At 65.3% G+C, this 115,343-nt stretch carries 100 protein-coding genes and 1 tRNA gene (2 of these 101 running past the window's edge); 54 read left to right on the top strand and 47 right to left on the bottom strand.

From position 1 onward, the window contains the following. Positions 1–199, top strand: the end of a protein-coding gene (locus QA649_RS03390) for a MarR family transcriptional regulator (protein ID WP_025576502.1). 245 nt of this gene lie to the left of the window's left edge; the window shows 199 of its 444 coding nt (coding positions 246–444); its start codon lies beyond the left edge, outside the window; the stop codon is at positions 197–199. A gap of 357 nt (positions 200–556) precedes the next feature. Here the strand turns inward: QA649_RS03390 and secA are convergent, their stop codons facing one another. Next, positions 557–3,397, bottom strand: coding sequence for a preprotein translocase subunit SecA (gene secA, locus QA649_RS03385; protein WP_283022962.1), 2,841 nt, complete (start codon positions 3,395–3,397; stop codon positions 557–559). Between the two features lie 352 nt (positions 3,398–3,749). Between secA and QA649_RS03380 the strand changes: the two genes are divergently transcribed. Continuing rightward, positions 3,750–4,658, top strand: coding sequence for a peptidylprolyl isomerase (locus QA649_RS03380; RefSeq protein WP_283022961.1), 909 nt, complete (start codon positions 3,750–3,752; stop codon positions 4,656–4,658). Positions 4,659–5,007: 349 nt separating this feature from the next. After that, a complete protein-coding gene (gene argJ / locus QA649_RS03375; protein ID WP_283022960.1) occupies positions 5,008–6,249 on the top strand; it encodes a bifunctional glutamate N-acetyltransferase/amino-acid acetyltransferase ArgJ in 1,242 nt (413 codons plus the stop codon). 182 nt (positions 6,250–6,431) lie between these two features. Here the strand turns inward: argJ and QA649_RS03370 are convergent, their stop codons facing one another. Continuing rightward, entirely contained in the window at positions 6,432–7,763 is a 1,332-nt protein-coding gene (locus tag QA649_RS03370; RefSeq protein ID WP_283022959.1) for a TadE/TadG family type IV pilus assembly protein, read from the bottom strand. Positions 7,764–7,901: 138 nt separating this feature from the next. Between QA649_RS03370 and QA649_RS03365 the strand changes: the two genes are divergently transcribed. Then, on the top strand, positions 7,902–8,312 hold the full coding sequence (locus tag QA649_RS03365) for a (deoxy)nucleoside triphosphate pyrophosphohydrolase (protein WP_018643514.1): 411 nt from the start codon (positions 7,902–7,904) through the stop codon (positions 8,310–8,312). A gap of 31 nt (positions 8,313–8,343) precedes the next feature. On the opposite strand, the gene QA649_RS03360 is transcribed toward QA649_RS03365, so the two are convergent. Continuing rightward, positions 8,344–9,192, bottom strand: coding sequence for a methyltransferase domain-containing protein (locus QA649_RS03360; RefSeq protein WP_283022958.1), 849 nt, complete (start codon positions 9,190–9,192; stop codon positions 8,344–8,346). Positions 9,193–9,329: 137 nt separating this feature from the next. On the opposite strand from QA649_RS03360, the gene QA649_RS03355 reads away from it, so the two are divergent. Genes QA649_RS03355 through QA649_RS03335 form a run of 5 tightly spaced genes read left to right on the top strand, consistent with a single transcriptional unit; the run spans position 9,330 to position 12,117 of the window. After that, positions 9,330–9,644, top strand: coding sequence for an NIPSNAP family protein (locus QA649_RS03355; RefSeq protein WP_283022957.1), 315 nt, complete (start codon positions 9,330–9,332; stop codon positions 9,642–9,644). A gap of 4 nt (positions 9,645–9,648) precedes the next feature. Then, positions 9,649–10,440: a ComF family protein gene (locus tag QA649_RS03350; RefSeq protein WP_283022956.1), complete on the top strand. Its 792-nt coding sequence runs from the start codon at positions 9,649–9,651 to the stop codon at positions 10,438–10,440. 47 nt (positions 10,441–10,487) lie between these two features. Beyond that, entirely contained in the window at positions 10,488–10,763 is a 276-nt protein-coding gene (gene grxC, locus QA649_RS03345) for a glutaredoxin 3 (RefSeq protein WP_026312074.1), read from the top strand. Continuing rightward, entirely contained in the window at positions 10,760–11,638 is an 879-nt protein-coding gene (locus QA649_RS03340) for a carbon-nitrogen hydrolase family protein (protein ID WP_283022955.1), read from the top strand. The genes grxC and QA649_RS03340 overlap by 4 nt, the downstream gene beginning before the upstream one ends. Continuing rightward, the gene (locus tag QA649_RS03335; protein WP_283022954.1) at positions 11,635–12,117 is read left to right on the top strand and encodes a DUF1178 family protein; all 483 of its coding nucleotides are present in this window, start codon (positions 11,635–11,637) and stop codon (positions 12,115–12,117) included. The genes QA649_RS03340 and QA649_RS03335 overlap by 4 nt, the downstream gene beginning before the upstream one ends. On the opposite strand, the gene QA649_RS03330 is transcribed toward QA649_RS03335, so the two are convergent. The 3 genes from QA649_RS03330 to QA649_RS03320 form a co-directional block, all read right to left on the bottom strand. Next, positions 12,114–13,013 (bottom strand): EamA family transporter, encoded by a 900-nt coding sequence (locus tag QA649_RS03330; protein WP_026312075.1) that lies wholly within the window; start codon positions 13,011–13,013, stop codon positions 12,114–12,116. The two genes, QA649_RS03335 and QA649_RS03330, sit on opposite strands and share 4 nt — an antisense overlap. A gap of 296 nt (positions 13,014–13,309) precedes the next feature. Further along, complete coding sequence (gene ubiG, locus QA649_RS03325) at positions 13,310–14,077, bottom strand: bifunctional 2-polyprenyl-6-hydroxyphenol methylase/3-demethylubiquinol 3-O-methyltransferase UbiG (RefSeq protein WP_283022953.1); 768 nt, start codon at positions 14,075–14,077, stop codon at positions 13,310–13,312. Positions 14,078–14,091: 14 nt separating this feature from the next. Beyond that, positions 14,092–14,559 (bottom strand): PH domain-containing protein, encoded by a 468-nt coding sequence (locus tag QA649_RS03320; protein ID WP_283022952.1) that lies wholly within the window; start codon positions 14,557–14,559, stop codon positions 14,092–14,094. A gap of 148 nt (positions 14,560–14,707) precedes the next feature. Between QA649_RS03320 and QA649_RS03315 the strand changes: the two genes are divergently transcribed. The 5 genes from QA649_RS03315 (at position 14,708) to QA649_RS03295 (ending at position 21,771) form a co-directional block, all read left to right on the top strand. Continuing rightward, entirely contained in the window at positions 14,708–15,964 is a 1,257-nt protein-coding gene (locus QA649_RS03315) for an aspartate kinase (RefSeq protein ID WP_130366017.1), read from the top strand. Positions 15,965–16,231: 267 nt separating this feature from the next. Beyond that, positions 16,232–18,499 (top strand): phosphoenolpyruvate--protein phosphotransferase, encoded by a 2,268-nt coding sequence (ptsP, locus tag QA649_RS03310; RefSeq protein WP_283022951.1) that lies wholly within the window; start codon positions 16,232–16,234, stop codon positions 18,497–18,499. 59 nt (positions 18,500–18,558) lie between these two features. After that, a complete protein-coding gene (gene prfA, locus QA649_RS03305; protein WP_283022950.1) occupies positions 18,559–19,644 on the top strand; it encodes a peptide chain release factor 1 in 1,086 nt (361 codons plus the stop codon). A gap of 8 nt (positions 19,645–19,652) precedes the next feature. After that, entirely contained in the window at positions 19,653–20,531 is an 879-nt protein-coding gene (gene prmC / locus QA649_RS03300; protein ID WP_283022949.1) for a peptide chain release factor N(5)-glutamine methyltransferase, read from the top strand. 457 nt (positions 20,532–20,988) lie between these two features. After that, on the top strand, positions 20,989–21,771 hold the full coding sequence (locus QA649_RS03295) for a DUF4167 domain-containing protein (RefSeq protein WP_145831661.1): 783 nt from the start codon (positions 20,989–20,991) through the stop codon (positions 21,769–21,771). Positions 21,772–21,828: 57 nt separating this feature from the next. Here the strand turns inward: QA649_RS03295 and QA649_RS03290 are convergent, their stop codons facing one another. After that, complete coding sequence (locus QA649_RS03290; protein ID WP_260387604.1) at positions 21,829–22,575, bottom strand: class I SAM-dependent methyltransferase; 747 nt, start codon at positions 22,573–22,575, stop codon at positions 21,829–21,831. 108 nt (positions 22,576–22,683) lie between these two features. Here QA649_RS03290 and gloB point away from each other — a divergent pair, with 108 nt between their 5' ends. Together gloB and QA649_RS03280 are read left to right on the top strand one after the other, a co-directional pair. Continuing rightward, positions 22,684–23,451, top strand: a complete 768-nt coding sequence (gene gloB / locus QA649_RS03285; RefSeq protein WP_283022948.1) for a hydroxyacylglutathione hydrolase — start codon at positions 22,684–22,686, stop codon at positions 23,449–23,451. A 23-nt stretch (positions 23,452–23,474) separates the two neighbouring features. Continuing rightward, a complete protein-coding gene (locus QA649_RS03280) occupies positions 23,475–23,897 on the top strand; it encodes a cupin domain-containing protein (protein WP_211413389.1) in 423 nt (140 codons plus the stop codon). A gap of 137 nt (positions 23,898–24,034) precedes the next feature. Here QA649_RS03280 and QA649_RS03275 read toward each other — a convergent pair whose 3' ends face one another. The 3 genes from QA649_RS03275 to QA649_RS03265 all read right to left on the bottom strand — a co-directional run bounded on the left by QA649_RS03275 (position 24,035) and on the right by QA649_RS03265 (position 27,224). Further along, positions 24,035–24,904 carry an EamA family transporter gene (locus QA649_RS03275; protein ID WP_283022947.1) on the bottom strand — a complete coding sequence of 290 codons (870 nt, stop codon included), beginning with the start codon at positions 24,902–24,904 and terminating at the stop codon, positions 24,035–24,037. Positions 24,905–25,069: 165 nt separating this feature from the next. Further along, positions 25,070–25,795, bottom strand: a complete 726-nt coding sequence (gene phbB / locus QA649_RS03270) for an acetoacetyl-CoA reductase (RefSeq protein ID WP_283022946.1) — start codon at positions 25,793–25,795, stop codon at positions 25,070–25,072. 250 nt (positions 25,796–26,045) lie between these two features. Continuing rightward, positions 26,046–27,224, bottom strand: coding sequence for an acetyl-CoA C-acetyltransferase (locus tag QA649_RS03265; RefSeq protein WP_145669344.1), 1,179 nt, complete (start codon positions 27,222–27,224; stop codon positions 26,046–26,048). A gap of 316 nt (positions 27,225–27,540) precedes the next feature. Between QA649_RS03265 and phaR the strand changes: the two genes are divergently transcribed. Further along, positions 27,541–28,131 carry a polyhydroxyalkanoate synthesis repressor PhaR gene (gene phaR / locus QA649_RS03260; protein ID WP_283022945.1) on the top strand — a complete coding sequence of 197 codons (591 nt, stop codon included), beginning with the start codon at positions 27,541–27,543 and terminating at the stop codon, positions 28,129–28,131. Between the two features lie 111 nt (positions 28,132–28,242). Further along, a complete protein-coding gene (locus tag QA649_RS03255) occupies positions 28,243–28,860 on the top strand; it encodes a class I SAM-dependent methyltransferase (protein WP_283022944.1) in 618 nt (205 codons plus the stop codon). Between the two features lie 170 nt (positions 28,861–29,030). Here the strand turns inward: QA649_RS03255 and QA649_RS03250 are convergent, their stop codons facing one another. Then, a complete protein-coding gene (locus tag QA649_RS03250) occupies positions 29,031–29,918 on the bottom strand; it encodes a branched-chain amino acid aminotransferase (RefSeq protein ID WP_283022943.1) in 888 nt (295 codons plus the stop codon). A 116-nt stretch (positions 29,919–30,034) separates the two neighbouring features. On the opposite strand from QA649_RS03250, the gene QA649_RS03245 reads away from it, so the two are divergent. Beyond that, positions 30,035–30,970 (top strand): alpha/beta hydrolase, encoded by a 936-nt coding sequence (locus QA649_RS03245; protein WP_283022942.1) that lies wholly within the window; start codon positions 30,035–30,037, stop codon positions 30,968–30,970. Between the two features lie 9 nt (positions 30,971–30,979). Here QA649_RS03245 and QA649_RS03240 read toward each other — a convergent pair whose 3' ends face one another. Continuing rightward, complete coding sequence (locus QA649_RS03240) at positions 30,980–31,228, bottom strand: hypothetical protein (protein ID WP_283022941.1); 249 nt, start codon at positions 31,226–31,228, stop codon at positions 30,980–30,982. Positions 31,229–31,442: 214 nt separating this feature from the next. Here QA649_RS03240 and QA649_RS03235 point away from each other — a divergent pair, with 214 nt between their 5' ends. Then, positions 31,443–32,315 carry a hypothetical protein gene (locus tag QA649_RS03235; protein ID WP_283026243.1) on the top strand — a complete coding sequence of 291 codons (873 nt, stop codon included), beginning with the start codon at positions 31,443–31,445 and terminating at the stop codon, positions 32,313–32,315. A gap of 186 nt (positions 32,316–32,501) precedes the next feature. Further along, a complete protein-coding gene (locus QA649_RS03230) occupies positions 32,502–34,082 on the top strand; it encodes a sensor domain-containing diguanylate cyclase (protein WP_283022940.1) in 1,581 nt (526 codons plus the stop codon). 16 nt (positions 34,083–34,098) lie between these two features. Here the strand turns inward: QA649_RS03230 and QA649_RS03225 are convergent, their stop codons facing one another. The 3 genes from QA649_RS03225 to QA649_RS03215 all read right to left on the bottom strand — a co-directional run bounded on the left by QA649_RS03225 (position 34,099) and on the right by QA649_RS03215 (position 36,442). Next, positions 34,099–34,659 carry a carboxymuconolactone decarboxylase family protein gene (locus tag QA649_RS03225; RefSeq protein ID WP_283022939.1) on the bottom strand — a complete coding sequence of 187 codons (561 nt, stop codon included), beginning with the start codon at positions 34,657–34,659 and terminating at the stop codon, positions 34,099–34,101. A 109-nt stretch (positions 34,660–34,768) separates the two neighbouring features. Beyond that, on the bottom strand, positions 34,769–35,932 hold the full coding sequence (locus QA649_RS03220; protein ID WP_283022938.1) for a PLP-dependent cysteine synthase family protein: 1,164 nt from the start codon (positions 35,930–35,932) through the stop codon (positions 34,769–34,771). Positions 35,933–35,977: 45 nt separating this feature from the next. Beyond that, the gene (locus QA649_RS03215; RefSeq protein WP_283022937.1) at positions 35,978–36,442 is read right to left on the bottom strand and encodes an Lrp/AsnC family transcriptional regulator; all 465 of its coding nucleotides are present in this window, start codon (positions 36,440–36,442) and stop codon (positions 35,978–35,980) included. Between the two features lie 161 nt (positions 36,443–36,603). Here QA649_RS03215 and QA649_RS03210 point away from each other — a divergent pair, with 161 nt between their 5' ends. Next, positions 36,604–37,617, top strand: coding sequence for a 1-aminocyclopropane-1-carboxylate deaminase (locus QA649_RS03210; protein ID WP_283022936.1), 1,014 nt, complete (start codon positions 36,604–36,606; stop codon positions 37,615–37,617). A 128-nt stretch (positions 37,618–37,745) separates the two neighbouring features. On the opposite strand, the gene recQ is transcribed toward QA649_RS03210, so the two are convergent. Then, positions 37,746–39,611: a DNA helicase RecQ gene (recQ, locus tag QA649_RS03205; protein WP_283022933.1), complete on the bottom strand. Its 1,866-nt coding sequence runs from the start codon at positions 39,609–39,611 to the stop codon at positions 37,746–37,748. Positions 39,612–39,776: 165 nt separating this feature from the next. On the opposite strand from recQ, the gene QA649_RS03200 reads away from it, so the two are divergent. Beyond that, positions 39,777–40,742: an IS5 family transposase gene (locus tag QA649_RS03200; RefSeq protein ID WP_283020138.1), complete on the top strand. Its 966-nt coding sequence runs from the start codon at positions 39,777–39,779 to the stop codon at positions 40,740–40,742. Between the two features lie 254 nt (positions 40,743–40,996). Here QA649_RS03200 and QA649_RS03195 read toward each other — a convergent pair whose 3' ends face one another. The 3 genes from QA649_RS03195 to QA649_RS03185 all read right to left on the bottom strand — a co-directional run bounded on the left by QA649_RS03195 (position 40,997) and on the right by QA649_RS03185 (position 44,162). Continuing rightward, a complete protein-coding gene (locus QA649_RS03195; RefSeq protein WP_283022932.1) occupies positions 40,997–41,740 on the bottom strand; it encodes a polysaccharide deacetylase family protein in 744 nt (247 codons plus the stop codon). Between the two features lie 106 nt (positions 41,741–41,846). Continuing rightward, the gene (locus QA649_RS03190) at positions 41,847–42,848 is read right to left on the bottom strand and encodes a homoserine O-succinyltransferase (RefSeq protein ID WP_283022931.1); all 1,002 of its coding nucleotides are present in this window, start codon (positions 42,846–42,848) and stop codon (positions 41,847–41,849) included. A gap of 12 nt (positions 42,849–42,860) precedes the next feature. Continuing rightward, positions 42,861–44,162 carry an O-acetylhomoserine aminocarboxypropyltransferase/cysteine synthase family protein gene (locus tag QA649_RS03185; protein WP_283022930.1) on the bottom strand — a complete coding sequence of 434 codons (1,302 nt, stop codon included), beginning with the start codon at positions 44,160–44,162 and terminating at the stop codon, positions 42,861–42,863. A 398-nt stretch (positions 44,163–44,560) separates the two neighbouring features. On the opposite strand from QA649_RS03185, the gene QA649_RS03180 reads away from it, so the two are divergent. Continuing rightward, positions 44,561–45,859 (top strand): TadE/TadG family type IV pilus assembly protein, encoded by a 1,299-nt coding sequence (locus QA649_RS03180; RefSeq protein ID WP_283022929.1) that lies wholly within the window; start codon positions 44,561–44,563, stop codon positions 45,857–45,859. Between the two features lie 48 nt (positions 45,860–45,907). On the opposite strand, the gene QA649_RS03175 is transcribed toward QA649_RS03180, so the two are convergent. Next, entirely contained in the window at positions 45,908–47,482 is a 1,575-nt protein-coding gene (locus QA649_RS03175; RefSeq protein WP_283022928.1) for an amidase family protein, read from the bottom strand. 238 nt (positions 47,483–47,720) lie between these two features. On the opposite strand from QA649_RS03175, the gene QA649_RS03170 reads away from it, so the two are divergent. Genes QA649_RS03170 through QA649_RS03160 form a run of 3 tightly spaced genes read left to right on the top strand, consistent with a single transcriptional unit; the run spans position 47,721 to position 50,145 of the window. Continuing rightward, entirely contained in the window at positions 47,721–48,170 is a 450-nt protein-coding gene (locus tag QA649_RS03170; protein ID WP_283022927.1) for a hypothetical protein, read from the top strand. Continuing rightward, positions 48,083–48,538, top strand: a complete 456-nt coding sequence (locus QA649_RS03165; protein WP_283022926.1) for a hypothetical protein — start codon at positions 48,083–48,085, stop codon at positions 48,536–48,538. The genes QA649_RS03170 and QA649_RS03165 overlap by 88 nt, the downstream gene beginning before the upstream one ends. Beyond that, positions 48,535–50,145 carry an amidohydrolase family protein gene (locus QA649_RS03160; RefSeq protein WP_283022925.1) on the top strand — a complete coding sequence of 537 codons (1,611 nt, stop codon included), beginning with the start codon at positions 48,535–48,537 and terminating at the stop codon, positions 50,143–50,145. Before QA649_RS03165 ends, QA649_RS03160 begins: the two co-directional genes overlap by 4 nt. 4 nt (positions 50,146–50,149) lie before the next feature. Here QA649_RS03160 and QA649_RS03155 read toward each other — a convergent pair whose 3' ends face one another. Both QA649_RS03155 and QA649_RS03150 read right to left on the bottom strand, forming a co-directional pair. Beyond that, positions 50,150–51,184, bottom strand: coding sequence for an aldo/keto reductase (locus QA649_RS03155; RefSeq protein WP_283022924.1), 1,035 nt, complete (start codon positions 51,182–51,184; stop codon positions 50,150–50,152). Between the two features lie 10 nt (positions 51,185–51,194). Continuing rightward, a complete protein-coding gene (locus QA649_RS03150; protein WP_283022923.1) occupies positions 51,195–52,376 on the bottom strand; it encodes an MFS transporter in 1,182 nt (393 codons plus the stop codon). A gap of 98 nt (positions 52,377–52,474) precedes the next feature. Between QA649_RS03150 and QA649_RS03145 the strand changes: the two genes are divergently transcribed. Beyond that, positions 52,475–53,428 (top strand): LysR family transcriptional regulator, encoded by a 954-nt coding sequence (locus tag QA649_RS03145; RefSeq protein WP_283022921.1) that lies wholly within the window; start codon positions 52,475–52,477, stop codon positions 53,426–53,428. Between the two features lie 5 nt (positions 53,429–53,433). On the opposite strand, the gene QA649_RS03140 is transcribed toward QA649_RS03145, so the two are convergent. After that, positions 53,434–53,523, bottom strand: a tRNA-Ser gene (locus QA649_RS03140). 196 nt (positions 53,524–53,719) lie between these two features. On the opposite strand from QA649_RS03140, the gene QA649_RS03135 reads away from it, so the two are divergent. Further along, a complete protein-coding gene (locus tag QA649_RS03135) occupies positions 53,720–54,061 on the top strand; it encodes a hypothetical protein (RefSeq protein WP_283022920.1) in 342 nt (113 codons plus the stop codon). Between the two features lie 49 nt (positions 54,062–54,110). Here the strand turns inward: QA649_RS03135 and QA649_RS03130 are convergent, their stop codons facing one another. After that, complete coding sequence (locus QA649_RS03130; RefSeq protein WP_283022919.1) at positions 54,111–55,574, bottom strand: trehalose-6-phosphate synthase; 1,464 nt, start codon at positions 55,572–55,574, stop codon at positions 54,111–54,113. Here QA649_RS03130 and QA649_RS03125 point away from each other — a divergent pair. Next, a complete protein-coding gene (locus QA649_RS03125) occupies positions 55,519–55,794 on the top strand; it encodes a hypothetical protein (protein WP_283026258.1) in 276 nt (91 codons plus the stop codon). The two genes, QA649_RS03130 and QA649_RS03125, sit on opposite strands and share 56 nt — an antisense overlap. An 18-nt stretch (positions 55,795–55,812) precedes the next feature. On the opposite strand, the gene otsB is transcribed toward QA649_RS03125, so the two are convergent. Continuing rightward, positions 55,813–56,634 carry a trehalose-phosphatase gene (otsB, locus tag QA649_RS03120; RefSeq protein WP_283022918.1) on the bottom strand — a complete coding sequence of 274 codons (822 nt, stop codon included), beginning with the start codon at positions 56,632–56,634 and terminating at the stop codon, positions 55,813–55,815. Between the two features lie 4 nt (positions 56,635–56,638). Then, complete coding sequence (locus tag QA649_RS03115) at positions 56,639–58,126, bottom strand: MFS transporter (RefSeq protein WP_283022917.1); 1,488 nt, start codon at positions 58,124–58,126, stop codon at positions 56,639–56,641. A gap of 181 nt (positions 58,127–58,307) precedes the next feature. Between QA649_RS03115 and QA649_RS03110 the strand changes: the two genes are divergently transcribed. Beyond that, positions 58,308–58,691 carry a DUF3175 domain-containing protein gene (locus QA649_RS03110; RefSeq protein WP_283022916.1) on the top strand — a complete coding sequence of 128 codons (384 nt, stop codon included), beginning with the start codon at positions 58,308–58,310 and terminating at the stop codon, positions 58,689–58,691. A gap of 68 nt (positions 58,692–58,759) precedes the next feature. On the opposite strand, the gene QA649_RS03105 is transcribed toward QA649_RS03110, so the two are convergent. Together QA649_RS03105 and QA649_RS03100 are read right to left on the bottom strand one after the other, a co-directional pair. Continuing rightward, positions 58,760–60,793 carry a HAMP domain-containing methyl-accepting chemotaxis protein gene (locus QA649_RS03105; protein WP_283022915.1) on the bottom strand — a complete coding sequence of 678 codons (2,034 nt, stop codon included), beginning with the start codon at positions 60,791–60,793 and terminating at the stop codon, positions 58,760–58,762. Positions 60,794–61,125: 332 nt separating this feature from the next. After that, positions 61,126–63,165, bottom strand: coding sequence for a HAMP domain-containing methyl-accepting chemotaxis protein (locus QA649_RS03100; RefSeq protein WP_283022914.1), 2,040 nt, complete (start codon positions 63,163–63,165; stop codon positions 61,126–61,128). A 228-nt stretch (positions 63,166–63,393) separates the two neighbouring features. Between QA649_RS03100 and QA649_RS03095 the strand changes: the two genes are divergently transcribed. Continuing rightward, positions 63,394–64,560, top strand: coding sequence for an FIST N-terminal domain-containing protein (locus QA649_RS03095; protein ID WP_283022913.1), 1,167 nt, complete (start codon positions 63,394–63,396; stop codon positions 64,558–64,560). Between the two features lie 5 nt (positions 64,561–64,565). Further along, on the top strand, positions 64,566–65,921 hold the full coding sequence (locus QA649_RS03090) for a hybrid sensor histidine kinase/response regulator (protein ID WP_283026242.1): 1,356 nt from the start codon (positions 64,566–64,568) through the stop codon (positions 65,919–65,921). A 143-nt stretch (positions 65,922–66,064) separates the two neighbouring features. Here the strand turns inward: QA649_RS03090 and QA649_RS03085 are convergent, their stop codons facing one another. From QA649_RS03085 to QA649_RS03065, 5 genes are all read right to left on the bottom strand, one after another. Beyond that, complete coding sequence (locus QA649_RS03085; protein WP_283022912.1) at positions 66,065–66,754, bottom strand: response regulator transcription factor; 690 nt, start codon at positions 66,752–66,754, stop codon at positions 66,065–66,067. 115 nt (positions 66,755–66,869) lie between these two features. Then, positions 66,870–67,562, bottom strand: a complete 693-nt coding sequence (locus tag QA649_RS03080; RefSeq protein ID WP_283022911.1) for a response regulator transcription factor — start codon at positions 67,560–67,562, stop codon at positions 66,870–66,872. A 153-nt stretch (positions 67,563–67,715) separates the two neighbouring features. Further along, positions 67,716–68,894 carry a transporter substrate-binding domain-containing protein gene (locus QA649_RS03075; protein WP_283022910.1) on the bottom strand — a complete coding sequence of 393 codons (1,179 nt, stop codon included), beginning with the start codon at positions 68,892–68,894 and terminating at the stop codon, positions 67,716–67,718. A 154-nt stretch (positions 68,895–69,048) separates the two neighbouring features. Then, positions 69,049–70,764 (bottom strand): PQQ-dependent methanol/ethanol family dehydrogenase, encoded by a 1,716-nt coding sequence (locus tag QA649_RS03070; RefSeq protein ID WP_283022909.1) that lies wholly within the window; start codon positions 70,762–70,764, stop codon positions 69,049–69,051. Between the two features lie 283 nt (positions 70,765–71,047). Continuing rightward, complete coding sequence (locus tag QA649_RS03065; RefSeq protein ID WP_283022908.1) at positions 71,048–71,497, bottom strand: carbon monoxide dehydrogenase subunit G; 450 nt, start codon at positions 71,495–71,497, stop codon at positions 71,048–71,050. Between the two features lie 696 nt (positions 71,498–72,193). Between QA649_RS03065 and QA649_RS03060 the strand changes: the two genes are divergently transcribed. From QA649_RS03060 to QA649_RS03045, 4 genes are all read left to right on the top strand, one after another. Next, positions 72,194–72,679, top strand: a complete 486-nt coding sequence (locus QA649_RS03060; RefSeq protein ID WP_018646247.1) for a (2Fe-2S)-binding protein — start codon at positions 72,194–72,196, stop codon at positions 72,677–72,679. A gap of 85 nt (positions 72,680–72,764) precedes the next feature. Beyond that, positions 72,765–75,107, top strand: a complete 2,343-nt coding sequence (locus tag QA649_RS03055) for a xanthine dehydrogenase family protein molybdopterin-binding subunit (RefSeq protein ID WP_283022907.1) — start codon at positions 72,765–72,767, stop codon at positions 75,105–75,107. A 15-nt stretch (positions 75,108–75,122) separates the two neighbouring features. Next, a complete protein-coding gene (locus tag QA649_RS03050; protein WP_283022906.1) occupies positions 75,123–75,923 on the top strand; it encodes a xanthine dehydrogenase family protein subunit M in 801 nt (266 codons plus the stop codon). A gap of 256 nt (positions 75,924–76,179) precedes the next feature. Next, positions 76,180–77,289 carry a CaiB/BaiF CoA-transferase family protein gene (locus QA649_RS03045; protein WP_283022905.1) on the top strand — a complete coding sequence of 370 codons (1,110 nt, stop codon included), beginning with the start codon at positions 76,180–76,182 and terminating at the stop codon, positions 77,287–77,289. A gap of 184 nt (positions 77,290–77,473) precedes the next feature. On the opposite strand, the gene hppD is transcribed toward QA649_RS03045, so the two are convergent. Next, entirely contained in the window at positions 77,474–78,592 is a 1,119-nt protein-coding gene (gene hppD / locus QA649_RS03040; protein ID WP_283022904.1) for a 4-hydroxyphenylpyruvate dioxygenase, read from the bottom strand. Positions 78,593–78,713: 121 nt separating this feature from the next. On the opposite strand from hppD, the gene QA649_RS03035 reads away from it, so the two are divergent. Next, on the top strand, positions 78,714–79,193 hold the full coding sequence (locus tag QA649_RS03035; protein WP_026312495.1) for an Lrp/AsnC family transcriptional regulator: 480 nt from the start codon (positions 78,714–78,716) through the stop codon (positions 79,191–79,193). Positions 79,194–79,266: 73 nt separating this feature from the next. After that, positions 79,267–79,578, top strand: a complete 312-nt coding sequence (locus tag QA649_RS03030) for a DUF1272 domain-containing protein (RefSeq protein WP_283022903.1) — start codon at positions 79,267–79,269, stop codon at positions 79,576–79,578. A gap of 235 nt (positions 79,579–79,813) precedes the next feature. Here the strand turns inward: QA649_RS03030 and fahA are convergent, their stop codons facing one another. The 5 genes from fahA to QA649_RS03005 form a co-directional block, all read right to left on the bottom strand. Beyond that, positions 79,814–81,088, bottom strand: coding sequence for a fumarylacetoacetase (gene fahA, locus QA649_RS03025; protein ID WP_283022902.1), 1,275 nt, complete (start codon positions 81,086–81,088; stop codon positions 79,814–79,816). A gap of 228 nt (positions 81,089–81,316) precedes the next feature. Beyond that, on the bottom strand, positions 81,317–82,663 hold the full coding sequence (gene hmgA / locus QA649_RS03020; RefSeq protein WP_283022901.1) for a homogentisate 1,2-dioxygenase: 1,347 nt from the start codon (positions 82,661–82,663) through the stop codon (positions 81,317–81,319). 2 nt (positions 82,664–82,665) lie between these two features. Further along, positions 82,666–83,622 carry an MBL fold metallo-hydrolase gene (locus QA649_RS03015; RefSeq protein WP_283022900.1) on the bottom strand — a complete coding sequence of 319 codons (957 nt, stop codon included), beginning with the start codon at positions 83,620–83,622 and terminating at the stop codon, positions 82,666–82,668. A gap of 18 nt (positions 83,623–83,640) precedes the next feature. Beyond that, positions 83,641–83,865: a DUF2783 domain-containing protein gene (locus QA649_RS03010; RefSeq protein ID WP_018646238.1), complete on the bottom strand. Its 225-nt coding sequence runs from the start codon at positions 83,863–83,865 to the stop codon at positions 83,641–83,643. A gap of 8 nt (positions 83,866–83,873) precedes the next feature. Continuing rightward, entirely contained in the window at positions 83,874–85,490 is a 1,617-nt protein-coding gene (locus QA649_RS03005) for an FAD-dependent oxidoreductase (protein ID WP_283022899.1), read from the bottom strand. Positions 85,491–85,600: 110 nt separating this feature from the next. Here QA649_RS03005 and QA649_RS03000 point away from each other — a divergent pair, with 110 nt between their 5' ends. The 3 genes from QA649_RS03000 to QA649_RS02990 all read left to right on the top strand — a co-directional run bounded on the left by QA649_RS03000 (position 85,601) and on the right by QA649_RS02990 (position 88,116). After that, positions 85,601–86,143: a MarR family transcriptional regulator gene (locus QA649_RS03000; protein WP_283022898.1), complete on the top strand. Its 543-nt coding sequence runs from the start codon at positions 85,601–85,603 to the stop codon at positions 86,141–86,143. An 84-nt stretch (positions 86,144–86,227) separates the two neighbouring features. After that, on the top strand, positions 86,228–86,947 hold the full coding sequence (locus tag QA649_RS02995) for a methyltransferase domain-containing protein (protein WP_283026241.1): 720 nt from the start codon (positions 86,228–86,230) through the stop codon (positions 86,945–86,947). 140 nt (positions 86,948–87,087) lie between these two features. Further along, the gene (locus QA649_RS02990; RefSeq protein ID WP_283022897.1) at positions 87,088–88,116 is read left to right on the top strand and encodes a cytochrome C-binding protein; all 1,029 of its coding nucleotides are present in this window, start codon (positions 87,088–87,090) and stop codon (positions 88,114–88,116) included. A 197-nt stretch (positions 88,117–88,313) separates the two neighbouring features. On the opposite strand, the gene QA649_RS02985 is transcribed toward QA649_RS02990, so the two are convergent. Beyond that, the gene (locus QA649_RS02985; protein WP_283022896.1) at positions 88,314–89,120 is read right to left on the bottom strand and encodes an N-acyl homoserine lactonase family protein; all 807 of its coding nucleotides are present in this window, start codon (positions 89,118–89,120) and stop codon (positions 88,314–88,316) included. Positions 89,121–89,519: 399 nt separating this feature from the next. Here QA649_RS02985 and QA649_RS02980 point away from each other — a divergent pair, with 399 nt between their 5' ends. The 4 genes from QA649_RS02980 (at position 89,520) to QA649_RS02965 (ending at position 96,123) form a co-directional block, all read left to right on the top strand. Continuing rightward, positions 89,520–91,064 (top strand): caspase family protein, encoded by a 1,545-nt coding sequence (locus QA649_RS02980; RefSeq protein ID WP_283022895.1) that lies wholly within the window; start codon positions 89,520–89,522, stop codon positions 91,062–91,064. Positions 91,065–91,214: 150 nt separating this feature from the next. Continuing rightward, a complete protein-coding gene (locus QA649_RS02975; protein WP_283022894.1) occupies positions 91,215–91,886 on the top strand; it encodes an OmpA family protein in 672 nt (223 codons plus the stop codon). Positions 91,887–92,044: 158 nt separating this feature from the next. Further along, positions 92,045–92,974: an efflux RND transporter periplasmic adaptor subunit gene (locus tag QA649_RS02970; protein ID WP_283022893.1), complete on the top strand. Its 930-nt coding sequence runs from the start codon at positions 92,045–92,047 to the stop codon at positions 92,972–92,974. Then, positions 92,974–96,123, top strand: coding sequence for an efflux RND transporter permease subunit (locus QA649_RS02965; protein WP_283022892.1), 3,150 nt, complete (start codon positions 92,974–92,976; stop codon positions 96,121–96,123). The genes QA649_RS02970 and QA649_RS02965 overlap by 1 nt, the downstream gene beginning before the upstream one ends. Positions 96,124–96,209: 86 nt before the next feature. On the opposite strand, the gene QA649_RS02960 is transcribed toward QA649_RS02965, so the two are convergent. Next, positions 96,210–96,884 carry a Crp/Fnr family transcriptional regulator gene (locus QA649_RS02960; RefSeq protein WP_026312449.1) on the bottom strand — a complete coding sequence of 225 codons (675 nt, stop codon included), beginning with the start codon at positions 96,882–96,884 and terminating at the stop codon, positions 96,210–96,212. 235 nt (positions 96,885–97,119) lie between these two features. Between QA649_RS02960 and QA649_RS02955 the strand changes: the two genes are divergently transcribed. The 3 genes from QA649_RS02955 to QA649_RS02945 all read left to right on the top strand — a co-directional run bounded on the left by QA649_RS02955 (position 97,120) and on the right by QA649_RS02945 (position 103,016). Continuing rightward, positions 97,120–99,186: an AsmA family protein gene (locus QA649_RS02955; RefSeq protein ID WP_283022891.1), complete on the top strand. Its 2,067-nt coding sequence runs from the start codon at positions 97,120–97,122 to the stop codon at positions 99,184–99,186. A 212-nt stretch (positions 99,187–99,398) separates the two neighbouring features. Further along, on the top strand, positions 99,399–101,846 hold the full coding sequence (locus QA649_RS02950; RefSeq protein WP_283022890.1) for an adenylate/guanylate cyclase domain-containing protein: 2,448 nt from the start codon (positions 99,399–99,401) through the stop codon (positions 101,844–101,846). Positions 101,847–102,149: 303 nt separating this feature from the next. After that, positions 102,150–103,016 (top strand): hypothetical protein, encoded by an 867-nt coding sequence (locus QA649_RS02945; protein WP_283022889.1) that lies wholly within the window; start codon positions 102,150–102,152, stop codon positions 103,014–103,016. On the opposite strand, the gene QA649_RS02940 is transcribed toward QA649_RS02945, so the two are convergent. Then, the gene (locus QA649_RS02940; RefSeq protein WP_283026240.1) at positions 103,017–104,285 is read right to left on the bottom strand and encodes a Spy/CpxP family protein refolding chaperone; all 1,269 of its coding nucleotides are present in this window, start codon (positions 104,283–104,285) and stop codon (positions 103,017–103,019) included. A gap of 171 nt (positions 104,286–104,456) precedes the next feature. Then, a complete protein-coding gene (locus tag QA649_RS02935; RefSeq protein WP_283022888.1) occupies positions 104,457–105,479 on the bottom strand; it encodes a LysM peptidoglycan-binding domain-containing protein in 1,023 nt (340 codons plus the stop codon). A gap of 183 nt (positions 105,480–105,662) precedes the next feature. Between QA649_RS02935 and QA649_RS02930 the strand changes: the two genes are divergently transcribed. Beyond that, positions 105,663–106,358 carry a hypothetical protein gene (locus tag QA649_RS02930; protein WP_283022887.1) on the top strand — a complete coding sequence of 232 codons (696 nt, stop codon included), beginning with the start codon at positions 105,663–105,665 and terminating at the stop codon, positions 106,356–106,358. A gap of 233 nt (positions 106,359–106,591) precedes the next feature. Then, positions 106,592–109,255: an EAL domain-containing protein gene (locus QA649_RS02925; RefSeq protein WP_283022886.1), complete on the top strand. Its 2,664-nt coding sequence runs from the start codon at positions 106,592–106,594 to the stop codon at positions 109,253–109,255. 121 nt (positions 109,256–109,376) lie between these two features. On the opposite strand, the gene QA649_RS02920 is transcribed toward QA649_RS02925, so the two are convergent. Beyond that, positions 109,377–109,769 (bottom strand): Spy/CpxP family protein refolding chaperone, encoded by a 393-nt coding sequence (locus QA649_RS02920; RefSeq protein ID WP_283022885.1) that lies wholly within the window; start codon positions 109,767–109,769, stop codon positions 109,377–109,379. A 428-nt stretch (positions 109,770–110,197) separates the two neighbouring features. On the opposite strand from QA649_RS02920, the gene QA649_RS02915 reads away from it, so the two are divergent. After that, the gene (locus QA649_RS02915; protein ID WP_283022884.1) at positions 110,198–110,557 is read left to right on the top strand and encodes a hypothetical protein; all 360 of its coding nucleotides are present in this window, start codon (positions 110,198–110,200) and stop codon (positions 110,555–110,557) included. A gap of 123 nt (positions 110,558–110,680) precedes the next feature. Then, positions 110,681–112,378 carry a GMC oxidoreductase gene (locus tag QA649_RS02910; RefSeq protein ID WP_283022883.1) on the top strand — a complete coding sequence of 566 codons (1,698 nt, stop codon included), beginning with the start codon at positions 110,681–110,683 and terminating at the stop codon, positions 112,376–112,378. Between the two features lie 116 nt (positions 112,379–112,494). On the opposite strand, the gene QA649_RS02905 is transcribed toward QA649_RS02910, so the two are convergent. The 3 genes from QA649_RS02905 to QA649_RS02895 form a co-directional block, all read right to left on the bottom strand. After that, complete coding sequence (locus QA649_RS02905) at positions 112,495–114,594, bottom strand: HAMP domain-containing methyl-accepting chemotaxis protein (RefSeq protein WP_283022882.1); 2,100 nt, start codon at positions 114,592–114,594, stop codon at positions 112,495–112,497. 158 nt (positions 114,595–114,752) lie between these two features. Next, positions 114,753–114,875 carry a hypothetical protein gene (locus tag QA649_RS02900; protein WP_283022881.1) on the bottom strand — a complete coding sequence of 41 codons (123 nt, stop codon included), beginning with the start codon at positions 114,873–114,875 and terminating at the stop codon, positions 114,753–114,755. Between the two features lie 96 nt (positions 114,876–114,971). After that, positions 114,972–115,217 carry a hypothetical protein gene (locus QA649_RS02895; RefSeq protein ID WP_283022880.1) on the bottom strand — a complete coding sequence of 82 codons (246 nt, stop codon included), beginning with the start codon at positions 115,215–115,217 and terminating at the stop codon, positions 114,972–114,974. 75 nt (positions 115,218–115,292) lie between these two features. Between QA649_RS02895 and QA649_RS02890 the strand changes: the two genes are divergently transcribed. Beyond that, positions 115,293–115,343 carry the 5' end (the start) of a hypothetical protein gene (locus QA649_RS02890; RefSeq protein WP_283022879.1) on the top strand. 87 nt of this gene lie beyond the right edge of the window, so 51 of the gene's 138 nt are visible here — the first part of the coding sequence; the start codon lies at positions 115,293–115,295; its stop codon lies beyond the right edge, outside the window.

The raw sequence follows: 115,343 nt of genomic DNA, 5'->3' as shown, positions 1-115,343 counted from the left end.
CACGCTGGTCTATCGCGTGCAGGACCCGAACGACCGCCGCAAGGTGCTGATGTTCATCTCCGACCGCGGCAAGGTGCTGTGCAAGAAGCTCAACTCGCTCGCGGTCGACCAGGAGGAGCACATCCTGGAGAGCTACGGCGACAAGTCGACGAGCGAGCTGAAGCGGCTGCTGGAGAGCTTGATCGACAGCTCGAATTGAGCTCGTCGTATCAGAGGCGATCTCTCAACTCACGTCGTCCTGGACAAGCGCAGATCCAGGACCCATTACCCCAACGCGCAGTTTGACGATGACTCGCGGTTGCCAGCGTCGCGCCACAACTTCTCCCTGGGGTCATGGGTCCCGGCTTTCGCCAGGACGACGTTGTGGGGCTGACCGCGCAACCACACGCACAACTGTCATCGCCCGATTTAATCGGGCGATCCAGTATTCCAGAGACGGATGTGATTAAGCCGAGAGGCCGCGGCGTACTGGGTCGCCCGGTCAAGCCGGGCGACGACAGCGGAGAATGAGGCGCTGGTATCGCGCCTCACGTGCGCATGACTGCGAAGCTAGCGGCTAAGCATACCGCCCGTGGCAGTGCTTGTACTTCTTGCCCGAGCCGCACGGGCAATCCTCGTTGCGGCCGACCTTGCCCCAGCTCGCCGGATTCTTGGGATCGCGCAGCGCGGCGTCGGTGGCCTGCGCGCCGAGCGTGACGCTGGCGAGCGCCATCTCGTCTTCGCCGGTGTTCGGGTCGAACTTGTGCGCTTCCATCGCCGGCAGCACCGGGGCTTCCTGCTCCGGCGGGACGATTTCGACCCGCATCAGTTGGGCGGTAACGGCCTCGCGCAGGTGGGCGCTCATCTCCTGGAAGAGGTTGAAAGCCTCGGTCTTGTACTCCTGCAACGGATCGCGCTGACCGTAGCCGCGCAGGCCGATGACCTGGCGCAGATGGTCGAGCATGATCAGGTGCTCGCGCCAGAGATGGTCGAGCGTCTGCAGCAGAATGGTCTTCTCGACGTAACGCATCACGTCGGGACCCCATTGCGCGACCTTGGCCGCCATGTGCTCATCGGCCTTGGTCTCGATGCGCGTGAGCAGCTCCTCGTCGGCAATGCCCTCTTCCTTGGCCCATTCGTCGACCGGCAGGTCGAGATCGAGCACGCGCTTCAGCTCTTCCTTGAGACCGGCGACGTCCCACTGCTCGGCATAGGCGTGCTCGGGCACGTGCTTGGCGACGAGGTCGTCGATGAAGGCGTGGCGCATGTCGGCGATGGTCTCGGCGACGCTCTCGTCCTTCATCAGGTCGACGCGCTGGTCGAAGATCACCTTGCGCTGGTCGTTCTGGACGTTGTCGAACTTGAGCAGGTTCTTGCGGATGTCGAAGTTGCGCGCCTCGACCTTCTGCTGCGCCTTCTCGAGCGCCTTGTTGATCCAGGGATGGATGATCGCCTCGCCCTCTTGCAGGCCAAGACGCTGGAGCATGCTGTCGAGGCGATCCGAGCCGAAGATGCGCATCAGATCGTCTTCCAGCGACAGGAAGAATTTCGAGCGGCCGGGATCGCCCTGACGGCCGGAACGGCCGCGCAGCTGGTTGTCGATGCGGCGGGATTCGTGGCGCTCGGAGCCCATGATGTAGAGGCCGCCGGGCTTCTTCACGGTCTTGGCGGGCTTGCTCCCCTTCGCCGGCTCGATCTCGACCTCTTCCTCGGCCTTCAGCACGATGTCGCGGAAGTGCTCGATGTCGGCCTTGATCTGCTCGATCTTCTTGGCCTTCTCGGCCTCGTCCTCGATGCCTGCGGTCTCCTGCTGGATGCGCATCTCGAGCGAGCCGCCGAGCTTGATGTCGGTGCCGCGGCCGGCCATGTTGGTCGCGATCGTGATCGCGCCCGGCACGCCGGCTTCCGCCACGATATAGGCTTCCTGCTCGTGGAAGCGCGCGTTCAGCACAGCGAACAGCTTTGCCGGCTTGCCGGCGCGGGCGGCGGCATACAGCTTCTGCATCGAATTCTCGTTGCCGAAATCGATCTGCCGGTAGCCGTGCTTCTTCAGATATTCGGCGATCACTTCCGATTTCTCGATCGAGGCGGTGCCGACCAGCACCGGCTGAAGGCGCGCATTGGCGCGCTCGATCTCGGCCAGGATCGCGGCGTATTTCTCGTTCTGGGTACGATAGACCTCGTCGTCCTCGTCGAGGCGGGCGACCGGCAGGTTGGTCGGGATTTCCACGACCTCGAGCTTGTAGATGTCGAACAGCTCGTCGGCTTCGGTCAGCGCCGTACCGGTCATGCCGGCGAGCTTCTCGTACATCCGGAAATAGTTCTGGAAGGTGATCGAGGCGAGCGTCTGGTTCTCGGGCTGAACCGTAACGTGCTCCTTGGCTTCGAGCGCCTGGTGCAGGCCTTCCGAATAACGCCGGCCGGCCATCATGCGCCCGGTGAACTCGTCGATGATCACGACCTCGTCGTCGCGGACGATGTAGTCCTTGTCGCGGGTGAACAGCGTGTGGGCGCGCAGCGCCTGATTGATGTGGTGCACGACGGAGACGTTCTCGACGTCGTAGAGCGATTCACCCTTGAGCTGGCCGGCATCGCGCAGCAGGCCCTCGATCTTCTCCATGCCGGCTTCGGTCAGCGTCACCGTGCGCTGCTTCTCGTCGACATCATAGTCGGTCTTGTCGAGCTTGGGCAGGAAGCTGTCGATGGTGTTGTAGAAGTCGGAGCGGTCGTCGAGCGGGCCGGAGATGATCAGCGGCGTGCGCGCTTCGTCGATCAGGATGGAGTCGACCTCGTCGACGATGGCGTAGAAGTGCGGCCGCTGGACCATGTCCTCGAGCCGGTACTTCATGTTGTCGCGTAAGTAGTCGAAGCCGTATTCGTTGTTGGTGCCGTAAGTGATGTCGCAGGCATAGGCCGCCTTGCGCTCGGCATCGTCGAGGCCATGCACGATCACGCCGGTGGTCAGGCCGAGGAAGCCGTAGATCTGGCCCATCCAGCCGGAGTCGCGGCGGGCGAGGTAGTCGTTGACGGTGACGACGTGGACGCCCTTGCCGGCGAGCGCGTTGAGATAGACCGCGAGCGTTGCGACCAGCGTCTTGCCTTCGCCGGTCTTCATCTCGGCGATGTCGCCCTCGTGCAGCACGATGCCGCCGATGAGCTGGACGTCGAAATGGCGCTGGCCGAGCGTGCGCTTGGCGGCCTCGCGCACCGTGGCGAAGGCGGGGACCAGAATGTCGTCGAGCGTCTTGCCCTCGGCAAGCTGCTTCTTGAACTCGGCGGTGCGGGCCTTCAGCGCCTCGTCGGAGAGTTTCGAGACCTCGGGCTCCAGCGCGTTGATCGCGTTGACGCGGGACTGGTATCCTTTCACCCGCCGGTCGTTGGCGGAGCCGAAAAACTTGCGGGCGAGCGCGCCGATCATGCCTAGTTCCTGTGTTCGCGATTCAACCGCGTTGCAGCCAAGAAGTTGTCACCCGCCTGCCTATCAACTCACCGTGACGCCTGATGGCGTCAGAGCCCGGACTGCGGGGGTCATCCGCCATATGGGTGGGAATTGGGCAAGTCTGGGTTCAACGGCCAAAAACGCAGCAAAATAAACGCCATCGCCATGGACGCGACCGGGCAGAGATATGGCCCGGTCATGGCCTTGTCAACGGCGGGCGCATTGCGGCTAATTCATCATTTTGACAGACTTTTCGCGTTGCCAAGCCCCCCTGATTGGGCGAGTGTCCGCCCCGCTCGAGCAGCCCCCTGCTTCAACAAAAGGATTTTCCATGACCACCTCGTTCCCGGTAACCAAAACCGGCCTGCGCTTCGGCCTCGCCACCGCCCTCGTGGGCTGCCTTGCGCTGGCGCTGATCGCGGGTCCCGGCCGGGCTGCCGACGATCCGGTGCTGGCGAAGGTCAATGGGGCTGAAATCAAGAAGAGCGACGTTGCCATGGCCGAGGAGGAACTCGGGCCGAGCCTCGCCCAGATGGACCCGGCGACCAAGGACGAGAATGTCCTGTCCTTCCTGATCGACATGAAGATCGTCAGCAAGGCTGCCGAAGACAAGAAGGTCGCCGACAGCGAGGAGTTCAAGAAGCGCCTGGCGTTCGCCCGCAACCGCCTGCTGATGGACAGCCTGCTGGCCAACGAGGGCAAGGCCGCCACCACCCCCGACGCGATGAAGAAGGTCTATGAGGAGGCCTCCAAGCAGATCACCGGCGAGCAGGAGGTGCGCGCCCGCCACATCCTGGTCGAGACCGAGGACGAGGCCAAGGCGGTGAAGGCCGAGCTCGACAAGGGCGCCGATTTCGCCGAGCTCGCCAAGAAGAAGTCCAAGGATCCGGGCTCCGCCGACGGCGGCGACCTCGGCTTCTTCACCAAGGAGCAGATGGTGCCGGAATTCTCGGTCGTTGCCTTCGCACTCGAGCCGGGCAAGATCTCCGACCCCGTGAAGTCCCAGTTCGGCTGGCACATCATCAAGGTCGAGGAAAAGCGCGCCCGCAAGGCGCCGGACTTCGAGCAGGTCAAGGCCCAGATCGAGAACTACGTCACCCGCAAGGCCCAGGCCGACTACGTCGCCAAGCTGCGCGCCGAGGCCAAGGTCGAGCGGCTGGACCAGCCGGCGGCGGATGCGAAGCCCTCCGACGCGGCCAAGCCCTCCGACAGCAAGATGGCGCCGCCGGCGAAGAAGTAAGCCGCGAAGACATTTCGACGTCGCGATGGCCGGGCATGTCCCGGCCATTTGCTTTTTCCTCGTAGCCCGGATGGAGCGCAGCGTAATCCGGGACCGCTGCATCGGCGGATCGACTGGCCCCGGATTACGCTGCGCTTCATCCGGGCTACAAATCGTCGTCCTGGCGAAAGCCAGGACCCATACGCCGCAGCAAGTGTTGGTTTGCGCCGGCGGTCGTGGCCTTCGTGAACAATTGATGACGGTGGTAATGGGCCCTGGCTTTCGCCAGGACGACGATGAAGCGCGCCTCTCCCAATCCGCCGAGTGAGATGATAGGAAGCGCCTCCCTCCCCGTTACCGGAAGCCCACGATGTCCACCTCCGTCTCCCCGCTCGCCCCGAAAACCGTTCCCGACATGCCCGTGATCGCGGGCATCCGCCTTGCGACGGCCGAGGCCGGCATCCGCTACAAGAACCGCACCGACGTGCTGCTGGCGGTGATGGACAAGGGCACGGCGGTGGCCGGCGTCTTCACCAAATCGAAGTGCCCGTCGGCGCCGGTCGAATGGTGCCGCGCCAAGCTGAAGGGCGGCAAGGCGCGCGCGCTGGTGGTCAATTCCGGCAATGCCAATGCCTTCACCGGCAAGACCGGCCGCGCCTCCACCGCGCTGACCGCGAAGATCGCGGCCAAGGCCGTCGGCTGCAGCGAGGGCGAGATCTTCCTGGCCTCGACCGGCGTGATCGGCGAGCCGCTGGATGCGACCAAGTTCGACGGCGTGCTCGGCCGCCTCGCCGAGACCGCCGAGCCCGGCGACTATCTCGCCGCGGCCAAGGCGATCATGACCACCGACACCTTCCCGAAGGTCGCGACCGCGACCGTCAAGCTCGGCAAGGCCAAGGTCACCATCAACGGCATGGCCAAGGGCGCCGGCATGATCGCCCCCGATATGGCGACGATGCTGTCCTTCATCTTCACCGACGCGCCGATCGCGCCCGCAGCGCTGCAGGCCCTGCTCAAGAGCGGCGTCGAGGATACGTTCAATGCCGTGACGATCGACGGTGACACCTCGACCTCGGACACGCTGCTGGCATTCGCCACCGGCGCCGCTGCCGAGCATGGCGCACCAAAGATCAGCCGCGCCAGCGACCCGCGCCTGAAGGCCTTCGTCAAGGCCTTCAACCAGGTGCTCGCCAACCTCGCCGAGCAGGTCGCCCGCGACGGCGAAGGTGCGCGCAAGCTGGTCGAGATCACCGTCGAGGGCGCCAAGACCAAGGCCTCGGCGCGCAAGATCGCGATGTCGATAGCGAACTCGCCGCTGGTCAAGACCGCCATCGCCGGCGAGGACGCCAATTGGGGCCGCGTGGTGATGGCCGTCGGCAAGGCCGGCGAGCCCGCCGATCGCGACAAGCTCTCGATCTCGTTCAACGGCATCCGCGTCGCCAAGAGCGGCGCGCGCGATCCCGACTACGACGAGGCGCAGGTGTCGGAAGCGATGAAGGCGCCGGAGATCGCAATCAAGGTCTCGCTCGGCCTCGGCAAGGGCCGCGACCGCGTGCTGACTTGCGACCTCACCAAGGAGTATGTGGCGATCAACGGGGACTACAGGTCGTAGTTTCTACTACTCCCTCCCCGTCATCCTGAGGTGCGAGGCACGCGGCGCAAAGCGCCGCGTTGGGAGCCTCGAAGGATGAACGGCCACGCCGCCACCGCGAGGGAAGAGCCGGGCCGTCGCCCTTCGAGGGCCGCTGAAGGAGCGGCCGCCTCAGGGTGACGGTGATGGAGCTTTGCTTCCAGTCACCCCGAAATCCTTGCGTCCGCCACCGCCTTCTTGAACAGCGCGTTCATCGCGTCCGAGATGCCTTGCGTCGGGCTCACCTCGAAATACAGCCCCGGCGAGGCACAGCTCTGCATGTTCTGCGCGATCTCGCTGTTCGGCGAGGGGCCGAACGGTCCCTTGTTGAAGGGGTCGATGTAGGTCATGTACCAGGAGTTGGTCGGCAGCTGCAGATAGGTGGTGTAGAGCACCGCGATCTTGATGCCGCGGTTCTTGATGGTGGTGCAGAGCGAGACGTCGATCGGCGACTGGCAGCGTCCGCCGCTCACGACCGGCTTGGAGCAGCCGGTGTTGTACTCGTCGGCGACGCCGTCGGAGACGAAGAACAGATATTTCATCGGCGCCGCCGAGGTGCCGGCGCCCGGCGCGCTGATCGCGCTGTTGATCGCCGGGAAGACCGTGCTGAACTGCGTGTCCTTGTCGGCGGTGTAGGAATCGTTGTTGCCGTAGACGCCCATCAGGTCGATGGAGCCTGCCGCCGTCTTCGCGCTCGACAGGCTTGCCGACAGTGAGAACAGCGCGCGCAGGCCGATGGTCTTCGACGAAGCGCCGAAATCGTAGATCGCCATGCGGAACTGGTTCGAATAGGTCTCGGTGGCACCCGCCGTGTCCATCAGCGACTGGGTCGCGCTGCGCAGCACGTCGATCCGCGTCGTCACCCCGAGCGTCTTGGCGAGGTTGTAGTAGTTGTTCGCGTCGTTGTAGTCGTGACAGGCGAAGGCGCATTTGTCGGACGTGTTGTTGACCATCTTGCTGACGTCCGCCGGCGTCGCCGCCACGCCCATCGACGGCGAATTGTCCAGCAGGAGGTAGAAGTCGACATAGAGCGGCATGGTCGCTGTCGCGGTCGACGTCCCGCTCATGGTCAGCGCGGTCTTGCCGATGACGCCGAGGAACATGGTGTTGATGGTGCCGGTGAACGAAACCGTCGAGGTGACGGTCGAGCCGGACTTGACCACCGTCGGCGTGACGCTGTTCAGCGTATAGCCGGTCAGGTTGGCGACGTTGGCATTGAAGATGTTCGTTGCGTCGGTGACGCCGGCCGGGATCGCGCCGTCCGAGGTCATCGAGCCCGCGGCGGCAAAGGCCGGCGAAGTCTTGCCGACCGAGCCGACGCTGGCCGCATCGGCCGCGGCCTGGAGCTTGGACCGGACCTGCGTCGCGCGGGAGTAATCGACCGCGCAGCCGACCACCGTGATCAGGGGAACGCAGCAGAATGCGAAGATCACCGCGACATTGCCGCGCCGGTCGCGGACGAGACGGCGCATCATCGAGCAAATCGCAGCGCGCATGGGTCGGGCCCCGGAATGGTTCAATCGTTTCCACTCTAGGAACCGTCGATTAAATATGACTTATGGGAGCCGTAGAAACGCGGGCCGCGACGGAGTTAACGAACCGTTACGGCCCATCCTCAGCGAGCGACTTCAGGCATGGCCGATCTCAAACTGACACTGGTGGTGGCCTGCGCGCTGGTGGACGCCGACAAGCGCGTCCTGATCGCGCAGCGCCCCGAAGGCAAGACACTGGCCGGCCTGTGGGAATTCCCCGGCGGCAAGCTCGAGCCGGGCGAGCGGCCGGAGCAGAGCCTGATCCGAGAACTGCACGAGGAGCTCGGCATCACCGTCGCCGAGCCGTGCCTGGCGCCGCTGACCTTCGCCAGCTACGGCTACGAGACGTTTCATCTGTTGATGCCGCTCTACATCTGCCGGCGCTGGGAAGGGATGGTGACTGCACGCGAGGGCCAGAACCTCGCCTGGGTCCGCGCCAACAAGCTGCGCGATTACCCGATGCCGCCCGCGGATATTCCGCTGATCCCGCATTTGATTGATTTGCTGATGTGACGATGCCCTTGCATCGCCCCGGAATGACCAACTAACTCTTCCCCGCCTTCTTCACCGCCTCCGCCAGGCTCGCCTTGGCCGAGCCCGGCTTCAGCGGCTGCTGCTGGCTCGCATGGGGTGCCCAGCCGGAGAGCCAGATGATGTCGAATGTCGCACGGATGCGGCCGTCGGCATCGGCAAAGCGCTCGGCATAGATTTCGGCCATCCGCAACAACGTCGCCCGCCGGCTCGGTGTGCGGCGGCGTTCGATCAGCACATTGGCCGCACCCATGCGGCGAAGATCCTGCATCAGTGCGAACGCATTGCCATAGCGCACCACGACGCGATCGACATCGGTCACCGGCAGCGCGAAACCGGCCCGCTGCAGAAGCGCGCCGATGTCGCGCAAATCGGCGAATGGCGCGACGCGCGGCGACACACCACCCTCGCATTCGGCTTCCGCTGCGGCAAAGGCCTGCCGCAGCTCGGTCAGGCTGTCGCCACCGATCATCGCAGCGAGCAGCAAGCCATCCGGCTTCAGCGCGCGGCGGATTTGCGCGAGCACGCCCGGCAGGTCGTTGACGAATTGCAGCGCCAGCGCCGAGACGACGAGATCGAGGCTATCAGGCGCGAAAGGCAGTTTCTCCGCGCCGGCCGCGTCGAGCGCAATCCGTTCGATGGAGGAAAGCCGCGCGCGCAATGCCGCCAGGCCGTCGCCGGGCGTCCAAAGATCGACCGGGGCGTGAAACTCCCGCATCACCGCCGCCAACCGGTCGGACATGTCCTCGGCGACACGATCGAGCAGGAAGCTCACAGGACCTTGCGCCTGCGCGCGCCGCTGCCGCGCATGCAGCAAGGCACGATCGAACAGGGCGGGAGGGGTTTGCGGGTTCTGAGCCATGCCGCTGGTTACGCCGATCGCGGCGGTTCTGGCAATCTCCTCGGCGCGCCCGGGGCACGAGACCGGCGCTCCCGGCTTGAGCCTGCTGTGGTAGGGCGCTAGCCTTCCGGGCTCGTGGCACGCTGGAGCATCACGCGATGATCACTTGTTACCTGCGATACGAGGTCCCTTCGGACAAGGTCGCCGAATTCGAGGCTTACGGCAGGATGTGGCTGGAATTACTGCCAAGATTCGGTGGCGTCCACCATGGGTACTTCCTGCCGTCGGAAGGGGCGAGCGACGTCGCGCTGGCGATGTTCAGCTTCCCGAGCTTCGCGGCCTACGAGCAATATCGGAAAGACAGCGCCGCAGATCCGGACGTCCAGAAGGCGATCGCCTTCGCAAGAGAAACACGCTGCTTCCGCCGTTATGAGCGGTCGTTCTTCCGACCTGTGCTCCCGAAAGAGCCATAGCTCGATGGACGCCGAGGCATCGCGCTCTATTGCCAGCCATCTGCGCGGCGCGCTTGGCGCCTGCCGCGACGCGCTTGCGCATCTTCCGCGGCTCGCCCTCGACATCGCGCTGCCGACGCTGTGCGTGTCCTGCCGCGAGCCGGTCGACGGCGAGGGCGTCTGTGCGGCGTGCTGGGCGCGGCTGTCGTTCATCGAGCGGCCCTATTGTCCGCGGCTCGGCATTCCCTTCGTCTACGATCCCGGCCCCGACATGCTGTCGATGGAGGCGATCGCGAGCCCACCGGCCTACCAGCGTGCCCGCGCGGCGGTGCGCTATGACGACGTCGCGCGTACGCTGGTGCATGCGCTGAAATACCAGGACCGCACCGACCTGGCGCCGGCCATGGGCTGCTGGATGGCGCGCGCGGGCGGCGAGCTGCTGGCCGGCGCCGACATGCTGGTGCCGGTGCCCCTGCATTGGCGGCGGGCCTGGCGCCGCCGCTACAACCAGTCCGGAGCGCTGGCGCGCGTGATCGAGCGGCAGAGCGGGGTGAAGGTCAGAGGCGACGTGCTGCGGCGGGTGCGCGCCACCGAGCAGCAGATCGGCCTGTCGCGGGCCCAGCGCGCCACCAATGTGCAGGGCGCATTCCAGGTATCTCCGGACCGTCAGGCCGAAATCCAGGGCCGCCGCCTCGTCCTGATCGACGATGTCCTGACCTCGGGTGCGACATTAGATGCCTGCGCGCGCGCCCTGCTCCGCGCCAAGGCGGCCCAGGTTGACGTGCTGGTGTTCGCCCGGGTTGTGGAGATCCGGTGAAGTCCCATATAATTCAATGAATTCATGACATGAAAGCGCCAGACGAGATGACTGCTGCTGTCGAGATCTACACCCGGCCGGGCTGCGGCTATTGCTCCGCCGCGAGGTCCCTGCTGACCCGCAAGAAGGCGACCTTCGCCGAGTTCGACGTCGCCAAGAACCCAACCTGGCGCCAGGAGATGTACGACCGCGCTGGCGACGGCTCGACCTTCCCGCAGATCTGGATCGGCGGCACCCATGTCGGCGGCTGCGACGACCTCTACGCGCTGGACCGCGAAGGCAAGCTCGACGGCCTGCTCGAAAGCGTGAAGGCGGTATCATGAGCGAGAACAGGACCTTTACCGCCGCGATGGTGCAGATGCGCACCGGCCTGTTGCCGGAGCCCAGCCTTGCGCAGGCCACAAGGCTGATCCGGCAGGCGGCGGCGGGCGGCGCCGATTACGTGCAGACGCCCGAGGTCAGCAACATGATGCAGCTGAACCGCAAGGCGCTGTTCGAGCATCTGCAGAGCGAAGAGGACGACACCTCGCTGAAGGCCTACCGCGCGCTGGCGGCGGAGCTGAAGATCCACATCCATGTCGGCTCGCTGGCGCTGCGCTTCTCGCCGGAGAAGGCGGTCAACCGCTCCTTCCTGATCGGGCCCGAGGGCAACGTGCTCGCGAGCTACGACAAGATCCACATGTTCGACATCGAGCTGCCGGACGGCGAGAGCTATCGCGAATCCGCCAATTACCAGCCCGGCGAGACCGCCGTGATCTCCGACCTGCCCTGGGGCCGGGTGGGCTTAACGATCTGCTACGACGTGCGCTTCCCCGCGCTGTACCGCGCGCTGGCCGAGAGCGGCGCCTACTTCATCACGGTGCCCTCCGCCTTCACCCGCAAGACCGGTGAAGCGCATTGGCACGTGCTGCTGCGTTCCCGCGCAATCGAGACCGGCTGCTTCATCTTTGCCGCGGCGCAGGCAGGCACCCACGAGAACAAGCGCGAGACCTATGGTCACTCGCTGATCATCGATCCCTGGGGCGAGATCCTCGCCGAGGGCGATGTCGAGCCCGGCATCATCATGGCGAAGATCGACCCGGCCAAGGTCGAGACCGCGCGCCGCGCAATTCCGTCGCTCCAGCACGGCCGCCGCTTCGGCGTCGCCGACCCCAAGGCCGGGCCGGATCATCTGCACCTCGTACGGGGATCGGCATGATCCGCTATGCGCTCCATTGCGACCGCAACCACGCCTTCGAGAGCTGGTTCCAGAGCTCGTCGGCCTATGAGTCGCAGGTAAAGCGCAAGCTCGTGACCTGCCCGATCTGCGGCTCGGCCAAGGTCGACAAGGCGATCATGGCCCCGCGCATCGTCGGCAAGAAGGGCCGCGGGCGCGCCACGCCGCCGCCGGAACCCGTGGCTACGACCACGCCCGAGGCTGCGCCGTCAGGGCCGACCTCGCTGCTGATGTCGCAGGAGCGCGAGCTGCGCGCCAAGCTCAAGGAGCTGCGCGATCACATCGTCAAGAACGCCGACAATGTCGGCGAGCGCTTTGCCAACGAGGCCCGCGCGATGCATTACGGCGACAAGGAGCACCGCCCGATCTATGGCGAGGCTTCGCCCGAAGAGGCGAAGTCGCTGATCGACGAAGGCATCGAGGTCTCGCCGCTGCCGACGCTGCCGGAAGACCGGAACTAGGCCCCCACCAGCACCGCCACGCCGATCACGATCAGCGCGATGCCGATAAGCTCGCGCGGCGCGATCGGCTGCTTGAACGAGTAGTAGGCCACGCCTTGCGCGAACAGCACCTCGATCAAGGCGAGCGTGCGGACATTGGCGGCGGCCGTCAGCGCGAACGCCAAAAACCAGAACTGCGAGGCGAAGGCGCCGGTGAAGCCCGCGAGCATCGACGGCCGCCACATGCCGAGGATGCCGCGCAGCACGTCCGGCGCGCGCCAAAGCAGGTAGATCGTCAGCACCAGCGTCTGCACGAACAGACCGAGCACCAGCGTGAATGACGAGGCCGTCACGAACGACACGTTCGGCACGGTGATGATCGCGCCGCGAAAACCGACCGCGGAGAGCGCGAACGCCGCTGCGGCGACGAGGCCGGTGATGGTCGGCTTCAATTCCGCAAAACTCTTCTCCCCGCCGGGGCGCAGCGCGGTGATGACGACACCGACGGTCGCGATCACGATCGCCAGCACCTTCAACCAGGTCAGGTGATCGCCGAGGAAGACGAAGCCGAAGATCGCGGTCTGGATCGCCTCGGTCTTGAGGTAGGCCGTCGTCACCACGAAGGAGCGGTCGTTCATCGCGAGCAGCATCAGTCCGGTCGCGACGATCTGGCTGAGTGCCCCAAGCAGCAGCCACGGCCAGAACACGGCCGGCGGCATGCCGATGTGATCGCCGGTCGCGACCAGCACCACGCCGAGGAACAGCAGCGAGAACGGGAAGCCGAACAGGAAGCGGATATTGGTCGCGCCCCAGGTCCCCAGCGGCTTCGTCAACGACCGCTGCATCGCATTGCGCGCGACCTGGCCGAGCGCAGCAATGACGGTGAAGGGAATCCAGAGGCTGGTGACGGTGAGCATGGGGGTGGGGCTATTGCAGGAAGGGTGAGGCCAACCTGCAAGCTGCAGCCCACGCGGTCAACCGCAGGGATGTCATGGGAGCGATGCTCACGCCACCAAACTCCGCCGTCGTCCTGGACAAGCGAAGCGCAGATCCAGGACCCATTACCCCAGGGGGTGGTTTGGCGATGACTCGTGGTTACGCGTCTCGCGCTACAACCTCTCCCTGGGGTAATGGGTCCTGGCTTTCGCCAGGACGACACCGTCCTTGTTGCTGCAGCAAACCTCCTGCAGGCAGCTCAGTGAACTGCGCGCCCTCACACCATCCCTTCCGCCACCACCATGTAATTCACGTCCATGTCGGACGAGAGCGCCCATTTGTCGGCGAAGGGTGAGTAGACGACGCCGGTCTGCTCGGTGATGACGAGGCGGTTGTCGAGCAGATATTTCGTCAGCTCGTCGGGGGTGACGAACTTGTTCCATTCGTGGGTGCCGCGCGGCAGCCAGCGCAGGACGTATTCCGCGCCGACGATGGCGAGCGCAAAGCTCTTCCAGTTCCGGTTCAGCGTCGAGACCACCATCAGCCCGTTCGGCTTCAGCATCGCGGCGCAGCGCTTGAGGAACATGCCGACGTCGACGACGTGCTCGACCACCTCCATCGCCAGCACGATGTCAAAGCGCTCGCGCGGATCGATCTCCTCCACCGTGGTGCAGCGATAATCGATCGCAAGATGGCTCTTGTCGGCATGCAGCTTTGCCGCTGCGATGTTGCTCACCGAGGGATCGACGCCGATGACCTGCGCGCCCAGCCGCGACAGCGGCTCGCAGAGCAGGCCGGCGCCGCAGCCGATGTCCAGCACGCGCAAACCGGCGAGGCAGTTGAGGCTGCGCACGTTGCGCTCGAACTTGCGGCAGGCCGCGTCGCGGATATAGCCGAGCCGCAGCGGGTTGATCCGGTGCAGCGGCGCCATCTTGCCCTTGGGATCCCACCACTCCGCCGAGAGTTTTGAGAATTTCGCGATCTCGGCGGCGTCGACGGTCGAGCCCGGCTGGGCGGAGAGGGAAGTATTTTGCTGCATGCTCATGGTTACGCGCGGTCCTACCGCGTGGTGATCGAACTACGGAAGGCGAGCGGCGAGGCGATGGTCCTGATCGTCTCGATCCCCTCGCCGACGCCGCGAATCGTCACGTCGCCGTAGTTGAGAATACGTCCAAGAATGGTCTGATCGACGTCGACGCTCTCGACCTTGTCCAGCGCCATCTCGAAGGTGCGGCGCTTGATGAATCCGGTCTTGTGCACGACCCGCAAGTTGGTGACGTCGGTCTCGGTGGTGAAGCGATGGAACCAGCCCTTGAGGGTCCAATACGAGGCCGCCAGAGCCGCTAGGCCCGCAGCTACGAGGCAAAGCAAGACAAGCCCATCGGCGGTAGCCTGCCGGGACAGGACGAACAGGACCAGCGCCAGGATCCAGGCCACAATCGCCGGAATATAGAAGATCCAGTGCGCGTTGGTCGAATACAGCACCCGCTCGCCCGGCTGCAGGATCTCGTCGATATAGCGCGCCATGATCTCGGTTAACCCACTCCCCCGACCTGCCCCCGCAGGAACCCGCTTGCCCCCGGCCCCGCCGCTCTGTATACGCGCGGTCGGTGTCCGCAGGCCCATCCGGTGCGGGTCACCATACTGATCCTTATGAGGGAATGCACGCGTCGTCATGAGCCGCCTCGTGATGAAATTCGGCGGCACATCCGTCGCCAACATCGAACGCATCCGCAACGTCGCACGCCATGTGAAGCGTGAGGTCGACGCCGGCCATGAAGTGGCCGTGGTCGTCTCGGCGATGTCGGGCAAGACCAACGAGCTGGTGGCCTGGTGCACCGAGGCCTCGCCGATGCACGACGCGCGCGAATACGACGCCGTCGTCGCCTCAGGCGAGCAGGTCACGTCCGGTCTGCTTGCCATCGTGCTGCAGAGCATGGGCATCCAGGCCCGCTCCTGGCAGGGCTGGCAGATCCCGATCAAGACCAGCGACGCCCATGCCTCGGCCCGGATCGAGGACATCGACGGCAGCGAGATCATCAAGCGCTTTAGAGAGCGCAAGGAGGTCGCTGTCATCGCCGGCTTCCAGGGCATCAACGCCGAAACGGGCCGCATCACCACGCTCGGCCGCGGCGGCTCCGACACCTCGGCCGTGGCGGTCGCGGCAGCCGTCAAGGCGGACCGCTGCGACATCTACACCGACGTCGATGGCGTCTATACTACTGACCCGCGAATCGTGCCGAAGGCCAAGAGGCTCGACAAGATCGCATTCGAGGACATGCTGGAACTGGCCTCGCAGGGCGCGAAAGTGCTCCAGGTCCGCTCGGTGGAACTCGGCATGGTCCACAACATGCCGATCTTCGTCCGATCGAGCTTCGACAAGCCCGAGGATATCGACCCGCATGCCAACCAGCCGCCCGGCACGCTGATCTGCGGCGAGGAGGAGATCATGGAAAACCACGTCGTTACCGGTATCGCCTTTTCGAAGGACGAGGCCCAGATCTCGGTGCGCCAGATCCAGGACAAGCCGGGCGTTGCGGCCTCGATCTTCGGCCCGCTGGCGGACGCCAACATCAACGTCGACATGATCGTGCAGAACGTTTCCGAGGACGGCAAGACCACCGATCTCACCTTCACGGTCCCGGCCGCCGACTACACCCGCGCCAAGGACACGATTACCGCCGCCAAGGCCAAGATCGGTTATGCACGGCTGGATACCGCCACCGATGTTGCGAAAATCTCGGTGATCGGCAGCGGCATGCGCAGCCATGCCGGCGTCGCCGCCCAGGCGTTCTCGGCCCTCGCAGGGCGGAATATCAACATCCGGGCCATTACAACCTCCGAGATCAAATTCTCGGTTTTGATCGACACCGCCTATACCGAGCTGGCGGTGCGCACCCTGCATACGCTCTACGGCCTCGATCAGGCCTAGGCTAATTTTCTCTTAGCGGTCGCAGCAAACGCGAAGGTGTACACACCTTCGCGTTTGGCAGGCGTTTTGCTTGGCAAAACAAGCCCCAATTCGCTATACGCGGACAGGGTGGGCTGCCGGAAACTGTGCCCCAGTTCAGGCGGTGCTGATTCGGCTCCGGCAACCGCCGGGGCCGGCGCCGGACGAGCAAATTTGTTGTTTTTCTGGATTTCGGGCGAGCCGCCGCGGGCCCTTTCGGCCCCGGCAGACGGAGGAGATTGACGGTACATGCGGAGCGCGTCGGGAGGTCCCCGCGTCTTGTTGAGACGGCTCCGCGAAACCATGGCGGAGCAGGTCTCGGCCCAGGAGCGGCTGGACAAGATTGTGGTGCTGATCGCCGCCAACATGGTGGCCGAGGTGTGCTCGGTCTACGTGCTGCGCGTCGACAACACGCTCGAGCTCTACGCCACCGAAGGTCTCAACCGCGAGGCTGTGCACCATACCGTGCTCAGCGCCCATGAGGGCCTGGTCGGCCTCGTCGCCAGCGAGGCGACCCCGCTCAACCTCAGCGATGCGCAGAGCCATCCGGCCTTCTCGTTCCGCCCCGAGACCGGCGAAGAAATCTACCACTCCTTCCTCGGCGTGCCGATCCTGCGCGCCGGCAACACGCTCGGCGTGCTGGTGGTGCAGAACCGCGCCAAGCGCAACTATGTCGAGGAAGAGCTCGAGGCGCTACAGACCACCGCGATGGTGCTGGCGGAACTGATCGCCTCCGGCGAGCTGTCGGCACTGGCGCAGCCCGGCCTCGAGCCGGCCGCGCGCCATTCGGCGCAGAAGGTCGGCGCGATCCTGTCGGAAGGAATCGCGCTCGGCCATGTCGTGCTGCACGAGCCGCGCGTCGTCATCAAGGACTACATCGCAGAGGACCTGCCGAAGGAAATCAAGCGGCTCGACACCGCGTTGGCAAAACTGCGCGCCGATCTCGACCGCATGCTGGAGCGCGGCGACGTCGCCGAGGGCGGCGAGCACCGCGAGGTGCTGGAAGCCTACCGCATGTTCGCCAACGACCAGGGCTGGTCGCACAAGCTGCACGAGGCGGTCGCCACCGGCCTCACCGCGGAAGCCGCGGTCGAGCGCGTGCAGTCCGACACCCGCGCGCGCATGCTGCGCTCGACCGATCCCTATTTGCGCGACCGGCTGCATGATCTCGAGGATCTCGGCTACCGCCTGATGCGGCAGCTGGTCGGCCAGGATCACGCGCCCTCACGTGAACAGCTGCCCGACAACGCCATCGTCATCGCCCGCGCGATGGGCCCCGCGGCGCTGCTCGACTACGACCGCAAGCGCCTGCGCGGCATCGTGCTGGAGGAAGGCACCGCCAACTCCCACGTCTCGATCGTGGCGCGCGCGCTCGGAATTCCCGCGGTCGGCGAGGTGCCGAACGCGCCCGGTATCGCCGATCCCGGCGATGCCATCATCGTCGACGGCACGTCCGGCTCGATCTATGTGCGTCCGTCGCAGGAGATCGAGGCCGCCTTCGCCGAGCGCGTGCGCTTCCGCGCCCGCCGCCAGGCGCAGTATCTGGCGCTGCGCGACCGGCCCTGCGTCACCAGGGACGGCCAGAAGGTCGAGCTGATGATCAACGCGGGTCTTGCGATCGACCTGCCGCATATCGAGGACACCGGCAGCGCCGGCATCGGCCTGTTCCGCACCGAGCTGCAATTCATGGTCGGCCAGAGCCTGCCGCGCACCAGCGACCAGCTCGCGCTCTATCGCACCGTGCTGGATGCCGCCGGACCTAAGCCCGTCACCTTCCGCACCCTCGACATCGGCGGCGACAAAGCGCTGCCCTATATGGAAGCGGTAATCGAGGAAAATCCCGCACTCGGCTGGCGCGCGATCCGGCTCGGGCTGGACCGTCCCGGCCTGTTGCGCGGCCAGATCCGCGCGCTCTTGCGCGCCGGCGGTGGCCGCGCGCTGCGCATCATGTTCCCGATGATCTCTGAGGTCGCCGAATTCGACTCGGCGAAGGCGCTGGTCGAGCGCGAGCTGACTTATCTGCGCCAGCACGGCCACACGCTGCCTGAAAGAATCGACATCGGCACCATGGTCGAAGTGCCCGCGCTGCTCTACCAGCTCGACGAGCTCCTGAAGAAGGTCGATTTCATCTCGGTCGGCTCCAACGATCTGTTCCAGTTCCTGTTCGCGGTCGACCGCGGCAATGCCAAGGTCTCCGAGCGCTTCGACACCATGTCGGCGCCGATCCTGCGCGCGCTGCGCGACATCGCGCGCAAGGCGCAAGGCGCGCAGAAGTCGCTCTCGCTCTGCGGCGAGATGGCCTCCAAGCCGATCGGCGCGCTGGCGCTGATCGCGCTCGGCTATCGCTCGCTGTCGCTCTCGGCGACCGCGCTCGGCCCGGTCAAGGCGATGGTGCTCGATCTCGATGCCAAGAAGGCCGAAGCGATGCTCGGCCCGCTCCTCGACGCGCCCGCGGGCAGCGTCTCGATCCGGCAGAAGCTGACGGAATTTGCCGAGGCCGAGGGCCTTGCGTTGTAGCGGGCCTGTCGCCCGCTCCCCGCCGCCCTCGCCTCCTTCCGCCCTTTGAGACTGAACCGATGTCGTCACTCCCCGAAGCCAAACTGGACGTCCTGCTCGCGCATCACGCCTCGCTCGAGGCCGAATCGCTGGGGCAGCTCGCCTCCGAACGCTATGTGCAGATCACGCGCGAGCTGGCCGAGATCACGCCGCTGATCGAGGCGGTCAAAGCCTATCGGTCTGCCGTCAAGGAGCTCGCCGATACCGAGGCGCTGATCGCCGATCCCGCGACGGATGCGGAGATGCGCGGCATGGCGGAAGCCGAGCGCGACGAGCTGACGCCAAGGATCGAGGAGCTGGTCCAGAAGATCCGCGTCGCGCTGTTGCCCAAGGACGCCATGGACGACCGCAACGTGATGCTGGAAATCCGTGCCGGCACCGGAGGCGACGAGGCTTCGCTGTTCGCCGGCGACCTGTTCCGGATGTACGAGCGTTTCGCCGGCTTGCAGGGCTGGAAGGTCGAGGTGATCTCGGCGAGCGAAGGCACCGTCGGCGGCTACAAGGAAATCATCGCGGAGGTGCAGGGCCGCGGCGCGTTCTCGAAGCTGAAATTCGAATCCGGCGTGCATCGCGTGCAGCGCGTGCCCGATACCGAGACGCAAGGGCGCATCCACACGTCGGCCGCTACCGTCGCGGTGCTGCCGGAGGTCGAGGATGTCGACGTCGACATCAAGAACGACGACCTGCGCATCGAGACCATGCGCGCGCAGGGCGCCGGCGGCCAGCACGTCAACAAGACCGAATCGGCGATCCGCATCACCCACATTCCGACCGGCATCGTGGTGATGATGCAGGACAGCCGCTCGCAGCACAAAAACCGCGCCTCGGCCATGAACATCCTGCGCTCGCGCATCTACGACGCCGAGCGCCAGCGCGTCGACGCCGCGCGCTCGGCCGAGCGCAAGGAGAAGGTCGGCTCCGGCGACCGCTCCGAGCGCATCCGCACCTACAACTTCCCGCAAGGGCGCGTCACCGACCACCGCATCAACCTGACGCTCTACAAGCTGCCGCAGGTGATCGCCGGCGAAGCGCTGGGCGAATTGATCGACGCGCTGACCACCGAGCACCAGGCCGCGCAGCTCGCCGCGCAAGGCGCGGCGGCGTGACGCGCCGCGTGAGCAACGCCTTCACCGGACAATCGATCGAGAGCTCACGCCGCGCGCTGGCGGCGGAGCTGCGATCCGCACAGCTCGACGAAGCCGAACTCGACGCCCGCATGCTGATCGGTGCAGCCCTCGGCCTCGATCTCACCGGCCTGATTGCGCAGGCCTCCCGCCTCCTCACGAGCTCCGAGGCGCTACAGCTCGCGCAATATGCAGAGCGCCGGATCGCGGGCGAACCGGTGGCGCGCATTCTCGGCGTGCGCGAATTCTGGGGCCTGCCGTTTCGCCTCTCGGAGGCGACCCTGGTCCCGCGTCCCGACACCGAAACGGTGGTCGAGCGCGCGCTCGAGCTTTTTCGCGAGCAGAAAATCCACCGGCCCCGCATCGCCGATATCGGCACCGGCTCAGGCGCGATCCTGCTGGCGCTGCTGCACGAGATCCCCGATGCCTTCGGTGTCGGCACCGATCTCAGCCTCACCGCTCTCGGCACCGCGCGGGGCAATGCCGCCGCCCTCGGCCTCGGCAACCGTTCTGCCTTCGTCGCCTGCTCCTATCTGGCGGCGCTCTCGGGTCCATTCGATCTCATCGTGTCGAACCCGCCCTATATTCCCTCGGCCGAAATTCCGAAATTGAGCATCGAAGTGCGTGAGCACGATCCGCATCTGGCCCTCGACGGCGGCAATGACGGATACGACGCCTACCGGGTCCTGACGCCGCAGGCGGCCGCGCGCCTCGCCCCCGGCGGGGCCCTGATCGTCGAGGCCGGACAGGGCCAGGCCCGAAATATTGAAACCTTGATGGCCGCTGCCGCGTTAGTGGTGGACAGGCCACCCAAGGCCGATTTGGCGGGTATCTCACGGGCCGTTTCGGCCCGAAAAATGCCCCCATAAAAGCCGGATTGGTCTGTAAAAAGCTCTTGGAATATCCCTTGGGAACGACTACGTTCCGATCAACACATCGGTGCCGGCCCCGTAGACCTACGGGTGAAAGCCGGGCTCTCGGGCGAGAGCTTTACTGATTAAAGGTTCCAAGCCGCAGGGTTGAGCGCGATGGCCAGCGAGCTGCGCTGCTCTCCGACCGCAACGTGAACGAAAGCCTGATATTGCGCTTGAAGACTTACGCAAGAAAGCTGGGCTTGTTTCGGCAGGCGATATGAATGGGTTCGCTGGCAATGAATGCTGGCGGGTGGGGAACGCGTCTTTGTTGAACGCGACGGTCGACGAACATTGGCAGGGTTCAATCCGCTCTCGTGCGCGGTGCGTACGAGCGATGTGAACCGCTGTCACCAGGTCAGTCTCAGCAATCAGTAATGCGTGCAACCTTTAGGGCTGGAATTAAAGGCAGGACATGAGAAACGGTCAGAACAAGCAGCGGATGCGCAACCGCAACAACAATAACAACAACAACAACCGGCGCGGCCAGAACCCGATGACCCGGGTCTACGAGTCCAACGGTCCCGACATCAAGATCCGCGGCACAGCCTCGCATATCGCCGAGAAGTATCTGCAGCTCGCGCGCGATGCGCGCTCCTCCGGCGACCCCGTTGCGGCCGAGAACTACTACCAGCACGCCGAGCACTATTTCCGCTTGATCGCGGCCGCCCAGGAGCAGTTCCGCCAGAACCAGCAGCCGCGTGGCGACGAGCCGATCAGCAACACCAGCGGCGACGACAGCGAGGACGACGGCGAGAATTTCTCGGCGTTCGGCCAGGAGCCGGGCTTCGTTCCGCAGCCGCCGCAGCAGCAGCCCTTCATGCGCGACCGCGACGGCCAGCGCGATCATCACCAGCGTGATCACCAGCAGCGCGACAATCAGCAGCCCTATCAGCGCGACAACCAGCAACCGCGCGAGCACCGCGAACGCGATCATCGCCCGCAGCCGCAATATCAGCCGCAGCCGCAACCCGCGAACCAGCCGCAGCCCGTCATCGCCGATGCCGGCAGCGTGGACCGCCTGCCCTCCTTCATCACCGGCGCACAGCCGCAGGTGAATGGCGCCCAGGGCGGCTTTGAAGGCGGCGGTGGCGGCGGCGAACGCTTTCCGCGCCGTCGGCGCCGGCCGCATGGGCCGCGTCCCGATCGTGAAGCGGCTCCGGCCGCATCCAGCGACGAGGTCGCCTCCGGCGAGTGAGCCTCTTCTGATTTTCTGCTCTGCAATCGTCCCGGCCTCGCGCCGGGACGATTTGTTTCAGCTGCGCGTCACTGTCGTCGAGGACGGCACCAGCACCGGCTTGCCCAGCGAGGGAATCAGCCGCGCCCGCTCGCGCTTGGCGGGGATCGCGCGATAGACCTGCTTGGTCGCCTCGACGATGTGCACACCCGCAAACGGCAGCGACAGCGCCGCGCCGGCACGCTCCCACATCTGCGCGGATTTCAGCACCCAGCCGCCGGCATAGGGCGGCATGAACAGCGCCTCGCCCCAGGCCGTCGGCGTGAACCAGGTCTGGCGCAACAGATCAGTGATCTGCGAGCGCGAATAGGGCCGGCCGTGACCGAACGGCGTGCTGTCGGTGCGGGTCCATACGCCGCGCCGGTTCGGGATCACCGCGATGACGCGGCCCGAGCCCGACAGCACCCGCCACACCTCGCGCAGCAGCGCGGCCGGATCGTCCGACATCTCCAGCGCATGGACCAGCAGGATGCGGTCGACCGCGGCGTCGGGAAGCGGCAGCGAGAACTCATCGACCAGCGAGGCCAGCGCCGGCCGGCCCGTCGGCCATTTCAGGACACCCTGGGCCGCCGGCATGAAGGCGAGGCAGCGCTCGGCGTCTTCGCGGAACAACCCCAGATAGGGCGTCGGATAGCCGATACCGAGCACCCGCTGACCCTCGGCGCCCGGCCAGCGCTCCCGGATGCCGCGATTGATCATTTGCCGCGCCACGATGCCGAGGCGGCGGGAATAGAACTCGCGGAGGTCGACGACATCGATTGTCATGATGGCAATGTACCATGCGCGAGGGCACGCCTGCGCGCGGAATATTGCATTGCCTGCGCAACGTTAACGCCATATTTGTCTGGCGGGGCTGAGCGCGATGGAGAGGTCATGGCCGCCGAAATTCGTACTTTCACCTGTTTAAACGACAATTTCGGTTATCTGATCCACGATGTGGAAACCAAGGCGACGGCGTCGATCGACGCGCCCGAGGCCGGCCCGATCCTGAAGGCGCTGGAGCGCGAGGGCTGGCAGCTCACCGACATCCTGATCACCCATCATCATGGCGATCACGTCGGCGGGGTCGCCGAACTCAAGCAGAAATACAATTGCCGCGTCGTCGCGCCGCATGACAAGACGACCAAGATCGCCAACGTCGACCTGCGCGTCGCCAATGCCGACGTCGTCAAGATCGGCAATCTGCTGGCGCGCGTCGTGGAGACGCCCGGCCACACGCTCGACCACATCTCCTACGTGTTCGACAATGAGAAAACGGTGTTCGCCGCCGACACGCTGTTCTCGATCGGCTGCGGCCGCGTGTTCGAGGGCACCTATCCGATGATGTGGGATTCGCTGTTGAAGCTGCGGGCGCTGCCCGACGACTTCAAGCTCTATTGCGGCCACGAATACACCGCGTCCAACGTCAAGTTCGCCCTCACCGTCGACCCCGACAATACGGCGCTGCAGGCTCGCGCGGCGGAGGTGGCCAAGCTCCGCGCCGAGAACAAGCCGACCATTCCCTCGCTGCTCGGTGACGAGAAGCGCGCCAACGTGTTCCTCCGCGCCGATGAGCCGTCGGTTGCAGCCAGGCTCCACATGAAAGGCGCAGATGGCGCCACGGTGTTCGGCGAGCTCCGCGAGCGCAAGAACAAGTCCTGAAGAACAAGTCCTGACGGGGATCGATGCCGACCGCAGCCGAGATCATCGCACGCCTCGAACTCCGCCCGCATCCCGAAGGCGGGCACTATCGCGAGACGTTTCGCGACCAGACCACGGACGCCAACGGCCGTTCGCGTTCGACTTTGATCTATTTCCTGCTCGCGCGCGGCGAACGCTCGCACTGGCATCGCATCGATGCGGTCGAGACCTGGCACTATTACGCCGGCAGCCCCTTGATGCTGCGCATCGCCCATGATGGCTGCTCGCAGCACGAGGTGCGGCTCGGCACCGATCTCGTCGGCGGCGAGCGGCCCCAGGGAATCGTGCCGGCCAATGCCTGGCAGATGGCGGAAACCACGGGCGAGTGGACACTGGTCGGCTGCACCGTGGCGCCGGCGTTCGAGTTCGCAAAGTTCGAGCTGGCGCCGAAGGGCTGGGAGCCGTAGCTCCCCCACCGTCATTCCGGGGCGCCGCGCAAGCAGCGAACTATGATGCGCAATTGCGCATCTGGGAATCTATCTCGCCACCGTTGGCGCGGATAAATGGATTCCGGGTTCGCACTTCGTGCGCCCCGGAATGACATTCAACGCTTCCGCAGCACCATGTCCTTCGCCGCGATCAGGCCGCCGCCGGCGATCAGGACCGCAGCGACGGCGATGTTGGCGCTGGCTTTTGCAAAGCCGGCGGCAATGAGGAAGCCGGTCGAGAGCAACGGCGTCGCGTAGGAGGCGGCGCCGAGCACGCGGATGTCGCCGCGCTTCATGCCGATGTCCCAGGCGTAGAAGGCGGCGCCCACCGGACCGATGCCGAGCGCGATCACGGAAAGCCATTGCAGCATGGTCTCCGGCCACACCGTGGTCTCCAGCACACCATGCATCACTGCCGCGAGCGTAGCGGTGGCAAGGCAGAAGCCCGCGACCGCGTCGGTCGGCACCGCTTTCAACCGGCGCGACAGCACCGAATAGGCCGCCCAGACAAAGGCGGCGATGAAGGCCGCGACCAGCCCCGGCACTGCGCCCGGCGCAAACCCGCTGGTGTTGCCGGCGAACAGCAGCACCGTGCCGATCAGCCCAAGCACGGCGCCGATGACATGATGCACGGCCAACCGCTCGCCCGGCAGGAACGACGAAAACAGCACGATCAGGAGCGGCCAGAGATAATTCAGGAGACCGGCCTCGGCCGGCGGCGCGAAGCGCAGCGCGAGGAAATACAGCGCGTGATAGCCAAACAATCCGCCGACGCCGACGGCCCACACCACCAGCGGCTGGCGCAGGCTTTTGGCGGCGTCGCCGCGGCCGATCCAGGTCAGCAGGCCGACGAGACCGCCGATCGCAAACGTCATCGCGGCGAGTTGGAACGCCGGAATCCTTCCGGTCGCCACCGTCATCACGGAGAGCAGCGACCACATCAGGATCGCCGTCAATCCGATCAGCGTCGCGGTGCGGGGAGTCATTGCAGAAAGCCTCGTCGTTCCGGGATGGCGCGGCAGCGCCAGACCCGGAACCTCGAGATTCCGGGTTCGCCGCAGTCGCGGCGCCCCGGAATGACAGGGCATGATGCCCGGGACAAGCCCGGGCATGACGAAGTCACCTATATGATCGGACGTGATGCGATCGCATCACACCATGTACTGGCCGCCGTTGACCGTCAGCGTCGAGCCGGTGATGGCGCCGGCCTCATCGGCGGCGAGGAACACGACCGCGCGCGCGATCTCCTCGGGCTCGCCGAGGCGGCCGATCGGGATCAGCGGCAGGATGGACTTTTCCAGCACGTCCTTCGGCACCGCCTGCACCATCTCGGTGTTGATGTAGCCCGGGCAGATCGCGTTCACGGTGACGCCGCCCTTGGCGTTCTCGATCGCCAGGGCCTTGGTGAAGCCGATCTCGCCGGCTTTGGCCGCGGAATAGTTCACCTGGCCGAACTGGCCCTTCTGGCCGTTGATCGATGAGATGTTGATGATGCGGCCGAACTTGCGCCCGCGCATGCCTTCGATCACCTGGCGCGTCATGTTGAACAGCGAGCCGAGATTGGTGCCGATCACGGCATTCCATTGCTCGAGGCTCATCTTGTGGAAGGCCCCGTCCTTGGTGATGCCGGCATTGTTGACGAGCACGTCGACCGGGCCGACCTCGGCCTCGACCTTCTTCACGCCTTCGGCGCAGGCGTCGAAATTGCTGACGTCCCATTTGTAGACGGCGATGCCGGTCTCGGCCTTGAACTTCTCCGCCGCCGCATCGTTGCCGGCATAGCTTGCCGCGACCTTGTAGCCGGCCGCCTTCAGCGCCTTGCTGATCGCAGCTCCGATGCCCCGCGTACCACCCGTCACCAGTGCAACACGTGCCATATCGTATTCCTTCCCTTGGACTCTTCCTTGGACTCTTCGGACGCTTTTGAGTGATCGTTTTTAGCTACGGATTATGCGGGACGTTTGACGGACATCAAGAACAAAACGCCCGGCGGAGCCGGGCGTTTCTCTTTAGTCGAGGCCTGCGCGGTTGCGAAGAATATTTGATTTGCAACCGCCGCCTTTTTAGTCGCGTGCAACGCACTCAATCAGGTGTGCGGCGCACGCGTCAGCTTCACGTCAGCGGCTTTCAGTCGCGCGCCAGACACATCGCGATACCCATGCCGCCGCCGATGCACAGCGTGGCGAGGCCCTTCTTCGAATCGCGCTTCTGCATCTCGTGCAGCAGCGTCACCAGCACGCGCGCGCCGGAGGCACCGACCGGATGGCCGATCGCGATCGCGCCGCCATTGACGTTGACCTTCGAGGTGTCCCAGCCGAGGTCCTTGTTGACGGCGCAGGCCTGCGCCGCGAAGGCCTCGTTGGCCTCGATCAGATCGAGATCGCCGACGTTCCAGCCGGCCTTCTTCAGCGCCGCACGCGAGGCCGGGATCGGGCCCGAGCCCATGATCTTCGGATCGACGCCGGCCTGCGCCCAGGACACGATGCGCGCGAGCGGCTTCTTGCCTTCCTTGGCGGCCTGCTTCGCCGTCATCAGCACCACGGCGGCAGCGCCGTCATTGATGCCCGAGGCCGAGCCCGCGGTGACCGTGCCGTCCTTCTCGAAGGCGGGACGGAGCTTGGCCATCGCATCGAGCGTGGCGCCATGCCGCGGGTATTCGTCGGCGCTGACGACCACGTCACCCTTGCGGGTCTTGATGGTGACGGGGACGATCTCGTCGTTGAACTTGCCGGCCTTCTGAGCCGCTTCGGCCTTCTGCTGCGAGGCGACCGCGAACTCGTCCTGCTGGGCGCGGGTAATCTGCCACTGCCGCGCGACGTTCTCGGCGGTGTTGCCCATGTGGTAGCCGTTGAAGGCATCCCACAGGCCGTCCTTGATCATGGTGTCGACGAACTCGAGCGCGCCCATCTTGACGCCGCCACGCAGGTATTGAGCGTGCGGAGCCATGCTCATGGATTCCTGGCCGCCGGCGACCACGATCTCGGAATCGCCATTGAGCAGCGCCTGGTAGCCGAGCGCCACCGTGCGCAGGCCCGAGCCGCAGAGCTGGTTGACGCCCCAGGCCGGGCTTTCCACCGGAATGCCGGCGGCGATCGAAGCCTGGCGGGCCGGGTTCTGACCCTGGGCCGCGGTCAGGATCTGACCCATGATGACTTCCGAAACGCGGCCGGGCTCGATACCACCGCGCTCAAGCGCGGCCTTGATGGCGACGGCGCCGAGGTCATGGGCGGGAAGGGTCGCGAAGGCTCCGTTGAAGCTTCCGACCGGGGTGCGGGCGGCGCTGACGATGACGACATCGTCTGACATGGGGCATCTCCTGGGGCTTGAGGTTCTTGTAAGGGGGCAGGCGGGGCCGGAAAAGCGCTCGCCAGTCTCGTCAGCCATCCTGTTAACGTCGTTGAGGCATGTCAATCGGCGGGGGACCGAATTCATGCCGCAGCGCATTCAAAATAGCGTTCTTGGCGCTTTCGCAAGCACGTTTTTGCTGCCCGATTAACCGTGGCGCACAAAACGGTAGCGTGACCCCTTTGAAAATGCTTATTTTGTTGCGTTGCGTACTCTTCCCGCCCTGCGGCATAGCCCGCCGGGTTCCCGTTCTCAGCGTTTTTGCAAGTGAGAGCCCATGGCGAAATCAGACCAACCGACCACGATCAAGAAATACGCGAACCGCCGGCTCTATAACACCGGAACGAGTACTTACGTGACGCTGGAAGACCTCGCCGCCATGGTCAAGGATGGCGAAGATTTCCTGGTCTACGACGCCAAGACCGGCGACGACATCACCCGCTCCGTGCTGGCCCAGATCATCTTCGAACAGGAGAACAAGGCCGGCCAGAACCTCTTGCCAACCACCTTCCTGCGCCAGCTGATCCGCTTCTACGGCGACAGCATGCAGATGGTGGTGCCGAAATATCTGGAGCAGTCGATCGCGACGCTGACCCAGGAGCAGGAGAAGTTCCGCAAGCAGATCTCCAACACGCTGTCCGGCACGCCGTTTGCGCCGCTGGAGGAGCAGGTCCGTCGCAACATGGAGCTGTTCCAGCAGACCTTCTCGATGTTCAAGCCGTTCGCCGCGCCCCGCCCGGCGGCGAGCCCCGAGCCGGAGCCCGATGCAAGCGCCGAGGCACCGAAGGACAGCAACATCGACGACCTGCGCCAGCAGATGAAGGAAATGCAGGAGCGTCTCGAGCGGATGTCGAAGAAGGACGAGTAGGTTCTTCGTTCGTGCCGGCGCGTCCGCATGTGGCGGACGCGCGAATTGCCAGTTGATCCCGGCAGGCGCCGCTTACGCGCTGCCGTCCCCCGGCCAAGGCCGGAGCACGCCATGTCCGACCGCACCACGCACTGGGACAACGTCTACGCCACCAAGGGCGAGGCCGAGGTCAGCTGGTATCAGGACAGCCCGGCAACCTCGCTCGCGATGATTCGCGCAGCCAACTCCGATCATGACGCGGCCATCATCGATATCGGCGGAGGCGCATCGCGGCTGGTCGACGCGCTGCTGCAGGAGGGATACCGCCGTCTTGCCGTGCTGGACCTCTCCGCCAACGCGCTCGACGTGGCGAAGAAGCGAATCGGCAAGGCCGCTGCAACGGTCGATTGGATCGTCGCCGACGCCACGACATGGCGGCCGGCGAGGACCTACGATGTCTGGCACGATCGCGCCGCGTTTCACTTCCTGACCGATCCCGATGACAGAGCGGCGTACGTCGAGCGCCTGCGATCGGCGGTTAGCTCCGGGGGACAAGTCATCATCGCCACGTTCGCACCCGACGGTCCGGAGAAATGCAGCGGCCTGCCGGTGCAGCGCCATGACAGCGCCAGCCTTGCGGCTGAGCTCGGACCGGCGTTCGAGCTGGTCGAGACGCGGAGCGAGACGCACCACACGCCGTGGGATTCGACGCAGGCGTTTCAGTTCAGCCGGTTTCGGCGGCGCGGCTAAAATGGAGCTGTCGTGCCCCGGCTTGACCGGGGCATCCAGTACGCTGCGGCTTCTCGATTCAATCACGGCCGTCTCTGGAATACTGGATCGCCCGGTCAAGCCGGGCGATGACCACGGAGTGAGTGGCGCGAAAGCGCTCGCAATGACGGAGTACGCGGAAGCAGCGAGACCTACGCCGCCAACTTCACCGCATGCGCAAAGTCCCAATAGAGCTTTCGCGCCTTGGTGTAGAACGGTCCGGGCTTCAGCTCGCGTTCGTCGATGCGGATCACCGGGGCGACCTTGGCGAAATTGCCCGATGAAAAAATCTCGTCGGCGGCGAGGAAGTCGGCATAGCGCAGCGTCTTCTCGACCACGGTGACGCCATCGCCGCGAAGCAGGCTGATGACACGCTGGCGCGTGATGCCGTTGAGGAAGGTGCCGTTCGGCACCGGCGTGAACACCACGCCGTCCTTGGCCATGAACACGTTGGAATTGCCGAACTCGGCAACATTGCCGAGCATGTCCAGCATCAGCGCGTTCTGGAAGCCGCGCGAGGCCGCTTCGGCGAGTGCGCGCGAATTGTTCGGATAGAGGCAGGCCGCCTTCGCTTCGACCGGCGCGCATTCGGTCGTCGGCCTGCGGAACGGCGACAGCGTGATCGCGTTGCCGACGGGTTTCGGTATCGGCGCCTCGTAGATGCTCAGACACCAGTTGGTGGACTCAGGATCGAACAGCACGCCGCCGCCGAGCCCGCTCTGCGCCCAGTACATCGGACGGATATAGAGTTCGGCATTCGCGGCGAAACGCGCGATGCCTTCGTTTGCGAGCGCGAGCCAGGTGCCGGCATCGACCACCGGCTTCAGGCCGAAGCTGATCGCGGATTGATTGGTGCGGGCCATGTGAAGGTCGAGATCGGGCGCGACGCCTTCGAACGCACGGGCGCCGTCGAACACGACCGAGCCGAGCCAGGCCGCATGCGTGCGCGGCCCCATGATCGGCACGTTGCCGTCATGCCATTTACCCTCGAAGAAGGTCCAGCTCGGTGAATATTCGATTGTCTTCTTGATCTCGGCCATGACCGGCCTCCCTTGGCACGATGCCGCACTATAGCGCCACTATTGGTGGAACTTCTAAATGATTCCCTGCGCAGAAGAGGTAGGCTACCTTTTCCCATAAGGGAGAAGGAAGCAGCATGCCGCTCGACCCGCTCGCAAAGCGTTTGTTGACCATGATGGCCGCGGCCGGGCCGCAAGCGCGGAGCCGGCCGAGTGTGGAGGCACGACGGCAATCGCTGGCAAAGCTGATGCAGTTCGCACGCGCTGATGCGCCTGACGTGACCGCGTCCGACGGCATGCTGCCCGGCCCCGGCGGAGAAATCCCCTACCGGCTCTATTCGCCCGCTTCTGCCGGCGAGCGCCCGCCGGGCTTCGTGTTCTTCCATGGTGGCGGCCTCGTCGCCGGCAGCATCGCCACGCATGACCGCATCGCCGCGGCGCTGGCGCACGCGACCGGATGCCGCCTGGTCTCGGTCGACTACCGGCTTGCGCCCGAGCACAAATTTCCCGCGGCCGTGGACGATGCAATCGCCGCGACCGAATGGGTCGCGCGCGAGGCGCCCTCGCTCGGCATCGATGCCGAGCGACTGGTGGTCGGCGGCGATTCCGCCGGCGCTACATTGGCGGCGATCGTGTGCCAGGAGGCTTTGCAAAACGCCGGCCTCTCCATCGTGGCGCAATGCCTGATCTGCCCGGTGCTGGATTTCGAGGAGACCTCGCCCTCGCGCGAGGAGTTCGCCGAAGGCCATCTGATCGATCGCGTCACGATCGAAGCCGATCTCGCCGACTATCTGCCCGAGGGTTTCGATGCTGCCGATCCACGCATCTCGCCGCTCCGCGCGAGCAGGCTCGCGGGCCTGCCGACGGCGATCATCCACACCGCCGAGTTCGACCCGATGCGCGACGAGGGCAATGCCTATGCGCGCAAGCTGCTCACCGCGGGCGTCGCCGTCGAGCACGTCTGCCATGACGGCATGGTCCACAATTTCCACGCCATGGGCGCGATCCTGCCACAGGCGCAGCTCGTGCTGTCGCAGATCGGCGAGCAGGTGCGGCGGGCGGTGGAGAAATAAGAGCGCGAATCACACGCGCGCGCCGAGCACCGCCCTCGCCGCCACAACATATTCAGGCCAGTGCGCATCCGCGTAGCGTTCGGCCTGTCGCGCGCAGGTGATATCGGGCGCATGCGCGGCTGCGATCGTACGCGCGAAACGCTCTTCGGCGACCGTCACGTCGGCGGGTTCGGCCGACGGGACAGCGGCGGCAACGGCGGTCGGAGCAACAGCGAGCCCCGCCAGGCCGGTGAGCAGGATACGGCGTGACGTGTTCATTTCTGTCATTCTCCTTTGTCCGGCCTGCACTCTGGCCGGCGAGTGTGTCAGTGCGATCACGGCAGGGTACCCGCGCACATCCGCGCCGTCCATCGTCTGCGGATACCGCTTGACCACGGAAGCGATCACGTTCCATCTAACAACGGATTTGCCATCAAATCGCCACGCGTCGGATCGTCACGTGCCCCATCGCAGCCAATCCCGTCATCCGGTTTTGCGCGCTGCCGCGACGGGACTGCTTTGTCTGGCGATCCCGGCGGGCGCCGCGGTCGCGGCCGACGATGAGGAGGACAAGCCCGCAAAGCCGGCCGTGCCCAACATCTATCTCGACCTGCGCACCAGCTACGCGGCGATCCCGGCGGGCACGCTCGGGCTCGGCTTCGGCACCACCTCGCTGTCGGCCGCATTCGAATCCCTGGCGATACGACGGGGCACCACGCTGCCGAACGGCTTGCCGGCGGCGAAAGCCGTCGCCATCGACCTGCCGCTGACCATCGACGTCAGCGACCGCGTCTCGCTCTATGGCGGCGTGTCGGGCTCGACCGTGGACATCGGCAGCGGCTGGTCGTCCCTGGACATCACCAGCTGGAACATCGGGGTGCAGGCCGACCTCTACCAGCAGAATGGCGGCAAGATCCCGACCATCACGCTGCAATCGACGCTGACGCAGTCGGTGCCGAACGAGCAGGGCATGACGAATTCCTTCAACAACATCCTGGAATTCGACTACGCGCTCGACGAGGACGAGACACGGGGCTGGCTGGCCGGCCTGCAATATACCTACACCACCATCGCCAGCCCGTTCGCCAGTATCCGGCCAAACACCATCCTCTATGCCGGCGGCTACTATCAATGGCCGAGCAACTGGAAATTCACCGGCCGCCTCGGCATGCAGTCGTTCGGTGGCGCGCAGTTCGCCGGCCGAACGCTGGCGGAGCCTTTCACGCAGCCGACCCTGCGGCTCGACCTCGACCGCATGGACGACAATGACAACCGCCTGTTCGGTGTCACCGCGCAGATCGCGTGGACGCCGAAGCCAGCCTACCAGCTGACGCTGCGCACGCCGCTCTATGCGGTGCGCAATTGACCGGGGTCGTAGCGGATTTTCGATAGATCGGAGCGGCCGCGATCGACCGGCCGGAACAGCAGTCCGGCGTCGGGCGTCAACGAATCGTTAATCCTCATCCCAAAACATCGATTGCGTTACACCGGCGCAAGGAACCTTGCGCGACACTACGCCAGCTTTCACGTCGTTAGGTGTCGGAGACTGCGAATGTCCCGCTTGGTTTCGGAACGGACGTTCCTTGCTGGGAAGATCTTCTTCAATTTCGGCCAGTCGTCGATCGATTGCATCGTACGCCGGCTGACCGAGGAGGCCGCGACGCTCGAGATGGAGAGCGGCCTCGGCGTGCCCGAGCGGTTCCAGCTCAGGCTTGCGGGGCGCGAGATTCTGGCCTGCCGCGTGGTCTGGCGATCAGACCGCCAGGTCGGGGTCGCCTTCGAGCAGCCGGGCAGCGAGCGGGCGGCGGACGAGGAGCGGGAACGCTCATCCGACGCGTTGATGCGCGGCCAGATGCTGGCGCTGCGCGCCGCGCTCGATCATGTACCGACCGGCATCGTGCTGCTCGACTCCCACCTCAGGGCGCGCCTGATCAACCGGTCGTTTCGCCAGATGTGGCGCCTGCCCGACGAGGTTGCCGACAGCAATCCATCCATTCTCACGCTGCTTCACCACGGACGCGACACCGGCGCCTATGAGGTGCCGGACCCCGAGCTCGATGTCCTGGTCGCCGAGCGCGTCCGCGTGATCGAGGCGGGTGATCCGACCCCGATCGATCTGCGCCGGACCAATGGCGATGTCGTGCGCGTCCAGGTCACGCCATTGCCCGACGGCGGCCGCATGCTGACCTATACGCCCGTCACCGACATCGTGCGTGCCTCCGACGAGCTCAAGCTGCTGCGGGATGCGCTGGAGAATGTCCAGGACGGCGTGCTCCTTCTCGATTCCGACCTGCACGCCACCTTCATGAACCGGCGGATGCGGCGGTTCTGGGAGGTGAGCGACGAGGAGGCGTCGGGCCGGCCGGCCTATTCATCGCTGGTGCGGCGCCTGCATCGCGCCAGCGCGCCCAATCTTCCAAACAGCGAGCTCGCGAGATTTCCGGCGCGACGCGTCGAGGAGGTCAAGGCCGGCGATCACGTGCGCGACCTGCAGACGCCGGACGGCCGCCGCATCAGGGCTCATTGCACCACGATGTCGAATGGCGGGCGCATGCTGACCTATGTCGACATCACCGATCTGACGCAAAAAGCCGCGATGCTGGAGACGCTCGCCACGACCGATCCGCTCACCGGCCTCTACAACCGCCGCCACTTCCTCGAGAGCCTCGAGGCGGAATGGAGCCGCTTCCAGCGCTACTATCGCTCCGTCTCGGTGCTGATGCTCGACATCGACCACTTCAAGTCGGTCAATGACCGCTACGGCCACGGCGTGGGCGACGCCGCGATCAAGGCGGTCGCGGCCGCCTGTCTCGACGGCAAGCGCAAATCGGACATCGTCGGCCGTCTCGGCGGCGAGGAATTCGCCGTGCTTTTGCCGGAGACCAGCCTGTCCCGGGCGAGGACGGTCGCCGAACGCATCCGCAAGCGCGTGATGAGCACGCAGGTCCTTGCCGAGAAGATCCAGTTCGGCCTCACCGTGAGCATCGGCATCGCCGAGGCTACCGCGAGCATGTCCGGCATCGACGCGCTGATGGGCGCCGCCGATCAAGCGCTCTATCGGGCCAAGGCCGAAGGCCGCAATCGCTGCATCGCCTTCGCGCCCCCGCCGCCCGCAAGCAAGGCGGCGGAGTGATCGACGGACGCTGCGTCTACTCCGGCACCGGCACGTCGAAGGTGTTGAGCGTGACCGAGACCATGCAGTAGACGCCGACGAGATAGGACAGCTCGGCCGCGCCATGCTCGCCGAACTCCTTCACCGCCGCCCGATAGGTCAGCTCCGGCAGCACGCCGCCGCTCACCAGGGCCGAGGCCATGTCGTAGGCGACCGCCTCCTGCTTGGTGAGATCGACCGGCCGCTGGCCGGCGACGATGGTCGCGAGCTTCTCGTCGGAAAGTCCGCGCTGCTCGGCCACGAGCACATGGGCATAAAGTTCGTAGCCGGAACGGAAATGCGAGCCGGTGACGAGGATCGCAACCTCGCGCACGGGGGCCGGCAGCAGCGGGTTCGACGCGATCGCCTTGACCAGCTCCCATACAGGCTTGCCGAAGCGCGGCTCGCGGATCCAGGGATTCCAGGGCCCCAGCAGCGCGCCGTCGTCGCGCATGTTCACAAAGCCCTTGAAGTGGTCCTTGATGCCGGCCTGCATGTCGTCAAAGAGCGGCTTCTGTTCAGCACTCAGGTCTTTCGGATCGAGAATGGGGAGGCGCACGGCGGGATCTCCTCGTTGAGAAGGGATAACGGTCGCCCGCATGCGTGCACATGGCAAGTGAAGTTGCCGTGACGACCGTGCCATTTCGCAAATGCCAGGGAGATCTCGGCTATGACGCCGTGGGGCTTGGCACGCTTTGGGGATTGACGACGTCGTCGACGCCCAGCGCCAGTGGCTCACCTGTCTCGAGGAACGACGACAGCGCTGCCTCGACCGGCGCCGGATCGAGGCCGCGCGCTTTCAGCCATTCCGGCTCGTAATAGGTCTGCCGGTAGCGCTCGCCGGAATCGCAGATCAGCGTCACCAGCGATCCCGTCACATTCGCCTTGCGCATCTCCGATGCAAGCCGGCACAGCGCCAGGAAGTTGGTGCCGGTGGAGCCGCCGACCACGCGGCGCAGCCGGCGCGACAGCACGTTCATCGCTGCGATCGTCGCCGCATCCGGGATCTTCATCATGCGGTCGACCACGCCGGGCACGAAGGATGGTTCGCAGCGGGGACGGCCGACGCCTTCGATCAGCGACGGGCGGTCGCAAACATGGGAGCGATCCTGCGAGCGGAAGCAGTCGAAGAAGGCGGAGTGCTCGACGTCGGCGACGCACAGCCGCGTCGGATACTGGCGATAGCGCAGATAGCGCCCGATGGTGGCCGAGGTGCCGCCGGTGCCCGCGCCCATCACGATCCAGTCCGGGATCGGCCGCGGCTCGCCCGCCAATTGGGTGAAGATCGATTCGGCGATGTTGTTGTTGCCGCGCCAGTCGGTGGCGCGCTCGGCGAAGGTGAACTGGTCCATGTAATGGCCGTTCAGCCGGGCGGCGAGCGCCGCGGCCTCCGCATAGAGCGCACGGCCGTCGTCGATCAGATGGCAATTGCCGCCGTAATGCTCGATCGCGGCGATCTTCTCCGCCGAGGTCGTGCGCGGCATCACGGCATAGAAGGGCACGCCGATCATCTGCGCGAAATAGGCCTCCGACACCGCGGTCGATCCCGACGAAGCCTCGACCACGGGCGTGCCTTCGCGGATGTGACCGTTGCAGAGGGCATAGAGGAACAGCGAGCGCGCCAGGCGATGCTTCAGGCTGCCGGTCGGATGCGTGGATTCGTCCTTGAGATAGATGTCGATGCCTGACAGCGCCGGCACGATCAGCCGGATCAGATGCGTGTCGGCGGTGCGGCACTGGTCGGCCTCGATCGCGGCGACGGCCTCGTCGACCCAGCCGCGCCGGTAGGCCGGCCCGGCCGGATTGTGCTGGCGGAAGGGGAACGTCTGCATCGCATGAATCTCTCATGATGCGGATCGCGCATCAATAGGTCCCGCTCAAAACTCCAGCGGCGCGTTGTCGACGACCTCTTTCATCACGAAGAAGGTACGGGTCTGGCGCACGCCCGGCAGAGCGATGAGCTGCTCGCCATGGATGCGGTTGAAGTCCTCCATGTCGCCGACGCGGATCTTGAGGAAGTAGTCGAAGTCACCGGCGACGAGATGGCAGTCGAGCACGAATTTCAGCTTGGCGATGGCCTGCTCGAAGATGGCAAAGCTCTCCGGCGTCGAGCGGTCGAGCACGACGCCGACCATCACCAGCGTGCCCTTGGCCACCTTCTTCGGGGCGACCATGGCGCGGACAGCGGCAATGAACCCGTCCTCGAACAGGCGCTGGGTGCGGCGGTGACAGGTGGCGGGGCTGATCGCGACCGTTTCGGCCAGCTCGGCATTGCTGAGCCGGCCGTTATTTTGCAGCAATCTCAAGATCTTAAGGTCAGTGCGATCAAGTCGAGCGGGCACGGAAGAAGCTTCCACAAATTTCGGCTATTCTGGAAGAAATATTACCTAAGTGCGCAATCGACGCAATAATACGTGCAATATCGACGCAATATTTGAGAGCACATTTTCCCACGGCAATGCTAGCCACATCCCAGATCAACGCCAATCGGGATGACCTGACCATGCTGGAAAAATTCGCGCGCTACCCGCTGACCTTCGGACCGACGCCGATCGAGAAGCTGGAGCGGCTGTCAAAACATCTCGGCGGCAATGTCGAGATCTATGCCAAGCGCGAGGACTGCAATTCCGGCCTCGCCTATGGCGGCAACAAGCTGCGCAAGCTCGAATACATCATCCCGGATGCGATCGCCTCCAACGCCGACACGCTGGTGTCGATCGGCGGCGTTCAGTCCAACCACACCCGCATGATCGCAGCGGTGGCCGCCAAGATCGGCATGAAGTGCCGCCTGGTGCAGGAAGCCTGGGTGCCGCACGAGGACGCCGTCTATGACCGCGTCGGCAACATCATGCTTTCGCGCATCATGGGCGCCGACGTCCGCCTGGTCGACGACGGTTTCGACATCGGCATCCGCAAGAGCTGGGAGCAGGCCATCGAGGAAGTGAAGGCGGCGGGCGGCAAGCCCTACGCGATTCCCGCCGGCGCGTCCGTGCACAAATATGGCGGGCTCGGCTATGTCGGCTTCGCCGAGGAAGTGCGCAAGCAGGAGAAGGAGCTCGGCTTCAAGTTCGACTACATCATCGTCTGCACCGTCACCGGCTCGACCCATGCCGGCATGCTGGTCGGTTTTGCGGCCGACGGCCGTGCGCGCAAGGTGATCGGCATCGACGGCTCGTTCACACCGGCACAGACCAAAGCGCAGGTGCTCTCGATCGCGCAGAACACGGCCAAGCTGGTCGAGCTCGGCAAGGAGATCGTCGCCGATGACGTCGTGCTGATCGAGGACTACGCCTATCCCGCCTATGGCGTGCCGTCGGAAGAGACCAAGGAGGCGATCCGCCTCACCGCGCGTCTCGAAGCCATGATCACCGACCCGGTCTATGAAGGCAAATCGATGCAGGGCCTGATCGACCTGACCAAGAAGGGCCATTTCGAGAAGGGCGCAAAGATCCTCTACGCCCATCTCGGCGGCGCGCCGGCGCTGAACGGCTATGGCTACGCGTTCCGGAACGGGTGAGAGAGCGCGCACGAAGCGCAATGAGTCTGTAGCCCGGATGGAGCGAAGCGTAATCCGGGACTCGGACAACACGGAAGACTGTCCCGGATTACGCTACGCTCCATCCGGGCTACGAGGTCCGCGATCGCCTACCGCGTCCTGATGATCTGCAGCAGCTCCTCGCCGTAATGCTCGAGCTTCTTGTCGCCGATGCCGGGCACGTTCCGCAGCTCGTCCAGCGTGGTCGGCCAGGCCCGGACGATGCCGTCGATGGTGGCATCGTGCAGCACCACATAGGCCGGCACGCCGCGCTCGCGTGCGACGTCCGAACGCCAGGATCGCAGCCGCGCGCGCAATTCGGGATCGACGTCGCCCTGCGGCGCGCTCGCCGCGGGCGCGAGATCGCCGCGGCGGGATTTTGCGCGGCTGGAGCGGATGCGGGTGCCGGGCGCCTCCTCGCGCAGCCACACTTCCGTTTCTCCGCGCAGCACGCCGCGCGCCGACTCCGTCAGCTTCAGCGCGCCATAAGCCTCGCTGTCGCTCTGTAAATGGCCCATCGCCACCAGCTGCCGCAGCACCGTGCGCCACTGCTTCTCGTTGAGCTCGCGCCCGATGCCAAACACCGACAGCTTGTCGTGGCCGAACTGCGTGACCTTCTCGGTGAGACGTCCGATCAGCACGTCGATCAGATGCATCGCGCCAAAACGTTGCCCGGTGCGATAGACGCACGACAACAGCTTCTGCGCCAGCACCTTGCCGTCGCGCATTTTTGGTGGCGCCAGGCAGTTATCGCAATTGCCGCAGGTCTCGCTGTGAACCGTCTCGCCGAAATAGCCGAGCAGCCGCTTGCGTCGGCAATGCGCAGTCTCGGCGAGGCCCACCAGCGCATCGAGCTTGCGGATCGAGACGCGCTTGAAATCCTCTGACCCGGCGGACTCATCGATCATGCGGCGCTGCTGCACGATGTCGGAGAGGCCGTAGGCCATCCAGGCCGCCGACGGCTTGCCGTCGCGGCCGGCGCGTCCCGTCTCCTGGTAATAGGCCTCGATGCTCTTGGGCAGATCGAGATGGGCGACGAAGCGCACGTCCGGCTTGTCGATGCCCATGCCGAAGGCGATGGTCGCGACGATGACGATGCCGTCCTCGTTGAGGAAACGATCCTGATTGCGCGAGCGCACGCTGCTGTCGAGACCGGCATGATAGGGCAGCGCGGCAATGCCGGCCTCCTCGAGCGCGGCGGCGACCTCCTCGACCCGGTTGCGCGACAAGCAATAGACCACGCCCGCGTCGCCCGCATGGCGCTCCCGGATGAATTCTTTCAGTTGCGACACCGCGTTGCGCTTGTCGACGATTTCGTAGCGGATGTTGGGACGGTCGAAGCTGGAGACGAATTGGGGCGAGTCGGCAAGCTGCAGCCGCTCGACGATCTCCCTGCGCGTCAACTCGTCGGCGGTCGCGGTGAGCGCGATGCGCGGCACGTCGGGAAACCGCTCGGCGATGATGGAGAGGCCGACATATTCGGGGCGGAAGTCGTGGCCCCATTGCGAGACGCAATGGGCTTCGTCGATCGCGAACAGTGCCACCTTGGCCTGCGCCAGCAGCGACAGGCAGCGCGGCGTCACCAGCCGTTCCGGCGCGACATAGAGCAGGTCGATATCGCCGGCGATCAGGCGGCGTTCGACGTCGGAGGCCTCCTGCGGCGTCAGTGACGAGTTGAGCGCGGCGGCGTTGACGCCGGCCTCCAGCAGGCCTGCGACCTGGTCGCGCATCAGCGCGATCAGCGGCGAGACCACGATGCCGCAGCCTTCGCGCAGTAGCGACGGCAGCTGGTAGCACAGCGACTTGCCGCCGCCGGTCGGCATCAGCACGAGGCAATTGCCGCCGTCGGTGACGTGCCCGATGATGTCGCCCTGCGCCCCGCGGAACCCCGGCAGGCCGAATACCGAATGCAGCACCGACAGCGCATCGCGGCCGTTGGCCGGCGCGGGCAGCGGAGCGGTGGAAGGGGCATTCATGGGCGTGTCGGAGCGCGGCCGTGGGATTCGTCACAAGGCCAGTCGCACGCTGGCGCGGCCGTGGCAAGACTGTTTGGCAAGCGAAGGCGCCATCTTCCCCTCTCCCCTTGCGGGCCTGTTGCGTAATTCGCCAGTTGTGATTCCCTAGGGCAAAGCCTTGAGGGGATGACGATGGCGGTTAAGCGGACGGGACAGCCGAGCTTTGTGGAAGCACTGATGCCGAAGGGGGCCGGCGCCAATGCAGCGCTGGATCGGCTGGCTGGCCTGGTCAAGTGGTACCGGTTCGAGAAGCTGATCGGCCATCTGCGGGATGAAGGGAGCCCCGGTCGTCCAGGCTATCCGGTGCTGGTGCTGTTTCGTGCGGTGCTGTTGCAGTCGCTCTATGGTCTTTCGGAACGCGAACTCGAGGAAGCGTTGGGCGACCGGTTGTCGTTCAAGCGCTTCGTCGGTTTGAGCCTCGAAGATGCGACGCCCGACCACACGGTTCTGAACCGCTTCCGGAACCAGCTCGTCGAACAAGGGCTGTTGGAGAAGCTGTTTGGCGAGCTGGATCGCCAGCTCGAGAATGCCGGGGTCATCCTCAAGCGCGGCACGATGCTGGATGCGACCTTGATCCAGGCGGTGTCAACCCCTCCGAAGCAGGATCGTCCCTCAAACGACCCAGATGCCCGGTTTACCAAGCGGCAGGGCAAGGGTGGTTCGACCTTCGGCTACAAGGCTCACATGGGTGTCGACGAGGGATCCGGCCTGATCCGCGCAGTCCTGACCACGCCCGCCAATGTCAACGACACAACGCCGGCCGACGAACTGATCCGTGGCGATGAAGCCGTGGTGTGGGCCGATGCAGCCTACGACACCCATGCCCGACGGGCTCGGCTGAAAGCGGAAGGCAAGAAGCCCCGCATCGCCCGTCGTCCCAACCGACATCACCCGGAGCTACCGCCTCGGCTCAAACGCTACAACCTCCTCATCGCGCGCCGACGAGCCCAGGTCGAGACCACCTTCGCCACTCTCAAACGCCGCATGCGGCTGACCTGCATCCGCTATGTCGGTCTCATGAAGGCAAGCGGGCAGGTCCTGCTTGCCTCCATCGCGTTCAACATGAGGCGCTGGGCCGCGCTCGCCGCCTGAGACGCCCGCCAAGGGCACCAAGTACAGATCTCGGCCTGACAATCGGCGTCAACACAGCCCTCTCTCCCTACGTCTCCTGCCTCAAAAGGCCGTAGCGCAACAGGCCCCTTGCGGGAGAGGGTGGCTCGCCGCATAGCGGCGAGACGGGTGAGGGGTCTCTGTCCGCGAACTCGATAGAGTTGGATTTTCCGATAGAACCCCTCATCCGGCGCTTCGCGCCACCTTCTCCCACAAGGGGAGAAGGAAGAGAGCAGCTACGCCCCGATTCGCCGCAGCGCTTCCGCGACCGTCACGATCGGCATGCCACGTCGCTGGGCCGCCGCCAGCGCGTGGCGCATCAGACGCGGCGTGCAGCCGTAAGGGCTCGGCGCCTCGGCCACGTCGTGGCCGTAGAAGATCAGCCAGCCGCCGCTTGCGACCGCTTCGTCGAAATAGCGATCGACGCCGGCCTCGTCGATCTCGCATTCGACCAGCGGCGAGGCGCGCAGGAACTGGAGGTCGACGACGTCACGATTGACGCCGGGAAGAATGCCGCGCGCCGAGCGGAACGCCTTCGCCAGCTGCGGCTTGCGCCACACCGAGGCGATCCCATAGGGATAGGCGAAATTCTCCAGCGTGATCGAAGAATCGATGCTGCGGAAATGGCTGCGGTTCCGCTCGATCTCATGGGCCATGGCGGCCTCGTCGAGATTGGCCGAGCTCCGGTGCGAGAAGGTGTGGCAGGCAATCTCGTGCCCGGTATGGTGAAGCCGCACGATCGCGTCGTTTGACAGCCCATGCCAGTGATCCGACGGCTGATCGATCAGGCTGCCGGCGATGTAGTACGTGCCACGACCGCCATGCGCTTCGAGCAGCGAGGCGCCCTCGCCGGCGGCGCTATCGGGCGCATCGTCGAAGGTGAAGCTGACCATCGGCGCATGCGCAGGCAGCCGGTGCGGCGCGGCGCGGAAATGCCGGGCCAGCCGATTGCTCACGCGTCCCTGGAGTGCCGACCACACGACTGCGTTTCCTGTGATTCCGTATTTCTGCACTGAAACATTCGTGCGCCGGGCGAGGCAAGCCTAACGCTTTGGTAATCCTAATGCGGAACCAACGCCCCTTGGACTAGCGCGCCAGGACCGAGGCATCGGCTTCCGCGCCGAGATAGTGTAGCCAGTTGCGGAAGAGCGCCGCCGCCGCGCTGCCGGCGGCGATATCGGCGCGCAAATTCAGCGCCGGCAGGTCGTTGGTCAGCGCCGGATGGCGCTGGTGCCGCGCCCGCTTCTCGAACCGCGCCAGCTTCTCCTCGGTCACTGCGTCAAAATAGCTCACGGGCACGTGCGGGTAAGTCTCGCGCTCGCGCGCGAGGTAGCGGCCGATGTCGCGCAGATATTCGCGCTGGAGCGACAGCGCATCATATTCCGGATGGCCCTGGAAGAACACGAAGCGGCTGGCATATTGGCGGACGAAGACGTCGACGCCGGCGAGGGCCGAGCGGGTCAGCACCTGATAGCCGGCCCGCGCGAGGTCGCTCTCGGCGATCTCGTTCAGGCGCGAATGCGACACCTTGAGCGGTGCAGGCGCCGCCTGCGTGAGGGAATCATCCACCACCGCCTCGCAGTCGAAGACGCCGTGACATTTGGCCGGCAGACGGCGCCGTTCGATGCCGTCGAGATGCAGCACCGCGGCGTGCGCGGCGAGGCACGACCAGATCGTCGAGCGCGTGTTGGCCTTGGCCCAATCGATGAGATCGGTGAGGTCGCGCCAATACGGCTCCTGATGTAGCTCGGGCGCGACCGGCTCGGCGCCAGTCACGATCAGTCCGTCGAAGCGACCGCGCTTGAGATCGGCGAGATCGGAATATTCGCTCTCGACATGCCATTTCGCTTCCGGCGAGCGCTTCACGCTAGGAAGCGAGAAGCAGTGAAAGCGGATACGACGCGGGCCCGCGGCGGCCTGCAACAGCTTCATGAACTGCCGCTCGGTCGCCTTCAGCGCCGGATCCGGCATGTTGTTGATCAGTCCGATGGTAAGCTCGGCGCCGGCATGATCGCGCACCAGATCGCCCTCGGCCGGCACCAGCGCCGGGCTCGATATGCCTTGATCCGTGTCGATCAAGATCGTCATCGGGCCGTCCGCCTACTCCGCAGCCTGGAGGCGCGACGACGGACAAGCTTTCTCCAGCGCCTGGTCGATGTCCTCGATGATATCTGAGGAATGCTCGATGCCGATCGACAGGCGGATCGTTTCCGGCAGCACGCCGGCGGCGCGCTGCTGCTCCGCCGACATCTGCCGATGCGTGGTCGAGGCCGGATGGCAGGCCAGCGATTTGGCATCGCCGATATTGACGAGGCGCGTGATCAGCTTCAGCGCATCATAGAAGGTCTTGCCGGCTTCCATGCCACCCTTGATGCCGAAGGTGAACAGCGACGAGGCGTTGCCGTCGAGATACTTTTGGACGAGCGGATAGTAGGGACTATCGGAGAAGCCGGTGTAATTGACCCAGGCGACGCGCGAATCGCTGCGGAGGAATTCGGCGACCTTGCGGGCGTTCTCGACATGGCGCTCCATGCGCAGCGCCACGGTCTCGATGCCCTGGAGCAGCAGGAAGGCGTTGAACGGCGACAGCACCGAGCCCATGGTACGCTGATAGACGCTGCGCGCGCGCTCGATATAGGCGGTCCGGCCGAAGCGTTCGGCATAGACGAGGCCGTGATAGGAGGCGTCCGGCTTGTTGTAGGCCGGGAAGCGATCGGCGTATTTCGCCCAGGGGAAGTTACCGGAATCGACGATGGCGCCGCCGAGCGTGGTGCCATGGCCGCCCAGGAACTTGGTCAGCGAGTGCACGGCGATGTCGGCGCCGTAGTCGAACGGCTTGAGCAGGATCGGCGTTGCGACCGTGTTGTCGACGATCAGCGGCACGCCATGCGCATGCGCGATCTTCGCCAGCGCCTCGATGTCGCAGACATTGCCGGCGGGATTGCCGATCGTCTCGGCGAACACGGCGCGGGTGTTCTCGTCGATCAGCCTCTCGATCGCTTCGGGCTTGTCGCTCTCGGCGAAGCGGCCGGTGATGCCCTGGCGCGGCAGGATGTGCGAGAGCAGCGTGTGGGTGGTGCCGTAGAGCTGCGGCACCGACACGATGTTGCCGCCGTGGTCGGCGACGTTGACGAAGGCGAAATGCAGTGCGGCCTGGCCGGTCGCGACGGCGAGCGCGCCGACACCGCCTTCGAGCTGGGCGATGCGCTTCTCCAGCACCGCGCTGGTCGGATTGGCGATGCGGCTGTAGCGGAAGCCTTCGGCCTCCAGATTGAACAGGGCCGCGCCATGATCGGCGCTGTCGAAAGCGTAGGCCGCGGTCTGATAGATCGGCACGGCGACCGCGTGCGTGGTGGCTTCGGGTTCGTAGCCGGCGTGAATAGCGATCGTCTCGTTGCGCATCGTGCCACCTCCGCGTGGAGCGGGCCGCACTTATTGGCCTGTATGAGGCATGTGCGTTGTCCGCCGTCCCTCTGTTAGAGGCGGGTGGTAAAGCGGACAATAATTCGCCTAGAGATCGAGGAAGTAACCCTAACGGTTGTTGGTGAATCGTCTGAAATCCGAGTTAAATCGGATTAACGAATTGATGCACCATGGCGAGCCCGGCCGGAAGTGCCACCCGCATCCGCTCCGCCACGGCGCGGCATGAGCCCCCGCCCCAATCGTTTCGCAACGTCTCTCAAAGCTCCGGCGACACGATCCGCAATCGGCGGACACGAACGATCATGCCACGGTCAATCGTTGCGTAAGTTCGTCGACTTTACGCTCGCGCATCGTTTCCAGCTTTGGGACATGCCGGCTTGACGAACGTCACCAGAGGTCACCTGCTCTCGCGCTTCGTCTCCGATCGACGCGGCAACATCGCCGTCATCTTCGCGCTGGCGCTGGTGCCGCTGCTGTCCTTCGTCGGCGCCGCCGTCGACTACTCCCTCGCCGCGCGGGCGAGAACAAAGCTGATCGCCGCGCTCGACACCGCCGTGCTGGTTGCGACCGCCAAGAGCGAGATCACCAAGAGCGCATCGGCCGCGCAGAGCGATGCGCTGAACACCTTTACCGGGCAGATGTCCGCATACGGCCTGGCGACGGGCTCGGTGACCATCACCGTGACCGACAGCGTCACCGCGCGCACCGCCACGGGAACGGCGTCGTCGTCGGTGACGACCTATTTCATGGGAATCCTGGGCTACAAGACCCTGGAGTTCTCTGCCACATCTAGCGCGGCGGCCTCGCTGCCGTCCTACATCGACTTCTACGTGCTGCTGGACAACTCGCCGTCGCAGGGGCTCGGCGCCACCACGGCCGACATGACTGCGTTACAGAATGCGACATCCGATAGCTGCGCCTTCGCCTGCCATGACACCTACACGTCGAGCTCGAAGAAGACCAAACAGACCAACAGTTATTATTCGACCGCGAAGAAGCTCGGGATCAAGATGCGGATCGACCTGGTGCGGGACGCAACGCAGTCGCTGACGGACACGGCGACCGCGAGCCAGCTCGTCAGCAACCAGTACCGGATGGCGGTCTACACCATGGGCAGCGATTACGCCTCGATCGGCCTGACCACGATCTCGGCGCTGACCTCGAGCCTCTCTTCGGTGAAGACAGCGGTTTCCGCCGTCGACCTGATGACAATTCCCTACACCAATTACAACAACGACATGTGTACGGATTTCGACGGCATCCTGTCGTCGATGAACGGCGCGATTCCGACCCCCGGCGATGGCTCCTCGTCCTCGCCGCAGAAATGGCTGTTCTTCGTCGCGGACGGCGTTGCCGACTACTACTACCCTTCGAGCTGCACTCAGACCGTGATCAGCTCGTCGGGCCGATGCCAGGAGCCGCTGACGACGACGATCTGCGACACCATCAAGGCGCGCGGCGTCAAGATCGCGGTGCTCTACACCACCTATCTCGCGATCACCAACAACAGCTGGTACAACACCTACATCGCGCCGTGGCGCAGCTCGATCGCGACCAAGATGCAGGCCTGCGCGACGTCGGGCTATTACTACGAGGTCTCGAGCGATTCGAGCATCACCGACGCGCTGAACGCGCTGTTCCAGAAGGCGATCGCCTCCGCGCATCTGACCAACTGACCGGTCCCCGCGGGCTCCGCGCGTGACGCGGAGCCCTTGCGCATGGCATCAGGCCATCGTCTCCCAGAGGCGATGGGCGATCACGCCGGCACGCTTCTCGATCGCGGCTGCGGCATCGAGCGCGAGGTCCTCGCGATAGCGGCCAGCAATGAGCTGCACGCCGATCGGCTTGCCCTCGTTGACGGCCACCGGCACCACCGCGCCGGGCAGGCCCAGCACGTTGATCGCGGAGATAAAGCGAATCTCGCCCCAGAAGATCTCCTGCACCCGCTCGGCGCTGACGGTGTCGTCGCGCGGTCCCGGCGTCGGCTTCACCGTGGTCGGTGCCAGCACGACCGGATACTCCTCGAAGAACAGCTGCCAGGCGCGGATGTGACCGTTGCGCGCGGCCGTCGCCTGCATCCAGGCCTTGAGATCGAGCCCATTGGCCTTGGCCCTCATGCCGCCCCAGGCCTTGTGAAAGTCCTCGGACGTGACCTTCAGCATGCTGGCCTCCTGCATCACCACCGTCTCGTTGGTGATGATGTCGCACCAGGTCTGCCAGACGCCGTTGATGTCGGGCACCTCGACCTCGCTGACGCGATAGCCGGAACGCTCGAGGTGATCGGCGGCCTGGCGCAGCGCCGCGGCGACGGACGGATCGACGTCCATGTCCTCTGGAATCTTTGCGAGTGCGACCTTGATGGGACCCTTCGGCTTCGGCCCGACCAGCGGCGCCGGCACCCACCAGGGATCGCGCGGGTCGCGCTGGCTCATTGCCTCCAGCGCAAGGCGAACGTCGGCGACATGGCGGGCGAGCGGCCCCTGCGCCGACATCAGATGCGCCAGCATCGGCCGCTCGGCCGTTGCGCTGCCGTTGAAAGCGGGGATGCGGCCCTGCGTCGGCTTGATGGTGGCAACGCCGTTGCAATGCGCCGGCCAGCGCAGCGAGCCGCCGATATCGTTGCCATGGGCGATGGTGCCGATGCCGGCGGCAACCGCCGACCCCGCGCCGCCCGACGAGCCGCCGCAGGTGATGTCAGGGTCCCAGGGATTGAGCGTCAGCCCGTGCAGGGGATTGTCGGTGAAGCCGCGAAAGGAGAATTCCGGCGTGTTGGTGAGACCGATGACGATGGCGCCGGCCTTCTTCAGGTTGCGGACGACAGGCGAATCCGATGGCGCGATGAGATCCTTGTTCGCCGGCACGCCGTTGAAGTTCGGCCGTCCCTCGTAGTCGACGTTCTCCTTGATGGTGATGGGCACGCCATGCAGAAGGCCGAGCTCGCCGCCCTTGGCGCGCTGCTTGTCCGCCGCATGCGCCGCCTTCAGCGCCTCGTCGCCGAGATCGACGACCACCGCATTCAGCCTCGGATTGACGGCGCGCATCCGATCCAGATGCGCCTCGACGGTCTCGACGGCAGTGATTGCGCCGGAGCGGATCGCGGCCGCGGTCTCGACCGCAGACCATTGCCAGACCGGCCCCTTCGGGCGACGTGCCGCGCCTGGCTTGCGCGATGCCGCCGTCTTGACTGTCTTCTTCGCGGTTTTCGCGACGGTGCCCTTTCGGGCGGTGCTCGTCTTGTTCGAGGTCTTCGTTACCCTCTTTGCAGTACTTTTCTTCTTGGCCGCCGCCTTCTTCGCCACGTCGCATCTCCCAAAAATTGCGCCGCGGAGGTTATGGAGATCACGCGACCGTGTACAGGTGCGTTTCTGCATGGCGCGTTGTCGCGACGCTCTGTCACGCCCAGACGATCATGAACCTTTGGGCGACCTGGCTCGACCCATATATTGGTTGAGTGATTTAGGACATGACCGCCAAGATTGCCGCATCGACAGGTTCAGTGACGCAGCTATTTTGACCTCGACAGATTGGAGCATTGCCATGCTCACAGAGTTCGACGCCGGATACGGCGAACAACCCTTTCGCGATCTGTGCGCCAATTACCCCGGCCCTGAAGTCTACGATCCCCACGATTTCCGCATTGAATGGGGACCGATCTTCCATCGCGGCCGGCTCGATGGATCGGCGCGCGTGCTTGTCGTCGGACAGGACCCCGCCCAGCATGAGACGATCGCGCGCCGGATCCTGGTCGGCACCGCGGGGCGCCGGACGCAAGGCTTCCTCGCCAAGCTCGGCATCAAGCAGAGCTACGTGATGGTGAACACGTTCCTGTACAGCGTCTACGGGCAGAGCGGCGGCTCCAAGCACAAGAACGAGCCCGGCATCGTCGACTATCGCAACAAATGGTTCAAGGCCGTGCTCGCGCCGGCAACATCGAGGCCGTTGTCTCGCTCGGCGGCCTTGCGGACGAGGCCTGGAAAGCGTGGCTGAAGACCGCCGATGGCGCGGCCTACAAGACCCTCGCCTACCAGCACATCACGCACCCGACCTGGCCGGAAAGCTCCGCCCATGATGCCGCCACGCAGGCCGCCAACACCAAGATCATGCTGACCAAATGGAATGCCGCCCTCGCCGCGCTCGCGCCTGCGGTCAAGCATCCCGATGTCCAGACTGCGCTCGTGCCTTATGGCGATGCGTTCAAGCCGGCCGAACTGGTCGACATCATCGCCAAGGACCTTCCGGCGGGCCTGCCGGCCTGGATGCGCGGCGACACGCCATGGGCCGTGCGCCAGGGCACCGATGCAGCCACCAAGCGGCGCAACATCACGATCACCATTCCCAATGGGGTGATCCCATGAGCCCGGCCGCGGGTCCGAAGCGCTGGGCGCTGAGCGGGCGGATCGTGACGATGGCGGCCGAGGGCGACGTCATCAAGAGCGGGACGATCTTCATCGAGGATAGTCGCATCGCCGCTGTCGTCCCCAAAGGACAGCCGGCGCCGACGGGCTTCGAGACCACAAATCCGGTAGCGACCGGGGGCACCATCTATCCCGGCCTGATCGAGCTGCATAATCACCTCAGCTACAACATCCTGCCGCTCTGGCAGGTGCCGCAGCCCTACGGCAATCGCGACCAGTGGCAGAATGCCAAATCCTACAAGACGTCCGTGACCGGCCCGATGAGCGCGATCGCGCTCGCCGATGACGGCTCGCTGCTGCCGGCCCTGGTCCGTTATGTCGAAGCCAAATGCATGGTCGCGGGAACGACGACGAGCCAGGGGATCACGCTGTCGAACTGGAGCGGCACGATCCACAAATACTACAAGGGCGCGTTGCGGGCCGCCGAGATCGGCAGCCCGCCGGATCTGCCGCGCGCTCACTCCAAGATTCCCGACATCGATGCCGAGGACTGGGCGAAGTTCGACAAGGAGCTGAAATCGTCGTCGTGCTTCCTGCTGCACCTGAGCGAGGGCATCGACACCAAGGCGCACAGCCACTTCCTCGCCTTGCGCAACCCTCAAGGCGACTGGGCAATCGAACCGTCGCTGGCCGGCATTCATTGCACGGCGCTGGACGCGACCGACTTCGGAACGATGGCCGAAAATCATGCCAAGGTCGTCTGGTCGCCGCTGAGCAATCTGCTGCTCTACGGCAAGACGACCGACGTCGCGGCCGCGCGCACGGCCGGCCTCACTATCGCGCTCGGCTCGGACTGGTCGCCATCAGGCAGCAAGAACCTGCTCGGCGAGCTGAAGGCGGCGAAGGTCGTGTCCGCGCATTTCAATCTCGGATTCAGCGACTTCGACATCGTCGCGATGGCGACGCGCAATCCCGCCGCGATCCTGAAATGGGATGCAAAGCTCGGGACCATCGCCAAGGGCAAGTTCGCCGATCTCCTGGTCGTGAAGGGGGTCACCGGCGATCCCTACGCCCACCTGATCAAATCGCGCGAGCAGGACATCGTTCTGGTCACGATCGGCGGACGGCCGCGCTACGGAACGAAGACGGTGATGCAGAAGGCCGGCGGAAGCGGTGAGGCCCTCAAGATCGGCAGCAGCGCGCGCGTGATCGACTTCTCCTCGCCCGACCAGGATCCAGGGATCGAGAAAGTTTCACTGGCGGAAGCGACGAGCCGCCTGAAGGCCGCGCTCGGCAGTCTCGGCGCACTGCAAACGGATAGCCTCGCCATGAGCGACGCAATCGCCCGCGGAACGGTGTCGCGCACCGGGTGGCGCCTCGCGCTGGATGAGCAGTTCGGCAACAATGTCCAATTGCGCCCGCGGCTCGCATATGACGGCGTCCGCACCGGTCCCGATCTGGCGGCGGTGGCCGTGACCGACGAGCCGCTGCATCCGATCAAGCTGGACGGCCTCACCGTGGCGGGCGATCCCGTCTTCCTGGACACGCTGAAGAACGAGTCGAATCTTCCGCCAGGAATCGCCGCAGGGATCGCCGTCTTTTACTAGCCCCCTACACGGGCGGTGGATTGAGCCGCGCAAAGCCTTCCTGGACGCAGTAGGGATAATAGGGATAAGGCGGCATCACCGCGCTGACTTCGTCGAGCCGCCTGATCTGATCCGCGCTCAGCGTCCAGCCGACGGCGCCGAGATTGTCGCGCAGCTGCGCCTCGTCGCGCGCGCCGATGATCACGGAGGAGACCGTGGGGCGCGACAGCAGCCAGGCGATCGCGACCTGGGGCACGGTATGGCCGGTCTCTGCGGCAATCGCGTCCAATACGTCGACGACGGCGTAGAGGCGCGCCTCGTCCACGGGCGGGCCGAACTGTGCGGTGGCGTGCAGGCGGCTCGCTTCCGGCAGCGGCTGGCCGCGCCGGATCTTTCCGGTGAGCCGGCCCCAGCCCAGCGGGCTCCAGACCAGCGCGCCGACGCCCTGATCGCGCGCGAGCGGCATCAGCTCCCATTCATAGTCGCGGCCGAGCAGCGAGTAATAGACCTGGTGCGCGACATAGCGCGGCCAGCCATGGCGGTCCGCGATGGCGAGCGACTTCATCAACTGCCAGCCGGCGAAATTCGAGACGCCGACATAGCGCAGCTTGCCGGCGCGTACGAGCGTATCGAGCGTGGACAGCACCTCCTCGATCGGCGTGAAGGCGTCGAAAGCATGGAGTTGAAGCAGGTCGATGGTATCAGTGCCAAGCCGGCGCAGCGCCGCATCGACCGAGGCGAGCAGTCGCTGCCGCGACGAGCCGGCGTCGAGCGGGCCATCGCCCATCGGCAGGCTCATCTTGGTGGAAATCAGCACCTTGTCGCGGCGGCCCTTGATCGCGGCACCGAGGATCTCCTCGGAGGCGCCGTTCGAATAAACGTCGGCACTGTCGAACAGGTTGACGCCGGCATCGAGGCAGATGTCGACCAGCCTGCGGGCCTCCTCAATGCCGCTGCGGCCCCAGGCGGAGAACAGCGGGCCCTGGCCGCCGAACGTGCCGGTGCCGAAGCTGAGGACCGGGACCTTGAGCCCGGATGCGCCGAGATTGCGGTATTCCATGATCACTCTCCTATTCCGCCGGGCACGCCGCGACTGCTGTCGCCGTGCGATCGAGCTGGAGGTTCCACAGCGCCAGCACGAGGCCGATCGCAGTGATGCCGGCAGCGACCAGCGGCAGCGCCGAGAGGCCGAGCCCGCGATCGATGGTGACACCGCCGGCCCAGGCCCCCAGCGCGTTGCCGAGGTTGAACGCGGCGATGTTGAGGCTGGAGGCGAGCGTACGGCCACTGGGACCGGCGGCTTCCAGCACGCGAAGCTGGAGCGGCGCGACGGTTGCGAAGGCGGCGATGCCGAGCAGCAGGATCAGCACGACACTGATGATCTTGATCGACAGCACAGCGGCAAGGCCGAGCAACACGAGGGCGAGCGCGGCAAGCGTACCGATCAGGGCGCGCGCAAGGCCACGGTCGGCGAGCTTGCCGCCGGCGACATTGCCGATCGCAAGCCCAACGCCGAACACCAGAAGGATCGGCGACACCGCGGTTTCCGAAAAGCCGGTGAAGCGCGTCAGGATCGGCTGGATATAGGTGAAGACGACGAACAGGCCGGCAAAGCCGAACACGGTCATGGCAAGGCCGAGCAGCACCTGCGGACGGCCGAGCACCGCGACTTCCTCAGCAAGCGAGATCGGCTTGTCGCCCTTGCCGACATGACCGGGGACGAGCACTGCGACCACCACGAACGCCATCACGCCGATCGCAGTCACCGCCCAGAACGCCGCGCGCCAGCCGAGCATCAGGCCGAACCAGGCGCCGAAGGGCACGCCCAGCAGCGTTGCGACCGTGAGGCCGATGAACATGGTCGCGATGGCCGAGGCGCGCTTGTCCTCGGCGACGAGGCCGGTGGCGACGACCGAGCCGACGCCGAAAAACGTGCCGTGGGCGAGCGAGGTGAGCACCCGCGCCGCCATCAGCAGTTCATAGTTCGGCGCGAGCGCGCAGGCGGCATTGCCGAGCGTGAAGATCGCCATCAGCGCCAGCAGCACAGTTTTGCGCGGCAGCCGTCGCGTGGCCAAGGTCAGCACCGGCGCACCGACGAAGACGCCGAGCGCATAGCCCGAGATCAGCAGGCCCGCGACCGGCACGGAGACGTGCATCTCGGCGGCGACCTGGAGCAAGAGGCCCATGATGATGAATTCGGTGGTGCCGATGCCGAAGGCACCGGCGGTGAGCGCGAGGACGGCGGGAGGCATGCGTTGCTCCAATGGATGAGACGAGCCACGCAGATAGCTGCATCGCGGCAAAACCATTAGAATGTCCTCAATCCAATCATTTGTGACGTGAATTCAACATGGCCCGATTCGACACCAACCGCTCGGCCGAGATGGAGGTCTTCGTCCGCGTCGTCGACCTCGGCGGCTTCACCCAGGCCGCGCGAAAACTGCGCCTGACGCCGTCGGGCGTGAGCAAGCTGATCTCGCGGCTGGAGGTGCGGCTCGGCTCACGCCTGATCAACCGCACCACGCGCAAGCTGACGCTGACCGAGGAAGGCCAGGCCTTTTACGACCGCGCCGTGCGCATCCTCAGCGAGATGGAGGAAGCCGAGCGCGAGGCGGCCTCGGGGGCCGCGCCGCGCGGCCGCCTCACGGTCAACAGCAACATCCCCTTCGGCATGCTGCACGTGATGCCGCTTATCCCGCGCTTCCTCGAACAGCATCCCGAAATCACGCTCGACCTCATGCTGACCGATACGCTGATCGACCTGATGCAGGAGCGCGCCGACGTCGCCATCCGCGTCGGGCCTCTGAAGACTTCGCGCCTGATCGCGCGCAAGCTCGGCACCAGCCGCATGGTGGTGGTCGGCGCCCCAAACTACCTGGCGCGTTTCGGCACACCGAAGACGCCCGAGGATCTTGCCGATCACCGCGGCATCGGCTGGACCTTTTCGCGCATCCGCGGCGGCTGGCCATTCCGGCGCGGCGATCGCACCGAGGAAGCCGTGCCGCCGCCGATCGCGCGCGCCAGTGACGGCGAAGCCGCCCGGCGCCTCTGCCTCGGCGGCGTGGGACTAGCCCGCCTCGCCCTGTTCCACATCGGCCCCGACATCGAAGCCGGCCGCCTCGTCCCGGTTCTGCAAGGCTACAATCCCGGCGACCGCGAAGACATCCACGCCGTCTATGTCGGTCACACCGCGCCGCTCCCGGCGCGCGTGCGCGCCTTCATCGATTTTTTGGCGGAGCATGTGCGGGTGAATGACCCCACGCTGAAGCGCACGGGGGATGGGAGGTGGAAATTGGTGAGATGAGGGTCTGGCGGAGAGAGTGGGATTCGAACCCACGGTACGGTTTCCCGCACACACGCTTTCCAAGCGTGCGCCTTAAGCCACTCGGCCATCTCTCCGGAGCGCCCTCTCTTGAAGGGGCGCCGGTGATTTTGCAAGGGATCGCGGGAAAATCGGGTGAATTTTCCGTAAGATGTTGTATTTAAACAATAATATCAGGCGCAGGCGGGCCCTGCGGAACCGCCCGAGGACTGAACCGGAGGCGGGTTTGGCGCGACGATTCACCTGAGGCCACCAAACACGACCGGGGACGCCATGACCATCCGCAACACCATCGCCGCGCTGGGCCTGATTTCGGCCCTCGGCTCCGCCTTTGCCGTGCCGGCCCTGGCACAGGTCTGCACCCGGCAGGGCGTCGATGTCAGCTGCGACGACGGGCGGCGCGGGGTGCTGTCGGGCGATGCCATCCTCTGGCCGGACGGAACGCGCTCGAGCTCGACGCCGCATCAGAGCGTCATCATCGGCAACAAGAGCTCGGTGCATGTCGGGCCCGGCGTGTTCGTCGGCCAGGGCAAGGGCATGGTGCCGCTGGACGATCCCAACGCGCCGAACAAGCGACAATGCGCGATCCTGGAGGGCGTGTCGTATTGCTATTGAAGCTTTCGTTTTCACCTCTCCCCGTAAGAACGGGGAGAGGGAGAGGAGGCTAAATCAACCGCACACCCGATATCGCCGACTTCAGCCAGCGCAGCGCTTGCGGCGGCTGGGCGGCGAGCGGGGCGACGGCGGCCTTCTGCGTGCGGCACTTTTCCAGTTCAGTGACGAAATCGGTGGACCATTGCTGAATGGTGTGCCCGCGCAGCTTCTTCATCATCGCGTCCCAGCGCATCTTGCGCTCGGTGAGCGGCATCGAGGCTGCGATCGCGATCGCGCGCGCCATGCCGTCGATGTCGTGCGGATTGACCTGCAGTGCGGCGTCGAGCTCGTTGGCGGCGCCGGCAAACTTCGACAGCACGAGCACGCCGGGATCGGCCGGGTTTTGCGCGGCGACATACTCCTTGGCAACCAAGTTCATGCCGTCATGCAGCGGCGTCACCACGCCGACCTGCGCGGTTCGGTAGAGCCCCGCGAGCACGGCCTGGCTAAAACCCTTGTTCAGATAGCGGATCGGCGTCCAGTCGACCTCGCCGTGACGGCCGTTGACGTCGGTGACGAGACGCGCGACCTCGTTCTGGAGATTGCCATAGGCCTCGATCGCGCCGCGCGAGGGATTGGCGATCTGAAGCAGCGAGATGCTGCGCGAAAACTGCGGCTGCTCGGTCCAGAGCCGGTCGAACGCGCTGATGCGGTTGACGAGGCCCTTGGAATAGTCGAGCCGGTCGACGCCGATCGCGAGCCGCTCGCCATTGAGGCTGCGGCGCAGTCGCGACACGTCGGGATGCGATGCCGACTTGGCGGCATAGGCTGCGAATTTCTCCGCATCGATGCCGATGGGGAAGACTTCGCAGCGCGTGCGACCGTGCTGCGAGACCACGACACCGTCTTCGATGGCAAGGCCAAGCTCGCCGCCGACATAGCCGAGAAAATTCTGCAGGTCTTCCTCGGTCTGGAAGCCGAGCAGATCATAGGCCAGCATCGCCGTGATCAGCTCGCGATGATTGGGCACGCCCTGCATCACCGCGGTCACTGGCCAGGGCGTGTGCAGGAAGAAGCCGATCGGATCGTCGACGCCGAGTTCGCGCAGCTCCGCGCCGAGCGCGAGGAAATGATAATCCTGCACCCAGAACGCGGTCCGGGCCTTGCGGAAACGCATCAAGGCGCGCGCCATGAAGGCGTTGACCTCGCGATAGCTGACGTAATCCTCGCGTGAGACGCGGATCAGATCGCTGCGCGAATGCAGAGCCGGCCACAACGCCGAATTGGCAAAACCTTCGTAATAGCCGCCGTAATGGGCCGCCGGCAGATCCAGCGTTGCGATCGCGCCCGTACCCAGCGCTTCGATCTCGGCAAATGGTTCCTTCTGATGGCCGTCACGCACGCGGCCTGAAGACCCCACCCAGATGGCCCCTGAATGCTCGACAACCGGAAGCAATGCTGCAGCGAGGCCGCCCGTCATGGGTTCATTCGGCTTGCCGCGGGCGACGCGATTTGAAACGACGACTAAGTTCACAGGTCGTCCCCTCCTGTTCATTCCACCCCGTTTAACTGCCGTTCATCAATATGGTTCCTGTCATGATTTCTTCGGATTGAAACCAAAATCGGGCATGCGCGTTGGAGCAGGTTTCGCCTGCGGAACCCGAAATTTCACTGCAAAGACAGCATTCGCGACCTTGTTGCGAGCGTGCATTACGCCGCGCAATGACGCTGTGCCGATGGCATTGTGTCTGTGACGTGGCGCTGCCTTCGTTTCACCTTGGATCGAGCAGGCGCGCGAGGAACATGCGCACATCGGCGGGCGCATCGAAGTGACCATTCACGCCCATGGCGCGGCGGCCGACCGAGAAGGCGAGCCCGTCCATGTCGGGCATGATCGCAAACACCGTCTCATCCGTGACGTCGTCACCGATGAACAGCGGCCGGCGCCCCCGAAAAGGTTCATGTTTCATCAATTCGCGCACGCCGCTCGCCTTGGTGAAGCCGGAATGCTTGATCTCGCAGACGAACTTGCCCGGCAGCACCTCGATGGGCGCGCTGGGCAGGTCGGCGCGGATCAGCGAGACGGATTCGTAGATCGCCTTTTCGGCATGCGGCGCGAGGCGGTAATGCAGCGCCAGCGAATAGCCCTTGTCCTCGAGCAGGATGCCGGGCGAAAGCTTGGCGATCGCGGCGAGCCGCCGCTTCAGCTCCTTGTCCAGCGGCGGCGCGTGCACGTCATCCGCTTCGTTGTCTACCGACAATCGCATCTCCGCGCCGTGGCCTGCGACGGCGCGGAAGACGTCGGGCGCGAAGATCAGGTCGATGTCGTTGAGCGAGCGGCCGCTGACCAGCGCCAGCGCTCCGGAGGTGCGCTCTGTCAGCCGGTTGAGCGTCTCCGACAGGCCGGGCGGCACCCACACCTCGCGCGGCGTCGGCATCAGGTCGAGCAGCGTGCCGTCGATGTCGAGCAGGATCGCAGTCTCGTCGAGATGCGGGACGAGCGCATGCGGCACCGGCACCGCATCCGGCTTCTCGTTGTCGTTGCGCTCGGCGCGTTCGTCGACCATCGACATGTCCGCAAGTTCCGATTTCATCAGTCTACTCCATAAAGGCGAGCGGCCGCGCGATTTGTTCGAGCGATTTTCGTTCCGCGGAGACGGCATAGCGCCACGCCACGATCGCGGCCGCGATCATCAGGAAGGCACCCAGCAGATAGCCGGCGAACACGCTGGTGCGCGATCCCGTATCGATCAGCGCGCCGAACAATGCCGGCCCGATCACGCCGCCGATGCCGGTGCCGATCGCATAGAACACCGCGATCGCCAGTGCGCGCACTTCCAGCGGGAAGGTCTCGCTGACGGTGAGATAGGCCGCGCTCGCGGCGGGCGAGGCAAAGAAGAAGATCACCATCCAGGCGATGGTCTGTCCTTGCGCACTGAGTGCGCCGATCGTGAACAGATAGCCCGAGAGCGCCAGCAGCAGCCCGGAGATGCCATAGGTGAACATGATCATGGTTCGCCGTCCGAGCGTATCGAACAGACGGCCGAGCAGCAGCGGGCCAAGGAAATTGCCGGCAGCAAAGGGCAGCAGGTACCAGCCGACATGATCGGCGCTGATGCCGTAGAAATCGGTCAGCACCAGCGCGAAGGTGAAGAAGATGGCGTTGTAGAAGAACGCCTGCGCGCTCATCAGCACGAGGCCAACCAGCGCGCGCTGGCGATAGGTGGAAAACAGCGTATGCACGACTTCGCGGATCGGCGTGTGATCGCGCATCTTCAGCCGGATTTTTGTGAAGCGTCCGTCGCTCGCACCGTGGTCATGTCCGATCACCGAGCGCTCGATGTCGTCGACGATGGCATGGGCCTGGTCCGGCCGCCCGTGGATCATCAGCCAGCGCGGGCTCTCCGGAATCCACATCCGCATCAGGAGCACGACGAGGCCGATGGCGGCGCCGATGAGATAGGCGAGCCGCCAGCCGAGATCGGGGCCCATCAATGCAGGATCGAGCAGCACAATGGCCGCCACCGCCCCCATCGCAGCGCCGATCCAGAAGCTGCCGTTGATGACGAGATCGGTCCAGCCACGATAGCGCGCCGGCACCAGTTCCTGGATGGTCGAGTTGATTGCGGTGTATTCGCCGCCGATGCCGGCGCCGGTGAGAAAGCGAAACAGCGCGTAGCTCGCGATGTCCCAGGACAGCGCGGTCGCGGCGGTCGCCGAGAGATAGAGCGCGAGCGTGATGAAGAACAGCTTCTTGCGGCCGATGCGGTCGGTGAGCCAGCCGAAGCCGAGCGCACCGAGCACGGCGCCGGCGAGATAGGCGGAGTTGGCGATGCCGAGATCGAGATTGGAGAACTGCAGCGTAGGGCTCTGCTTCAGCGCGCCGGAGAGCGCGCCCGCAAGCGTGACCTCGAGGCCATCCAGGATCCAGGTGATGCCAAGGGCCAGCACGACGCGGGTGTGAAAGCCGCTCCACGGCAGCGCGTCGAGGCGCGAGGGAATGCTGGTCTCGACGATGCGATCGGCCGCAACTGCCGCAGGGACGTCAGGTCCGTAGTTCAGCGCTGGGGTTTGCTGCAATTCCATCGGGTTGTTGGATCTGACCAAAGGAAGCAGCCCCGGTTCACATGAGGTGGACGGGGCGACCCGATCATCGGGGTGCGGCATCTCGCCTGCCACCTGCGACAACGTCTGCGGCGATGCCAGGTTCCCGCAGGAACAGTCTCACGGGCCGCCCGTTTGCGACGGAGCCGCAAGGAGTTGACGCATGGCTCATGTCAGAAAGACGACACATTTGCGAAAGAGCGGCGCACGCAAGACTGCACGCCGAAAGACCAGCGCGAGGCGTAGCACCGCGCGTGGGGGCACGAAGCGCGCGACGCCGAAGCGCTGGTCACAGCGCGTAACGAGGGAGAGCGACGCGCTCGATCTCAAGCAAGGCGTGTTCAAGCTGACCAGCGCAAAGAAGATCGCGGCGTCACTGAAGCGCTCGGCGGAGCACAGCTCACGCCGCAAGACCGGCGCCTACCGCTCGGCGCAGTCGATGCTGACCTTCTACATCAACCGCGCCGGCAAGACGCTGCCGAAGACCCAGCGCGCACGACTGGAGCGCGCGAAGGTGGAGCTGAAGCGGGCGTTCGGGAGGGAGTGAGGCTTGCGTCTCCTAACTCCGCTGTCGTCCCGGCGGCTTTCGCCAGGACGACTACGGGGAGAGAGCGCCTACGCCGCCCTGATATTCCCCATGAAGCGGTTGAGCTCGGCGCGCAGGCGGGTGCTTTCGCTGGAGAGCGTCTTGGCCGAGTTCAGCACCTCCTCCGAGGCCGAGCCGGTCTCAGCGGCGCCGCGGTTGACCTGGCCGATGTCGGTGGCCGCGGTCTGGGTGCCCTGCGCCACGGTCTGGACGCTGCGGGCGATTTCCTGCGTGGCCGCGCCCTGCTGCTCGACGGCGCTCGCGATCGAGGTCGAGATCGACGAGATCTGGCCGATGGTCGCGCCGATCTCCTTGATCGCGGCGACCGATTCGGCGGTCGCGCCCTGCATGCCCGCGATGTGCGAGGAGATCTCGTCCGTTGCTTTCGCCGTCTGGCTTGCCAGCGATTTCACCTCGCTCGCGACCACCGCAAAGCCGCGGCCGGCGTCGCCGGCGCGTGCCGCCTCGATGGTGGCGTTGAGCGCCAGCAGATTGGTCTGCTCGGCGATCGCCGTGATCAGCTTGACCACTTCGCCGATCTGCTGGGCGGCATGCGAGAGCTTGCCGATGCGGCCGTCGGTTTCCCTGGCCTGCACCACGGCATTTTCCGCGATACGGCTGGAGTCGCGGACCTGGCGGCCGATCTCCTCGACCGAGGCGGAGAGCTCTTCCGTTGCGGTCGCGACCGACTGCATGTTGGAGGAAGCCTGCTCGGAGACGCCGGCGACCTGGCTCGACAGGCTCTGCGTGGTCTCGGCGGTGCGGGTCAGGGTCGAGGCCGCCGATTCCAGCTGCACGGCCGAGGCCGAGACGTTGGAGACGATGGCGCCGACCGCGCTCTCGAAATCGTCGGCGAAGCGGATCAGCTCGGCGCGGCGGCTGGCGGCCTGCTCGCGGTTCTGGACCTCGCTGGCGGCAGCATCGCGCTCGGCCTTGGCGATGGCCTGAACCTTGAATTCTTCGACCGCGCCCGCCATCTCGCCGATCTCGTCCTTGCGGCCGAGGCCGGGCAGCACGACGTCGAAATTGCCCGAGGCGAGTTCGCGCATCGCCTTGCACATCGCGATCATCGGACGCGAGATGCCGTTGCCGAGCATCCAGGCCAAGGCGGCACCGATGGCAAGACCGCCGAGCGCCAGCATCAGCATCAGCCGCTCGGTTTCCCCGATCGTGGCATTGGCACTGGCCTCGATGCGCTGCTGGTCGGCGGTGAGGTCCGAGCGCAGCTCGCCCGAAAGCTTGAGAATGGACGCGGCGGTCTTGGTCATGTCGCCGTTCGACTTGACGATGACCTTCACGTTCTCGGTCAGCTTGGAGAAGGAGGTGCGGTACTGCTTCAGCAGATTGCCGATCTCGGTGACGCGGTCGGTGATCTTCTGGTCGTTGGCGTAGATCGAGACCAGCAGGGTCTCCAGGAACTTGATGCGCGCGATCACGCCGTCGGCGGTCTTCGGCTCGGGCTTGGCGACGAAGGCGCTGACCGAGGTGGAGACCGCGAGATATTGCGAGGTGACGTCCTTGGCCGTGGTCTGAACCGAGTTCAGGCCCGCCAGCGCGGCGGTATCGGCGAGATCGTCGAACTTGAAGCGGATCTTGTTGCCGACGCTGTTGAGCTCGTCGGCCGCGATCTTGTTGTTCTCGCGCGTCAGGGTGATGATCTCACCGAACACCTTGGTGAAGCGCTGGAACTCGGCCTCGAGCTTGCCGACCTGCTCGCGGCGCGCAGCGCCGGTCGTGGCCGCCACGGACTTGGCAATTGCACCCTTCAGATTCTCTTCCGCCGCCTTGGCCGCGGTCTCGTCTTCGTTCGCGCCGGTCAGCGTGTAGGCCCGCGCCAGCCCCTGATAGGAGATCAGCTCGCGGTCAACGGTCCGGGCGAGGTCCGCTTCCGACACGCTGGTGCGGTAGGAGGTCACGGCAGCCTGGATCCGCTCGAAGCCGAAATAGGCGAAAGCCATGCTGACGGCGAGGATGGCCAGCACCGCCACGAAGCCGAGGATGATTTTTGCGCGAAAACGCAAGGTGAGGAGCTTTGATGTGTTCGGCTTCGACTTGACGGGCATTCCCCCACCCCATTCCATTCGCGGAAAACCAGGCGCAGCCCGGGAGCAGCCCGCTCCCCGACTCGTATGCACGGTAGTTGGCAAAGGATAAGCCACGGTAAATTTATGGCGTCGCAACTAGCGGTTAGGTGTCGCGGGGAGTGTTAAGGCGGGCTTTCTCGCGCTGCTAAAATTCTGCTGTCGTCCTGGACAAGCGAGCGGAGCGAGCGCTGATCCAGGACCCATTACCCTAGGACGTAGTTTGGCGAAGGCTCGCGGTTACCTGTCTTCGCCAAAACACGTCCTGGGGTAATGGGTCCTGGCTTTCGCCAGGACGACGATGGAGAGGGCCCTCACGCCGCGCGGATATTCCCCATGAAGCGGTCGAGCTCGGCGCGGAGGCGGGTGCTTTCGCTGGAGAGCGTCTTGGCCGAGTTCAGCACGTCCTCCGAGGCCGAGCCGGTCTCGGCGGCGCCGCGGTTGACCTGGCCGATGTCGGTGGCCGCGGTCTGGGTGCCCTGCGCGACGGTCTGGACGCTGCGGGCGATCTCCTGCGTGGCCGCACCCTGCTGCTCGACGGCGCTCGCGATCGAGGTCGAGATCGACGAGATCTGGCCGATGGTCGCACCGATCTCCTTGATCGCGGCGACCGATTCGGCGGTCGCGCCCTGCATGCCTGCGATGTGCGAGGAGATCTCGTCGGTGGCCTTGGCCGTCTGGCTTGCCAGCGATTTCACCTCGCTCGCGACCACCGCAAAGCCGCGGCCGGCGTCGCCGGCGCGTGCCGCCTCGATGGTGGCGTTGAGCGCCAGCAGATTGGTCTGCTCGGCGATCGCCGTGATCAGCTTGACCACTTCGCCGATCTGCTGGGCGGCATGCGAGAGCTTGCCGATGCGGCCGTCGGTTTCCCTGGCCTGCACCACGGCATTTTCCGCGATACGGCTGGAGTCGCGGACCTGGCGGCCGATCTCCTCGACCGAGGCGGAGAGCTCTTCCGTTGCGGTCGCGACCGACTGCATGTTGGAGGAAGCCTGCTCGGAGACGCCGGCGACCTGGCTCGACAGGCTCTGCGTGGTCTCGGCGGTGCGGGTCAGGGTCGAGGCCGCCGATTCCAGCTGCACGGCCGAGGCCGAGACGTTGGAGACGATGGCGCCGACCGCGCTCTCGAAATCGTCGGCAAAGCGGATCAGCTCGGCGCGGCGGCTGGCGGCCTGCTCGCGGTTCTGGACCTCGCTGGCGGCAGCATCGCGCTCGGCCTTGGCGATGGCCTGAACCTTGAATTCTTCGACCGCGCCCGCCATCTCGCCGATCTCGTCCTTGCGGCCGAGGCCGGGCAGCACGACATCGAAATTGCCCGAGGCGAGTTCGCGCATCGCCTTGCACATCGCGATCATCGGACGCGAGATGCCGGTGCCGAGCAGGAAGGCGAGGATGGCGCCCAGCAGCGTGCCGCCGACGGCCAGCATCAGCACCAGCTGCTCGGTCTGCCCGATGGTCGCTTCCGACTCCGACTCCAGCCGCTGCTGCTCGGCGACCAGGTCCGCCTTCATGGCGGTCGCGCCTTGCAGGATCGCACCGGCCGAGCCGCTCATCTCAGTCACGAGATCGTCGACCATCTTGGCGTTGGCGATCAGCTTCTCCAGCGACTCGCGATAGGCCACCAGGATGGTCTTGGCGTCCTTCAGGCCGGCGACGATCTTGTCGTCCATGGAATAGACCGCGCCGAGCGAGTTCTCGACGAATTTCAGCCGCGCCAGCGCGCTGGTGGCAATCGTCTGGTCGGACGTCAGCACGAAGTTGGTTGCCGCAGCACTCGCGGTCTGGAACTGGGCGTTGACCTGCTTGGTGCCGAACTCGATCGCCTGCGCCTCGGAATCGGAGGCATTGTTGCCGATATCGTCGAGCTTGTACTTGAGCAGGTTGGCGTTGCGGGTCAGCTGGTTCTGCACCAGCAGCGCGCTGTCACGCTTGGCCTGGAGCACCTTTGCGAAGGTCGCAGAGAAATTGGAGAACTCCTTGGCGAGCTTGCCAAGGCTCTCCTGCCGCGCCGGCTTCTTGGCGCCCTTGATGGCCTGGTCGATGGAGCTCTTCAGGCTGGCCTCGGCATCCAACGCTGCCTTGGCATCGTCTTCCTTGCCGGTGACGACGAAATATCTGACGGCCGAACGGTAGGCGAGCAGCTCGCGATCGATGCTGCGGGCGAGGTCAGCCTCCGTGACGCTCGTGCGGTAGGATCCGACCCCGGACGACACCCGCTCGAAGCCGAAATAGGCAAACGCCATGCTGCCGGCCGAGATCACCAGCACCGCGGCGAAGCCGAGAATGATTTTCGCGCGGAACCGGAGAGTTGGAAATAGTGCACGCTTCGGCGGCGACGCGGTACGCCCGGACATTCCCAACCCCCAGTCTATGTTCTTGCAACGATTCTGCGGCCCGGAAGCAGCCCTCTCCGAACCGCGCGGAAAATTAAGGCAGAATCGTCAAGGGGTGGTAAATCCGTCCGGTCTGCATCCTTGCTGGGACCGGGCGCCGTGTTGCGGCTCACCGGAAAACGCCTTACTCTCGAATACTTATCAGGCACTTGGCGTTAGACCGAGCTGGTCCTCGAGGGGAGAAACGGAGTGGGGCAAACCGATTTTCGGTTTGGCGGTGCGTCTGGCGTTGCCGTGGCCAAGTCGAAGGCTGCGAGCGTCGACGAAGCCGTGGCCGAACTGGCGGCCCAGCTCCCCTCCGACGGGCTGGCACTGATTCTGGTGTTCCTCTCCCCCAGCTACGACCCCCATCACTTCATCGCCGAGATCACCCGGCAATTCGACGAGACCCAGGTTTGCGGTTGCACCACCGCGGGCGAGCTTGCCCCAGATGGCTGGGACGAGAACAGCGTCGTGGCGCTGGCGTTCAGCCGTACCGACTTCTCCGCGGCCGTGCGGCCCATCCTCAACCTCGACAGCTTCCGTGTCGAGGACGGCCGCAGGATCGGCGGCGAGCTCCGGCACGAGCTGCTGCGGGCGACCCCGCAAGTCGACCGCGGCAATCCCTTCGGCCTGGTGCTGATCGACGGCCTGTGCCGCCGCGAGGAGGCGGTGATGTCGGCGATCTATGCCTCGCTCGACGACATTCCGGTCGTCGGCGGGTCCGCAGGCGACGGGATGCGCTTCGAGAAGACCTTTGTGTTCTTCGACGGCAAGGCACACACCAATGCCGCCCTCCTGATCCTGTTGAACACCTCGCTGCCGTTCCGGGTTTTCAAGTGCGACAATTTCGAGCCGAGCCCGCAGAAGATGGTGGTCACCGAGGCCGACATCGAGAACCGGACGGTCAGGGAGCTGAACGCCGAGCCTGCAGCCCAGGAATATTCGCGCATGGTCGGGATCATAGACGCCAAGCTCGATCCGTTCTCCTTCGCGTCCCACCCCGTGCTGGTGCGCGTCGGCGGCGCCTATTACGCGCGATCGATCCAGCGCGTCGAACCGGACGGCTCGCTGCATTTCTTCTGCGCCATCGACGAGGGCATGGTGCTGACGGCGGCGACGTCGCGAAGCCTGGTCGGCGCGACCTGCGAGACGTTTGCCGACATCCGCGACCAGATCGGAGACGTCTCGCTCTATATCGGTTTCGAGTGCCTGCTCCGCCGGCTCGACGCCGAACAGCATCAGCTCACCCGCGACATGTCCGAACTGTACCGGCAGAATCGGGTCGTCGGTTTTCATACCTACGGCGAGCAGTTCGGCTCCATGCATGTGAACCAGACCTTCACGGGCGTCGCGATCGGAAGGCGACCGTCGTGACGGACATGTGGCAGGGCCCTGACGCGGTCGACCAGCTGCGGCGCGAGGCCGCCAAGCTGAGGAAGATCAACGCCGCGCTGATGTCGCGCGTCGAGCGCTCGATGGACCAGCAGCTCAACGCCTTTTCATTGTTCGAAACCGCCATTGCGCTCGACCACAAGGTTCGCGACCGGACGCACCAGTTGCGCGAGGCGCTGCATTCGGTCGAGCGCGCCAATGAGGGTCTCTACCGCGCCAAGCAGCAGGCGGAGGCGGCGAGCTCGCTGAAATCCTCGGTGCTGATCTCGGTCACCCACGACCTGTTGCAGCCGCTCAACGCGGCGCGCCTGACGCTGTCGGCGCTGACCGAGATGATGGAGTCGCAGGAGGCGGGCCTGCTGATCGATCAGGCCGACCGCTCGCTGCTGATGCTGGAGGACCTGCTGCGGTCGCTGCTGGAGATCGCCAAGCTCGACGCCGGCGCGCTCAAACCCGACGTACGCGCGATTGCACTGGCGCCCCTGTTCGAGCAGCTCCGCAACGAGTTCGAACCGATCGCCGCACGGCAAGGCCTGTCCTTGCGCATCCGCACCTCACCGCTGGCGGTGATGTCGGATGCGATGATGCTGCGACGGATCCTGCAGAACCTGCTTGCCAACGCCATCCGCTATACCCGCAGCGGCGGCGTCGTCATGGGATGCCGGCCGCGGGGCGACCGGATCTGCGTCCAGGTCTCAGATACCGGGCCTGGAATTGCACAGGCGCAGCAGGAGGCGATCTTCCGCGAATTCCAGCGCGGCGAGGCCATTGCGACCGACCAGGCCGGCTTCGGGCTCGGCCTCTCCATCGTCCGCCGCTTCGCGACCGTGCTCGGGCACGAGGTGCGGCTGTCGTCGCAGCTCGGCAGGGGATCGACCTTCACCCTGGAGCTGGAGCCGGCCGACCTCACCGGGGTCGGCGACGAAGTGCACGAGGTCAAGCTCGCCGAGCGGCACTACAGCTATAGCGGGCTCGAAGGCGCCAAGATCCTGCTGATCGAGAACGATCCAAACGGCTCGGAGGCAATGGCCGCGCTGCTGGAGGGTTGGGGCTGCGACGTCGCGACCACGCGATCGGGCGCGGACGCGCTGGTGCGCCTCAGCGAGCTCGGCGGCGCGCCCGATGCCGTGATTGCCGACCTCCATCTCGATCACGGCGAGAGCGGCCTGTCGGCCATCGCCGCCGTCCGGGAGCAGCTGAAGCTCGACACGCCGGCCATGATCATCACCGCCGACTATTCCGAAAAGGCGGCGAAGGAGGCGAGCCTCTTCGGCCTCGAAGTGCTGAAGAAGCCGATCAAGCCCGCCGAGATGCGGGCGCTGCTGTCGTTCCTGCTGAGCTAGCGCGCGGCTGCTCCCATAAATATCGCAAAACAACCCCATGCACCGTAGAGGTAACACCTTACGCTGGGCCAGGGCTTTGATTTATCTATGAATCATCTGCCGAATGTGGCGCGCCCGGCGCGACAAAAAGAGACGAAATCGCGTCATTGCGGCTCTGGCCGGCCGCGCTCGCGCCTCGGGCCCTCGGCTGCCAGCGTCGCGAAATCGATCCGGGACATTTCGACGATGGCCTTGGTGCGGCTCAGCACGTTGAGCTTGCGCAGGATGTCGGAGACGTGGACCTTCACCGTGGTCTCGGAAATCTTCAGCTCATAGGCGATCTGCTTGTTCTGCAGGCCGCGCTTGAGCATTTCGAGCACGCGCAATTGCTGCGGCGTCAGGTCGTGCAGGCGCTTCAGCAGATCCTGCGCGGGGCCGGCGGCACGTTGCGGGCGAACGAGCGCGCGATAGGCGGCGGGGACACAGACCGCGCCGCGCAGCACTTCGCCGATCGACTGCGCCAGCTCCTGCTTGGACGATGATTTGAGGATGTAGCCGGAGACGCCGAGCGACAGGGCGCCGGACATGATCTGCGGATCCTGATGCCCGGATACGATGACGACGGGGATCCTGGGAAACGCCTTGCGAATGCGGATGATGCCCGAAAGACCCGTGGTGCCCGGCATCGACAGATCGAGCAGGATGAGATCGAGCTCGGTCATCGCTGCGACCTGCTCGAGCGCACCGTCGATCGACGTCGCCTGAAGGATCTCGGCCGCGGGCGCCACCATCTGGAGCGCGCCCTCGAGGGCCTCGCGAAACAACGGATGATCTTCGACAATCAGAAATCGCATCACGCGCGAGCCATTCCCTGATTATTGCCTGGACTATTGCCGGATTCGAAATCGAAACGAGAATGTCTCAGCCGCGTCAGACCGGGTTGATCCAGGTCAAGCACGACATCGCGCATCATTGCGGCCGCCCGCGGTCGGCCCGCGCATAGGGTCGGGCCTTCGGATCGGGCAAGTCCATCTTGCCGATCTCGATGATCGCCTTGTTGCGGCTGAACAGGCCGAGCTTGCGCAGGATCTCGGTGATGTGCGCCTTCACCGTGGATTCGGCGAGCTGAAGCTCCTGGGCGATCTGCCGGTTCGGATAGCCGCGCCGCAGCAGGTCGAGCACGCGAAGCTGCTGCGGCGTGAGCTCGGAGAGCTTGACCTCGAGCGCCTTGCTGGCCTCGGCCCGCCGCCGCTGCGGCGCCGCCACGAAATCCTTCGGCACCGACACCGATCCCTTCAGCACGCCCTCGATCGATTGCGCCAGCTCGCGCTTCGACATCGATTTCGGCAAATAGCCGGCGGCCCCCAGCTCCAGCGCCTCGCGGACGACGCGCTGGTCCTCGTCGCTCGACACGATGGCGACAGGCAGGCGCGGATGGGCCTCGCGCAAACGCAGAAAGCCGGAGAAGCCGGTCGAATCCGGCAGCAGGAGGTCGAGCAGCGCAAGGTCGATGCCCTCGCCCTGCTCGGCCGTCAGGATATGAAGGGCGTCCTCGATCGACATCGCCTCGAAGATCCGCGCCTCCGGCAAGGCCAGACGCACCGCATTGCCGAGCGCCTCGCGAAACAGCGGATGATCGTCGATGATCAGGAAGCTGGTCATGGCGCGTTCACAGGGCTGCACCGCCGAATGCTGCACCGTACAGGCATCCGCCGCTGGAGCGGAAGAGGCAGAACCATACGGCACCCGTCCGGCACCGGGATGGTGCCGGACGGACGCTAGCACATCCTCCCGATCGGGTTCGGTCAAGATCGTTCAGTCGTTCGATTCGGACTGGACCGTCAGCAGGAAGGAATAGATGCTGTCGAACTGCTCGTCGGTGTAGACCTCCTTCCAGGCCGGCATGCCCTTGGTCGGCCGTCCCTCATGCACGGTCATCCAGAACTTCTCGCGCATCTCGTCGCCGTAGCGATGACGCAGCAGCCGCAGATCGATCTTCCGCTCGCTCTGGATCGCATCGGGACCGTGGCAGTGCGCACAGGTTCCGTTGAAGATCTCCTTGCCCGCGCCGACGGCGTCGGTGCCTGGCGCTGCCGCGTCGCCCTTGGTCTCGGTCGCCACTACATTGGCGGTCTGCGTCGCGCCGGCGCCGGTTCCCGTCCCCGTCGTCGTTCCCGCCGGCACCGCACCGAAGCGAACCGGCGCGCCGGCAGGCAGGCCGTATTTCACCGCGAGCTCGCCGATCGTGCGCTGAAGCTGCGGCAACACGGCATCGACGCGATCACGCAGCTCGGTCGAGGTCTTCGCAAAGCCGATGGCGGCGTCCCATGACAGGCCTTCGCCTTCGGTGAGCTCGATCTGATAGCGGCCGTTATAGGTGGTCTTGTTCAGCCAGCCGGCGACCGGGCCCCAGATGAAGGCCACGTCGGCCATGCCCTGGTCGAGCGCCTGCATGCCTTCCTCGGGCGACAGCACCGTCACCTTCTGGATGTCGTCACGGCTCGCGAGCAGGTTTTGCGGGGTGCTGGCGAACTGCACGGCAACGCGCTTGCCCCTGAGGCCGTCGATGCCGCCGAGGGCCTGCCCTTTGGCGGCCACGAGCGCATAGCCCTCCTTGGCGAAGGTGCTGGAGAAGATCACGGCCGGTCCCATGAAATCCTCGGACCGCGGCAGCCCGATCATGGCGTCGCATTGCTTGCCGAGCAGGGTGACGCGCACGGTGCGCTTGCCGAAATAGGATTTGTACCAGTCATAGGCGATCGGCCGGCCGAGCGCCTGCGCCAGGGCCTGCCCGATCTCGACATAGAAGCCCGGCTGCGACGGACTATCGCTCGAGAATGGAAGGTTGGTCGGATCGGCGCAGAGACGAAGCGGCTGCGCTTCGTCGGCGTGCAGCGGCGAGGCCGGAACGATCAGCACCGCGGCGGCACATGCGAGCAAGGCTGAGATGGAGCGGCGTCGGCTCGCACCGATGGCAGAATGATTGGCACGCATCCTCGTCTCCCGTAGCGTTGTTGGGCCGGAGCTTGTTGAGCCAGAGCTTGTTGAACCAGGTGCTGCGACATCAGGCATCGGCCGATGCCGCAGCTAAAGTCTGGAAAAAGCGCGCGCGTATCCCGTCACCTCGAGAGGATACGCGCGCGAGTGGTCACTGGACGGAGAACACGAAGAGCGAACCGCCCTCGGGAGCTGCGGCCGTCATCTTCTTTCCTACCTCGCCCAGGAACGCAGGCAGCGCAGCCGTGCGGCCGACGACGATGGCGACATATTGCTTGCCGTCGACCTGGTAGGTCACTGGACCTGCGCCGATGCCGGAGCCGAGATTCTTGCTCCACAGCACCTTGCCGGACTTCGCATCGATGGCACGGAAATCGCCATGGATGTTGCCGGCAAACACGAGACCGCCGCCGGTGGTCAGCGTGCCGCCGTTGAACGGCAGGTCTTCCTTGATCGACCAGACCTTCTTCTGCGCGACCGGATCCCAGGCCACGAGCTCGCCGAGGAAACCGCCGGGACCTTCCTTGGTCGGGAATTCGGCGCCGAGATAGAACACGCCGCGCTTGTAGGCGACATCACTGACCGACCAATCCATGCAGACGTTGTTGGACGGGATGTAGACGAGGCCGGTCTGCGGGTTGAACGACATCGGCTGCCAGTTCTTGCCGCCGATCAGGTTCGGGCAGATGTCCTTGGCGGGATGGTTCGGCCCGGGACGCTTGTCGGGATCCTCGACCGCGCGCATCGTGGCGACGTCCCACTTCTTGGCCCAGTTGGAGAACACGTATTTCTCCGCCGACAACACCTTGCCGGTCTCACGGTTGGCGACGAAGAAGTAGCCGTTGCGATCCGCCTTCATCAGCGCCGGAACGGTGCTGCCGCCGATCTTCAGATCCGCGAGCACGGCTTCGTTGACGCCGTCATAGTCCCAGGCATCGGCCGGCGTGGTCTGGATGTGCCACTTGATCTTGCCGGTATTGGGATCGAACGCCACCGTCGACGCGGTGTAGAGGTTGGTCAGCTTGCCGAAATTGCCATCGCCGGTCGAGCGCACCGCGGTGTTCCACGGACCGGGATTGCTGGTGCCCCAATAGACCGTGTCGCTCTTCGGATCGTAGGAGCCGACCAGCCAGGCCGCGCCGCCGCCATGCTGGGCGGAGTCGCCCTTCCAGGTGTCGCCACCGGGCTCGTCCGGCGAAGGAACGGTGTAGGTCTGCCACACCTGCTTGCCGGTGTTGATATCGAAGGCCTGCAGCGAGCCGCGCACGCCGTATTCGCCGCCACCGAAACCGGTGATGACCTTGTCGCGCACGACGAGCGGCGGCGAGGTGATGACCGACCCCTGCTTGTAGTCGACCACCTTCGTCGTCCACAGCGCCTTGCCGGTCGCGGCATCGAGCGCCGTCAGCTTGCCGTCGAGACGGCCGACGAAGATCTTGCCATCGGCATAGGTGACGCCGCGATTGTTCACGTCGCAGCAGGCGTATTGCAGCACGTCCTCGGGAATGTCGGGCTCCCAGGTCCATTTGCGCGCGCCGGTGGCCGCATCGAGCGCGTAGACGTATTTCGGGCCCCAGGAGCTCGAAACGTAGAGCGTGTTGCCGATGACGATCGGCGAGGATTCGTTCGAACGCAGCGACGCCAGCGAGAAGGAATAGGCGAGCGTCAGCTTGCCGGCGTTCTCGGTGTTGATCTGCTTGAGCGGGCTGAAGCGCGTGTTGCCGTAGTCGTGGCCGGCGACGGCCCACTGGTTCGAATCGGATTGCGCCTTGAGCACGGTCTCGTTGGCGCGAGCGCCGGTTGTGGTGGCGGCCAGCATCGCAATCATCGAGATGCCGGCCAAGAAGCCCTTCGTTCCAAAGGTCATGTATTCCCTCCGCGATGTTGTTGTGCACGCCTCGTTGGGCGCCTGAGCGCGCTGCGCTCGTGATGCGCAGTTCGTCTGCGAGCCATCGTTCGAAATTACAGCATCGCCTTTTCGCGCTTAGTATAGGCGGAAGGTAGTAGTGCAGATCATCGGCGGTTTTCGCCGCTCATCTCGTTGCCCCGACTTGCGTCTTGCCCTTATTTTTCAGCTCGAAATGCGTCGTCGGATTACGGCAACATCGCGCCGCAATCCGATGGCTTGCATCAGGCTACGCGTGCATCGGTCACGATGATGGCGCTACCAGACCTGCGAAACTTTCGAAGAAGTTCGCGGCAAGTTTGCGCGACGTCGAGTCGATCAGCCGTGAGCCGAGCTGCGCGAGCTTGCCGCCGATCTGTGCGTCGGCCTCGTAATGCAGGATGGTGACGTCAAGCGATTCTTCTTCCAGCCTGACCTTCGCGCCGCCCTTGGCGAAGCCCGCGACGCCGCCGGCGCCTTCGCCGACGATGCGGTAGCCGTTGGGCGCATCGATATCGGTCAGCGTCACCTTGCCGCTGAACGTCGCCTTCACCGGGCCGACCTTCAGCACCACGGTCGCCGTCATCTCCGTCGGCGATGCCATCTCGAGCGATTGGCAGCCGGGAATGCAGCGCCTGAGAATATCGGGATCGTTGAGCGCGGCCCACACCGTGGCCTTCGACGCCGGAATCCGCTGACTGTCGTTCATCTGCATCGCTTCCACCCCTTTTGACCGTTGGTTGTACGGCTCGACTAGGGGGACGCCCGGCTGCGATCAATCGCCAGGAAGTACTAGAGCTGCTTTTCTGACCATTCACTCGATGTCATTCCGGGGCGCGCCTCTTGGCGCGAACCCGGAATCCGTTTCCCCGCGGACTCTGCGGCCCGATGGATTCCGGGCTCCCTCGCTTCGCTCGGGCCCCGGAATGACGGACTGGAGTGTTGGAGCCGCAACACCCAGCCGGCGCGGCCTGTCGGAAGCGGATTGCTGCATCGCCGTAAGTAAAATCAATGACTTAGACCGCTTCCGCCTACTACCAAGATCGCGATTACAAGGGCGTGAGCGCGTGCTCCTATTCGCGACAAGGAACAAGGCACCAAAGGGAGAAACGACGCGCGAGGCGCGCGACGTCCAAGTCCAGCGTCCAAGGCCAGCGCTCAAGGCCAGCGCTTCGCGCGATAGCGGTTGGGCATGGGCCGCAGCTGACGACGTGGACACCGTTTTCGCAAGCTCATTGCAAGGTCGCGCCACGCGCTGGTGGCGACACGAAATGTCGCGACCGAATCGTACATCTGCGGCGACCGCCACGATGACCTTTCCATGACGCGCGGTCAGCAAAATCCCAGTTGCAAAGTTCCGTTCGCGCTGTCTCTAATTAGAATAACTACAAACATTCGGGAGGAGTACGCCGTGTCTACAGTCAAACTGACGGTCAACGGCAAGGCCGTTGCCGTCGACGTCGAGGACCGCACGCTGCTGGTCCACGTTCTGCGCGATCACCTCAACCTCACCGGAACCCATGTCGGCTGCGACACCAGCCAGTGCGGCGCCTGTGTCGTGCACATGGACGGTCGCGCAGTGAAGTCCTGCACCATGCTGGCGGGCCAGGCCGACGGTGCCAACGTCACCACGATCGAGGGCATCGCCAAGGGCGACGAGCTGCACCCGATGCAGGCCGCCTTCCGCGACAATCACGGCCTGCAGTGCGGCTATTGCACCCCGGGCATGATCATGTCGGCGATCGACATCGTGCATCGTCACGGCGGCCAGCTCGATGAGGCCACCGTTCGTCAGGAGCTCGAAGGCAACATCTGCCGCTGCACCGGCTATCACAACATCGTCAAAGCCGTGCTGGATGCGGCCGGGCGCATGAAGGTCTCGCAGGCGGCCGAGTAAGGCCGCCCGCCTCGAACAAAGAACCACCGCTGCAGCTTTCGAGGGAAAGCGCAGTCGAAACAATTTCCGGTCGGGAGGACCAGACATGGGTGTTGAAGGCATCGGCGCGCGCGTCGTGCGCAAGGAAGACAAGCGTTTCATCACCGGCAAGGGCCGGTATGTGGACGACATCAAATTGCTGGGCATGACCCATGCCCATTTCATCCGCAGCCCGCATGCACATGCCAAGGTGAAGGGGATCGACTCCTCCGCGGCACTGAAGATGCCGGGCGTGGTCGCGGTGCTCACCGGCCAGCAGCTCGTCGACGACAAGGTCGGCAACCTGATCTGCGGCTGGGCCATCACCTCCAAGGACGGCAGCCCGATGAAGATGGGCGCATGGCCGGCGATGGCGCCGGAGACGGTGCGCTTCGTCGGTCAGGCGGTCGCGGTCGTGATCGCCGACAGCAAGAATCTGGCGCGTGACGCGGCGGAAGCCGTCGTCGTCGATTACGAGGAGCTTCCCGCCGTCGCCGACATGCACGCCGCCATCAAGGCCGGCGCGCCGCAGCTTCATCCCGAAGCTCCCGGCAACCAGGTCTATGACTGGGTGATCGGCGACGAGGGCGCGGTGAGCGCCGCCTTCTCCAAGGCTGCCAACGTCGTGAAGCTCGACGTCACCAACAACCGCCTCGCCCCCAACGCGATGGAGCCGCGCGCGGCGATCGCCGACTACGACGCGGCGGAAGAGCATTTCACGCTCTACACGACCTCGCAGAACCCGCACGTCGCGCGCCTCGTGCTGTCGGCGTTCTACAACATCGCTCCCGAGCACAAGCTGCGCGTGATCGCCCCCGATGTCGGTGGCGGCTTCGGCTCGAAGATCTTCATCTACCCGGAAGAGATGGTGGCGCTGTGGGCTTCCAAGAAGGTCGGCCGTCCCGTGAAATGGACCGGCGACCGCACCGAGGCCTTCCTCACCGACGCACATGGCCGCGACCACGTCACCCATGCCGAGATGGCGTTCGACGCCAACAACAAGATCGTCGGCCTGAAGGTGAAGACCTACGCCAATTTCGGCGCCTACATGTCGCTGTTCTCGTCGTCAGTGCCGACCTATCTCTACGCGACGCTGTTGTCGGGCCAGTACAATATCCCGGCGATCCATGCCGAGGTGATCGGGGTCTACACCAACACCACGCCGGTCGACGCCTATCGCGGCGCGGGCCGGCCCGAGGCGAGCTATCTCATTGAACGTCTGATGGAGACTGCGGCGCGGCAGCTGAAGGTCGATCCGGCCGCACTGCGCCGGACCAACTTCATCACCCAGTTCCCGCACCAGACGCCCGTGATCATGGCCTATGACACCGGCGACTTTAACGCCTCGCTCGATGCCGCGATGAAGGCGATCGACTATGCCGGCTTCGCCGCCCGCAAGGCGCAAGCGAAGTCGCAAGGCAAGCTGCGCGGCATCGGCGTGTCCTGCTACATCGAGGCCTGCGGCATCGCGCCGTCGAAGGCGGTCGGCAGTCTGGGCGCCGGCGTCGGCCTGTGGGAATCGGCCGAGGTGCGCGTCAACCCGGTCGGCACCATCGAGATCCTCACCGGCTCGCACAGCCACGGCCAGGGCCACGAGACCACGTTCTGCCAGCTCGTCGCCGATCGCCTGGGTATTCCGATCAGCCAGGTCTCGATCGTCCATGGTGACACCGACAAGGTGCAGTTCGGCATGGGCACCTACGGCTCGCGCTCCGCAGCCGTCGGCCTCACCGCGATCCTGAAGGCCATGGAGAAGATGGAATCCAAGGCCAGGAAGATCGCAGCGCATGCGCTGGAGGCGTCGGAAGCCGACATCGTCATCGAGAATGGCGAGTTCAAGGTGACCGGCACCGACAAGGCCATCGCCTTCCCGATGGTGGCACTCGCAGCCTACACCGCGCACAATCTGCCTGACGGGATGGAGCCGGGCCTGAAGGAAAGCGCCTTCTACGATCCCTCCAACTTCACCTTCCCGGCCGGCACTTATATCTGCGAGCTCGAGGTCGATGCCGGCACCGGCAAGACCTCCTTCGTCAACTTCGTCGCGGCCGACGATTTCGGCCGGCTGATCAACCCGATGATCGTCGAGGGCCAGGTCCATGGCGGCCTGGTTCAAGGCATCGGGCAGGCGCTGCTCGAGCACGCCATTTACGACGCCAATGGCCAACCGGTCACGGCCTCGTTCATGGACTACGCCATGCCGCGCGCCGACGATGTGCCCTCCTTCAACCTCTCCCACACCACGACGCTGTGCCCGGGCAATCCGCTCGGCATCAAGGGTTGCGGTGAGGCCGGCGCGATCGGGGCGTCAGCGGCCGTGATCAACGCGATCACGGATGCGATCGGCAAGAACAATCTGGAAATGCCCGCAACCCCTGATCGGGTGTGGCGCACGATCAACGCGGCGTAAAGAGGAGGACCGAAGATGTACCAGACCACCTATCATCGCGCCTCCTCGGTCGACGAGGCTGCAAGCCTGTTCGGCAAGAGCAGCGAGGCGAAATTCCTTGCCGGCGGCCAGACATTGCTGCCGGTGATGAAGCAGCGCCTCGCGGGCCCCACCGATGTCATCGACCTTGGCAAGATCAAGGACATGATCGGCGTCGAGGCCTCGGGCGACACGCTGACCATCAAGGCCGCCACGCCGCATTACGATGTGGCGACCAGCGATGCCGCGAAGCAGGCGATTCCCGCGCTCGCCTATCTGGCGTCGCTGATCGGCGATCCCGCCGTGCGCTATCGCGGCACCATCGGCGGCTCGATCGCCAACAACGATCCCGCCGCCGACTATCCGGCCGGGCTGCTCGCGCTCGGCGCCACCGTGAAGACCAACAAGCGGTCGATCGCGGCGGATGACTTCTTCAAGGGCCTGTTCACCACCGCGCTCGAAGACGGCGAGATCATCACCGCCGTGTCGTTCCCGGTTCCGGCGAAGGCGGGCTACGCCAAGATGCGGCATCCCGCCTCGCGCTTCGCGCTCACCGCCGTCTTCGTCGCGCAGACGAAATCCGGCGAGATCCGCGTCGCCGCGACCGGGGCGTCGCAGAGCGGCGTGATGCGGGTGCCTGCGATCGAGGCCGCGCTGAAAGCGAACTGGTCGCCTGCGGCGGTCGACAGCGTCAACATTCCGGCGAGCGGATTGCTGGCGGACATCCACGGCACGGCGGAGTACCGCGCCAACCTCGTCAAGGTGATGGCGCAGCGCGCGGTGGCTGCAGCGGGCTGAGCATGATCCGGAAAAGTGTGAAGCGGTTTTCCGGCAAGATCATGCTCGAATAAAGCACGCCAGCGCCTCGACACAAATTTTCCGCGGCGCGCACTTCGGTGCGCGCCGCTTTATTTTGCCCGTGCGGCATGAAAACCGCTTGCCTCGCTGGCGGGAAGGCGAGAAAAGTTAATCAGCCGATTAACTCGCCCCCAAGAGCAACGTGAGGCGTTTGCCGGATCACCGGCACTTGCCCGCGACCCGAGGAAACAACAACGTGCTCGATAAATCAGCCCCCACTTCGTCCGTCCGCGCCTCCGGTCCCCTTTCCGGCTTTCGCATCGTCGAATTCGCCGGCATCGGCCCCGGGCCGTTCGCCTGCATGATGCTGGCCGACATGGGCGCCGACGTCGTCACGCTCGACCGCGTCGGCGCGAAGAAGAGCATGAAGTCGGTGGCGGGCCGCGGCCGCAAGGTGATCGAGCTCGACCTCAAGGACAAGGCGGCGATCGCAGAGGTGCTCGAGCTGCTCGCCAGCGCCGATGCGCTGGTCGAAGGCTTTCGCCCCGGCGTGATGGAACGGCTCGGGCTCGGCCCCGAAATCGTGCTCGCGCGCAACCCAAAACTCGTCTACGGCCGCATGACCGGCTGGGGCCAGGAAGGCCCGCTCGCGAATGCCGCCGGCCACGACATCAACTACATCTCGATCACCGGCGCGCTCGCCGCGATCGGCACGAAGGAAGCGCCGGTGCCGCCGCTCAACCTGGTCGGTGATTTCGGCGGCGGCGCGCTCTATCTCGTGGTCGGCGTGCTCGCCGCGCTGCTGGAAGCGCAGAGGTCCGGCAAGGGGCAGGTGGTCGATGCCGCAATGTGCGACGGCGCCGCATCGCTGATGTCGTTCTTCTTCGACATGACCACGCTGGGGCGCTGGACCGAGGGCCGCAACCAGAACTTCCTCGACGGCGGCGCGCATTTCTACGGCGTCTATGAATGCGCCTGCGGCCATTTCGTCTCGATCGGCTCGATCGAGCCGCAGTTCTACGCGCTGCTGCGCGAGCATGCAGGCCTGACGGACGCCGATTTCGACGCGCAGATGAATCCCAAGGCCTGGCCGGCGCTGAAGGAGAAGCTGAAGGCGGTGTTCAAGAGCAAGACGCGCGAGGACTGGTGCAAGATCATGGAAGGCACCGACATCTGCTTCGCGCCTGTGCTGACCATGTCGGAAGCGACGAAGCATCCGCACATGGTCGCGCGCAACGTCTTCGTCGAGCGCCACGGCGTGAAGCAGCCCGCGCCCGCGCCGAGATTCTCGCGAACGCCGTCGGCGGTGCGGGAGCCGGAGGGTGCGGAGATTTCGGCGGTGACGAAGGCGTGGGCGGGAAGATAGCTGCGGCAAGTTCTCCGCTGTCGCGCCACACTCCGTCGTCGTCCTGGCGAAAGCCAGGACCCATAACCACCGAACGTGGTTTGAAGTTACCAGTTCGCGTGACGACCGCGCTCTGGGGTAATGGGTCCTGGCTTTCGCCAGGACGACTGTGTTTGATGCCGCAGCGTACTCAACAACGCCGCTCTTACGCCGCGTTCCCCACCTTCAACACCCCGCGCCGGATCTGATCCTCCTCGATCGATTCGAACAGGGCCTTGAAATTGCCCTCGCCAAAACCGTCGTCGCCCTTGCGCTGGATGAACTCGAAGAAGATCGGGCCGATCGCATTCGCCGAGAAGATCTGCAGCAGCACCTTGGTCTGGCCGCCTTCGACCACGCCTTCGCCGTCGATCAGGATGCCGTTCTTCTGGAGACGTGCGATGTCCTCGCCATGCTTCGGGAGGCGCGCATCGATCCGCTCGAAATAGGTCTCGGGCGGTGACGGCATGAAGGGCAGGCCGGCCTCGCGCAGGCCCTCGATCGTGCTGTGGATCTCGCGGCAGCCGCAGGCAATGTGCTGGATGCCCTCGCCGCGATAGGTCTTCAGATATTCCTCGATCTGGCCGGACTCGCCGGCGTCCTCGTTGATCGGAATCCGGATCTTGCCGTCGGGGCTGGTCAGCGCGCGCGAGAACAGGCCGGAGGCGCGGCCCTCGATGTCGAAGAAGCGGATCTGGCGGAAGCTGAAGAGCTTCTCATAAAAGCCGGCCCAAACATCCATGCGGCCGCGATGGACGTTGTGGGTGAGATGGTCGAGATAGAACAGGCCGGCACCGACGGGCTTGGGATCGCGCGCGCCCAGCCACTCGAACTCGGCATCATAGGCCGAGCCCTTGGCGCCGTAGCGTTCGACGAGATACAGCAGGCTGCCGCCGATGCCCTTGATCGCGGGCACGTCGAGCGTCTTCTGCGCCGATGACACATCGGCGGGCTCTGCGCCGAGCGCGATCGCGCGGTCATAGGCCGCCTTGGCATCGACCACGCGAAACGCCATCGACGGCGCGCAGGGGCCGTGGGCGGCGACGAACTCATAACCGTGGGTGCCCGGCTCCTCGTTGACGAGATAGTTGATGTCGCCCTGGCGGTAGACGGTGATCTTCTTGGTCCTGTGCCGCGCGACGGGCGCATAGCCCATCAGCTTGAACAGCGCGTGCAGCTCGCCCGGATTGGGATGCGCATATTCGACGAACTCGAAGCCGTCGGTGCCCATCGGATTGTCGGCGCTGATCGTGGCCGGCGGTGCATCGTGCGGAAACGGACCCATGCTGCTCTCCCAAATGGCTGCCGGCAGGAACTATCCTTCATCTGGGGCGCAAAGAGCGTGCAAACGGGACGTGATTTGACTATCGTGTGCACGATCCGTGCATGAAATGGACAAAACACGCATGATCTCCGTGGACGCCTTCGACCTCAAGATCCTGACCGCGCTGCAGGACGACGGCCGCCTCACCAACCAGGAGCTGGCCGACCTCGCCGGGCTATCCGCCTCGCAATGCTCGCGGCGGCGAATGCGGCTGGAAGAGGAGAAGGTGATCTCGGGCTATCACGCCGACCTCTCCAGCGAGGCGCTCGGCTTCGGTGTGATCGCCTTCATCCAGGTCGGGCTCGCGACCCACTCGCCGGACAATTCAAAACGCTTCCGCGCGCTGGTGAACCGGATCGACGAAATCCAGGAAGCGTATTCGCTCACGGGCGATGCCGACTACGTGCTCAAGGCCGTGCTGCGCGATCTCAAGGGCCTCTCCAACCTCGTCAACGACGTCTTGATGCCGCACCAGAGCGTGGCGCATGTCCGCTCCTCGATCGTGCTCGACCGTCTCAAGGAAAGCGCGAAGCTGCCGCTGAGGGAATTGAAGGCTGGCTGAAATCGAGGGAACTACGACCTTCGCGCGTCGAGCGCCGTCTGCGATGATCGAGGTCAATCCGGGAGACTCCGCCATGGCCCTCCAGCTTCGACCGAACTGCGAATATTGCGATTGCGATCTGCCACCGAGCGCGGTGAATGCGCGGATCTGCTCGTACGAATGCACGTTCTGTGCGGCCTGCGTCGAGACAAAACTCTTCAACGTCTGCCCGAACTGCGGCGGCGGCTTTGCTCCGCGCCCGATCAGGCCGACGCAGGAATGGCGGCCGGGCGTGTGCACGACCAGGCAGGTGCCATCCGACAAGCGGGTGCATCTGAAGTACAGTGTCGAGGACGTCGCTGCGCATTGCGCCAGGGTGCGCGACGTGCCGCCGGAGAAGCGGTAGGCTCTCTCCACGTCATTGCGAGGAGCCCTTGCGACGAAGCAATCCAGACTGCCGCCGCGGAAAGATTCTGGGTTGCTTCGCTGCGCTCGCAATGACGGAGAACGAGGACAGAGCGTCGCTTCAATTTCCCAGTGCCGTAGGGTGGGCAAAGGCGCGTCGGCGCCGTGCCCACCATCTGCTTGTGGTGGGCACGCTTTCGCTTTGCCCACCCTACGGCATCGGAGCGCGCGACGCCCTACTCCGCCGCCACAATCGTCCCCTCGACCTCACCGAAGCCGACGCGATAGCCGTTGCCCTGGCACCAGCCGCGCATGACGAGGCTGTCGCCGTCTTCCAGGAACGATCGCCTGGCGCCGCCGGGCAGCTCGACCGGCTCGGTGCCGTTCCAGCTGATCTCGAGCAGGCTGCCGCGCTGGTTCTTCTCCGGGCCGGAGATCGTACCGGACCCCAGGAGATCGCCGACATTCATGGCGCAGCCGCTCGAGGCGTGGTGCATCAGCTGCTGCACCGAGGACCAGTACATGTACTTGAAACTGGTGCGGCTGATGCTGGCGGGCGCGTCGGTGCCGGCAGCGCGCAGGGACACGTCGAGCTCGACGTCGTAGTTCTGCGCCCTGGCCTGCCTGAGATAATCGAGCGGCGCCGGCTCCTGCTCCGGCCCCTTCAGGCGGAACGGCTCCAGCGCCTCGCGCGTCACCACCCACGGACTGATCGAGGTCGCGAAGGCTTTTGCCAGGAACGGGCCGAGCGGCACATATTCCCATTGCTGGATGTCGCGCGCGCTCCAGTCGTTGAGCAGCACGAAACCGAAGATCATCTCTTCGGCCTGGCTCTCCGTGAGCATGCCGCCCATGGCTGAGGGCTGGCCGATCACGACGCCCATCTCCAGCTCGAAATCGAGCCGCTTGCACGGCGCAAAGCTCGGCACGTCCACATTCGGCGGCTTCAACTGCCCGCGCGGGCGCTTCACCCTGGTGCCGGACACCACGACGGTGGAGGCGCGGCCGTTATAGGCGATCGGCATGTGCAGCCAGTTCGGCTGCAGCGCATTGTCCTTGCCGCGGAACATCACGCCGACATTGGTGGCGTGCTCCTTCGAGGAATAGAAATCGGTGTAGCCGGAGACGGCGAACGGCAGATGCAGCCTTGCATCGCGCATCGGCACCAAGGCTTGCTTGCGCAGCTCCTCGTTGTCGCGCAACTCCGGATGATCCGCGCGCAACAGCTCGCTGATCCGCGCACGCGTCCTGGTCCAGACCTTTGGCCCGAGCGCCATGAAGGGATTGAGCGAAGGTCCGGAGAACACGCCGAGCGGGCCGACATCGAGCCGCGAGTCCTGCTCGAGCTCCCAGAGATCGAGCACGTAATTGCCGATGGCCACGCCGACCCGCGGCGTCGGATTGGCCGCGGTCGAGAACACGCCATAGGGCAGGTTCTGGATCGGGAAGTCGGAGGCGGGATCGACCTCGATGAAGGAGCGGAGGCTGGGGTCGTTGGGGTGGGTTGTCACTTTTGGCCCGGTCCTTTCTTCCTTCTCCCCTTGTGGGAGAAGGTGGCGCGAAGCGCCGGATGAGGGGTTCTATCCGCGAGTCCAAATGAGAGAGGTTCACTCGCGGAGAGAACCCCTCACCCGTCTCGCGGCTTCGCCATAGCCGATGCAAAGCATCGGCGTACTTAGAAGACGGCGGCCGAAGGCCGCCTATGCCACCCTCTCCCACAAGGGGAGAGGGGAAGAACGCTACGGCTTGCTCGGATCGAAGCGCTTCTCGAGGCCCTTCCAGCAATCGGCGTAATCGTCCTGAAGCGTCGACGATTTCGCGGCGTGCTCCGTGACGCGCTGCGGATAGCGGGTCTCGAACATGAAGGCCATGGTGCCCGTCAGCTTCACCGGCTTCAGCTCGCCATTGCTGGCGTGCTCGAAGGCATCGCGGTCGGGGCCGTGCGGCAGCATGCAATTGTGCAAGGAGATGCCGCCGGGGACGAAGCCTTGCGGCTTGGCATCGTAGACGCCGTAGATCAGGCCCATGAACTCGCTCATGATGTTCATGTGGTACCAGGGCGGACGGAAGGTGTTGTCGGCGACCATCCAACGCTCGGGGAAGATGACGAAGTCGATATTGGCCGTGCCCGCCGTCTCCGATGGCGAGGTCAGCACCGTGAAGATCGAGGGATCGGGATGGTCGAAACCGATCGCGCCGACGGGTGAGAAGGTGCGCAGGTCATATTTGTAGGGCGCGTAATTGCCGTGCCAGGCGACGACGTCGATCGGCGAATGCGGCAGGGTGGTCTTGAACAGCGAGCCGCCCCATTTGACGAACAGCTCGGTCGGCGTGTCCTTGTCCTCGTAATACGCGACCGGCGTCAGGAAGTCGCGCGCATTGGCGAGGCAGTTGGCGCCGATGGGGCCGCGCTCCGGCAGCGTGAAGGCGCCGCCGTAGTTCTCGCAGAGATAGCCGCGCGCCGGCCCGTTCGGGATCTCGACCCGGAATTTGACGCCGCGCGGGATCACCACGATCTCGCCGGGCTCGGCATCGATGCGGCCGAACTCGGTGACGAGGCGCAGATTGCCCTGCTGCAGCACGAACATCAGCTCGCCGTCGGCATTGTAGAAATGCTGGTCCACCATCGACTTGGTGATGAGGTAGACATGCGCGGCCATGCCCGCCTGCGTATTGACGTCACCGGCCGTCGTCATGGTCTGCACGCCCTGGACGAAGGTCACGTCCGCCTTCGGGAGCGGCGTCGGGTCCCAGCGCAATTGCGCGATCGGCAGATCGTATTCGTGGCACGGCGCCGAGCGCCACAGCCCGGCATCGACCTTCTCGAAGCGGCCCGAATGCTTCACCGAGGGACGGATGCGATAGAGCCAGGAGCGCTCATTGGTGCCGCGCGGCGCGGTGAAGGGCGAGCCGGAAAGCTGCTCGGCATAGAGGCCATAAGCGCAGCGTTGCGGCGAATTGCGCCCGATCGGCAGCGCGCCCGGCAGCGCCTCGGTCTCAAAGCTGTTGCCGAAGCCGGACATGTAGCCCGGCGTCACCTGGGCCGAGCTTCGAACGATCTGGTCAGGCGAGGTATTGATGTTCATGACTATCCTCCTCCTTGCAAAGCCGCCCACATTTCCTGGTCGCGCTTGTCGGTCCAGATCACGGGGTCGTCGATTCCCGACGCCTCGTCATAGGCGCGCGACACGTTGAACGGCAGGCAGTGCTCGTAGATGGCGAAGCTGTGGAATTTCGGATCCATCACTTCACGGGTCGCCGCCATCGATTCCTTCAGCGTGCGGCCCTTGGCGACCGAGATTTCGGCCGCGCCATAGAGCGAGGTGACGAAGTCGCGCGTCATCGCGATGGCTTCGCGCACGGTGGCGGTGCCCTTCAGCGCATCGCCGCGGCCCGGCGCGATCGCCTTGGGATTGAAGTTGCGGATCTCGTTCAGCGTCATCGGCCATTCGCGCAGATGCGCATCGCCGCAATAGCAGGCCGAGTGGTATTCGATGAGGTCGCCCGAGAACATGACTTCGGCATCCGGCACCCAGGCGACGATGTCGCCGGAGGTGTGTCCCGCGCCAAGCTGCATCAGCCGCACCTCGCGCTTGCCGAGATAGATCGACATCTCGCCTTCGAAGGTCAGCGTCGGCCAGGTCAGGCCGGGGATGCTTTGCGCATCCTGGAACAGGCGCGGGAAGCGGCCGTATTCGGAATCCCAATCCTGCTTGCCGCGCTCTTCGATGAGACGATAGGTCTCCTGCGAGGCGACGATGCCTTGCGCCTTGTAGGCGGAGGCCCCGAGCACGCGCACCGCGTGGTAGTGCGACAGCACGACATATTTGATCGGCTTGTCGGTGACGGTGCGCACGCGCTCGATCACCTTGTTCGCCATCGCCGGCGTCGCCTGCGCGTCGAACACGAGGCAGCCGTCGTCGCCGACGATCACCGCCGTGTTCGGATCGCCCTCGGCGGTGAAGGCATAGAGATCGGTACCGATCTCGGAGAAGGTGATCTTCTTTTCGGAGAGATCGCCGGTGGATGCGAAGTTCTTCGCCATCAATTCATCCTTACGGGTTTATTGCTGTTGCTGTTGTTGCTGCTGACCGTCGATCATGCGACGCCTGGCGAGCCCGATCGCTTCCCGCAGCACGTCGATGTCGCCGATATGGTTGGCGAGGATCAGCACCAGCGCCGCGTCGAAATCGGCGCTCTGCTCCTCGGTGAGACCGCGATGCGCCTCCACGATGGCGCGGAAGGCGTCGTCCGGACGTGCGAAGTTCGAGCTGGTGGAAAGCGGCATGCGAAACCTCAATTCAAGCCTGCGGCACGCGACAGCGCTGTCTGAATCGCTTCGCGCGTCGGATGCCGGAAGCGCGCCGCGACGTAGCCATCGGGCCTGAGCAGATAGGCCGCACCAGGCTCGGCGTCGTAGCGCTTTGCGGCGAGACCCGAGGGATCGCCAAGTCCTCCCTCTCCGCCGATGCGGATATCCTTGACGCCGTCGGGCGCATCGATCGCGGCGCCATTGCTGAACGACAGTAAGGTGAAGTCTGTTCCACCTTTGCGGAAGGCATCCGTGAGATAGCTCCGCTCTGCAATGGGCGCATCGAGCATGGAACAGCCGGGACGAGGACCACCTGTCCACGCATCCGCATCGCGCGACGACAGCGGCGTATCGTAGCTGCAAGGCACGGAGAGCCGGCCACCATTGACCATGCGCTTGCCGAACTCGGTCTCCTTGGCCAGCGACAGCACGGCCTTGCGCAGCCGCGCCTCCTGATGCGAGTTCGGCGCCATGAAGTCGGTCGAGCGGGTGGACTCGCGGATGTTCTCATCCGCGGCCATGCTGCGCTCGACATGGTAGCTCTCGAGCAGGCTCGCGGGCGAGGTGCCGCGCAGCACGCGATCGAGCTTCCAGGACAGGTTCTCGGCGTCTTCAAGTCCGGAATTGGCGCCGCGCGCGCCGAAGGGCGAGACCTGATGCGCGGAATCGCCGGCAAAGATCACGCGGCCATGGATGAAGCGGTCCATCCGTCGGCACTGGAATTTGTAGAGCGAGATCCACTCGAACTCGAACTTGTCATGACCGAGCATGCGCGCGATCCGCGGCCGCACGTTTTCCGGCTTCTTCTCGAGAACGGGATCGGCATAGCGATTGAGTTGGAGATCGATGCGCCAGACATCGTCAGGCTGCCGGTGCAGCAGCGCCGAACGCCCGGCATGGAACGGCGGATCGAACCAGAACCAGCGCTCGGTCGGGAATTCCGCCGTCATCTTGACGTCGGCGATCAGGAACTGGTCCTCGAACACCTGCCCGGCGAACTCGGCGCCCACCATGTGCCGCAGCGAGGACCGCGCGCCGTCGCACGCCACGACATATTGCGCATTGAGGCGATAGGCGCCCTCCGGCGTTTCGATCGTCAGCAGCGCGGAATCGTTGCGCTGCTCGAGCGCCGTCACTTTGTTGCGCCAGCGCAGGTCGATCTCAGGCAGCTCGTTGATGCGATCGACCAGATAGGCCTCGGCGTAGTACTGCTGGAGATTGATGAAGGCCGGCCGCTTGTGGCCGTCTTCCGGCAGGAGATTGAACTGGTAGAGCTGGGATTCGCCGTGAAAAATCCGGCCGACGCTCCAGACCACACCTTTGTCGACCATGCGGTCGCCGACGCCGAGCCGGTCCCAATATTCCAGCGAGCGTTTCGAGAAGCAGATCGCGCGCGAACCTTCGCCGATGCGGTCGGCATCATCCAGCAGGACGACCCGCTGGCCGCGCTGGGCGAGATCGATCGCCAGCGACAGGCCGACCGGGCCCGCGCCGACAATCACGACCGGATGTTCCGCGGGGCCTGGCCCGGGGCGGTCCTGATCGGGGTGGCGGCGATAGCCGAACTGGGTTTTGGCCTGATGCGTATTGGCCGGCGCCATACACTAACCTCGGCTCTGGTCAGAAGAGGACTGATCTGCTAGATAGTCTCACGTGCAACTATTTTGGACCGGAGCCGGCCGGCCGTCAACTGGAAATCGGAGCGCTCTCCTTGGCGAGGACATCCAGCGACATCGCGCTGAAGACACGCGACCCCGGCGAGGCTTCGCCGCGACCCAAGGCTCGGCTCGACCTGTTCAAGTTCGTGCCGTTCCGCCTCAACCGGCTGGCGGCGGAGGTCAGCGCCGCGCTGTCGGTCGAATATCAGGAGCGCCACGGCCTCGACATCCCGGCCTGGCGCGTGATCGCCACGCTCGGCTTCCGCGTTGATGCCTGCAGTGCGCAGTACATCTCGCAATGCACCCGCACGCACAAATCCACCATCAGCCGCGCGGTGACAACGCTGCTCAATGAGCAACTGATCGAGCGCGTCGAGAACGAAGCCGACCGCCGCGAATTCCGCCTGCAACTGACGAAGAAGGGACGCGCGCTTTACGAGGAGCTGTTCCCGCAATTGCTACGGCGTGAGGACGAAATCCTCGCCTGCCTCTCCGCGCAGGAGCGCAAGCAGCTCTCGGCCCTGCTCGGCAAGATCGAAACGAGCCTCGATTTGATCCAGACCAGCGAAGAGGCCGACGCGAAGCAGGCGTATTAGGGACTCATAGAGGCGCGGACGTCGGCGTTGGGGGTCCGGTTGAGGAAGCTTGGTAGGACCGTAACGGCACTGGCTTATATAGCGATGCTCCTTGTGGCGCTTGCCGCAACTCGCGCATACGCCGCCGACATAGGTTATCTGGCTCCCCCCGGAGTCGCTGCAAACGAGTTTCCCTCACCGCAGCGTCCTGTTGCACGGATCGTCAGCCCACGCCGCGCCGCCGAAGAGCGCCGCGACGCCCTCGATGAGGCCGGTCAAATCGCACGTATGCTCGCACTGAAACCAGGCATGACAGTCGGCGACATTGGAGCAGGCGATGGCTACCACACGGTCAGGCTCTCGCACCTCGTCGCACCCGCCGGGTCTGTCGTTGCCCAGGACGTCACGCGGGATTACCTCATCGAACTCGCCAGGCGAACAGAACGTCTGAAGTTGACGAACGTGCAATTCGCGCTCGGCGAGCCACACGACCCGCGTCTACCCGCTTCCTCGCTGGATGCCGCAATCCTCGTGCACATGTATCACGAGATAGCCCAACCCTATGCCTTCCTCTACAACCTCGCGCCCGCCTTGAAGCAGGGTGCGCGGGTCGGAATTGTCGATCTCGAGCTTCCGACGTCGAAGCATGGCACCCCAATTGAGCTCTTGCGCTGCGAATTGACCGCCGTCGGCTATCGCGAGATCGCCACATATAAGCTCGCAGGTGACGGAGGATATTTGGCGGTATTCTCTCCGCCGGAGGTAGCGGCTCGAAAATCTCCCCGCGATATCGTTGCTTGCAGGAATCCTGCCGGCGCTCGTTGATACCTCGCCCGCCACCCGTCTCAGAGGCTGAACGTATCCAAAGAAGCGGTCAGACCGAAGTCGCCGGTTGAGACTCAAACCGGCGCTTTTTGAGCCGAAGCGGGTCTCAGGACGGCCGGCCTCAATAACAAGCAAGCCAATTGTTCCCGCGCGGATTCAGGGCTAGTTTATTTCTCTTCGCTGCCCGAAAGACGGAGGCGAACATGGCACGGTTGGGAGCGGCCGTTCAGGCGTTAGTTGCACTGCCCATCATTTTCGTATCTGCGGCGGGCGCGCAAGCGCAGCCCACCGACAAGCCGCCATTCTGGGCTTACACTTACAATCCGCCTGACTTCAAGCCGCCGGCCGATGACGGCCAACCTCGCCACGTTCCCGACAGCACGGCGAGCTATACAGTTCCACAAACGCGCGACCGCTTCCTCGCACCGGATTGGCACCCGGGTGACCATCCGGCGATGCCGACGGTGGTGGCGAGCGGCCGCGCGCCTGACGTCTACGCCTGCGGCTTCTGCCATCGTGCCTCTGGAACGGGTGGTCCGGAGAACGCCGACATCGCCGGCCTGCCGGTGGCCTATTTTATTCGACAGATGCAAGACTACAGGAGCGGCAAACGCGCGACAGCACTACCCGACCGCATTCCGCAAGCATGGATGATCTCGCTCGCGAAGGCAGCGAACGACGATGAGATCAAGGCGGCGGCTGAATATTTTGCCGCCATCAAGCCAAAGAAGTTGGTTGATGTGGTGGAGACTGAGACCGTGCCGAAACCGACGGTCGCCGGCTGGTTCTTCGTCACCAAAGGCGATGAATACGAGCTGATCGGCATGCGCATCATCGAGACACCGGCGGACGTTGGCCGCTTCGTCAACCGCGACGCACGCGTCCGCTTTACCGCCTACGTGCCGCCCGGTAGCGTCGCTGCCGGTCGTGGGCTGGCCGCGAAGCCGGAGATCGCCTGCGCCGGCTGCCATGGCGAGAAGCTGACCGGCACCGACGTCGTGCCGGGCATCGCGGGGCGCTCGCCAACCTACATCTTCCGCCAGCTCTACGAATACCGGCACGGCTTCCGCGCTGGGCCGGAGAGCAAGCCGATGATCGATGTGGTCAAAACGCTCAACGAGGCGGACTTTTTGTCACTTGCCGCCTATCTCGCCACGCTCGAGCGATGAAGCGGCCGACTGTCAACGGCAGAATTTTTGTTTGGGTGCAATGACGGGACGCTCGCTTTGCCCTCGGATGCGAAGCAGGCGTATCCACCTGATGTGGTCATTCCCGGGCGCCGCAAAGCGCGCGAACCCGGAATCTCGCGCGACAACTTCTGGATTCCGGGGTCGCGCTGCGAGCGCCCCGGAATGACGTTACCGCGTCACTTCGCAAACGAGCGCGTCGGCGGCAGATGCAGTGCCCAGGCGTCGACCTTGTCGCTGGCGCGCGGATAGATCTCGGTCACGATCGGATCGTGGCCGGGGATGAAACGATCGGGGTGGCCGGCGAGGCGCTCGATCGTTTCCCAGCCTTGCGCCATGTCGCCGACATTGTAGACGATCGGGAATGGGCTGCGGCGCTGGAGATTGGCGTAGTAATGCGCGGCATCGGACGCCAGTACCACGGGCCCGCGCGCGGTCTCGACCTTGACCACCTGCAAGCCGTCGGAATGGCCGCCGACACGGTGCACGGTGACGCCGGGCGCGACCTCGCCGTCGCCAGAATAAAACGTGACGCGCTCGCCATAGACATGGCGAACCATCTGCGTGACGTGCTCGACCGAGAACGGATGTCGCAGCAGTCCGTTGCACATGCACCGCCCCGTCGCGTAAGCCATCTCGCGCTCCTGCAGATGGAAGCGCGCATTCAGGAAGCGATCGAGATTGCCGGCATGGTCGTAATGCAGATGCGTCACGATGACGTCGCGGATGCTCGAAGCCGCAACACCAAAGCGCTCCAGCGCATCGACCGGATTGAGCGTCAGCTTGCGCGCCCGCGCGCTCGCCTCCTCGGCATTGAAGCCGGTATCGACCAGGATGTCGCGCCCGTACCCTCGGATCAGCCAGACGAAATAGTCGAGATCCTGCGCCGCGCTGTCATGCGGATCGGGCGCCAGGAAGTTCATGCTGGGGGTGCGTGGCGACATCGTCGCATAGCGCAGCGCGTAGATTTCGTAGACGTTTCCCATGGCTCTTGGCTTTGCTTTTTTGTGAGGGGAGCTGAGCGAGCGGACGCACCAAGCCATCGTCCGCCGCAAAGGTCAAACAGCCGGGGCTTGCGACGACCGCGGGCCTGCAATGTGAGACCAATCACATTTTCGTCGCCATGAGTCCCCTAACATCAGTCCCCTAACATGACTGCCGCAAACATGGCCGCTGCCATGCCCAACCAGGTCGGGTCGAACCAAACATGACAGCCCGTTCATCCCGCTACCGCGCACCCCTGCGTTGCGGTCAATCGCCGCGATAATGCCGAATCTCCAAGAGGTTGACGCCCCCTCCCCCCGGTTTGATAATGCATAGAGCGTAAGTTAAGGTCGCCGCGGCGCAAGCTGGAACGGCGCCTTTTTGGCTGGACCGCGCTGATTATGAAAATTCGCTTTCTTTTCCTTCTCCCGTTGCTCGTTTCGCTCGTCCCGACTGCGCCATCGCTGGCGGCCGGCGACCGCTATGCGCTGGTCATCGGCAACGCCAAATATCCGGATGCGGATGCTCCGCTGAAGGAACCGCTCAACGATGCGCGCGACATCGCCGATGAGCTCAAGCGCGACGGCTTCTCGGTCGAGATCGGCGAGAACCTGACCGGCGACGGCATGCGCCGCGCCTTCGACAAGCTCTATGGCAAGATCAAGCCGGGCTCGGTGGCGCTGGTGTTCTTCAGCGGCTTCGGCATCCAGTCGGCACGCCAGAGCTACATGCTGCCGGTCGATGCGCAGATCTGGACCGAATCCGACGTGCGCCGCGACGGGTTCAGCCTCGAGACTGTGCTCGGCGAGCTCAACACGCGCGGCGCCGGCGTCAAGATCGCGCTGATCGATGCCTCCAGGCGCAACCCGTTCGAGCGCCGGTTCCGCAGCTTCTCGGCGGGCCTCACGCCCGTCATCGCGCCGAACGGCACGCTGGTGATGTATTCGGCAGCGCTGGCCTCGGTGGTCTCCGACGCCGGCGGCGAGCACAGCCTGTTCGTGCAGGAACTGCTCAAGGAGATCCGCGTCCCCGACCTGATGGCCGAGGAGACGCTGAACCGCACCAAGATGGGCGTCACCCGCGCCTCGCGCGGCGAGCAGGTGCCGTGGATCTCCTCCTCGCTGGCCGAGGATTTCTCCTTCATTCCGGGCGCCGCCGGGTCGCGCCCGACGACAACCACGACGGCCCCGCCGCCTGCGCCGCCCGTCGTCGCCAACAACCCGCCGCCGGCACCACCCGCGCCGCCGTCACCGCCGGCGCCGCCCGCGCCCTCGAAGCCGGCTGACAATGTTGCTGCGCCTGCCCCTCCGCCTGCGCCCGCACCGGCCCCGTCGCCGAAGCCGCAGGTCGAGGCCGCGCTGCCCCCGCCGCCACCGCCACCGCCGGCGAAACCGGCCGATCCCGCGCCCGCACCGAACGCGGATGGCGGGCCGAGCGCGGCCGTCCTGGCGGAAGATCCCACCATCAAGGGCCTGACGGCCAAGATCGCGGCCAATCCTGACGACGTGAACGCGCTGTACCGGCGCGGCCAGGTCTATGCCAGCAAGGGCGCCTACAACCTCGCCATCAAGGATTTCGACGACACGCTCCGGATCAATTCGAAGGATGTCGAGGCGCTGAACAACCGCTGCTGGACCCGTACCGTGATCGGCGATCTCCAGGGTGCGCTGAAGGATTGCAACGAGGCGTTGCGGCTGCGGCCGAACTTCGTCGATGCGCTGGACAGCCGCGGGCTCGTCAATCTGAAGTCGGGCGCGGTCAAGAACGCGATCGCCGATTTCGACGCGGCCCTGAGGATCAATCCGCGGCTGACCTCCTCGCTCTACGGCCGCGGCCTCGCCAAGCAGCGTAACGGCTCCGCCCAGGAAGGCGCGCTCGACATTGCCAATGCCAAGGCGATGGATCCGAACATCGTTCAGGAGTTCGCAAGCTACGGAGTACGCTAGTATTTTTTTGGGTTGAGGCCGCCGACGCCTCGAACCCTTGGCGGCCTTCGGAAGACTAACGCTCGGATGCCGCAGGCGGCCTTTCCCGGGGGGCCTATTGCAGAAATTTTGGAACCGCGCGGGCACGGCTGCGCGCAGGAGGGACTAGCTATGAAATTGGCTGCAAAGGGACTGACCGCAATCCTGTCCATCATGGCCATCGGCGCGGCACTGTCGCTGCCGGCCGCCCCCGCATTCGCCGGCGATGACGGCAACAGCAAGAACGTCACCGAGGACGAGATCCTTCGCGCGCTGGCGCCGCCGGCGAAGAAGCCGCTGACCCGCGGCCTCTCGATGGCCCCGCAGGCCGATCCCGCGCCGAACGCAGCGGAGACCAAGCTGATCCAGTCCGTGCGCGGCCGCTCGACGCGCTCGCTGTCGTCGACCGAGCGCGAGGAGATCGCGTCCGTCGCCAAGGACAAGCCGAACATCGATCTCGAGATCACCTTCGACTACAACTCGGCCAATATCAGCGCCAAGTCGATGCCCTCGGTGCAGGCGCTCGGCCGCGCGCTGACAAGCCCCGACCTGAAGGGCTCGACCTTCGTGGTCGCCGGCCACACCGACGCCGCCGGCGGCGAGGGCTACAACCAGGACCTGTCGGAGCGCCGCGCGGATTCGATCAAGCGCTACCTCGTCGAGAAGTACAGCATCTCGGCGACCGACCTCGTCACCGTCGGCTACGGCAAGAGCAAGCTGAAGGACCCGAGCCAGCCGATGGCCGAGGTCAACCGCCGCGTGCAGGTGGTCAACATGGAAAACAAGACCACGGCCTCGAAGTAAGCGCGACGTAATCCTTTGCAGTGACCCGTCGTGATGTGGTGTAAAGTCTCGCTTCCAAAGCGCGTCCCGCAGCCTTGCGGGACGCCGCTTTATTTCAGGGAAATGCTCTTCATGGGCCTCGTGCGGACGGCCGTGAGCCAGGCCAGGATGATCCGGCGATGAACCTTTCCGAATATCTCAAGCCAGCCGGAACCGTGGCCTTCGTCGTGGCTCTCGGCGTCGGCTATTATCTGTTCGAGCATCGGCGCCGCCCCGAGGTGAAGGAGACGCCGAGCACGGCGCTCGTCATCGTGACGAAGTCGACCAATGCCTGCTTCTCCGACCTCGTGCGGGTGACCGGCTTCTTCGTGCCGCGCCGCGAAGCCGTGGTCGTCGCCGACCAGGAAGGCTCCAGGGTCACCGACCTCTTCGTCACTGAAGGTACTCTGGTCACCGACAACCAGGAGCTGGCGCGCCTGACCGCGCCGCCGCAGATTCCGGGCCAGCCGCAGCGGCCGGGACCGCAAGGCCCGATCTCGCTGAAGGCGCCTGCGCCGGGCCTCGTCACCGAGGTGCGCACCATCGTCGGCGCGCCCGCTTCGCCGCAGGCCGGCCCGATGTTCCGCATCGCCGTCAACAACGAGATCGAGCTCGACGCTCAGGTTCCGGCGGTCCACATGCCCAAGCTCAGCCCCGGCGCGACCGTGCGCATCAGCCGCGACGACGCGCCCGATCTGATCGGACGGGTGCGGCTGGTCGCGCCCGAGATCGACCGCACCACGCAGCTCGGCCGCGTCCGCATCAGCGTCACCAACAATCCCTCGCTGAAGGTCGGCGTGTTCGCCCGCGCCTCGATCGACGCCAAGCGAAGCTGCGGCGTCGCGGTCCCCAAGACCGCGATCGACCATCTCACCGTGCAGGTCGTCAAAGGCAACACGGTCGAGACGCGCAAGGTGCGGGTCGGACTGTCGTCCGATACCGCGACCGAAATCCTGGAAGGGCTCGAGGTCGGCGAAATCGTCGTGGCCGATGCCGGCTCTTCGCTCCATGACGGCGACCAGATCAAGACCATGTTCGCCGATGAACTCGATCGCACGCGGGTACGCTGATGGCTCTCAATATTTCGGCATGGTCTATCCGTCATCCGCTGCCGTCGGTCGTCTTTTCGATCATCCTGCTGGTGCTCGGCTGGACCTCCTTCGTGAAGCTCGCGGTGACGCGGCTGCCCTCGGCCGACATTCCCGTGATCTCGGTCGCGGTGTCGCAGTTCGGCGCAGCGCCCGCCGAGCTCGAATCCCAGGTCACCAAGACCATTGAAGACGCGGTCTCCGGCGTCGAGGGCGTCAGGCACATCACCTCGCAGATCACCGACGGCCTGTCGCTGACCACCATCCAGTTCGCACTGGAGACCAACACCGACCGCGCGCTCAACGACGTCAAGGACGCGGTGACGCGCGTGCGCTCGAACCTGCCGCAGAACGTCACCGAGCCGCTGATCCAGCGCGTCGACGTGATCGGCCTGCCGATCGTCACCTATGCCGCGATCTCGCCCGGCAAGACGCCGGAGCAGCTGTCCTATTTCGTCGACGACGTGGTCAAACGCGCGCTGCAGGGCGTGCGCGGCGTCGCCCAGGTCGAGCGCATCGGCGGTGTCGAGCGCGAAATTCTCGTCTCGCTCGATCCCGACCGCCTGCAGGCGATGGGACTGACCGCGGTCAATGTCAGCCAGAGCCTGCGCGGCACCAATGTCGACGTCGCCGGCGGCCGCGCCGAGATCGGCAAGAACGACCAGGCGATCCGCACCCTCGCCGGCGCCAAGACGCTGGGCGATCTCGCCGGCACCATGGTTCCGCTGTTCGGCGGCGGCGAGGTGCGGCTGGACGATCTCGGCACCGTCACCGACACCATCGCCGACCGCCGCACCTTCGCCCGTTTCAACGGCGAGCCCGTGGTCGCGCTCGGCATCAAGCGCTCCAAGGGCGCCAGCGACGTGAAGGTCGCCGCCGCCGTGCAGAAGCGCATCGACGCGCTCAAGGCGGCCTATCCCGACGTCGACCTCAAGCTGATCGACACCTCGGTCGAATACACCAACGGCAATTACGAAGCGGCGATCTCGACCCTGTTCGAGGGCGCCATCCTCGCCGTCGTCATCGTGCTGCTGTTCCTGCGCGACCTGCGCGCCACCATCATCGCCGCGATCTCGCTGCCGCTGTCGATCTTCCCGGCGTTCTGGGCGATGGATCTGCTCGGCTTCTCGCTGAACCTCGTCAGCTTCCTCGCCATCACGCTGTCGACGGGTATTCTCGTCGACGACGCCATCGTCGAGATCGAGAACATCGTCCGGCACATGAACATGGGCAAATCGCCCTACCGCGCCGCACTGGAAGCAGCCGACGAGATCGGCCTCGCCGTGATCGCGATCTCGCTCACCATCATCGCGATCTTCGCGCCCGCAAGCTTCATGTCGGGCATCGCCGGGCAGTTCTTCAAGCAGTTCGGCATCACCGTCTCGGTGCAGGTGTTCTTCTCGCTGCTCGCCGCGCGCTTCGTCACGCCGGTGCTGGCCGCCTACTTCCTCAAGCATGGCCATCACGAGGAGCCGCCGCCCGGGCGCATCTTGCGGTCCTATCATGGGATCGTGGCCTGGTCGGTGAAGCACTATTTCATCACGGTGCTGATCGGCTTCGGCATCTTCGCCGCCTCGATCTGGAGCATCACGCTGCTGCCGCAGGGCTTCCTGCCGGCGCAGGACAGCGCGCGCTCGCTGCTGGCGCTCGAGCTGCCGCCGGGCACCCAGCTCGCCTACACCGAGAAGGTCACCGAGGACATCGTCGCGCGGCTGCGCAAGCGGCCCGAGGTGAAGAGCATCTTCGTCGACGGCGGCCGCGTTCCGCCCGGCACCCAGGAAGTCCGGCGCGCCGCTCTGATCATCAACTACACGCCCAAGGCCGATCGCGACATCACCCAGCGCGAGCTGGAATTCTCGATCAGCCAGGAGCTGGAGAACATTCCGGACATCCGTTTCTGGTTCCTCGACGAGAACGGACTGCGCGCGATCTCGCTGGTCGTGACCGGCGTCGACGCCAACATCGTCAACAACGTCGCCAGCGAGCTTGCGACGCAGATGAAGCGGATTCCGACCATCTCCAACGTGATCTCGGAAACCACGCTGGAGCGGCCCGAGTTGCGCATCGAGCCGCGCGCCGATCTCGCCGCACGTCTCGGTGTCTCCACAGAAAGCCTGTCGCAGACCATCCGCGTCGCCACCATCGGCGATGTCGGGCCGGCGCTCGCCAAGTTCGACGTCGGCGACCGCCTGGTGCCGATCCGCGTGCAGCTCGAGGACGCCGCGCGCGGCAATCTGAAGACGCTCGAGCAATTGCGCGTGCCGCTCGGCGAGCGCGGCGAGAAGGGCGGCGTGCCGCTCTCGGTCATCGCCGACGTCAAGCTCGACCAGGGCCCAACCAGCATCAACCGCTACGACCGCGAGCGGCAGGCAACCGTCGCGGCCGATCTCGTCGGCTCCGCCGCGCTCGGCGACGCCACCAAGAAGATCTACGACCTGCCCGTGATGAAGACCTTGCCGAAGAGCGTGAAGGTCTCACCGTCGGGCGATGCCGAAAGCCTCAACGAGCTGTCCGACGGCTTCGCCACCGCGATCACGGCGGGCCTGATGATGGTCTATGCCGTGCTGGTGCTGCTGTTCGGCACCTTCCTGCAGCCGATCACCATCCTGTTCTCTCTGCCGCTCTCGATCGGCGGCGCCATCGCCGCCCTGCTCATCACCGGCAAGCAGCTGACGACGCCGGTGTGGATCGGCATCCTGATGCTGATGGGCATCGTGACCAAGAACGCGATCATGCTGGTGGAGTTCGCGATCGAAGCGATCCGCGACGGCAAGCCGCGCGAGGAGGCCATGATCGACGCCGGCATGAAGCGCGCCCGCCCGATCGTGATGACCACGATCGCGATGGCCGCGGGCATGATGCCGAGCGCGCTCGCGGTCGGCGCCGGCGGCGAATTCCGCTCGCCGATGGCGCTCGCGGTGATCGGCGGCCTGCTCTTCTCGACCATCCTGTCGCTGGTGTTCGTGCCCGCGATGTTCATGGTGATGGACGATCTCGGCGCCCTGATCTGGCGGTTCGGCAAGCGGCTGATCGTGCACAGCGAGGATGCGGAGGCCGCCGAGCATCACGGGGCCGCGCCTGCAGAAGCGGGGCCAGCGCCGAAGAAAATCGTGCACCCTGCGGCGGAGTAGGATTCGCGCGATGGGCGGCCATGTGCCGCCCCGTGCCCCGCGATCTGAGTTACCGACGTTACATGACGTGCGAAGCAGCCCAGCCCCTACTCGTTCCGCGCGATTGCCGTCAGCTTGGTCATGTTCCGCAGCAGGATCCGGCCGCGCTGGAGATCGAGGATGGCTTCCTTGCGCCAGGCCTGGAGCTGGCGGTTGACGCTCTCGCGGGCGGCGCCGACGAAGACGCCGAGCTGCTCCTGCGAGATGTGCACTTCGGAGCCGAAATCGGCGGCGAGCGCGCAGAGCCGCCGCGCCAGGCGCACCGGCAGCGGCTGCAGCATGGACTCTTCCATACGCTCGCTCTGCCAGCGGATGCGCTGGCACAGCAGCGCGATGATCTTGATCGCGACCTTGGGCTCGCGCTCGAGGAAGCCGAGAAAGTCTTCGCGCCGCAGCACGAACAATTCGCTGGCTTCGCCTGCGGTCGCGTCCGCCGTACGGTCCTGGCCGTCCAGCACCGCGACCTCGCCGAACAGATCGCCGGGCCCCATGAAATTGAGCGTCAGCCGGCTGCCGTCGGAGGCGCCGGTCTCGATGCGGACCTGGCCGCGGCGCACCCCGAACAGCGCATCCCCGGCATCGCCCTTCTGGAACAGCACCTCGCCGTTCGCCAGATGCTGGGTGTGGCAAAGATTGGACAGCCGCTGGAGCTCGTCCGCGCCGAGATCGGCGAACATCGGGTTCATCTTCAGGATGACCGCAAATTCGGCCTGTTTGCTCATTTCAACGTCCTTGTGAATTTGCTTGTCAGCGTCACCGGCAAATCGCTTGGAACCATCAACTTCAGGATCGCGTAAAACCGCGCCGGAGAAGTGTGTCATAAGTCACATAACTTTGCAGCACCCCCTGACTATTTTTGACCGCTTGGAGCGGCTTCCCGTCCGGGGATAAACTCACGCGCAAGGGACGGGTGAGCGGCCGGGTTCGGCGCCGTTCGTCCGTCGTTGGAAAGTCGACATGAGAGCAGTGAAATTCGCCGGCGCCGCGGTCGCCGCTATCATCATCGTGATCGCGCTTCTGCTCGTGGTCGGAATCCCCTCGGGCTTCCTGACCTCGACGATTGCCGCCCGGGTCGAGAGCGCGACCGGCTATCGCCTGTCGATCGACGGCACCACGAAGATCAGCCTGTGGCCGACGCTGAACGTCACGCTGAACGACCTCACGCTCCAGGACCCCAAGGACCGCAGCGGCATCACGCGTCTGACGGTCGACAGCGTGCAGGCCGACATGTCGCTCTCCAGCGTGTGGTCGGGCACCCCCAGGATCAGCGAGCTCGTCGTCACCCATCCCGTGCTCTACCAGCCGCTGCTGCGCGAGCGCCTGCCGAACGTCGGCGCCGCGTCGAAGCCTGTTACGCTCGACACGGCCGGGGCGACCATCGACCGCGTCAAGCTCATCGACGGTGAGGTCGCATTCGCGCGCGTGCGCGACCGCGTCGAGGGCCGCATCAGCGCCATCAACGCCGACGCCGTCGTCGGCCGCGACCGCAAGGTCGACATCACCGGCACTGCGCGCGTCGGCGATCACCCGACCAAGTTCGACATCAAGGCGACGGCGCCGACGCCACCGGCCGAGCGGCCGACCGTTCCGGTGGATTTCGCCATCGACATGCCTGACGTGCTGAAGTCCCAGCTCACCGGCCATGCCGAGATGCGGCTCAATGGCGATGTCGTGATGATCAACGGCGTGAGCGGCCGGCTCGGCGACGGCGCCTTCAACGGCTGGGCTTCGGTCGACATCGCGAGCAAGCCGCTGGTCAAGGTCGATCTCGATTTCCAGCGCCTCGCGATCCCGCTGGCGAAAACGCCTGATGGTGCGTCGGGACAGCCCTGGAGCAATGCGCCGATCGACGTGTCCGGGCTCAATTACGTCGACGCGCAAGTGAGGATCTCGGCGAACGAGGCCGTGATCGGCGATGCGCGCCTTGCGCCGCTGGCGCTCGACGCAAAGCTCGCCGGCGGCGTGCTGAAGGCCGGCACCGCCAATCTCGGCGCCTATGGCGGCCAGGTCTCGGGCGAGGTGATCCTGGATGCGACCACCGGCGCGCCGAGCTTTGCCATGCATTCCGACCTCGTCGGCGTGCGCGCGCTGCCGCTGCTGCAGGGGCTCGCCGAATTCGACCGGATCGACGGCAAGCTGCAGGCCAAGCTCGCCCTGCGCAGCGCCGGCACCAGTCAGCGCGCGCTGATGGCGAACATGCAGGGCACGGCCTTCGTCAATTTCCAGGACGGCGCCATCCGCGGCATCAATGTCGCGCAGGTGATCCGCTCGCTGACGACCGGAACGCTTTCGGGCTGGCAAGGAAACCAGGACTCCAGCCAGGAGCAGAGCACGGATTTGTCGCAGCTCTCGGCCTCCTTCCGCATCGACAAGGGGCAGGCCGTGACGACCGATCTCAACCTGATCGGTCCGCTGGTGCGGGTGACCGGCGCCGGCACCATCGCGCTCGACACCAAGATGATGGGCTTTCGCGTCGAGCCCAAGCTGGTGATGACGACCGAAGGCCAGGGCCGCACCTCCGACCCGGTCGGGTTCGGCATCCCCGTGATGATCCAGGGCAGCTGGTCGCAGCCGAAGATCTACCCTGACATGGCCGGCATGCTCGACAATCCGGACGCTGCCTATGCCAAGCTGCGCGAGATGGGCAAGGGCCTGTTCGGGCCTGACGGCGCGGGGCTCGGCAATATTTTGGGAAGCCTGGGTCTCGGCGGCGCCACCGCGCCGGGCGGCGGCAATGCAACCGGCAATGCGAATCCGCAGGCCCAGCAACCGGGACAGAACAACCTGCTCGGCGGTCCTCTCGGCGAGGCGATCGGCAATCTGATCCAGCAGGGGCTGTCCAGTGGTGCGGGACCAGGCACTGGCACCGCGACAGGCACCGGCCGCAGCCGCAGCCTGCCGGCAATGCCGCCGACCCCGGCGCCACAGGCCTCGCCCGCGTCCCCCGCCCAGGACGACCCGCCGGCGGCACAGCAGGACAGTCAGCCGATGAACGACGTGCTGCGGCAGCTCTTCAATCGATGATTTCACGCCAATCCCCTTACATCGGCTTCCCCGTGCGCTGCTTCCTCCGAACGGATGAGGCTGCGACAATTCACCACCCTTCGACCCCTCCCAGCGTCCGCAACGGGTAACCACACCGGCGGTCCACCCGTCCGCTGGCCCAAATTGTGGTAGAAGGGGCAATTGGGCTGCACGGCCCGTAGCGCCAGCGTCGATGGCGCAAGAGGATCCGGATGGCTGGGGCGAACGACAAGACACGGTTTCTGCGCGAGGGCCTGTTCGCCAAATACGTCGTCTCCCTCGTCGGCCTCGTCGTGTTCGTGCTGGCCGTCAACGGCGCGATGGAGACCTGGATCTCCTATCGCGCCACCAAGACGCAACTGACCGGCGGGCTGGAGGACAAGGCGCAGGCCGCGGCCCGGCGGATCGAACAGTCGATCTCCGAGCTCGAGCGCCAGATCAGCTGGGTGACGCGGGCGAGCCAGGACACGCTCGAGAAGCGCCGCGCCGATTACGCCCAGCTGCTGCACCAGGTCTCGGTCGTCAACCAGCTGTTCCAGCTCAACGGCGACGGCCGCGAGGTGCTGCGCGTCTCGCGGCAGTCGACCACGACCGGTGGCAATGCCGACCTCTCCCGCGACATGCGCTTCACCGACACCGTCGCGCGCGGCGTCAGCTACGCGCCGGCCTGGTTCTCCGACCGGACGCCGTTCATGTCGATCTCGGTGGCGCATTCCGGCTTCAACGCCGGCGTCACGGTCGCCGAGATCGACCTCGGCTTCCTCTCCGACTTCCTGTCCGACGCCCAGGTCGGCAAGGCCGCCTTCGCCTATGTGGTCGACCCGCGCGGCCGCGTGCTGGCGACGTCCGCCAGAGGTCCGGATGTCGGCAAGGATTTGTCGAAGCTGCCGCAGGTGGCCGCCGCGATTTCGCCCGGCGGCACGCCCGAGACGTCGGGCACCGACTTCAACGGTCATGAGGTGCTGACAGCTGCGAGCACCGTGCCAAAGCTCGGCTGGAGCGTGATGTTCGAGCAGCCGACCACGCAGGCCCTGACGCCGATCCGCGATCAGCTGGTGCGCATCGCGCTTCTGATCGGCATGGGCCTGATGGTCGCGATCCTCGCCGGCACGCTGCTGGCACGCCGCATGATCATCCCGATCACCGCATTGCGCGACGGTGCGCACAAGCTCGGCGAAGGCGATTTCAGCCATCGCATCGACGTGCACACCTCCGACGAGCTGGAAGACCTCGCCGGCCAGTTCAACCGCATGGCCACGCAGCTCCAGGAGACTTATTCGAACCTGGAGACCAAGGTCGAGGAGCGCACCCGCGACCTCGCGCAGTCGAACCACGAGCTCAAGGTGCTGGAAGAGGTCGGCCGCGCGGTTTCCTCCTCGCTCGATCTCAACGCCGTGCTGCCGACCATCGCCGCGCGCGCGATCGAGATCACCCACGCCGATGCGGTGCTGATCTACGGCTATGACGCCGAGGCACGCCGGTTCAACCTGGTGGAAGCGGGCGGCATCGACAGATCGGCCGAGGGCGCCCATGTCACCATCGACGAAGGCGACAACATCCTGAGCGATGCCGCCAGAAGCGGCGAGCCGATCGCGCTTGCCGATCTCGAGCAGGCGGCCGGGCAGCCGCTGCGCGATGCCGCGATCGCTGCCGGCTTCCACTCGGTGCTGGTGGTGCCGCTGGTCGACCAGCAGGGCACGCTCGGCGCGCTGGTGGTGCTGCGACGCCCCAGTGGCGAGTTCGCCGGCAGCCTCATCGGATTGATGCGCACCTTCGCCAACCAGGCGGTGCTGGCGATGCGCAACGCGCGGCTGTTCACCGAGGTCGATCACAAGAGCCACGCGCTGGAAGCGGCGCACGAGACCGTGCGCGCCCAGGCCGACAAGCTGCGCGTGCAGACCGAGCAGCTCAAGGACTGGAACAAGTCGCTGGAGGAGCGCGTCGAGACCCAGCTCGGCGAGATCGAGCGCATCCGCAAGCTCGAACGCTTCCTGGCGCCGCAGGTGGCGCAGCTGATCGCCTCCTCCGACAGCCCCGAGGGACTGCTCACCAGCCAGCGCCGCGAGGTCACCGTGGTGTTCTGCGACCTGCGCGGCTTCACCGCATTCACGGAAGCGACCGAGCCGGAAGAGGCCATGAACGTGCTGCGCGAGTATCACGCGGCGCTCGGCAAGCTGATCTTCAAATACGAGGGCACGCTCGACAAATATGCCGGCGACGGCGTGATGATCCTGTTCAACGCGCCGATCCAGTTCGAGGACCACACCCAGCGCGCGGTGAAGATGGCGGTGGAGATGCGCGACACCATCGGCCCGCTGACCGAGCGCTGGCGCAACCGCGGCCACAGCCTCGGCTTCGGCATCGGCATCGCGCTCGGCTATGCCACGCTCGGCCAGGTCGGCTTCGAGCAACGGCTGGAATATGCCGCGATCGGCAGCGTCACCAACCTCGCCTCCCGCCTCTGCAGCGAGGCCAAGCCCAACCAGATCGTGGTCAGCCGCCGCGTCTACGGCATGGTCGAGCCCTGGGTCGAGGCCCGCGCGCTCGACGATCTCCAGCTCAAGGGCTTCAATCACCCGGTGCTGGCGATGGAGATTTTGAGCTGGCGCGAGGAGGTGGAGAACGTGGTGGATGCGGCTGCGGTGCGGCGACGAGGGTAATCGCCGCGACGACATCGTAGCCCGGATGGAGCGCAGCGAAATCCGGGGTCGTGCCACAAGCAACAGCGGTCCGGATTGCGCTTCGCTCCATCCGGGCTACGAGACCAAACAAAAAGTCGAAAACAACCCCATGCACAGTAGACGGGGTCTGCAAGATCAATGACTTGCGCGGGTGCCGGACTGCGATGACCCGTCGGGCAAAACACCGGCAGAATGGCATCGCCTCCCAGTTTCCCCCCACGAACCACATCTCCGCTCTTTGCGACTAACCATCGCCTCAACGGATTTCGTGGGAGATGACCCGTGACGCTTGCCTTGCCTTCGCGCGCTTATGATCTGCAGATGCTGGACCGGCCCGCCGACCGGGCGCGCGATCAGGGCTGGGTCTATGGGTTGCCGCCGGGGATCACGAGCGAGCAATGGCCGCTCGATCCCGTCACCGGCTTTCCGCTGATGCACGGGTTTACGCTTCTGCTGCCGGAGGATTATCGCGTGCATGGCGAGGGCATCGTCGCGGTGTCGTTCTTCGCGACCGCGCCCGATCACAATGACGGCGGTGCGCCCGGTGACCCCGAAATCCGCGAGGCGGTGCTGGCGCGGCCTGCGCATCCGCGGTTGTCGCGCATGACCGACATCCTCGACTACGAATATGCCGCGCTGCTGCTGACCAAAGCCGAATACGAGGGCGCGTTTGCGACGCCGCCCGCGCCGCTCGCGCTTGCGACGGCGGAGCGGCCGCGCTGGCTCGATGTCGGCGGCGCCAGCGCTTTCTTCGCGGCCGCCGCGCCCTTCGCGCAGAAGATGTTCGCCCGCCCTCCGCGGGCCGATCTGGCAGAGAACCTCGCGATCGCCTTGATGCCGCGCGCGACCGATCCCAACGCCGGCAAGGCCCCGCAGGATCCGCACATCCCACGCAACCCGCCGAGCGACTATCAGTCCTACTACTACTTTGTCGGCGGCGTCCCGACCTCCGAGAATTTCCGCCTGCACGACTGGAGCAAGGACCACGCCCACAACCATCTCGGCGGCACCATGCGGCCCTGCCAGGCGGTGCCGGAGATGAGCCCGTTCTACATCGAGTTCGAGGAATATTTCGGCGGCTACAATTTCGGCAGCGGCAATGCACAGCTCGACTTCAGGGATATGAAGTTCGACTGGGCGTGCGGGTGATCACACCCCCCGCTTCGGCCCGATGGCCTCGAAGCCCGCCTTCTGCTCGTCGCTCAAGTCCGCCTCGAAATCGTCGAGCGCGTCAGCGACGCCGTTCACTGCTTGCAGCATCTTCTGCAGCCGTGCCTTCACCTCGGTGAGGCGGCCTTGCGGCGTCTCGGCGGGCCTGGTCGGGCAGGCGCTCAGCGTCTCCATGGTGCGCAGCGTGGTGTCCTGGAGCACGTCGAGGCGGGCGCGCGCGATCTCGTCCAGGCGAAGCGTGGTGGCCATATCCGCGACGGGCCATTGCTGCTGCACGAGCTGCTCATACTGGCGTTGCAGCTTCTCGTCATAGCGGGGATCGCTGTTCGGATCGCAGGCGCTCGCGGCCTGCGCATCCCTGGGCTGACCTGCTGCGAGCGCGGCGCGGCGTTCCTTGGCCAGCCCGTCGAGCTTTGCCTTCTGGCGCTCGTCGAGGAGCCCCTCGAATTTCGCGAGCGGCGGCGCAAGCGTGTCCATCGCCTTGATCATGACGACGAGGCGCTCGCGCATCAGACCGAGGCGCTCCGCTGCGGTCGCTGGCACCTCTGTCGGGCAGGTCGCGCGAATGCTGTCGCGGGCAGCTTGCCAGGCGCTCACGAGCTCGTCGAGCGCGGTGCGCTGCAATTCGTTGGGGTGCACGGCGGCGGCGATGAGATCCGCGGGGAAGCCGGCGGGATCGCTGACATCGCAGATGTTCTGCGCCGAAGGAATCTTTCGCGCGCGCCTGCCTTGCGGCGCGGTGTAGGCGGCGAGCTCGGTGGCGGCATAGGGCGAGAAGAGCGCGGCATAGATGTCGCCATAGCCGTACAGCGAGATGCCGGTGGTGTCGGCGAAGATGACGGCGTTGGCGAGATCGTCATGTGCGAACGGCCAGAACACCGGGCCGGCCCAGCCATAGCTGCCGTCGGGATGACGCCACCAGCCCTGCGGGCGGCGGCCGCCGTGCCAGCCCGCGAGCGCGGCTTGCGCCGAGAGAGCCGCACGGATGATGTAAGGATTGGAAGGCTGCCCGCGCTCGGCGCCGCGCGGATCCTGGGATCGCAACGCAGCGGAACGGTAGCGGCCACCGCGCACCGCCATGCGGGCGTGGCGCATGCGCGACATACCGATGACGTGACCGACCGCGAACCGCGCGACACCGAGCGGACCGCCGCGCAGCCCGAACTGTGCCTGCGCCGTATTCGGCAGCAGCACTGCCGCAATCAGGAGGGTCGCGCCAGCGAGCACCAGCTCCATGCGTCCCGACATGATCGCAGACCCGAGCGCTGACTTGGCCACGTCCTGGCCCTCCCTCCTGCACGACGCACGCAATGCGTCGCACTCAAGATGACGCGCAGGGGAACCAAAGGTTCCCGACATGCGACGATCAAACCGTCGCAGGAGAGAGTATGCCGATAGTCGCAGTGCTGGGCGCCGCGCTCACTGCGGCTTTTGCGGCAACACGAACGTCTGGCCGGGGTAGATCAAGTTCGGATTGTGGATCTTGTCGCGGTTGGCCTTGAAGATCACCGCGTAGCGGGCACCGTCGCCATAGGCCAGCCGGCTCAGCGCCCACAGGCTGTCGCCGCGGGAGATCACACGGCTGCCGCCCGCTTCAGTCGGTCCGGCGGTGAGGGCGTCCGCCGGCGAGGCCGATGCGACTGTCGTGGCCGCCGGCACCCGCGCCATGGCTCTTGGCTTTGTCGCGCCCATCATCCTGGGCCGAACCGCGGAAGACGTTGACGCCAAATGCGGTGCGGCCGATGGCAGCGACGCCACGACGTCCGATTTGTCGCCCACCTTCTCGGCCTGCTTCGCAACCGGCACGGGTCGCGCGGGCGGCGGCGCGATTTCCGCGATCGTCACCGGCATGGTCCGGCTGGACTGCGTGACGGTGCCATCGGGCGCCCTGGAACGCAGCGTCAGCTCGTAGCTGCCGGCGGGAAGCTGCGGCGGCGTCATGACGAACTGGCCCGACGCATCGGCCGTGACCGAATGAAGCGGCTGGCCGTCGCGCAACAGCTCGACCTTTGACCCCGGCGCGGCCTGGCCCGCGATCACCGCCGCCTCGCCATGATCGTCGACGCGGGCGACGTCGAACCGGGGCCCGGCGTCGGTCGCGGAGGGCTGCGGCTTGACCGGCGCGAGATCGGCGAGCGCGGCCGTGACCTGCTTCTGGGTTTCGGCCACGGGCCCCGTCGGCTTCGGCGCTGCGGCCGGCGCCGGGGATGGCGCGGGCTGCGCGGCGGCGAGCTTCGGTTCTTCGGGCTTCGGCTCGGCCTTGGTTGCGGCTTTGGGCTCAAGCTTGGTCTCCGCCTTGACTTCGGGCCTGGCGGCGACAGCGATCTCGGTGCCCGCTCCGCCCGGCAACAGGCGGCGCAGCTCGGTGGGACCGATCACAAGGACGGTGCCGACCACCGCGAGCAGGCAGAACGCAATGAGGGCCTTGGTTGCGGTCATCATCAGAAGTCGAATCCTTGCTGGCAAATCAGCCGATGACCGTAGCCTGCGCCGATTTGGTTACGGCAGCAAGTCGCCCGAAGGGATGATCGGCCATCGTTTCCGCCCGCTGCGGGTGAACCGGCGCGCTCCCTCCGGCGTCAAATGAGCGAGGCCGCGCAGCGGCTATTTTTCAAGGATTTTTCCATGACGTCATCCTTTCGAACCGCGCCATGGCTGGCGCTCGCCCTGATGCTCGCCGCCTCCCCCGCACTCGCGGCCTCCGGCCCGCCGCCGGGGTTCGTCCTCACCGACGATGCCGACCTCGCCTTCACCTCGCCCGACGGCGCCACCAAGCTCGAGCAGTACATGAAGGACAGTGAAGACCTGTTCGGCGTCAAGTGGCAGGTCTGGGCGCGGCGCGGCGACCAGATGACGGAGTTGAAGCCGGAGCAGGGCTACGGTGCCGGCTTCCGCTTCACCAGCGACTCGCAGTGGCTGGTGCGGATGCAGAAGACCGGCTCGGGCGAGCAGGATCTGTTCCTCTACCATGTCGAGAACGGCGCCTTCGTGAACGCGACGAAGAAGTCGCTCAGCGATCTCGCCTGGGACTATTTCCACAGCCGGCCCGACACGAAGAGGATGAAGCTCGACTACCACATCTCGGCCAATCTCATGAAAGGCACGGAGGACGGCTATCGCTGGCTGGGCGTCGACTGGCCCAACAACCGCTACCTGCTGATCTCGCTGTCGGGCGAAATGGACAAGCATCCGAAGAACGTCGCGGTGAAGGGACTAGCCAACTGGCGCTGCCGCTACGACCTCAAGACCGGGACCTTCGACGTGCCCAAGATGTTCGCCAAGGAGAACGCGAAAGCGCTGGAGTGGGAGATCAGGCGGTAGGGCGTTTTGCAGGGTGGGCTAGCCAGTGGCTGCGCGAAGCGCGGTCCGCTGGCGTAACCCGCCACTGTTCGCGTCCGCGGGAGCAGAAGAGGTGGATTACGCTCCGCTAATCCACCCTACGGACTGCGAGGGAACCAACCCCCTGATTCCACTCCGATTCATCTTTTCCTAACCCTCCATGGTAACGGGGTCTTGTCGGTTTTGCTGCATCTTGCATCCCACGGGAGGGCTGGATGGGCACATCGATCCGATGGACCGCGCGGATGCGTGCGCTGCTGCGCCGCTGGCGCGGGGCGCCGCTGACATGGCTGATTGCCGGCGGCTTCGTGCTGATGCTTGCGACCGGCATCGGCACCGCGCTCACCGTCGACCGCTTCCGGCAGAATGCGATCGAGAGCGGTCGCGACAGTCTCGAGAGCGCGGTGCGGCTGCTCACCCGGCACTACGACCGTGAGTTCGCGGATTTCGCCGTGTTCCAGAAGAGCGTCATCGCCGAGCTCGAGAGCCATGGGATCGAGTCCGCCGACCTGTTCCGCAGCCAGATGAGCACGCTCGCCGTGCATGAAGCGCTGCGCGCAAAGGCCAGCGGCTGGACCGACGTCGCCGGCGCCAATGTGTTCGATTCCGAGGGTGTGCTGATCAATTCGTCGCGGCGCTGGCCGGTCGCCGACGTCTCGGTCGCCGACCGCGGCTATTTCAAGCGGCTCAAGAACGATCCGATCGCGCAGGAAGAGATCGAGGTCGTTCCCGGCCGGCTCGGCAACGGACCGGCGATCGTGTTCGCGCGGCGCGTCTCCGGACCGCACGGCGAGTTCCTCGGCATCGTCACGCGCGCGATTGCGCCCGACCAGCTCGAATCCTTCTTCGCCTCGACCGGGCTCGGCGAGGAATCCTCGATCGCGATGCACCACCAGAACGGCCAGCTGCTCGCGCGCATCCCGCATGTCGATGCCATGATCGGGCAGAATTTTCGCCAGGGCACGCCGGAGCAGATGGCGGTGTTCGAGCGCACCTTCGTCACGAGGCAGCTCGCGAGCCCGATCGACGGCAAGGACCGCATCGTCGCCTCGCGCCTTTTGGCCGGCGAGCCGCTGGTCGTGGTCGCCACCAAATCTCTGGACGCGACGCTCGCCACCTGGCGAACGCAGACGAAATTCTTCGTCGCCGTCGCCGTGACGTCGATCGGACTGCTGGTGCTAACGCTGTTCCTGATCTTCCGCCAGATGACGCACAGGCTCTCGGTCGAGAAGCAGCGGCTCGACACCGCGATGAACACGATGACGCAGGGCCTCTTGATGTTCGACCAGGATGAGCGCCTGATCGTCTGCAACCGGCGCTACATCGAGATGTATGGCCTCTCGGCCGACATCGTGAAGCCCGGCGCCCATTTCCGCGACGTGATCCAGCACCGCCATGACACCGGCTCCTTCGACGGCGACGTCGATGCCTATTGCGACGGCATCCTGGGCAGCGTCGAGCAGACCCACAGTACGATCGTCGAGACGGGTGGCGGCCGCCTGATCGAGATCAAGAACCAGCCCGGCGCCGCCGGCGGCTGGCTCGCCACGCATGACGACGTCACCGAGCGCATCCGCGCCGACGAACGCATCGCACATATGGCGCATTACGACGCGCTGACCGACCTGCCCAACCGCGTGCTGATGCGCAGCCATCTGGAACGCCGCGTCGCGGAGCTTGCCCAGGGCAGGCCGTTCGCGATCCTCTATATCGACGTCGACGAGTTCAAAGGCGTCAACGATTCGCTGGGACACGAGGTCGGCGACGAGCTGCTGCGCCAGGTCGCCAGCCGCTTGCGCGCCTGCGTCAGCGGCAACGATCTCGTCGCGCGCTTAGGGGGCGACGAATTCGCCATCGTCAAGGCCGGCACAAACGATCAGGCCGAGTTGACGAGGCTGGCGGACACGATCCTGTCGGCGTTGCGCGCGCCCGTGAGCTGCAAGGGCCAGGAAGTTTTGACCGACGCCAGCATCGGCGTCGCGATCGCACCGGAGCACGGCGACAATCTCGACGACCTGCTCAAGCGCGCCGATCTCGCGATGTACGCGGCGAAATCGGAGGGGCGCGGCACCTTCCGCATCTTCGTGCCCGAATACGACGCCAAGGCGCGGCAGCGCCGCCAGCTCGAGCTCGATCTGCGCCAGGCGCTCGCCCGCTGCGAGTTCGAGGTGCATTACCAGCCGCTGGTCGATCTCGCCGCCAATGTCGTCACCGGCTGCGAAGCGCTTTTGCGCTGGCGCCATCCCGAGCGCGGCATGGTCTCGCCGGCGGATTTCATTCCGGTCGCGGAGGACACCGGCCTGATCGGCGAGATCGGCGAATGGGTCTTGAGGCAGGCCTGCAATGAGGCTGCGAGCTGGCCGGGCAATATCCACATCGCCGTCAACGTCTCGCCGGTGCAGTTCCGGTCGCGGTCACTGGCCTTGAAGGTGGCAGCCGCGCTCGCGGAGTCCGGCCTAGCACCAGGTCGGCTGGAGCTCGAGATCACCGAGACCGTCCTCATTCGCGACGACGAGGAGGCGCTGACGATCCTGCAGCAACTGCGCGAACTCGGCGTGCGCATCGCGCTCGACGATTTCGGCACCGGCTATTCGTCGCTGAGCTATCTGCACCGCTTCCCCTTCGACAAGATCAAGATCGACCGCAGCTTCATCAGCGACATCGGCGAGCCCGAGGATTCCTCGCCGATCGTGCAGGCCGTGGTGCACATGGCCGCCGCCCGCCACATGGCGACGACGGCGGAAGGCGTCGAGACCGAGGCCCAGCGCGAGGTGCTGCGACAGCTCGGCTGCAGCCAGATGCAGGGCTGGCTGTTCAGCCCGGCCGTGCCGGCGGCGAAGCTGAAGCAGCTGCTGTCGGCGCAGGCGGCAGCGGCCTAGATCAGGTCGCGCACGCGGCCTGGGGATGTCGACCTTGGCAAAGGGGACATCCCCAGGCTTAAAGTTAGTTAGCCGCGCAGGTTCAGATCATCACGCGGCTTGTATGAATCAACATCCTGCTTCAGTCCTCGTCCTCGGCCTGCGCACGACGTCGCTCCACGACATCGCTCATGTCGTGAAGTACAAGGACCGCGAGGGCCCCCATGCGCTGCCTCTGCTCGGGATTGAGGGTCTTGTAGAGTGGCTGCCACGCCTCGGCGAGTTTGTCCAAATCGGCTGATCGTTGAGCCAAGGCCTCCGAGCGTCGTTGCAGGAAGGCGATGGGGTCGCGATTACGCATGGTTTCGACGGCATTTTGGTCGGCCCGTCGACCCACCGTTTCCGAGATTTTTGCAACACGGGCCTTCCGATCCTCCGCTCTGGCACGAATGGCGCTCTCGACAGGCGGCCAGAGCTTTTCCTGGTCAGGTGTCAGCTGCAATGCGGCCTTGGTCAAATCGATCCGCATGTCCATCAGTGTATTGCGGTCCACTGCATTGAGCCGTTCTGGCGTCGCAGGGGACGGAGCTTGCGCGCTGGCAATCGACGGTGCGGCAAAAGGAGTGCAGCTGTTCCGATCACTACTATTTTCATCATCGGCGACCTCCTAGGTGAGTAGCCCCCAGGCACCACGCTAACAATGGTCGGCAGGACGATGTCACATTGATTCAAATCAAGGGACCTGGAGAAGGAATTGTGGCCGATCTCTCCACCTGTAATTGCGCGATGATGGCCGGCTCCTTTCCGCAAAACAAAATAGGATCAAACGCTGAGGATCGCGGTTGTCGTTCCGCCGAACTGGCCGGAACGTGACCGGCGAGCGTCAGCCAGCATCACATCACACGCATCGCAGGCGACTTGCGCCTGCGTTGTTGCGCGCGTGCGCGGATCGAGCGAGGCGAGATGGCGATCGTGACCTTCAGGATGATTCCTCTGCTGACGGCTATCGCCATGATCGGCCTGTCGGCGGAGGCCCGCGACGACGGTCGCTACGCGAATTCTCCGCTCAAGGGCTGGTTTGAAAGCCTGAAAAGCAAAGCTGGAGGTCCGTGCTGCGCCGATGCCGACGGCACCGCGCTGGATGAGGTCGACTGGGACACGCTGGACGGACATTACCGCGTTCGCCTTCTGGGCGAGTGGATCACCGTGCCTGACGATGCCGTGATCAAGGAGCCGAACCGCGCCGGTCGTACTTTCGTGTGGCCCTACTACGTCAACGGCCGCGCCATGATCCGCTGCTTCATGCCGGGCAGCATGACGTGAGATCCGGGCTCACATGCCGCGGGCCATTCGTGGCGTTCATGGCGCACCGACGATTGCGGTGAGGTGACCTCACGATAAATCCACGCTAGCTTCTTCTTGCAAGAACAAGAGGAAGCGCCAATCGTGTACGACTACATCATCGTCGGCGGCGGCTCGGCGGGGTCCGTGCTGGCCCACCGGCTCTCCGCGAAGAGTGCCAACAAGGTCCTGCTCTGCGAGGCCGGACAGGACACACCACCCGGCAACGAGCCGGCCGAGATCAGGGACAGCTATCCGGGCACCGCCTATTTCGACCCGCGCTTCCACTGGACCGAGCTCAAGGTCACGACGCAGGTCGTCAGCCACAACAATCCGAACGAAGCGCGTCCGCCCTTGCGCAAGTACGAGCAGGCGCGCGTGCTGGGCGGCGGCTCGTCGATCAACGGCCAGATGGCCAATCGCGGCGCGCCGACCGACTACGACGAGTGGGATGCGCGCGGCGCCGAGGGCTGGCGGTGGAACGACGTGCTGCCCTTCTTCAGGAAGGTCGAGCGCGATCTCGATTTCGACGGGCCGTATCACGGCAAGGACGGCCGCATTCCGGTGCGCAGAATTCCCAGGGAGCACTGGACGCGGCATTCGCAAGCATTCGCCGACGCCTTCCAGCAGGCCGGCCATCAATTCGTGCCGGACCAGAACGGCGAGTTCGTCGACGGCTATTTCCCGGTGACGCATTCCAACCAGGCCGAGCAACGCGTCTCGGCGGCGATGGGCTATCTCGATCGCGACACGCGCAAGCGCTCGAACCTGACGATCTCCACCAACACGCAGGTGAGGGAGCTGCTGTTCGAAGGCACGCAATGCGTCGGCGTGAAGGCCGTGGTCGACGGACGCGAGCAGGAATTCCGCGGACGCGAGATCATCCTCTCCAGCGGCGCGATTCATTCACCGGCACATCTGCTGCGCGCCGGCATCGGACCGGTCGGCCATCTCAAGGATTTGGGCATTCCCGTGCTGACGGGCTTGCCGGGCGTCGGCCAGCGGCTGATGGACCATCCCTCGATCTCGCTGTCGTCCTTCGTCCGCCGCGGCGCGCGCATGAACGAGCACACCAGGCGCCACATGCAGCTCGGCCTGCGCTATTCGTCGGGCCTCGCCGGCGTACCGAAGGGCGACATGTTCGTTGTCCTGCTCAGCAAATCCGCCTGGCATGCGGTCGGCGAGCAGATCGGCTCGCTGCTGACCTTCGTCAACAAGACCTATTCGGAGACCGGACAGGTCAAGCTTGCCTCGCGTGACCCCACAGCCGAACCGATCGTCGAGTTCAATCTCTTGTCTGATCGGCGCGATCTCGATCGCCTGATGGACGGCTTCCGCAAGATGGCGGCCATTCAGATGAGCGACATCGTGAAGAAGGTGACGGACAAGCCGTTCCCGGCCGCCTACACCGACAAGGTCCGCAAGATCGGCGTGGTCAACACCAAGAACAGGATCTTCACCAAGATCGCCGCAACGCTGATGGACGGGCCGGCAGCACTGCGTCACTATCTGATCGACAATTTCGTGGTCGAGGGCTTCACCTTCGACCAGGTGATGAACGACGACGAGGCGCTGGAAGCCTTCGTGCGCAAGGCGACCATCGGGGTCTGGCACGCCTCCTGCTCATGCCGCATGGGCCGGGCCGACGATCCGATGGCGGTGGTGGACAACCAGGGCCGCGTCAAGGGCATCCAGGGACTGCGCGTCGTCGACGCCTCGATCTTCCCGGTGGTGCCGTGCGCCAACACCAATTTCCCGGTGCTGATGACGGCGGAGAAGATCGCTGCGGCGATGGTGCAGTGAACTGCGGCGACGGTTTCGTAGGGTGGGCAAAGGCGCGCTCTTCGCGCCGTGCCCACCATCTAGACGTGGTGGGCACGCTACGCTTTGCCCACCCTACGGGACTACGGACCTGTTGACTACGCCGCCCGGAGATCCCCGACGAAGCGGTCGACGTCGCGCTTGAGATCATCCGACAGGCGCGCCAGCATTTTTGCGGAATCCAGCACCTCGCCGGCGGCAGCACCGGTCTGGCCGGCGGCTTGCGAGACGCCGGAGATGTGGCGCGAGACCTCGTTGGTGCCTTGCGAAGCCTGCTGCACGTTGCGCGCGATCTCGCGCGTCGCGGCGCCCTGCTGCTCGACGGCCGCCGCGATCGCGGCCGCGATCTCGTTGACCCGCTGGATGGTGGAGCCGATCGACCGGATGGCCGTCACCGAGGATTGGGTCGCGCCCTGGATCGCGGCAACCTGTCCGGTGATCTCCTCGGTCGCTTTCGCGGTCTGCGTGGCGAGGTTCTTCACTTCGGATGCGACCACCGCAAAGCCGCGGCCGGCCTCGCCGGCGCGCGCGGCCTCGATGGTGGCGTTGAGCGCGAGCAGATTGGTCTGCTCGGCAATGCCGGTGATCAGCGCGACGACATCGCCGATGCGCTGCGCGGCATCGGCCAGCGCCTGCACCTCGGCATTGGTGCGGTCGGCTTCGGCCGAAGCGGCACCGGCAATGCTGGAGGATTCGGCGACCTGACGGCTGATCTCGCTGATCGAGGCCGAGAGCTCCTCGGTGGCGGCGGCAACCGTCTGAACGTTTGAGGACGCATCGCCCGAGAGGCTTGCGACCGAGGCGGCCTTGGACGAGCCCTGCTCGGCGGTCGACGACATCGACTGCGCGGTGGCGTTCAGCTCGCCGGAGGCGGAGGCCAGCGTGTGCAGCGATTCCGTCACGGTCTTCTCGAACTGTTCGATCAGGCGTTCGACAGCAAGCTGCCGCCGCTCCTTCTTCGCCTGCTCGGCGGCCTGTTCCTCGGCGAGGCGGTCGCCGGTGATCATGTTCTCCCTGAACACGGCGACCGCGCGCGACATCTCTCCGATCTCGTCGCCGCGCTCGATGCCGGCGAGCTCGATCGCATAGTCGCGTTCGGCGAGGCGGCCCATGGCCTGCGTCATCTTGCGGATCGGCGTGCTGACGCGGCGGTTGACGAGGATGAAGCCGAACACTGTGATGGCGAGCGCAACCAGCATCATGCCGCCGTCGAGCGCGAGGCTCCATTTCGCCGACGTCATCTGCTGCCCGGCGCGGGCGACCATCTCGGCGAGCGCGGCCTGGCCGGCCTCGACGCTGGCATTGAGGAGGGCGGTGTTGAGCTTCGACAGATCCTCGATCTTGATGTCGATGGTCTGGTTGTTGCTCAGCGCCTTGATGAAGCCCTGCTGGCGCTCGGTCATGGCCGCGGCCTCGCCCTGCTTCGAGCGCGCGATGACGTCGGTGAGGCTTGCCGGCGCATCAGCGCGCGCGGCTGCGTCGAGCACCTGGCTCCAGGCCTGCTTGGCGCGGCCGGTGTCCTCGGCTGCGCCGACCATGTCGGCAGCACTCCAGGGCTTGCCGCTCGCGGCCGCAGCTTCCAGGCGGATGGCGACGAGGCCGCCGAAATTGCGCGCGGCCCAGGCCGACTGCTTCACGGCGAGCAGATGATCGACCACGGGATCGGTGAGCTTGAGTGCGTTCTCGAGCTCGGCGGTCAGGGCCAGGATCGCGTCGAGATAATCCTGCGCGGCCTTGCGGAATTCGTCGCCGACTTTCGGATCACGCTCCGCCTTGGTCTGGTGAATGGCGGCCTCCGCCTTGGGCCGCAGCGGCACGAGCGCGTCATGGATCGCGACGAGCTTGCGGAGGGCACCGGCGAGACGCGGATCGGACACGCCATCGAGACGCTCGAGCACGCTTTTGTAGGCGGCTTCCGACAACTGCCGGTTGGTGGCGATGCGGTTATCGGCGTTGGCATTGGCCGGCGCGTCCGCGACCAGCGCCGACAAGAAGGTGCCGCGTTCGAGCCGGAAACCGAGCAGCGTCGCAAACAGTTGCTGGTCCGTGCTGGCGAAACGCTCGACCTTCTGCGCGGCGCCGTTGCGCTCAATGGCCCCCAACAGACCGGTCGCGAGCTGCCCGACCAGGAACAAGCCGAGGACGCCGATGATGGCGCCGAGAACGGAACGAATGGAGGGATTGCCGAACAATGCCATTGGGAGTGCCGGGCCTCTGCGGAAAAGATGCAGAAAAATACCGGTCGCCCCCTAAGAATTGGTTCACCAAATGCGTCCACCGCCCACGGGGGGCGAGCCGGCCAAGGCCGAACTACGCAGACCGAGCTACGGAGATGAAAGCCTGAAGCGGGATCGGCTCATTTCACCTGCTTGGCGGCACGGACCTCGGCGAACTCGGCGTCGGGATGCGTGACGATGGTGGTGAACATGATGCCGCTGATGATGATCGACCAGGCGGTGTCCCAATAAATCCAAAACACGTGCCACCCTCCGTTTTGGTGTCCTTCGCCTGCGGGATCAGGGTAACGACAAGGCGAGGCTGCCGTTCCTGACGCGAGTTCAGCGCGGGCGAGGCGCTATTTGGATTTGGTCGGCGGCGATGCACGATCGGTTTGACCGGTGTGGCGCTTTGCCACGACATCCTCATCGCGCGGGCCTTCGTGCGGGCGCGGCGGCAGCTTGGGCTGGCCGGCCTGACCACCATGCTTGCCGCCCATGTCGGGCTTGCCTTCGAGATCGTTTTCGCGGGGCATGCCGGTTAATGCCTGTGCGCGACATTGGTTCGCTTGCATTGCCCTGCTTTCGCCTGTGAACGAGTTCATAGGATCGTCGCGGGTTGCAGTGCACGATGGCCAGCGTGCGTCGCCGCAAGCATTTGACGGACGGGGTTTGGCCTGATGCGAAAACGACTGGTCGCCTGGACGATTCTGACTTGCACCCTGCTCGCG

Origin of the sequence: Bradyrhizobium sp. CB1717 (genome assembly GCF_029714325.1) — a bacterium.
In the GTDB taxonomy this organism is placed as follows: Bacteria; Pseudomonadota; Alphaproteobacteria; order Rhizobiales; family Xanthobacteraceae; genus Bradyrhizobium.
The sequence above is the reverse complement of the archived record's forward strand: the minus strand, read 5'-3'. Positions and strand labels throughout refer to the sequence as shown.

Coding starts and splice junctions, on each gene's coding strand:
- QA649_RS02965 (WP_283022892.1), top strand. CDS start 92,974: ATGGCTCTCAATATTTCGGCATGGTCTATCCGTCATCCGCTGCCGTCG.
- QA649_RS03070 (WP_283022909.1), bottom strand. CDS start 70,764: ATGACCTTTGGAACGAAGGGCTTCTTGGCCGGCATCTCGATGATTGCG.
- QA649_RS02985 (WP_283022896.1), bottom strand. CDS start 89,120: ATGGGAAACGTCTACGAAATCTACGCGCTGCGCTATGCGACGATGTCG.
- phaR (WP_283022945.1), top strand. CDS start 27,541: ATGGCGAAATCAGACCAACCGACCACGATCAAGAAATACGCGAACCGC.
- QA649_RS03065 (WP_283022908.1), bottom strand. CDS start 71,497: ATGCAGATGAACGACAGTCAGCGGATTCCGGCGTCGAAGGCCACGGTG.
- QA649_RS03360 (WP_283022958.1), bottom strand. CDS start 9,192: ATGGCTCAGAACCCGCAAACCCCTCCCGCCCTGTTCGATCGTGCCTTG.
- QA649_RS02995 (WP_283026241.1), top strand. CDS start 86,228: ATGCTCCTTGTGGCGCTTGCCGCAACTCGCGCATACGCCGCCGACATA.
- QA649_RS03295 (WP_145831661.1), top strand. CDS start 20,989: ATGAGAAACGGTCAGAACAAGCAGCGGATGCGCAACCGCAACAACAAT.
- QA649_RS03135 (WP_283022920.1), top strand. CDS start 53,720: ATGACCATCCGCAACACCATCGCCGCGCTGGGCCTGATTTCGGCCCTC.
- QA649_RS02970 (WP_283022893.1), top strand. CDS start 92,045: ATGAACCTTTCCGAATATCTCAAGCCAGCCGGAACCGTGGCCTTCGTC.
- QA649_RS03035 (WP_026312495.1), top strand. CDS start 78,714: ATGATCTCCGTGGACGCCTTCGACCTCAAGATCCTGACCGCGCTGCAG.
- QA649_RS03100 (WP_283022914.1), bottom strand. CDS start 63,165: ATGTCCGGGCGTACCGCGTCGCCGCCGAAGCGTGCACTATTTCCAACT.
- phbB (WP_283022946.1), bottom strand. CDS start 25,795: ATGGCACGTGTTGCACTGGTGACGGGTGGTACGCGGGGCATCGGAGCT.
- QA649_RS03265 (WP_145669344.1), bottom strand. CDS start 27,224: ATGTCAGACGATGTCGTCATCGTCAGCGCCGCCCGCACCCCGGTCGGA.
- QA649_RS03165 (WP_283022926.1), top strand. CDS start 48,083: ATGGTTCAAGGCCGTGCTCGCGCCGGCAACATCGAGGCCGTTGTCTCG.
- QA649_RS03320 (WP_283022952.1), bottom strand. CDS start 14,559: ATGGCGCGCTATATCGACGAGATCCTGCAGCCGGGCGAGCGGGTGCTG.
- otsB (WP_283022918.1), bottom strand. CDS start 56,634: ATGAAATCGGAACTTGCGGACATGTCGATGGTCGACGAACGCGCCGAG.
- QA649_RS03090 (WP_283026242.1), top strand. CDS start 64,566: ATGTGGCAGGGCCCTGACGCGGTCGACCAGCTGCGGCGCGAGGCCGCC.
- QA649_RS03275 (WP_283022947.1), bottom strand. CDS start 24,904: ATGACTCCCCGCACCGCGACGCTGATCGGATTGACGGCGATCCTGATG.
- QA649_RS03210 (WP_283022936.1), top strand. CDS start 36,604: ATGCTGGAAAAATTCGCGCGCTACCCGCTGACCTTCGGACCGACGCCG.
- QA649_RS02905 (WP_283022882.1), bottom strand. CDS start 114,594: ATGGCATTGTTCGGCAATCCCTCCATTCGTTCCGTTCTCGGCGCCATC.
- QA649_RS02915 (WP_283022884.1), top strand. CDS start 110,198: ATGGCGATCGTGACCTTCAGGATGATTCCTCTGCTGACGGCTATCGCC.
- QA649_RS03315 (WP_130366017.1), top strand. CDS start 14,708: ATGAGCCGCCTCGTGATGAAATTCGGCGGCACATCCGTCGCCAACATC.
- ptsP (WP_283022951.1), top strand. CDS start 16,232: ATGCGGAGCGCGTCGGGAGGTCCCCGCGTCTTGTTGAGACGGCTCCGC.
- QA649_RS02940 (WP_283026240.1), bottom strand. CDS start 104,285: ATGTCGGGACGCATGGAGCTGGTGCTCGCTGGCGCGACCCTCCTGATT.
- QA649_RS03145 (WP_283022921.1), top strand. CDS start 52,475: ATGGCCCGATTCGACACCAACCGCTCGGCCGAGATGGAGGTCTTCGTC.
- QA649_RS03125 (WP_283026258.1), top strand. CDS start 55,519: ATGGGTTCATTCGGCTTGCCGCGGGCGACGCGATTTGAAACGACGACT.
- secA (WP_283022962.1), bottom strand. CDS start 3,397: ATGATCGGCGCGCTCGCCCGCAAGTTTTTCGGCTCCGCCAACGACCGG.
- QA649_RS03370 (WP_283022959.1), bottom strand. CDS start 7,763: ATGCGCGCTGCGATTTGCTCGATGATGCGCCGTCTCGTCCGCGACCGG.
- QA649_RS02930 (WP_283022887.1), top strand. CDS start 105,663: ATGACGTCATCCTTTCGAACCGCGCCATGGCTGGCGCTCGCCCTGATG.
- QA649_RS03160 (WP_283022925.1), top strand. CDS start 48,535: ATGAGCCCGGCCGCGGGTCCGAAGCGCTGGGCGCTGAGCGGGCGGATC.
- QA649_RS03245 (WP_283022942.1), top strand. CDS start 30,035: ATGCCGCTCGACCCGCTCGCAAAGCGTTTGTTGACCATGATGGCCGCG.
- QA649_RS02975 (WP_283022894.1), top strand. CDS start 91,215: ATGAAATTGGCTGCAAAGGGACTGACCGCAATCCTGTCCATCATGGCC.
- QA649_RS03200 (WP_283020138.1), top strand. CDS start 39,777: ATGACGATGGCGGTTAAGCGGACGGGACAGCCGAGCTTTGTGGAAGCA.
- QA649_RS03280 (WP_211413389.1), top strand. CDS start 23,475: ATGCCGACCGCAGCCGAGATCATCGCACGCCTCGAACTCCGCCCGCAT.
- QA649_RS03240 (WP_283022941.1), bottom strand. CDS start 31,228: ATGAACACGTCACGCCGTATCCTGCTCACCGGCCTGGCGGGGCTCGCT.
- grxC (WP_026312074.1), top strand. CDS start 10,488: ATGACTGCTGCTGTCGAGATCTACACCCGGCCGGGCTGCGGCTATTGC.
- QA649_RS03150 (WP_283022923.1), bottom strand. CDS start 52,376: ATGCCTCCCGCCGTCCTCGCGCTCACCGCCGGTGCCTTCGGCATCGGC.
- QA649_RS03155 (WP_283022924.1), bottom strand. CDS start 51,184: ATGGAATACCGCAATCTCGGCGCATCCGGGCTCAAGGTCCCGGTCCTC.
- argJ (WP_283022960.1), top strand. CDS start 5,008: ATGTCCACCTCCGTCTCCCCGCTCGCCCCGAAAACCGTTCCCGACATG.
- QA649_RS02920 (WP_283022885.1), bottom strand. CDS start 109,769: ATGGACATGCGGATCGATTTGACCAAGGCCGCATTGCAGCTGACACCT.
- hppD (WP_283022904.1), bottom strand. CDS start 78,592: ATGGGTCCGTTTCCGCACGATGCACCGCCGGCCACGATCAGCGCCGAC.
- QA649_RS03335 (WP_283022954.1), top strand. CDS start 11,635: ATGATCCGCTATGCGCTCCATTGCGACCGCAACCACGCCTTCGAGAGC.
- QA649_RS03110 (WP_283022916.1), top strand. CDS start 58,308: ATGGCTCATGTCAGAAAGACGACACATTTGCGAAAGAGCGGCGCACGC.
- QA649_RS03185 (WP_283022930.1), bottom strand. CDS start 44,162: ATGCGCAACGAGACGATCGCTATTCACGCCGGCTACGAACCCGAAGCC.
- gloB (WP_283022948.1), top strand. CDS start 22,684: ATGGCCGCCGAAATTCGTACTTTCACCTGTTTAAACGACAATTTCGGT.
- recQ (WP_283022933.1), bottom strand. CDS start 39,611: ATGAATGCCCCTTCCACCGCTCCGCTGCCCGCGCCGGCCAACGGCCGC.
- QA649_RS03330 (WP_026312075.1), bottom strand. CDS start 13,013: ATGCTCACCGTCACCAGCCTCTGGATTCCCTTCACCGTCATTGCTGCG.
- QA649_RS02960 (WP_026312449.1), bottom strand. CDS start 96,884: ATGAGCAAACAGGCCGAATTTGCGGTCATCCTGAAGATGAACCCGATG.
- QA649_RS03355 (WP_283022957.1), top strand. CDS start 9,330: ATGATCACTTGTTACCTGCGATACGAGGTCCCTTCGGACAAGGTCGCC.
- QA649_RS03230 (WP_283022940.1), top strand. CDS start 32,502: ATGTCCCGCTTGGTTTCGGAACGGACGTTCCTTGCTGGGAAGATCTTC.
- QA649_RS03365 (WP_018643514.1), top strand. CDS start 7,902: ATGGCCGATCTCAAACTGACACTGGTGGTGGCCTGCGCGCTGGTGGAC.
- QA649_RS03340 (WP_283022955.1), top strand. CDS start 10,760: ATGAGCGAGAACAGGACCTTTACCGCCGCGATGGTGCAGATGCGCACC.
- QA649_RS03055 (WP_283022907.1), top strand. CDS start 72,765: ATGGGTGTTGAAGGCATCGGCGCGCGCGTCGTGCGCAAGGAAGACAAG.
- prfA (WP_283022950.1), top strand. CDS start 18,559: ATGTCGTCACTCCCCGAAGCCAAACTGGACGTCCTGCTCGCGCATCAC.
- QA649_RS03115 (WP_283022917.1), bottom strand. CDS start 58,126: ATGGAATTGCAGCAAACCCCAGCGCTGAACTACGGACCTGACGTCCCT.
- QA649_RS02925 (WP_283022886.1), top strand. CDS start 106,592: ATGGGCACATCGATCCGATGGACCGCGCGGATGCGTGCGCTGCTGCGC.
- QA649_RS02895 (WP_283022880.1), bottom strand. CDS start 115,217: ATGAACTCGTTCACAGGCGAAAGCAGGGCAATGCAAGCGAACCAATGT.
- QA649_RS03190 (WP_283022931.1), bottom strand. CDS start 42,848: ATGACGATCTTGATCGACACGGATCAAGGCATATCGAGCCCGGCGCTG.
- QA649_RS02980 (WP_283022895.1), top strand. CDS start 89,520: ATGAAAATTCGCTTTCTTTTCCTTCTCCCGTTGCTCGTTTCGCTCGTC.
- QA649_RS03085 (WP_283022912.1), bottom strand. CDS start 66,754: ATGCGATTTCTGATTGTCGAAGATCATCCGTTGTTTCGCGAGGCCCTC.
- QA649_RS03010 (WP_018646238.1), bottom strand. CDS start 83,865: ATGCCGCTTTCCACCAGCTCGAACTTCGCACGTCCGGACGACGCCTTC.
- QA649_RS02950 (WP_283022890.1), top strand. CDS start 99,399: ATGGCTGGGGCGAACGACAAGACACGGTTTCTGCGCGAGGGCCTGTTC.
- QA649_RS02955 (WP_283022891.1), top strand. CDS start 97,120: ATGAGAGCAGTGAAATTCGCCGGCGCCGCGGTCGCCGCTATCATCATC.
- QA649_RS03030 (WP_283022903.1), top strand. CDS start 79,267: ATGGCCCTCCAGCTTCGACCGAACTGCGAATATTGCGATTGCGATCTG.
- QA649_RS03015 (WP_283022900.1), bottom strand. CDS start 83,622: ATGGCGAAGAACTTCGCATCCACCGGCGATCTCTCCGAAAAGAAGATC.
- QA649_RS03350 (WP_283022956.1), top strand. CDS start 9,649: ATGGACGCCGAGGCATCGCGCTCTATTGCCAGCCATCTGCGCGGCGCG.
- QA649_RS03105 (WP_283022915.1), bottom strand. CDS start 60,793: ATGCCCGTCAAGTCGAAGCCGAACACATCAAAGCTCCTCACCTTGCGT.
- QA649_RS03050 (WP_283022906.1), top strand. CDS start 75,123: ATGTACCAGACCACCTATCATCGCGCCTCCTCGGTCGACGAGGCTGCA.
- QA649_RS03380 (WP_283022961.1), top strand. CDS start 3,750: ATGACCACCTCGTTCCCGGTAACCAAAACCGGCCTGCGCTTCGGCCTC.
- QA649_RS03220 (WP_283022938.1), bottom strand. CDS start 35,932: ATGCAGACGTTCCCCTTCCGCCAGCACAATCCGGCCGGGCCGGCCTAC.
- QA649_RS03080 (WP_283022911.1), bottom strand. CDS start 67,562: ATGACCAGCTTCCTGATCATCGACGATCATCCGCTGTTTCGCGAGGCG.
- QA649_RS02935 (WP_283022888.1), bottom strand. CDS start 105,479: ATGATGACCGCAACCAAGGCCCTCATTGCGTTCTGCCTGCTCGCGGTG.
- QA649_RS03250 (WP_283022943.1), bottom strand. CDS start 29,918: ATGGCCGAGATCAAGAAGACAATCGAATATTCACCGAGCTGGACCTTC.
- hmgA (WP_283022901.1), bottom strand. CDS start 82,663: ATGAACATCAATACCTCGCCTGACCAGATCGTTCGAAGCTCGGCCCAG.
- QA649_RS03290 (WP_260387604.1), bottom strand. CDS start 22,575: ATGACAATCGATGTCGTCGACCTCCGCGAGTTCTATTCCCGCCGCCTC.
- QA649_RS03005 (WP_283022899.1), bottom strand. CDS start 85,490: ATGGCGCCGGCCAATACGCATCAGGCCAAAACCCAGTTCGGCTATCGC.
- QA649_RS03170 (WP_283022927.1), top strand. CDS start 47,721: ATGCTCACAGAGTTCGACGCCGGATACGGCGAACAACCCTTTCGCGAT.
- QA649_RS03255 (WP_283022944.1), top strand. CDS start 28,243: ATGTCCGACCGCACCACGCACTGGGACAACGTCTACGCCACCAAGGGC.
- ubiG (WP_283022953.1), bottom strand. CDS start 14,077: ATGAGCATGCAGCAAAATACTTCCCTCTCCGCCCAGCCGGGCTCGACC.
- QA649_RS03075 (WP_283022910.1), bottom strand. CDS start 68,894: ATGCGTGCCAATCATTCTGCCATCGGTGCGAGCCGACGCCGCTCCATC.